Origin of the sequence: Campylobacter anatolicus, from assembly GCF_018145655.1 — a bacterium.
In the GTDB taxonomy this organism is placed as follows: Bacteria; Campylobacterota; Campylobacteria; order Campylobacterales; family Campylobacteraceae; genus Campylobacter_A; species Campylobacter_A anatolicus.
This window is the reverse complement of the sequence record NZ_JAGSSY010000001.1, coordinates 519,045-606,580: the sequence shown is the minus strand read 5'-3', so window position 1 is coordinate 606,580 and position 87,536 is coordinate 519,045. Positions and strand designations below refer to the sequence as shown.

Genomic DNA, 87,536 nt, shown 5'->3' with positions numbered 1-87,536 from the left:
TAAGCTCATTAGCAACAAATATGCTAACAGCTGGTGTATTATCTTATGCTAATTTCACCTTTGGAACAAATGGCTTAAAACAAGATATGAGTGCACTAGATTATGCAAAAAATGCTAGTATAAATGGTATAGGACAAGGGATAAGCTCTAAGATAAAAGGTGGAGAGTTTAAAGATGGCTTTTTAGCAGGAGCTATAATATCTGTATTAAGTGATAGTGCACTACAGATGAGAAAGTATGTAAAGGATAATTATGATTATGCAGGTAAGAGTGGTGAGATAGTATCTAAAGATACTCAAAGTGTTGGAGTTAGAGGAGATGGGGTTAAGTTAGCAGGGAGTCATTTTAAGAAGTATTATGATAAAGATGGAGTGCTTACAGAACTAAAAATCGAAGCCCCATTTGGTGGCTTACAAACTGGAGAGAGATTAGTGCTTGGTCATCACTATGATAAAGGCTCTTTATTTGATCATACACTTGAGAGCTTTGCAGGTCCACATGATTTTCTCTCTAGCTGGAATTATCAAAATATCGGGGGTAATACCTACTTAAAGGTAAATGACTTCTTTACCGGTACATTAGTAAGTGGAGCACTACTAATCCCATCTGCTCCATTTGCACTAGCACCATTTATACAAGATAATATGCCTAGTATTCATATATATAAAGATTTAAAGAAACAAAATAAAAACATAAGAGATGAAACTATTAATAAAATAAAGGAGAGAAGATGAGAGTTAAAGACATTGTTTTATCAGCAAGTATACTGATTGTGCTAGGTGGTTGCTATATAGGTCCTGCAACTTATGAGGTTTTTAAAAAAAATAATGATATCAGTATAGGAAAATCTTTTATTCCATTGATGAACTCTAAATTTAGAGAAATCTATGATGAGAATAGATATATATATATAGTTAGAAGCAATCCTGAAGGTTGTGTCTATGGATTTTTAACAAATAGAGATGATAAACCAGAAGTAGTGCAAGAGTGGATTATACTATCAGGTAAAGAGCATTGTAAACACAGACAAGAGTGGGTTTTCTCTTTTTAAAGATTAAGCAAAGTGGCACTACTAATCCCATCTGCTCCATTTGCACTAGCACCATTTATACAAGAATAAGAGATGAGAATTAAAGATATAGCCGAATTCACCACCCACCATAAAACTAAAACATAGGATTTATCAGAGATAAAACATAAAGCAATATAGTAAATTTATAAGTAATTCAAATTTAAATTTAATTAAAAACGCCATTAAATGACATAAGAAAGATCAAATTGCAAATAGACAAAGCAATCAAACAAATCAAATCAACTTACCACGAGAACCCAACTCTAAAACTAATATTAACTTTGTCTGTCTTGAAATATTGTGGTTTATATATAGGAGTTGAAGCCAATAAATCATATTTTAACGTTTGCCCCAGTAAAGTAAAATCTCCTTTTATACCAAGCCCAGTTCCAGCTATTTTGTTTGAACCGCTGTATTCTGATGTAGTGCTATACACTGCACCGCCATCAAGTGCTAAATATATAAAGTGGTTATTTATATATTTATATGCTAACGTATTTCTTAGATATAAGCCCTTTTGTCCTACCAAGCTCATCTGCCCGTCAAATCCTCTAACACTATAAATGCCACCAACGCTTAGTCTATCTTGTATGGTTAGCGGGGTTTTGTTGTATTGAGCATAAAGCATTGCGTCATAGATTATATTGTCGGCTAGTTTTACTTTATATCCTACATCAAGCAACCAAATTTTCATTCTGGACGAACCCTCGCTTAGCTGCTCTTCTGGAGCTGGTAAAGCACCCAATATGCCAGTGCCACGCTTGTATGATATTTGAGTGTTTAGTTGCGAGTTTGTTAGGTTTAGCTGTGATTTTATGCCTATCTCATATCCGGCTGTAACCCTTCTTTGGTTTTTTAGCTCAAATTCTTCTATATAGTTTTTACTATCGCGTCTGAATAAATTTATAAATGCTATGTTTTTTGTGTTTTGGCTCCTGTGCAATAGATAGCTAAGTTCAAGAATTTGACTTTTTGAATTACCTTTATACTCATAAAGCTGGTTTGCACCAAGTATGATTTGGCTATAAGAGTAACGTGAGTTTGTGTAGCTTAGATCAAAGTAGCCAAATGGAATACTAAAATTTAGATAATGGTTGTGTGAATTTCCTTTTTGGCTATCGTGATTTAGACTTGTCTTTTCTGTGTTAAATATGGCCTTACCTAAACTTATAGTATAAATTTCATTAAACCCTAACAAATTTACAGCACTTGCTCCGATTGTGCCTTGATATTTGCCAGTCTCTTTGCTACCGTAATTATCTAGGTTGATATTAAACATTAGTGGCAGAGCCCTTTGGTCTCTTGTGATAAGCACATCGGTTGAATTTAGAGTGTTTGCTGGAGCTAAAGATACGCCAACATCGCCCAAAGTAGCATTTGATATATTTTCAAGAGCTTGCTCGATATTTCTTATGTTTAGTGTTTTATTGTGCTCTAACTCGCCAAATGCACTAAATAGCATGGCTTTTTCTCTTTGATTGAGCTTATTATTGATCGAAATTTTATCTATCTTGCCAAGATTTAAGGATAGTTCTATCTTTTTTGATTTTAGATTAAGTGGCTTTATGCTTACAAAGCTTGTGATAAAGCCATTTGAGATGATCTCGTTATTGATTGATGAGATTATGGTATTTATACTTCTTTCTCCAAGGCAGCTACCTGCTTGAAAGCCTACTTTATTTAAAGCATCCAATAAGTAGCTTTGAAATTTAGTCTCTATCTTATCATCAAGCACGATACTGTCTATCTCAAAGCAAGGTGTTTCGTGTATGATGGATAAAGTTTCACTGCTATTTTTTGATTGCAAATTTATATTTGATTTTGGAATACTATCTTGAAGATGTTTTATACGCTCTTGTTCGTTTTTAAACTCCCTTTGGTTTATATCATCTTGGGAAAATAAGCAGGTAAATAAAAGAAATAAAATAAAAATCTTATTCATTAAATAAAAAATTTAAATTCAATGAAGTTTAATACAAGCACATAGCGACAGACGAATTCATTTTTTGCCAAATTTAATTTCATCATTTTTTCTTTACCTTTTTTACATTATGACATTATTATAACATTTTTATACTCATTTGCAAGTCAGCTTTATATTCTATAATCATTAAATCAAAATTGAAATAAAATACTGCATAGACTCACAAGATGGTCTTTATCTCTCTTAATCATTTTTGAAAAATACGCTTTGTTTGGCTTTTAGTTAGAAAAATTTGTAAAAATAGAGAAACAAATAAAACTTTTGTTGGTTTAAAAAAATGAAAATGATGGCTATAAAATCAATATGACTTTGAAACGGTTAAGTATTTGCAGAATTTTTAAATAAGCAAGATGTTAGTCATTTTATAATAAAAATAAATTTAAGATAAACCATTTTTATAAAAAAATTATAATATAATTGTGTATTAGAAATTTTTTATAAAATGATATGCCAATGTTAAAGCTTTTTAAGGTTTTACTAGTAAGTATTTTACTAACAATAAGTGCAGATGCTACAGATTTTTTATCTAAAGTGACAGGCGGAGCATTAAGTGATAATGATATGGGAGTTAAGCGTTTAAACAATACTAAGATGAATCAGGTATTTGGTGGCTCGGTACACCCTATATCATCTAGCTTTAGTTTTGAAAACACCATTATAAAGGAGCTTAGGCAGGCAACAAAAGATCGTTTAGAATCAGATATTAATAATTTAAGGTGATAAAAATGCAATTAAATAGTATAACATCATCTGCCATTGGTTTTGATCTTAATACTTCACAAAAGAGTTTTAAGGATGTTAATGGCATTACATTTGCAGAATTTGCTAGTTTATATAAAAAGACCAAGCAAGAATTGAAGTAGTACAAGGCTACACTCTTACTGGCTACACAAAAGACCAAAAGGTTAGCATTTGGGGTAAATTGATGGGTTATGACCATGATTTTGGCACTGATAAAATTGATGAATTAAAAAAGTTCATTGATGAAAGTGGTGGTTTAGCGATTGAGCATTTACCAACTTTAAACAAAAGTGGCTTTTCTAATAACAAACTAAAATTCGTAAGAGATGATTTTTTTAGCGTTGATGAATTTGCTAAAAATTTTGACCCAAGTGTAGCTAGTGTTGTCTTTAGTAACTCAAAAAGCATAAATTTGCTTGATAGTGATTTAAGTATTGATGATTTTAAAGTAAAATGGGCGCAGCATACCTTAGAAGAACGCTTTGGTCTAACGCTAAAAGATGATGATGCTAGTAAAGCCCTTGCTATCTTAAAAGAGCTCCAAGAGCAGCAGGGTGATCAAAATAATGCAGACAAAAGTAAGGATAAATTCACTCTGCTTCAAGCTATCAAAAATAGCACTACTTATAAAGATAAAGCCACAAGTGAACTTCAAAAATTTTACGAATTTATAAAAAGAGAATTTGATAGTGGTAAAAATACATTTGATATACTAAAAACCATTGCTGAAAATAAAATATATTTGAAAGTATAAGTGTTATAACAACAAGTCAATAAAAGGACGCAAACTTTGAAAAAACAACTAAGCATTTTAACTATAACCGCCTTGTCTCTTTTTGCCTCAGACCCAATAACAATCGATAGCCTTTTTAAAAACCAAATAGGGCTTAGAAGCGTTACATCTTTGTCGCTTCTAAGCTCAGGCAACCACAGATAAGATATTTAGAGTTTTTGCTATAAGGATTAAATTTATAGCTTATTAAGATAGCTGCAGTTTTATTTTTAAATTGTTTATAACATAGTCAATTAAGTAAATTTTATCTTTTAAAGATGCCAACTTTGTTTAATTAAATTTATGCATACTTATATTTATTTCCTTTTTAAAAGGAAATAAATATATAAATTTATAGCCAAAAATGGCTAAATTCTTGACAAAAAAAAGTCTTTTTAGTAAAATCCCTTTCTCTTTACGCAAGACTTATGTCTGCTCGTAAGATTTTTTCAAATCCTATGCGAGTGAAGTTATGTAAAAGAGGTCGCGAGTTTGCGACAAGTTCTTTATTAAAGGAAAAAATATGGAAAGAATCAGGCTTAAGCTAAAAGCTTATGACCATAGAGTTCTAGATCGCACAGTTGCAGCAATTGTAGAAGCTGTCAAACGAACTGGTGCGGACGTTCGCGGTCCAGTGCCAATGCCTACTAAGATCAAACGTTACACTGTCTTAAAATCTCCACACATCAACAAAGACTCACGTGAACAGTTTGAGATGAGAATACACGCTCGTATGCTTGACATCGTAGCAGCTACTCCAGAAACAGTAGATAGTCTAACCAAACTTGACCTTGCCCCTGAGGTAAATGTCGAAGTTCGTGCGATGAAGTAAGCAAAAGGATAGAGTATGGAATATATTGTAGAAAAAATAGGTATGAGTAGAACAATATCTACACACAGCACACCAGTTACGCTACTAAAACTCATAGATGCTAAAGTTTGCGAAGTTGATGAAAATAAACGTGCTATCGTTGCTTATGCTAGTACAAAAGCTAATAACAAAGCTATAGCAGGTCAGCAAAAGAAATACAACCTAAGCAGCGAGTTTAATAAATTTGCAACACTTGATGTGGCAAATACCGAGGTGGGGGCACTTGATTTCACACCTTTGAGCGAGGCTAAAGTATTAAAAATCAGCTTTAATTCAAAAGGTCGCGGTTATCAAGGTGTTGTTAAAAGACACGGATTTGGTGGCGGTCCAGCAAGCCACGGCTCACGTTTTCACAGACGCCACGGCTCAATAGGTAACTGCGAATGGCCAGGACGTGTTCAGCCGGGTATGAAGATGGCAGGACATATGGGTAATGAAAAAGTTACCGTTAAAAACGAGCTAGTAAGCTATGACGCAGATAACGGCATAATCGTAGTGAAAGGTTGCGTCCCAGGTCATAATGGTGCGATGGGTAGAATAAGGATAGTAAAATGAGTAAAATTTGTGTATTAAACGATAAATTTGAAAAAGCAGATGAGATATCACTTCCAGCAAGTTACGCTGAAGTAAATCCTCACAACCTTTATCTGTATGTTAAGTCTTATTTGGCTGGTATTAGATCAAACACAGCTCATACAAAGTCTCGTGCATTTGTAAGCGGTGGTGGCAAAAAACCTTGGAGACAAAAGGGACGTGGCGGTGCTCGTGCTGGCTCAACCAGAACTAACGTATGGGTGGGTGGTGCTGTTGCTTTTGGTCCAACAAATGATAAAAACTACTTTCAAAAAGTTAATAAAAAGCAAAAAAGACTTGCTCTTGAGTGTGCTTTGGCTCAAAAAGCTGAGGCTGGAAAGCTTTTTGCGGTTGATAGTATAGCGATAGAGTCTGGTAAAACCAAAGATGCAACACAAGTTATGAAGGCTTTAAATTTAAGGGATGCTCTAATCGTTAAAGACTTGCTTGATGATAAAACGCTACTTGCTTTTAGAAATTTAGCAAACTGCTACGTTGTTGATGCAAATGAAGTAAATGCTTATCTTGTTTCAGTATTTAGCTCAGTAATCATTGAAAAAGCAGCACTACAAACTATAACAAAAGAGGGCTAAAATGGCAGATATAACCGATATAAAAACAATTATTTATACAGAAAAAACTCTTGGCCTTCAAGAAAATGGTGTTGTGGTTATTCAAACTTCGCCAAAAGTTACTAAAAATGGGCTAAAAGAGGTTTTAAAAGAGTATTTTGGTGTAACGCCACTTCGCATAAATTCACTTAGAATGGACGGCAAAGTTAAGCGTTTTAAAGGCAAAGTAGGTGTAAGAAATGACGTAAAGAAATTTTATGTCAAGTTACCTGAGGGCGTAAGCCTAGAAAATACGGAGGCATAAGATGGCGATAAAATCATATAAACCATATACTCCAAGCCGTAGATATATCACAGGGCTAAGCTCTGAGGATATTACAGCTAAGCCAAGCGTAAGAAGTCTTTTGATAAAGCTTCCAGCAAGCGGTGGCAGAAACAATAATGGACGCATTACTTCAAGGCATAAAGAAGCAGGTGCTAAAAAGCTTTATCGTATCATAGATTTCAAACGTTGCAAATTTGGTATAGAGGGTAGAGTTGAGGCAATAGAGTATGATCCAAACAGAAATTGTCGTATTGCACTTATCTCTTATAAAGATGGTGAGAAACGCTACATTATACGCCCAAGCGGTCTAAATGTAGGTGATGTCGTAGCTTCTATTAATGAGGGTGCACTTGATATAAAACCGGGTAATGCAATGAAGCTTAAATTTATACCGGTTGGAACTATCGTACATAACATAGAGCTTAAACCTGGTAAAGGTGCCCAGATAGCTCGTTCAGCTGGCGGATATGCTCAGCTAATGGGTAAAGAGGATAAATATGTTGCTTTAAGAATGCCAAGTGGCGAGATGAGACAAGTTTTAGCTGAGTGTATGGCATCAATAGGCGTTGTAGGTAATGAAGACTGGGCTAATATTACAATAGGTAAAGCTGGACGTAATCGCCATCGTGGTATCCGTCCACAAACTAGAGGCTCTGCGATGAACCCTGTAGATCACCCACATGGCGGTGGTGAGGGCAAGAAAAACTCAGGTCGTCATCCAGTTACTCCGTGGGGCAAACCAACCAAAGGTGCTAAGACTAGACGTAAAAAAGCTAGTGATAAGCTTATAATTTCAAGAAGGAAAGGAAAATAGAGATGGCAAGATCACTCAAAAAAGGTCCTTTCGTAGATGATCACGTAATGAAGAAAGTTGTTGCTGCAAAAGCTGCAAATGACAACAAACCAATCAAAACTTGGTCAAGACGTAGCACGATTGTACCTGAAATGATTGGATTAACATTTAACGTTCATAATGGTAAGAGCTTTATCCCTGTGTATGTAACGGAGAATCATATTGGTTATAAGCTTGGCGAATTTGCTCCAACACGCACATTTAAGGGTCATAAAGGCTCAGTGCAAAAGAAAATCGGTAAGTAGGGGTAGGCGATGAGTAAATCAACTATAAAATTTGTAAGACTTTCTCCTACAAAAGCTAGGCTTATAGCTCGTGAAGTTCAAGGTATGAATGCTGAACTTGCACTTGCAAGTTTGCAGTTTATGCCAAATCGTGGTGCTAAATTTATCGCTAATGCTATTAGCTCAGCTGTTGCAAATGGTGGTTTTGAGCCTGAAGAGGTTATCGTGTCAAGTTGTCGTGTGGATGCTGGCCCTGTGTTAAAGAGATTTAGACCAAGAGCAAGAGGAACGGCGAGTAGAATTCGCAAACCAACCTCTCACGTAATGGTAGAAGTATCTAAACCTGAAAAAAAGGAAGCATAATATGGGACAAAAAGTAAATCCAATAGGTCTTAGACTAGGAATTAACCGCAACTGGGAATCACGCTGGTTTCCAACCAAACAAAGCCTTCCTGAAAATATCGGTGAAGACTATAAAATTCGTGCATTTTTAAAGAAAAAGCTTTACTATGCAGGAATAAGCCAAATTTTGATAGAGAGAACAGCGAAAAAGCTTCGCGTTACAGTCGTAGCGGCTCGTCCTGGTATCATAATCGGTAAAAAAGGTCAAGATGTTGAAATTTTAAAAAATGACGTTAGTAAGTTAATCGGTAAAGATGTAAATGTCAATATCAAAGAGGAGAGAAAAGCACAAGCTTCAGCTCAATTAGCAGCAGAAAACGTTGCTATGCAACTTGAAAAACGTGTTGCTTTCCGCCGTGCTATGAAAAAGGTCATTCAAGCAGCCCAAAAGTCAGGTGCAAAAGGTATTAAAATTTCAGTTGCAGGTCGTTTAGGTGGTGCTGAGATGGCTAGAACCGAGTGGTATTTGGAGGGTCGTGTGCCACTTCATACACTTAGAGCAAAGATTGATTACGGTGTTGCAGAAGCACACACAACCTATGGAAACATAGGCATAAAAGTATGGATTTTCAAAGGCGAAGTTCTTCAAAAGGGCGTTCAACCTGAGCGTAGCGAAGAGGAAAAAAGCGATAGAAAACCACGTAGAGCAAGAAGAGGTAAATAATTATGTTGATGCCTAAAAGAACGAAATTTCGTAAGCAAATGAAAGGTCGCAATCGCGGCTATGCAACTCGCGGTGCATCTTTAGCTACTGGTGAGTTTGCGATCAAGGCTGTTGAGGCTGGAAGAATAAATTCACGTCAGATTGAAGCTGCTCGTCAGGCTCTAACTCGCCACGTTAAAAGACAGGCTAAAATTTGGATCAGGGTTTTTCCTGATAAGCCACTAACTAAAAAACCGCTTCAAACTCGTATGGGTAAAGGTAAGGCTGGTATTGAAGAGTGGGTGATGAATATTAAGCCTGGTCGTATAATATATGAAATGGCTGGTGTTAGCGAGGAGCTTGCACGTGAGGCTTTAACTCTAGCTATGCACAAATTGCCTTTCAAAACAAAATTTGTAACGCGAGAGAGTGAAAATGAAATATACTGAGTTAAAAGATAAGAGCGTTGCAGAGTTAAACGCGTTGTTAAAAGAGAAAAAGGTGCTTTTATTTACACTAAAACAAAAGTTAAAAACTATGCAGTTAAGCAACCCTAACGAGATTGGTGCGGTTAAAAAAGAGATCGCTCAAATCAATACTGCAATTAGCGCTCAAAAGTAAGGGGTGAGAAATGGCATTAAAAAGAGAAATTCAGGGTGTAGTTTTACAAAAAGCTGGAGATAAAACAGCTACTATCTTGGTAGAAAGACGTGTTATGCACCCAAGATATCACAAATTTGTAAAGCGTTTTAAGAAGTATTTAGTTCATGATGAAAGAAATGAGACAAATGCAGGGGATACTATTGTAGCTGTTGAGTGCAGACCACTTTCAGCGCGTAAGAGTTTTCGCTTAAAAGCGGTATTGGCAAAGGGAGTTGAGTAATGATACAAAGTTTTACAAGACTTGCAGTTGCTGATAATAGCGGTGCAAAAGAGCTTATGTGTATAAAAGTTCTTGGCGGTAGCAAGAGAAGATATGCGACACTAGGCGATGTTATCGTTTGTTCGGTTAAAAAAGCTCTTCCAAACGGCAAGATCAAAAAGGGTCAGGTTGTTAAGGCAGTTGTTGTTAGAACCAAAAAAGAGGTTCAAAGAGGTAACGGTTCACTTATTAGATTTGATGATAATGCGGCAGTTATCCTTGATAACAAGAGAGAGCCTATAGGCACTCGTATATTTGGACCGGTTGGTCGTGAAGTTAGGTACGCTAACTTTATGAAGATTGTTTCACTAGCACCGGAGGTTTTATAATGGCAAATGTTAAATTTAAAATCAAAAAAGGTGATACTGTAAAGATAATTACCGGAGATGATAAGGGTAAAACTGGTAAAGTTTTATCTGTATTGGCTAAAAAAGGTCAAGTCATTGTTGAAGGCTGCAAAATAGCTAAAAAAGCAGTCAAGCCAAGCGAGAAGACACCAAATGGCGGATATATAAATAAAGAAATGCCAATAGACATCTCAAATGTTGCGAAAGTTGAGGAATGAGGGCTATGAGTAGACTAAAAGATAAATTTAATGAGACTATAAAACCAGCTCTTGTTAAAGAATTTGATATTAAAAACCCTATGCTTATCCCAGCGATAGAAAAGATCGTTATTAGCGTTGGAGCAAATGACTCTGCAAAGGATCAAAAGATCCTCCAAAATATGGCTGATACTATCTCGCTTATCGCAGGACAAAAAGCAGTTATCACAAATGCTAAAAAGTCAGTTGCTGGCTTTAAAGTTCGTGAGGGCTTTCCTGTTGGTATCAAAGTAACTTTAAGAAAAGAGCAGATGTATGCTTTTTTAGATAAGCTTATCAGCATTGCTCTTCCAAGAGTGAAAGACTTCCGTGGTCTTCCTAAAAATGGCTTTGATGGACGAGGTAATTATAACTTTGGTCTTAGTGAGCAGCTTATGTTTCCAGAAGTTGAGTATGATAAAATTTTACGCACTCACGGTATGAATATAACTATCACTACAACAGCTAATAACGATAAAGAGGCATTCAAATTGCTAGAGCTATTTGGTTTGCCGTTTGCAAAAGGAAAGTAATATGGCAAAAAAATCAATGATAGCAAAAGCTGCACGCAAACCAAAATTTGCGGTTCGCGGCTATACAAGATGCCAAATTTGCGGACGTCCGCACTCTGTTTATCAAGACTTTGGAATTTGCCGTGTGTGCCTAAGAAAGATGGCTAACGAGGGTCTAATCCCAGGTCTTAAAAAAGCAAGTTGGTAAGGAAAAGATATGTTAAATGATCTAATATCAGACGGACTAACCCGTATTAGAAACGCAGCTTTAAGAAAGTTAGAGACTGCAAAGCTTATGCACTCAAACGTTGTTGAGGCTACTCTTGCGATATTATTTGCAAAGGGCTATATAGAGAGCTATAATGTAGTAGAAGAGGGCAATAAGAAATTTATAAATGTTGTTCTTAAATACGATGATCATGGTAGAAGCGTTATTAATGAGTTAAAAAGAATTTCAAAACCAGGACGTAGAGTATATCAAGGTAAAGATGAGATTAGACGCTTTAAAAATGGCTATGGTACGGTTATCGTTAGCACAAGCAAAGGTGTTATGAGCGGTATTGATGCGAACAAAGCTGGTGTTGGTGGCGAAGTTCTTTGCACGGTTTGGTAATGGAGTGCTAACGATTTGGGGTATCGTTAGCATAACACTAAAATTAAGTTTAAATATGTAGACTTCTGTAGTTTGAGTGTCTAACAGATTTAAACCCAAAAATGAGTTTTCTGCCTTATAAATTTAATAGGGCAGATATTTTACGGCATTGAGGTATTCATTCATAAATTGTAGAAATACCCTAGACAAGTAAAAGGAATAAAATGTCTCGTATAGGAAAACAACCTATCTCTATACCATCAGGTCTAGACGTTAGCGTTGAAAATAATGTCCTTAAATTTAAAAAGGGCAATAGTATAAAGCAGCTAGATACAAAAGGGCACGTTGATGTCAAAGTAGAAAATGGATATATAGTTTTCTCACCTAAAGGCGAAGACCGCCAAAGTAGAGCTTACTGGGGAACATACAGAGCCCTAGCTCAAAATGTTGTTGTAGGTCTTACTCAGGGCTTTACTAGACAGCTTGAGATAAACGGCGTTGGTTATAAGGCGGCTACAAAAGGTAGAATTTTAGAGCTAACTCTTGGTTTTTCACACCTTATCAACTACGAGCTACCAGCCGGTGTTGAGGCGAGTGTTGAGAAAAACGTTATAACTATCAAGGGCGATGATAAACAAGTCGTAGGTCAAGTTGCTGCTCAAGTTAGAGGATTTAGACCACCAGAGCCTTACAAAGGCAAGGGTGTTAAGTATGTTGAAGAGCGTATAATCCGCAAAGCGGGCAAGACATCTAAGAAGTAAGGGATAGGTTATGACAGCAAAAGTATTAAAAAGAAAACTTGCTCTTAGAATTAAGAGAAAAAGAAGAGTTAGAAGTAAAATTTCAGGTGTTGCTGCAAACCCAAGAGTATCTATATTTAAATCAAATAGAACTCTTTATGTTCAAGCTATTGATGATGTAACAGCTACAACAATAGCTGCTGCTGATGGTAGAAAACTAGGCATAAAAGCAAACAAAGATGGTGCTGCTATTTTGGCTAAAGAATTTGCAAATTCTTTAAAATCTAAGAACATTGATACAGTGATATTTGATAGAAACGGTTATCTATATCACGGTGTTATTGCAGCATTTGCTGATGCTTTAAGACAAAACGGCATAAAACTATAACCCAAAGGAAAATCGATGGAAAAATATAATAGAGAAGAATTTGAAGAAGTAATCGTCGATATCGGTCGGGTTACAAAGGTCGTTAAGGGTGGTCGTAGATTTAGATTTACAGCACTTGTTGTTGTAGGTAATAGAAACGGACTTGTTGGCTTTGGTTATGGAAAAGCAAAAGAGGTTCCAGATGCTATGAGAAAGGCGATTGATGATGCATTTAAAAACATCATCAATGTTAAGCTAAAAGGCTCAACTATACCTCACGATATAGAGGTAAAATACAACGCTTCTAAAGTGCTTCTTCGCCCAGCTAGCGAAGGTACAGGTGTTATCGCTGGCGGTAGTGCTCGTCCTATTTTAGAGCTTGCAGGTATTAAAGATATACTTACAAAATCACTTGGCTCAAACAACTCAGCAAACGTTGTTCGTGCGACTATCAAAGCACTTAGTATGCTAAAAAGCTAAGAGAAAGGGCAAAATATGGCATTAGAAAATTTAACTCCAGCTCCTGGCTCAACGCGTTCTATAAAGAGAATCGGTCGCGGTCAAGGCAGTGGAAATGGTAAAACTGCAGGCAAAGGTAACAAGGGTCAAAGAGCAAGAAAGGGCTATAATGAAAAGCGTGGCTTTGAGGGTGGACAACAACCGCTTCAAAGACGTCTTCCAAAAGTAGGTTTTACATCTAAATTTGAAAAACCTTATGTGATAAACGTAGAAAAAATCACAGCTATAAAAGAGCTAAGTGAGATTACTATCGCAACTATCGCAAGTGTGCATAAAATTTCACGTAGCACAACAAAGATTAAACTTATTGGTGCAAGTGCGAAAAATCTTGCTTCAAAAGTAAAAGACGAGAACGTTATCGTTAGCGGATTAAAATAATGAATAAAGCATTGACCAACAAGATATTAATCACGTTGGCATTTTTATTCGCATACAGGATACTGGCGTATGTGCCAGTTCCTGGCGTTAATGTCGATGTAATTAAAGAATTTTTTAGCTCAAACAGCAACAACGCATTAGGTCTATTTAATATGTTTAGTGGTAATGCGGCAGAGCGTCTTAGTATCATATCTTTAGGCATTATGCCTTACATTACATCATCTATCATTATGGAGCTTTTAGCGGCTACTTTTCCAAATTTAGGCAAAATGAAAAAAGAGCGTGATGGTATGCAAAAGTATATGCAGATCATCCGTTACGCAACGATAGTCATTACGATAATCCAATCTATAGGCGTTAGTATCGGACTTCAAAGCCTTACAGGACGTAGCGGAGAGCAAGCTATTATGGTTGATATGAATTTATTTATTGCTATCTCAGCAGCATCTATGCTAACAGGCACAATGCTACTTATGTGGATTGGTGAGCAAATAACTCAACGTGGTATCGGCAATGGTATTAGCCTTATCATCTTTGCAGGTATCGTTTCAGGCATACCAAATGCAATTGGCGGAACAATCAACTTAGTAAATACAAGCGAGATGAATTTCCTTGTGGTTATCGGAATTTTAATAGTTATTTTGGCTACTATCGGTGCGATTATATTTGTTGAGATGGGTGAGAGACGCATACCGATTTCATATTCTCGTAAAGTTGTTATGCAAAATCAAAACAAGCGTATTATGAATTATATACCTATTAAAGTAAATTTAAGTGGCGTTATACCTCCGATATTTGCGAGTGCAATACTAATGTTTCCAAGTACTATTTTGCAGGCTAGTACAAACAAATATATCCAAGCCATAAATGACTTTTTAAATCCAAATGGATACTTTTTCAACTTCTTAACATTTTTATTTGTTATCTTTTTTGCGTTTTTCTACGCTTCAATCGTGTTTAATACTAAAGATATAAGTGAAAATTTAAAAAGACAGGGCGGCTTTATCCCAGGTGTTAGACCTGGCGAGAATACAGCTGCTTATCTAAATGAAGTTGCTTCACGCCTAACATTTAGCGGTGCGATATATCTCGGACTTATCTCAACTCTTCCGTGGGTTTTGGTTAAATTTATGGGTGTTCCATTTTATTTTGGTGGCACATCGGTGCTTATCGTTGTTTCTGTAGCACTTGATACAATGAGACGCATTGAGGCACAAATTTATATGAATAAATACCAGACACTAAGTGCAGTGGGGCTATAAAAGTGGCCATATCGTTAAAAAAAGCTACTGAGATAGATAAGATGAGAGCGGCTAATAAAATAGTCGCTCAAACACTTGATTACGTTGCCACTATTATAAAACCAGGAATTACACTACTTGAAATAGATAAAATTTGTGAGGATATGATACGCTCACGTGGTGCCAAACCAGCTTTTAAAGGGCTTTATGGCTTTCCAAATGCAGCTTGTATTAGTCTAAATGAAGTGGTAATACACGGCATACCGGATAATACAAAGCTAAAAGAAGGCGATATAGTCGGCATTGATATAGGCTCGAATTTGGATGGATATTTTGGCGATAGTGCTAGAACATTTGGTGTGGGTAAAATCTCAGCTGATGATGAAAATTTAATAGCATGTTCAAAAGATGCACTATATTTTGCGATAGATTTTATTAGAGCTGGTATGCACTTTAAAGAGGTTTGCTATGAGCTTGAAAAATTTATAATAGCTCGTGGATACGTGCCACTTCGTGGATTTTGTGGACACGGCATTGGTAGACGCCCACATGAAGAGCCTGAAATTCCAAACTACCTTGAGGGCAATAACCCAAAGGCTGGACCAAAGATAAAAAATGGAATGGTATTTTGCATCGAGCCTATGATCTGTCATACTGATGGTACGCCAGTAGTTGGCAAAGATAAATGGAGTGTAACTGCAAAAGATGGGCTAAGGACTAGCCATTATGAGCATTGTATGGCGATAGTCAATGGCAAAGCTGAAATTTTAAGTATTGATTAAAGGAATATTAGTGGCAAAAGATGATGTTATAGAGATAGATGGTAATGTAGTTGAGGCTCTGCCAAATGCTACATTTAAGGTTGAGCTTGATAATAAACACGTGATACTCTGTCATATTGCAGGTAAGATGAGAATGCACTATATAAAGATAATGCCAGGAGACCGTGTCAAAGTGGAGTTAACGCCATATAGTCTTGATAAGGGTCGTATTACATATAGGTATAAATAAATTTGGCTGATAAAATGGCTGTTGTACGAAAGCAAATTTTGTACTAAGTAAATTTAAAGCTTGATTTGGGTAAAATCCAAGCTTTGCAACAAGCTGTAGGAAGAATTATTTTCAAAGTTCCCCACTTTATTTTGAAAATAGTTGGTTTAAATTTATTCTTTAAACCTATGCAGCCTCTAAAAAGTGGAATAAATTTTTAGGAGACTAAGATGAAAGTTCGTCCTTCTGTAAAGAAGATGTGTGACAAGTGCAAGATTGTCAAACGTAGCGGTATCATTCGTGTTATCTGCGAGAATCCAAAACATAAGCAAAGACAAGGATAAGGCATGGCACGTATTGCAGGTGTAGATTTACCAAATAAAAAGAGAATAGAGTATGGGCTAACATACATCTATGGTATAGGTCTTTACAAATCACGTCAAATTCTTGACGCTGCTGGTATCTCATATGATAAAAGAGTATATGAGCTAAGTGAAGATGAGGCTGCGGCTATTCGCAAGGAGATCCAAGAGCATCACGTAGTTGAGGGCGATCTTAGAAAGCAAGTTGCTATGGATATAAAAGCACTTATGGATTTAGGTTCATATCGTGGTCTTCGCCATAGAAAAGGTCTGCCAGTTCGTGGTCAAAAGACAAAGACAAACGCTAGAACCCGCAAAGGCAAGCGTAAAACTGTCGGTGCAGCAACGAAGTAGTAAGGATAGACAATGGCAAAAAGAAAAATCGTTAAGAAAAAAGTTGTTAAAAAAAGTATAGCCAAAGGTATCGTATATATAAGTGCAACGTTTAACAATACAATGGTAACAGTTACCGATGAAATGGGGAATGCTATTGCGTGGAGTAGTGCTGGTGGTCTTGGATTTAAAGGTAGTAAAAAATCAACTCCTTATGCAGCTCAACAAGCCGTAGAAGATGCACTAAGCAAAGCAAAAGAGCATGGTATAAAAGAGGTTGGCATAAAAGTTCAAGGTCCAGGTAGCGGACGCGAGACAGCAGTTAAGAGCGTAGGAGCAGTAGAGGGCATTAAAGTAACTTTCTTTAAAGATATAACTCCACTTGCACATAATGGTTGCAGACCACCAAAACGCCGCCGCGTCTAAGATATAGAAATTAGGAGAAATTATTATGGCTAGATATAGAGGACCTGTTGAAAAATTAGAAAGACGTCTTGGTGTTTCTCTTGCTCTTAAAGGCGAGAGAAGATTAGCTGGTAAGAGTGCGTTAGATAAACGCCCGTATGCTCCAGGACAACACGGACAAAGAAGAGCAAAAATAAGCGAGTATGGTTTACAACTTCGCGAGAAGCAAAAAGCTAAATTTATGTATGGTATTAGTGAGAAGCAGTTTAGACATCTATTTGCTGAAGCAGCACGTAGAGAGGGCAATACTGGTGCATTGCTAGTTCAACTACTAGAGCAAAGACTTGATAACGTAGTTTATAGAATGGGGTTTGCAACAACTCGCCGTTTTGCACGTCAGCTTGTAACTCACGGGCACATTCTTGTAAATGGTAAGAGAGTAGATATCCCATCTTACAGAGTTGAGCCAGGACAAAAGATAGAGATTGCCGAAAAATCAAAAAATAACCCACAGATCATCCGTGCGATAGAGCTAACAGCACAAACAGGTATCGTCGGCTGGGTTGATGTTGAAAAAGATAAAAAATTTGGAATTTTCACTAGAAACCCAGAGAGAGAAGAGGTTGTCATTCCAGTAGAGGAAAGATTTATAGTAGAGCTTTACTCAAAATAATAGAGGGTATAACGATGAGAAAAATTACTACATCAGCTTATATGCCGACAGAAATTTTAGTGCAGAGCATTAGCGAAAATGTAGCTCGTATAACAGCATATCCATTTGAGACTGGTTATGCTGTAACCCTAGCACACCCGCTACGCAGACTACTTTATACAAGTACAGTTGGTTTTGCACCAACTGGTGTGAAGATAGAGGGTGTTAGCCACGAATTTGATAGTATGCGTGGCATGCTAGAAGATGTTGCATTTTTTATTATAAATTTAAAAAAGATTCGTTTTAAGCTTAAAAATGATAGTGAACGTGAGGTTATTGAGTATAGTTTTAAAGGACCAAAAGAGATAACAGGTGCAGATTTAAATAATGATATAGTCCAGATTGTTAATCCTGATGCATATCTTGCTACTATAAATGAAGATGCTGAGCTTAAATTTTCAGTTATCATTCAAAAAGGCATTGGATATGTGCCTAGCGAAGAGATACGTGAAGAGATTGAAGATGATTATATCGCACTTGATGCGTTTTTTACGCCCGTTAAAAAAGCAGTATATGACATTGAAAATGTCTTGGTTGAAGACAATCCAGACTATGAAAAGATCGTATTTACTATAACTACTGACGGACAGGTTGGTCCAATTGAGGCATTTAAACATTGTCTCGAGGCGATGTATCAGCAGATGTCAGTATTTAAGGGTGTTTTAGATATAGATGTAAATGCACCTATAGCTAGTACAAGCACAAATAGTGAGTATTCAAAGCTTTTGGCTAGTGTAGAGGAGCTAAATTTAAGTGCAAGGAGCTTTAACTGTCTTGATAAGGCGGAGATTAGATTTATTGGTGAATTGGCACTTATGGATGAAAACGAGTTAAAAGAGCTTAAAAATCTTGGCAAAAAATCTCTTGAAGAGATAAAAGCTGTTATGGAAGAAATCGGCTATCCAGTTGGTGGCGATGTGTTAAAGGACAGCAAAGATCAGCTTAAGAAAAAAATAGCTGAACTAAAATCGCAAATGGATGCATAAAAAGGACAATAAATGAGACATAAACACGGATATCGCAAACTTGGTAGAACGTCATCTCATCGCTCTGCATTGCTTAAAAATTTAGCAATTGCAATCATTAAAAGCGAGAAGATAGAGACGACTTTGCCAAAGGCAAAAGAGCTTAGAGGTTACGTTGAAAAGCTTATTACAAGAGCAAGAAAGGGCGACTTTAATGCCCACAGAGCAGTTTTTGCTGCTTTGCAAGACAAAGAGAGTACAAACAAGCTAGTTACTCAGATCGCACCTAAATTTAAAGAACGCAATGGCGGATATACAAGAATAGTCAAAACTCGTATCCGTCGCGGTGATGCTGCAGAAATGGCCTATATCGAGCTAGTTAGCGAATAATATTTAGAGAGCTTAGGCTCTCTGCTCCTTCTTCTTAAAACTCTTTTTAAATTTTTATTTTTTAAATTTTTGCTGTATAATTTTTCAAATTAAATTTAAGGTGATATATGTCAGAACAAATCTTTAATAAGATAAATATGATGTTAACTCAGCATTGTGCTAGATTTCGTGTTATAAATCACGAAGCTGCAGGGACTTCACAGAGCGTGGCTGCCTTACGTGGCACACATGTAGGACAGGGTGCAAAAGCTTTAGTTTGCACTATTAAAGGTGTACAAAAAGACATAGTAAAACAAAAAATTCATATTTTAGCCGTTTTACCAGCTGATTATAGAGCTGATTTAAATGCACTTTGTGATGAGCTTGGTGGCTTAAAAGCATCTTTGTCAAGTCCGTCAGAGGTGAGCGAATTTACTGATTGTGTTATCGGTTCGGTACCGCCATTTAGTTTTCACGATGAGTTAAAACTCGTTTGTGATCCATATCTTTTTGAGCGTTTTGAAGAGATCGCTTTTAACGCAGGATTGCTTGATCGCTCTATTGTTTTAAATGCAAGTGATTACGCTCGTATCGCTAAGCCGAATTTAATAAAATTTGCAATAAAAAATTAAAATTTAAATATTAATTTCACGAAAAATAGTATAATAAAAACAAAAAAGGATAAAAATGATACCATTTAGTGATGATGAGCTTTTAAAGCCTATTGCTTTAAGCTTACAAAAAGTTCTTCCTATGCTTGAAAATGACGGTGGTGGTATGGAGTTGCTCGGCATTAAAAATGGTAAAGTATATCTGCGTCTTACTGGACATTGCCATGGATGTGCGGCGAGTGGAGCGACATTAAAATACGGCATCGAACGCCAACTTCGCATCGATATACACCCAGAGCTTGAGGTAATAAATATCCCGCTCGGAGAAGAATTTGACATCGATAGAATATAAAAGACTTGGCATAAAAAATTTTAAAAAAGCAAAATTTAATGACGCGATGCTATATTTTTCACTTGCCTACGAGAGCAGTAAAGATCGAAATTTGCTATTTTTCATACAGATTTGCTCTCTCGCACAGGATAGTCCAGAAGAGGCAAGAACGCTCTTTGAATATTTTTTAAACAAGGATAAATTCGGCGAAATAGATACAAATTTGGATGAAATTTTAGAGATTTTGGAGTCTAAGTTTTATATAGATACCGAGATTGAAGAGCAAGATGCTATAAGTTATGAGGATTTTAAGCGTGCCGTTGCGCACGAGGGTAGTTTTAAACGCGTGTTTGAAAATATTATGTTTTCAACTAGAGTTATGATCTCAAAAAAGGATGATTTTTTAGAATTTTTGCAAGATTTGATAAAAAATAACTTCCTTGAAATGAGTATGAACTATTTAGAGAGTGCAGCTGTAATGTTTAGCGGTGATGAGCGGATAGATATGCTTTTAAAAGAGATACAAAAGAGACGTAGCGATGAAAATTTACATTGAAAATGGCTTTGTGACTGATAACTCAAACGAGTGTGAGAACGGTTGTTTATTCATAAAAATGTCGGCAAATTCTGCATTTTGGGAAGTGGCTCGTGAGCGTGGTGCAAGGCTTATTAGTATTGATGAGTGTAAAAAGATCTTAAATATTGACGAAAATATAAAGATAGTAGGCATAACTGGAACAAATGGCAAGACAACGACCGCTGCTGCGATATGCTCGGCACTTTTAAATTTAGGCTTTGGCTGTGGGCTTAGCGGAACTCGTGGAGCATTTATAAATGGCAAACGCATCGATGAAAAGGCTCTTACGACCAGTCCTATTTTGCAGACTCTTGGGTATTTAAAAGTAGCAAGTGAGCAAAAATGCAAATTTTTCATTATGGAGGTTAGCTCTCACGCAATCGCACAAAATCGCATAGAAGGGCTTAAGTTTGCCCTTAAAATTTTTACAAATTTAACGCAAGATCATCTTGATTATCACAAAAGCATGGATGAGTATGCCCGTGTAAAATCAAGCTTTTTTAGTGATGAAGGCTTAAAACTCATAAATATTGATGATAATGGTGGGCTAAAATTTAACGCCAAGAACGCTTATACGTATTCGCTTAGCAAATACGCGACTTTTACACCTATTGCTTATGGACTTAAAGGTGGTATAGATGCGGTTGTAAAGACGCCAAATGGAGATGTGGAGCTTAGCTCATCGCTTCAAGGTGAGTTTAATCTATATAATCTCATAGCTACTATCGCCGCGATAAAGTTACTTACAAACGCTTCAAATAGCGATATATCCACAGCTATTAGTGAGTTTAGTGGTGTGGCTGGACGCGTTGAAGTCGTTAGTGGAGACCCACTTGTGATAGTAGATTTTGCACATACGCCTGATGGTATTGAAAAAGTGCTAAATGCTTTGCGACATTTAAATTTGGTCGTTGTTTTTGGTGCAGGTGGTGATAGAGATAACACGAAGCGTCCTAAAATGGGAGCTATTGCACAGCGTTATGCGAATTTTTGTATAGTAACGAGCGATAATCCACGCAGTGAAGAGCCAGAGACGATTATAGATGAAATTTGTGCTGGTATGGATATAAATAAGAGCGTGGTACGTGAGGTTGACCGCAAAAAGGCTATAGAGCTTGGATTAAGCAAGGTGCGTGAACTTGGGGCTGGTGCGGCACTTGTAATACTGGGTAAAGGGGATGAAGAGTATCAAGAAATCAAAGGCGTAAAATACCCATTTAGCGATAAAAATATCGTTGAAGCTTGTCTTTTTTCCTGATATTTCGTTTAATTTTTAGCATTGCTATATATATATTTCCTTATTGAACTCATATAACTTTTTATATATTTATGTTGACCTTAAAACTTAGAATTTGTTATACTTGCATTTATTAATAAATTACTATACTATCTAACAAGTCCAGTAAAGCACTCGGAGTTAGCATTTAGACGCCTATAAACTGAGATAAGATGGTCTATTAAAGCCAGACGAGTTTACTCGTGGCAGCGAGCGTAGATATAAGCTTGAGACTTAAAACATTAACCACAATATTATCTTTCGCATTGATGATTTAAAAGCAATCGCTTATGTACGTGTAAGCTCTTACGACCTAGAATAAATTACTATAAAAAAGATCTAACAAAGCTTAAATTTAATCCTAGATAGCAAAGTAAAAGGCTTGTGCTTACACACAAAGATAGACTTTTAAGATTTGGAGCAGAGCTTGTTTTTTTCAATATGCGAGCCAAATGCAACAAAGCCAGTCGCTAATGGTCTTAAAGAGACGCAGGTGGATTTTTCAAATTTAGACAATTTATGCATAAGAGTGCGGAGTAATTACTTAGGGAGTGATTATGGTCTGTATTGGTTTGCAATAGGGCTTAAAAATCCCTATTTAGCACTTTGTCATTATAAAACATACTAAAAATAAGTGCTATCACGCAGCAGACAAATAAAGCTAAAAGTAGATCTGATATAAAGTAAAATGCTAAAAACCACGCTCCAAATAGTAAAATAGTAAAAATATCTGTCCTATCGTGACTTTTAAACAGCAAAAACAGAGCAAACAGAGCAAACAAAGCAAACAAGCAAAGGCTAAATACAGGGTATCTCTGCACCAAAAACGCAAAAAACATTACACCAAAAAGCAAGATAGCAACACCAATTAATCCGCCAAATATCGCTAAAAAGCTAACGCCTTTAAATTTAAAAAACGCTATCACAACTAAAAGCAAAGCTATATACCAAAACTCATAAGCCAAAGCAAGGATACAAAAAGCCAAAATAGTCATAAAAATATAGCTAAACCCAAGTATTAAGCCGGTCAATATACCATTCATTTTAGCTCCCTTGTATTTAAACTCGCTTAAATTTTAATACAATAAAATAAAAACGGACTTAATATAATAAACCTAGCAAAGCGATAGTTAAAGACTTCGCGATTGTAAAAAAACTAAGGAGCTAAGCAGATGGCAAGAAAAGCAACTTTAACATTTGGTATGGACTTAAGCGACTTTAACAAAGCGATGGCGGCTATAAATAGACAGAGTAAAGACTTAAGCCAAAACCTACAAAACACCATCCCAACAGCAATAAAAGCGTATAAAAAAGGTGCAATTGAGTTAAAAGATAGTATAAAAAAAGCCGTCAGCACAAAGCTAGAGCTAGATATGTCAAAGGCAAAAGAGCAGATCGCAAATTTAAAAGGCGAGATAATAGCTGCCGTTGGTAGCGTGGCGGTATTGTCAGCCCCAATAAAATCAGCGATGGATTTTGAAAGTGCAATGGCAGACGTTAAAAAGGTTGTGGATTTTGATAGCACTGAAGAGTTAAAGGCGTTTTCAAACGAGCTAATTAAAATGAGTACAACTATCCCTATGAGTGCAGAAGGATTAACCCAGATAAGTGCTGCAGGAGCTCAAATGGGAATATCTAAAAATGAGCTTATGAAATTTACAGACCTTGCAGCCAAAACAGCAGTAGCCTTTGATGTAACGGCCCAGATGGCAGGTGATAGTATAGGCGATATAAAAAATATACTAAGTTTAAGCATAGATGAGACAGGTGAATTAATGGATGCTATAAATCACCTATCAAACAAAAATGCCGCCAAAGCAAAAGAGATAGTAGAGGTAATGAAGGAAATATCAGGCATAGGTAAACAAGTCGGCATCACAAAAGAGCAGACAGCCGCTCTTGCTACGTCCTTTATAGCACTTGGTAAAACACCATAAACCGCCGCAAGTGCTAGCGAGGCACTACTAAAAACGCTAAACAATATCACATCCGCCACGCCAACGGCACGAGAGGCCTGCCCTCAAGCCCAAAAGCCAAACAAAACGACACTAAAAGTAGATATAAAATTTTCATTTTTTCTTTCTGTCTTTACACACGTTTTCGCACGGCACACCATCGCCATCTCGATCAAAACTTGAGCGGTTGCAGTTGTTAAGATAGTGATACGCCTCTGCACAGCTAGCCATCTGCTTACAATACCTCTTGGAGCAGTCATATTTTTCTGCTCCAAATACTGCTAATGCCACAAACTATATGATAGATGTTTAGTTTAAGGAGTAAAAATTCTTATTTTTTACGAAAAAATGAGAAAGGATTTTTGATTACAATAAATTTAAAGCTAATATCGCACAAAGTGATGATAGCGGTTTTCATATCTCATTTTTAGTTACTAGCCTACTATTTGAAGTAACCTTGCTTAGATTAAAGTAAATTTGGCGACAAATCTCCTGCTATAAATATCGCAAGTAGCTTAATAGTTGGAAAATATAGCAAACTTATACTATTTCGTATTTTACCCATTTATACCAAATCTTCTGAGGCATTTTCATCTTTTTTTATAGCGCTTGATGATCTAGTTTGCAACCATGCGACAAACATCAGCGACCATTGGTAGACTTTTGGCACCAAATAGCAAAATATTCGTAGATATAAATATTATGAGTATTGTATTTGACGTTTTTGGCAGTGGATTTTAATATATTTGTTAAAGAGTCGAAGGTATAAAAATACTAAAATGCCAGGTAAAGTAAAGTCTTCTAGTTTCAGTTCTTTTTATTAGCTTGTTTTTGCAAAGCGTCCATTAAAATAGTTGAAAGTTCATACTTATTAAGCTCGTATTTATCAAGTATCACAGCATCTCTTTCGCCAAGTGGCTGTATAAGCCCATCGACTAGATCTCTATCAAGGCGATTCTTCTTAAACTCAACCAGCAAAACTTCAGCATTTTTCTTTTTATCTATTAGTTTTATGCTGATTTTTTCGATATCATTAAATTTAAACTTCGCACTCTTGCTACCTTTTTGCACGATAAATCCATCATCAATAACTTGCAAAAAGCTAACTTGAAAAATTTTCTTAACACAAAAAGCAACGCACAACACACCAACGATCATAGCAAATATCGCGGAGTTACCAAGCTCATAATAAAAGCTACCTATAAAACCAGCGACAAAAAGTAGCGTAGCAAATATCGCCCCACTTTTTGCACCCTTTTTATCTTCAAAAATTTGCATTTTACTACTTTAGTGCGTAAAAGCATCTCTTTGGAGATATGACCTCGCCACTATCTTTTAGCTGTTTTATCGCTTTTTCAACCACTGCTTTATCCGCATTTATCGCCACTGCGATCTCACCTGTCTTCATAGGTTCACCTTTTGATAAAAGTGTTACGATCTGTGCTTTTATATCCATTTTGTCTCTCCATTGTAAATTTTGTATATTCTATAAAAAAATACTTTAAATTTCTTTATTATTATCAAAATAAAACTTTTTATGATACAACAAAGCTTATTATCAATAATTTTTATTATTTATATTTTATCAAAATTTAGGTATAATTGATAAAATTTTATAAAGGAGCAATGATGAGACAATATGAAACATACAAGTGCAAAAAGTGTGGCAATGTAGTAGAGGTGCAAAATGTAGGCGGCGGTACTTTAAGCTGTTGTGGCGAGGATATGGAGTGCGTTACAAGCGATCTTACGGCAGTAAATTTAATGAAAGCCTTTGCTGGCGAGTCTATGGCTCGTAATAAATACGAACTTTACGGCGATCTTGCACGTGAGGCAGGATACCACGCTATCGCAAAGCATTTTTACGAAGCAGCAGAGAATGAAAAATGGCATGCAAGAGCAGAGTTTAAGGCCTATCACGAATTAATGAACGATCCTATTGATAAGATGGATAAAAATCTGCTTGATGCAGCGGCTGGAGAGAACTATGAGCATACAACTATGTATCCAGACTTTGCAAAGATCGCCACTAATGAGGATAAAAAGGCTATCGCACGGCTATTTAATGCTATCGCAAAGGTTGAAGTAGAGCATGAACGTGAGTATTTAGAACTCAAAAAGATACTTGATGAAGATGGATTTTTTGAAGGAGATGATGATGAAGTGTGGGTTTGTGAGGTGTGCGGACACGTCCATCGTGGTAAAAAAGCCCCAAGTGCCTGTCCACTTTGTAAAGCACCAAAGGAGTATTTTAAACGCGAGTTTTTAGGATAATCTTTTAAATACTACTTCTTGCGAGCGATTGTTTTTAGCTTTTCGCTCGTTTTTTTACAAAAATTTAAAATCATTTGAAATATTTTTATCTTTAAAATTTTACATTTAATCCGTAAAAATATCTAAATTTTATCAATTTTACCTTTTATGAGATGGACTTATCTTGCCTATTAGTCCATAAAGTAGCTCATAAAGTTGCTTTGCGTTTTTCTCATCATAACAAACGCAAGCACTCATCTTATCAGGGACTAAGGCTGCTTTATCGTGTAGGTTCTTACCATTTTTAGTCAGCGAGATAATCACATTTCGTTCATCATAACTAGCTCTATTTCGCTCTATAAAACCCTTCTCTTCTAACTTTTTTAAAAGCGGAGTAAGAGTACCTGAATCAAGATAGAGCATCTCACCAAGATCTTTTACACTCATTTGTTCATGCTCCCATAAAACTATCATCGCGATATACTGCGTGTATGTGAGATCTATCTCGTCTAAAAATGGTCTATAAAGTTTTGTGATCTCTTTTGATGCGACATAAAGTGGAAAACAAAGCTGGTTTTTTAGTCTAAGCTTATCGTCTATCTTCATCTTGTTCCTTTAAATTTCACACTATTTTAGCAAAATTTCCCACTCTTTGCATAAGCTTAGCCTCATTTCATTAGCATTTTTTAGATATTACTAATTTTGATTTGAGACTTTTACTTAGTTATAGATTTAAAGTAGTGTTTTTAAGCACTCTTCTATCTTATCGGCTCCTGCCGTTGACTCAAATCTCGCTACTACCTTACCGTCTTTGTCTAGTAAAAATTTAGTAAAATTCCGCTTTATATCGGGATTTTTCTCATATTCGCTGTCTACTTTTCTAAGCATATCATCTAATACAGCAAAATGCTTGTGATCTTTGTCAAACCCACCAAAGCCCTTTTGGCTCTTTAAAAATTTAAACACTTCAGCTGCATTTTTACCATTTACCTCTATCTTTGCAAACTGCGGAAACTTCACGCCAAATTTCATCTGACAAAACTCGCTTATCTCCTCGTCGCTGCCTGGTGTTTGATGCCCAAACTGATCGCACGGAAAATCAAGTATTATAAAGCCTCTATCCTTATAGGTTTCATAAAGTCTTTCTAGTTCATTATATTGTGGGGTAAATCCACAACCAGTCGCAGAGTTAATCACTAAAATAACTTTACCCTTATACTCGCTAAGACTTACCATCTCACCCTTTTTGTCCTTTACATTTATGTCATAAAAACTCATCTTTTTCTCCTTGTTTTATATTAAATTTTATGGACTAAGTTTAGCCCATTGCTTACGCTTTACTAAATTTATCCTGCCCTGAAGCACAGTTTGGGCAGTGCCACTCATCAGGCAAGTCTTCAAACTTTGTCCCGGGTGCTATGCCATGCTCTGGATCGCCAAGCTTAGGGTCATAGATATATCCACATACCGAGCAGATATATCTGCCAGTTGGTGCATCATAGATAAAGTCGGCATTTTTTATAAACTCATTTTTAGGCGGATTATCAAGATCTACTATCTTTTTAGCCTCTAAATTCTCATATCCAAGTGGTGTATGAGTTGAGAGATACACACATGGGTGCTCTTTGATAAACTCACGCAAAGTATTTAAGTCTTTCTAGCCTCATTTATATCTTCATAAAAATCAGATAAGCGGTTTGCATAAAGTGCCTCATCTGTGTAGGTTACATCTCCTTGAAATATATAAAATATCCCATCTAATTCAGCCACGGCTATGCTATTACCCATCGTATGTCCGACAGCTGGTAGCATACGTATACCAGGTGCTATGATCTCGGATTTCTCGTAGTTATAATACGTCCCACTAGTAAAATCAACCGGTATCAAGTTCTTACAACCTTTTAGCTCATTTGATTCACACTCAACGCGAGAGGCATAGACTTTTGCATTTGGAAAGCTATTCACTTCGCCAGTATGGTCTATGTGTTTGTGCGTGATGATGATCTTAGTAATCTGCTCTGGCTTATAACCAAGCTTGGCTAATCCATCTATATAGTCATTTATTTTTTTGCCAGTATATATCATAGTCTTCTCATCTTGTATCGGCACTGGAAAATTCCGCGGAAAGCCTGTATCTATAAGGATCACATCATCACCTGTATCTATGAGATAGTTTTGCAAACCTGAACGATACAATACGTTGTTATCGTGCCTGTCTGGACCATCTTCGCCACCAAATGCAAAGCCTTGCTTCATATAGCCATTTTCAGCGAATTTTATCGTTTTTATCTGCATTTTACCCTTATATTTTGCGAGTTGCTCTGGTTTAAATTTAGTCAAAGTTTCCATTGTCTGTCTCCTTGTATAAAATTAAATTGTATGCAATTTTATAGTAAAACATTATATTTGTCAATAGTTTTTTCTAAAAATTATGTGGTTTATTGAAAAATTTAAATTCATAAGGTTTTAATTTGCAACTTTGATAATCAGTTTACAGTCTAATATACTCTACTGTGCTTAAAAATAAAATATCTAGCGAGATGAAAATTGGTAATGCTGACTTATGCTAATAGAAGAAATTTAAGATCTGTGTAGCTATTTTATCTTCAATAAATGGCATTATATAACTTGGCGAGTAGGTATTGCGACCACTTTGGATACTTAATATCGTGCTTTGTTCTCGCTCTTTTGTGCGTATCATCACGCTTACATTTGCCTTATATATGTAGCTGTTTGTGCGATGGTCATAAAAGTCATCAGCTCCAAATATCGTCCCAACGCCGATACCATAGCCACTTCCAAAACTACCAAACCCATAACCTAAATTTAAAAACACATTTGGGTCTTTAACTTCAAGGCGTTGTAGTGACATTAGATCACCAAGTATCACGATACTAGCTGTGTTCATATCGTTTGCAAGTATGTAGCCTCGATTTATAAATTTAGTCTTTACGGAGTTTTCAAGTGTGTTAATAGCACCTGATGAATTTTTGAAATTTATAAATATAGTTGTATTTGTATCTTGCGTGGTAACAAATATCGGCACAGAGCTTTGCGTATAAAGGCTCGGTGTGGAGCTTGTCGCACAACCTGACAAAAACAGTACAAATGCAAAAATGCATAAATTTATAAGCTTTTTCATAACCTTATCCTTTAAATTTAGCTAATTATACCGTAATTTAAAGTATAAGTTTTATCTCATTTTCTAATGTTGGCTTTGGCGTTAATCCAATGAAACGCCTTTTAAGATTGCCATGACTATCAAATATAAATATAGCAGGGACGCCCATTACACCACCAACTACTTTTGAGAAGTAATCAACTGAAATTTTATCACTAATAACATTATAATTAATATCGTGTTCTTTTATAATCGCTAGATCCTTATCAAAGCCAAGGCTTGGTCCAAAGATCCCATAAATGCTAAATTTATCGCTAAATTCGCTGTAAATTTCATTTATTATTGGAGCTTGAGCCATACATACGCCACAACTCGTACCAAAGAAAAATAGCATATACGCCTTGCCATCATTCATCATTAAGCGACGATCTTCTGGAAAATACTGCGTTTTAACACCATTTGGCGAGTTTAGTACGATATGATTTTTATTATACCCATCGTTGCCACATCCAAATAAAACCAATATCATAAAAAGTAGCGAAAAAATGGCCTTAAAATTTACACACATTATTTTATAGCTCCAATTTTAGCATCTGCTTTTACTCGTCTTTCATCGCTTATAACATCTATATTTTCAAGTCTTCCATGTTTTAGATAGACTATCTTATCGCCAAATTCACCAAGATCTGGGTTGTGTGTGATAAGAAGTATCGTCTTGCCTTCGTTTCTAAGCTGTTTAAAAAGCTCCAAAACAACGCGTTCATTTGCTTCATCAAGGTTGCCCGTAGGTTCATCAGCGATTAAAATTTCAGGGTCGTTTATGAGTGAACGAGCGATACAAAGACGTTGTTGCTCACCACCACTTAGCTGACTTGGGCGGTGATCTAGCCTATGTCCTAGTCCCACACGCTCTAACGCCCTTTTAGCGTCATCTTCATCAACACTACTATGGTAATACTGAGCTATCATAACGTTTTCTAATGCACTTAAATACGGCACGAGGTGAAACTGCTGAAAAATAAGTCCTATTTTCTCTCGTCTAAATTTAAGCGTATCATCAGCATTTAAACGACTTGCATCATCTCCGCCTAGCAGATATGTGCCACTAGTTGGCTCATCCATAAGAGAAAGGATATTTACAAGTGTACTTTTACCACTACCGCTTGGACCCATTACACTTATCCACTCGCCACGACTAACATCAAAGCTTATACTATCAAGTGCGACTACATCGCCGAATCTCTTACAAATATCTTTTAGTTCTAATACCTTTGACATCTACTCTCCTCTTAATATATCTGCCATCTTGTTATCTAATGCCCTTTTTATCGGATAAAGAGCTGCAACCGCTGCAAACACAAGCGATATAATAACCGCAAGCGGTACACTTAAAATTCTAAAATCAATACTTGAATCAAATATCGCATATCCAAGCACTTGGGCTAGAAAATAGCCCAAAAATGCACCAAGTAATGCACTCAAAAACGCTATCATAAAGGTCTCAAATCCAAATAGTTTAGAAACGTCATTTTTGCTAGCACCCAACGCCCTAAGCAAGGCTATCTCACGAGAACGAGAGAGTAATATAGAGCTAAGCGTGGTATTTACACACATTGAAGTGATAAGAAGTATTACAAGTGAGACAAGTGCCATTAAAAGCTTGATCTTTTCAAGTATAAAGCCCTCTGACTTTGAGACCTTCGCGACTGGTTTTGCTACGATCTCATCGCTATCTAAATTTTTAGCAAAGGCATTTATCTCATCAAAATTTCCAAGCACAACCGCTTCGGCGTAGTTTATTTTATTCTCTTTTTTAGCTATCTTTTGAGCTAGATTTAGCGAGGTTATGAGTAGTGCGTCCTCTTTATCACCGCTTGCAACTATGCCCTTAATCTTCACTTTTTCGCCATCGTTTGAACCAATAGCACGAAGATCTATCGTATCGCCTACTTTAAATCCTGCCTGTTTAGCCAAGTCAACGCCAATAAGCACGTTTTTATCGTCAAAATCAACATTTATCATTGTCCCATCACGCACATCTAAAAATGGTTTAACGGTTTTTAGTTTACTAAATTTTACACCCATTATTATAGCATTTGTGGGTCCGATATTTGCCTGGGTAAATATATATCCGCTATCTCCAAGTAGTTTATCAGCTGGGATTTTTGCAACTATTTGATTATATTTATCTTCACTCATATCATCAACAATAGCCATATTTGTGGGTGCAAAGATCATATTTGCACCATAAGTTTTAAGCTCACGTGAAACTTTTGAGTCAATGTCAAGATATACATTGATAAACGCCGCACACACACACGCTCCAAGCAGTATAGATACGGCGATAACAGCCACACGAGATGAACCATTTTTTATACTTTTATATATTAAATTTAAAAAGAAATTTCTATTTGCGGTCATAAAGCACCTCAGCTGGGAGTAAATTTATAACATTTCTCATAGGCACTAGCGAGCCAATGACTGAGATAAGCAGGGCAAATGCCACGCATAGCGGTAGCACTATCCACGCTATGCCTATGCCATGAGAAAATATCGTATAAGCCATCACGTAGCTTAGAGCATATCCCAAAAATGCACCTATCACACCAGCAAAAAATGCTACTACAAGGCTTTCGCTCACAAAAAGTGTATAAATTTCAAAGTTGCTTGCACCTATGGCCTTTAGTAAACCAATCTCCTTTTTGCGACGGTAAATTTCACTCGTCATTAGCGATGTTATGCCAATAGCCGAGACGATAAGTGCGATAATGCTGACTATTCCCATTAAGCTTTGAATTTTTTTAACGATATTACTCTCGGCATCACTTACTTGCAAACTAGCCTTTGCACTAATCCCAGCGAAGTTTTCCTCTATCTGATAAGCAATAGAGCTAACATATGCCGAGCAGTACCAAAGATCATACTCAACACTATCAAGGCTGTCTAAATTTCGCCTAGCTTTTAAAGATAGGTCGTTTTCTGGTATCGTCATCGCTGAAACCTCAGCCTTGCTAAACTCGCCAATATGTCCTGAAAGCTCTTGGGCAAGTTTAAGTGAGCCAACAAGTTTATGTGTCTCATCACTATCTCCATTTAAAATACCTATGACTTTAACGCTTTTAGCACTACTTACGCCATTTAAATTTAATGTATCGCCTATTTTTAAGCCCTCACGTTCAGCTAATTCAGCACCTACTAACACCTCATCAATGCTGTCATCCTTCACCCACTCGCCACTAACGCCCCAAAATCCAAAGAGTGTCTTAACACCAGTACTAAACTCAGGCTCATCAGCTAAGCCTATATTTTTATCAAAATATGTCCCAACTAGTGCAAACTCCTTGCCGTTTGTGTCTTTAACATTTATGCTTAAAAATGGTGCAAATGCCACGATATTATTTCGCCAAAATATATCTTTTATCTTGTATAAATTAGCCTCTTTTATAAAATTTTGTGATTTTAACGGCGTAAAACTCTTGCCTTCTATCTCTATGCTAAGGCTATCACCACGTGGCAACACCACGATGTTTGAACCATAGCTTCGTAGCTCACCTGCGACTTGATCACCGATTTTAAGAGTGATATTTAACATACAAGCGATCAAAATTGTAGCTAAAAGTATCGTGATAAACGCCATTAGCTTTTGCACTTTTGAGCCTGTTATGGAGCTTTTTATAAGTCTAAGTTGTATATTTTTCATTTTAAAGTCCCATTAATATCTACATATTTTTCAGGATTTGCCTCAAACTTAGCCTGTGTTTCGTTATTTTCAAAGAAATATGTGCGATTGTAATACAAATATGATCGTGAACCGATATTGCTTACCTTTTTACGGCTAACTGGGTCAATCATCTGTCTTTCAACAACTTTGCTAAAATAGTTTGATCCACTTAAAATAGTCTCATAATCAACCACAATATTTTTACCATCAAAGCTAAACGGCATTGGGATTGGGTTGCAACCGCCCTCTTTACCAACGGATGGCAAGAAAATTCGTACATTGCATGAAATACATATAAGATCATCACCCTTTTTAACATATCCCATATCTCCACATATTGCACAAGCATCAAAGACTATAGTCGGAGATGCTCTATCACTAAAACGGTTAAGTAAAAAAAATCTTACCTCCTTACCCTCATCTGTGATATAGGCATAGCGGTGAAGTTTATTATCCTTTAATATATCAACGTCAAATGTAAATTTATTATCCTTTGGTTCAACTAAAATCGGCTTTGAAATTTGAGGCGGGCGTGATGCATAAAAGTCATAATATAGGCAAAAAATAAGTGCTATGATAGATAATGAAATGATAGTTTTAGCATTCATCTCAGCCTTTTCACGCACAGCCTTTACAAATCTAAATTTAATAACCCCAATCTCACTCTTGCTCACATTCGCAGGGCGTGAGCTAAAGTGCAAAAATGCTAAGATAAGTATGATAAAAATGAAAAAATACACTATAAAAGTTGAGATATAAATACCTTTTGCAACCATAGAGAGAACTTGCGGATAGGTAGGAATTTGTCCTGCCCGCATAAGCTCAAGCATAGCGTTTGAGAGTTTTTCAACGATCAAAGCTGTTAAAACAACAAGGCTAAATAGCCTTAAACTTATTATACTTAAACTCTTTTTTAAATTTGAAATGACAAAAAATGAGATAAAAACAACCAAAAATCCAAATAGCATAAGAAAAAAGCTAATAATACTTTGTGTGTCAAGTAATTCGCCATTAAATAGTGGGAACAATGCACTTATTGCACTATAATTAAACCCATATCCTACGCCAAGTACCAAAAAAGTAAAAATTTTTGCTGGTTTAAACTCAAAAAAAATCCAAAGTAAAGTGATACACAAAAAAATCATAGTTATGCAATCTATGACTAATTTTGTACTAGCATCAAGCAACACGTTACGTGCGATTTTAAATATAATAATCCCAAAAAATACGCCAAATGCGGATAGTAGAAATATATATTTTAAGCTTTTTTCTTTGTTGTTTAAAGCAGCAAAAAGTGTAAATCCAAGCAAAGCAGTTATGACTTGAACGAAGTAAATAGACATAAAAAACCTTAAAAATTTAATATAAAATGGGCGATTTCTCGCCCATTAAAATTATTTAACAGGACCACCTGTCCATTGGAATGTATAAGTAGTTGTAAATGGCTCAAACCATTTGCCAACGCCAGTGTCTTTGTCAGCGTGGCGACCAAAGCCTTGCTTCTCTGGGTTTTCAATGTGAAATTTAAGCTCATAGTTGCCTACGCCAGTATCCATTTTTAAGTTTGCACCATAGTGAGGACCATCGGCCGCAACCATAGGCATAAAAGTGCCTTTTTTGATCTTACCATTGTCTAAATTTTTAAGCTCATAGTTTACTTTTAGATATGGTATCCACTCACCCTCTCCAAAGCCATTTTTATTACCCTCTATGGCGTGAATGTCTGCTTCAAGGTGTAGATCGGCTAGGCTTGGTGCTAGGTCAATGCCTTTTGGCTCCATATCAATAGGCTCTAGATACACAGCTGCTATCTCCATACCATTTATTTCTACAGGCTCGCCTATCGGATGTTCTCCAGCCATAGCAACACTTGCAACGAGGCTAAAAGCCAACACTGAACTTAGAAGTTTATTCATTTTGTCTCCTTTAAAATAGATTGTTTTTGTTTTGATTTCATTATAATTATGCCAACCACAAGAGTTATAATCATTAAAATTTGTGGCACAAGGCTCTCATAGTATGGATGTAATCCTAGCCAATTACCCATCCACTCAGGGAAGTTTAGTCCACTTATCGTTGTAGGGATAAAAATTTTACCCTCAACAAGCTCCATAACGCCCTTGCCGACAAAGACGATAGACATATAAAATATAATCGCTGATGTAAATATAAAAAATGGTTTTATAGGAATCTTGATAGCAAAAATTTTAAATATATAATAAACTATAAGCAAAACGACGACACCAATAACAAATCCACCAGCTATCATAGAATATCCTGCTGCGTCTTTAGCGTCAAATATCAATGCTTGATAAAATAGCACGGTCTCGGCACCTTCCCTAAATACTGCCAAAAAGACAGTCCACCAAAGTGCGGTGGCTGAATTGTTTGATAGAGATTCATTTACTTGACTTTGTATATAGCCACTCCATTTTTTAGCACCTGCGTTTGAGAGTAACCAAAAGCCAACATAAAATAGTAGTGCAACAGCTACAAGCATAGTTATGCCCTCAAGCAGCTCACGTTTTTGTCCTGCGGCAGCTCCAAACATAACATTCATCAGCCATGCCATAACAAAGCTAAGCACTATAGCCACGCCAACTGAGCTATAAACGACTCTATTCATCTTAGCTAAATTACCTGTTTTAACTAGATACGCAACGACTGCAGCAACTATAATGAGTGCTTCAAAGCCTTCACGTAAAATAATAGTCAAAGCCCAGATAAACAACGCCCAAGGTGAGCTTGATGCACTAGTTTTTTCAAGTGCGGTATTAAGCTGAGATGATAACTTATCCGCAAGTGCTTTTAACTCAGACTCACTTACACCTGACTTCATGGCAGCTACTATTGCACTAAATGTGCCTTCAATGGCTGTTTTTAAATTTACGTCTATCGCACCGACCTTATTCTCCATACCGCTTGCTTCAAACTCATCAAAGTAGATATCTTGCACATCGCCCATAGCTTTTGTGGCGTCTCCGCTAACAAAAAGTGCGATGGCTGCTACGGTTTTATCATTGATATTTTTAACTACAGGAGAGTAATCAGTCGATGTGTTAATCTCTTCTTCAATATCGCTCATATCCACAACTGCGATACTAGCTGTCTGGGCTGGAAGCTTTGCAGTTGCGTCATATACAAGCTTTGTTATCTCATTTAGTTTGTTTTTAAAATCATCCTTGCTTATGCCATTACTCGTGCCTTTTATAGCCTCATTCATCTTACGTTGTATATCAGCATCAAGGCTCTTTCCGCTATCTAAGTGTTGTCTAACGGCTATTTCAAGCTTTGTATTTCGGTAGTTTATAAACTTGGCGTCTTCAATTGCACGTCTGGCTTCATCCTTTTTATCGTTATCATAATAAGCCAAAGCGTCAGTTAAATTTTTAGAGATATTTTCAAATACCAACTTCCATTGTGGAATAAAACTAGATGTGTCAAGGCTTGTAGTATCCATCGTAGGTGCGTCTGAATACTCACCAACTAGCCTATGCCCTGTTAGTATCACTGGCAAAACTTCAGTAATCTCGGCATTTAGCTTATCAATCCTTGTTTGTATGCCATCAACTGGCTCATTTGCTTTTATCGCCTTTCTGATGTCACCAAACTGCTTTTCCATCTTATAGGCTTTTTTCTGTCCTAAATTTATACGTATCGCACCTTCAATATCTTCAAAAAGCCCAAAATAAGCATTTTGCGTATCGCTTACTGCCTGAGCTACGTTACCTGCTTTATACTCAGTTACCACTTTATCAAGTGCGATCTTGATCTGCTCTGCAACTTGAGCGAAGTCCTCATTTTTTGCAAATAAAACAAATGGAATAAGCAGAGCTATAAAAATTTTACCAAGTCTTTTCATAAATAGCCTTATAATTAAATTTATTTTTAAAATATCTTTGAGGAATATAGCACATTCTGGCTTTAGTTAAAATAAAAACGATTATCATAAAAAAATATTTTAATAAGTATGTGGAAATTTGAAATTTAGGGAGCAGAAGCTCCCTAAATTTTATAAAAAGGATGGTTGTTTTGCAACTGCATTTTTATTCATTATACGTCTGCGATAGACATTTGCTACCTCTGCCGCATTGCCAACTAAAAGTGCATTTGTGGCACATACAGCGGCACACATAGGCACTTTACCTTCTGCTATGCGATTTTGTCCGTATAAATGAAGCTCTTCGTGCGAATTTGTAGGTTCTGGGCCACCAGCACACATAGTGCATTTATCCATCTCGCCTTTGATGCCAAAGGCCCCATCACGTGGAAACTGCGGAGCACCAAACGGACAGGCATATAGACAATATCCACAGCCTATACATTTGCTTTTATCATGAAGCACAATACCATCTGCACGTATGTAAAAACAATCTACCGGGCACACCTGCTCACAAGGTGCGTCTGTGCAATGCTGACACGCGATAGTCGTTGAGACCTCTTTACCTTCAACGCCATCGTTTAGCGTGATGACCTTACGACGATAGACGCCAACCGGGACTTCGTGGGCTGATGAGCAAGCGACTTGACAACCAAAACAGCTTATACATCTATTTGTATCTACAAAAAATTTCATTCTTGCCATTGCTTCATCTCCTAACCATTATTTGGGCTAAATTCGCCGTATTCATCATAAAATTCTGTCTTAAAGCCCATGTTATCAGCCTTTTCTATCCTACAAAGTCCAGCATTAAACTCCGAAATTTGCGTAACTGGATCAAAGCCGTAGTTTGTTATGGTATTTGAGCTCTCACCGATAACGTAAGGCTTAGTTCCTTCTGGATAACGAGCTGAAATATCCACACCTTGCATAATACCAGCAAAGTTATAAGGCAGACAAATTCTATCTGGTGTGACGCTTCTGTTATGATAGCATTTGACCTTTATTTTCGTGCCTTGCGGTGCGTGTATCCACATCATATCACGATCATTTATACCGTAGTTCATAGCAAGCTCAGGATTAACATAAGCAAACATTTCAGGCGTAATCGCAGATAGATATTTACTAGTTCGCTCTAACATTCCCGCACCACTTAAATTTACTAGACGCATTGAGCTGATGATGATTGGGAAGTTTTTACTCCAATCCTCTTTTTGCTGTTCGCCTTTAAATTTAACTTCAACGCGGAAGTTACGCTCTTGATCGTCAATAGCTGGATACTTTTGCACTAAATCCCAACGTGGCGAATGGATAGGCTCTCTGTGTTTTGGAATTTGATCTATAAACTCCCAAACGATAGCTCTTGCACGTGCATTACCATAAGGTGCGATACCAGCCTCGCGACATTTTGCAAGGATTATACCACTATAGTCCGTCATCCAGTCATCGCCAATTTTAGCTCTCTCTTCTTCGCTAAGTGTGATGCCAAGCACTTGTTCTATATTTGCCTTAGTGATCTGCGGATAGCCACCTTTTACTTTAGCATCTTTAATACTAACGCTCTCATCAGCTAACTGGCTAACGCCGTTATGCTCTAAGCCAAAGCGATTTCTAAAACCTGAACCACCCTCTATATAAGGTACATCTGGACGATAAAGGATAGGTGTGCCGGGGTGTTTTTCATCCCAACAAGGCCACGGAAGTGAATAATACTCGCCCTTAACATCACCACCAATGCCTATAAGCGTATCAGGATCAAAATTTTCCCAATTTTCTTGGTGCTTTTTAAGTCTCTCTGGTTGCCAACCTGTAAGCCCTATGCTTCTACCCATTCTAGCCATCTCGCGTGTAGCGTCTTCTGGCCACTCAAAAGTATCTTTAACAACTTTTAATTCGCCATCTACAATGCTCATTTTAAGAGATTTTGTATATTCTTCATAAAAGCCCCATTTTTTAGCAAATTCAAACATTACTTCATGGTCTGGCTTACTCTCATAAAGCGGATCTACAACCTTGCTTCTCCATTGACCTGAGCGATTTGTAGCGACAACTACGCCAGAGTTTTCAAACTGTGTTGCCACAGGAAGCACATAGACACCGTCTTTTCTATCGCTAAGTATTGCGACTTCATTTACAAATGGTTCAGCTACAACTAACAAATCTAGCTTATCAACAGCTTGTTGAATTTTAGTCAAGTGTGCCATTGATGTTATACCGGTGCCTTGCACCCAAAGCACCCTTAGATCTCCACTTGAGAATGTCTTTTCCTCTTTTAAGACGCCCTGCCACCATTTTGCAAGAGACCAGCCCTTTTCATTTCTCCAATTTCTATCTTCTGGATTTTTAAAATCATGGTAATAATACTCTTGAAATTTAGTACCCTTTACAAGCGTTCCACCTTGTTTTGGCTCTTTTGTAGATACTGCAAAGCGCTTTATAAATTCGTCAAAATCGACACCCCAGCCTTTGCAGAAGTATTTCCAAGCCTTATCGCCAAGCCCATAATATGTCGGCAAAGTATCAGCTAAATTACCCATATCTGTAGCACCTTGGACGTTGTCGTGTCCACGTATAATCTGGCAACCACCACCTGGTTTCCCCATATTGCCAAGCACTAGTTGAAGGATAGATAAAATTCTTGTATTTGAGCTACCAACTGAGTGCTGTGTGATACCAAGCGACCAAGCTATACAAGCTGGTTTAGTAGTGGCAAATAGCTTTGTTACTTGTATGATCTGATCTACCGGCACACCGGTGACATTGCTAGTCTCTTCGGGTGTCCACTTCTTAGCTTCTGCACGAATCTCTTCATCTATGCCGTATCCACGAGTTCGTATAAATTCTTTATCTTCCCAACCATTCTTAAATATAAGATGTAACATACCATAAACAAATGCTATATCCGTTCCAGGTCTAAGTCTCACATAGTGGTCGGCTCTAGCAGCTGTTTTTGTAAAGATAGGATCAACGACGATTAGTTTTGCATTAGTTCTGTCTTTTGCTTGCAAGAAGTGTTTCATACCGCCAACTGGATTTGCAACGGCTGGATTTGCTCCAAAGACCATAATAGCTTTTGAGTTTGCAGCCACATCTCCAAAGTGGTTTGTCATAGCGCCATAACCCCAAGTATTCGCCGCTCCGGCGACTGATGCACTATGTCAAATGCGTGCAACGTGGTCTATATTATTACTACCCCAAAATGCTGCAAATTTTCTAAAATACCAAGATTGTTCATTGCTAAATTTAGCCGAACCTAAAAACTCAACGCAGTCTGGGCCGTGCTGTTTACGTATCTCAAGCATCTTGTCGCCGATCTCGTTTATCGCCGTCTCCCAGCTTATACGCTCCCACTTGCCATTTACCTTTTTCATAGGATATTTTATGCGTTGTTTGCTCTTTGTTAGATCGATCTGATCGATACCTTTACAGCAGTGGCTACCCTGAGATATAGGGTGAGATACTGCCATATCTTGGCGAACCCAAACACCATTATGCACTTCAGCTTCAATACCACAACCTGCTGAACAAATCGAGCATATAGTCCGCACTCTCTTTGAACCCGGATATGGATCTGGTGCTCCATTTAGCTCACTCATTTTTTGAAGCGTATCATTTTCATTACTAAATGCCATAGTGCTACTAGCACCAAGTGCAGCAAGTTTTAAAAACGATCGCCTTGCAACTTTTATATCACTCATACTTTACTCCTAATAAGCGACTTTATAATACTGCTCCCACGATATAGTTTTGTGGTATAGCACCTCTTTTTTATTTGACTTTCCAACTACTACGCCATTAATATCAACTTCATTTATGGTATTTAAACCAGAAGCACCAAGTGTTGTTGCAGTGACAGCACCAGTTATGGCTCCAACTTTGAGAGATTTTTTAAGAAACTCTCTACGATCTTTTTTCATAAAGACAACCTTTCTATAATATGTAAAATTTGCATATTTATATCTACTCCAGTGCAAATTTAGAAAAATATACCTTTTACATAAACCAAGCTCAATGTATTGAGCACCTAAATTTAATATTCTAGAAATATTCAGTTTCTACATATATGCAAATTTAGCATAATAATTTAGATAATAATTTTATTTTTATTAACTAGATATTATTATTTATAAAATTTTAAGATTTAAAGTAGCAAAGATATAAATTTATTTTAAAAATTTATATCTTTTATCTCTAGATCGTGGCAAATTCTTCCCAATGAAGCTTTGATTTTGGAGTTGGCATCTTTGTTTGATATGGTTGTCGGTGAAGTGCCTCTTCCGCTACACTTTGTGTACTTTCTGCCCTTATTGGCGACTCTAAACCAAGTAGTGATCGCTCAAGCAAGATAAAGCTTTGTAAAATGATTGATATACTTTTAAATAAATTTGCTTGTTTGTGCTTTTCAAGCATACTTGCAAACTCGTCGACAAAGCCATTTATCACACTAGAAAATAGCTCGCGGCTTAGCTCGGTGTCGTTACCATTTGCCTCATCTCGCAAAAACGTCGCCATAAGTAAAAATACAAAACCGATGAAATCTTCACTATCTTTACACCTATAAAAATTCCTACGATACTCACTCTTTTTTAAAATTTCTATAACTCTAAGTCTTGCCGCACCATCATCTCTGCCTTCTTCATAAAAGCTTACATTAAGCGGAACATTGATATAGCTCATATCAAAAAGTACAGAGTTTTGCTCCTTTGCAAACTCAGTGAAATTAAATTTAGCCAAATTTTCAAATGCCACCACACTCTCTTCGTTTAGCGGTTGAGTTGAAATTTGGGCTAGTTTCTTATACCAATTTTTAAATCTCGTATCATCTTCGCTGAAAAAAAATGGCTCGGCTAAAAACTCATAATAGTATGATCTAGCCTTTAAAATATCAATATTTTTACTCATAGTATTTACCATCTTTTGATGCGGCGATTTGTGCCCTTATCATCACCTTTGGCTTACAGTCAGCACAGCAGTAAAGTGTCTTTAGTTTTTCTGGCTGATCTGAAAAACGTGGTGCCATTAGTGTTGCGATCTTCTCTACTGCCTTTTTTGTGGCAAACTCTTTACCACACTCTATACACTTAAACAGCTCATCACATGCGAGTTTATTATATGTAAAAAACGATGGTTCAAGCTCTATTTTACCAACTTTTAGCTCGATTGTATTTTTCTCAGCACAGCTTAATTCACAGTAGCCACATGCCGTGCAAATACTTGGATTAAATTTGATAGAGTTGTTGCTTTTATCGGCGATTAAAGCATTAACATTACATGCACCAACGCAACTTAAGCAAAGCGTGCAACTATCTTGATTTATACTTACATATCCGTATTGTATCGGCTCATCTGTATAGATGGTCCCTAAGTTTTCATTACCTATAAAATACGCTAATCGTTTAGCAAAAACTTCGCGTTTTGGTAGGGCGTATTCGCTCGTAGAAAACTCACTGCCTTCTATAAATCCAGCATTTTTAAGAGCAACTTCAAGGCTTAATTTATCCTTTGCTATAAATATCGCTTGGCGGTTAAATTTAAGCTCATAAATTTGGTTTAGTATATCGCTCGCCATCGATACGCCATTAGAGCGTTCATTGCTATAAATAATAACATTTGCACCGCTCTCTTGAAGTAGCGTCATAAGGTGCGTTTGACTTAAAAATTTAGCCCCATCGATCGCAAATGGGACGACATTTGCAGGAAGTTTTACATCCAATTCGTATATATCACTATCTCGTGATACGATCAGCGGAATCTTACCCTTATACATCTTTGCAATATCGACAAAAGCTAAACGTGGCATAATTGCATAATCAATCGAACCACTTGGGCACACGCTCACACATTCGCCACAATTAACACAATCTATATGCGAAAACACAAGGTGCTTTGTCTCATTCTCTTTTAGTATCGCTACTGATGGACAGGCCTCAGCACAGCGACCACAGATCTCGTGACGACGCTCGTGATATTGGCATATACTTGAATCGTATGTGATATAACTTTTATATGGATAAACTGGTGTATGTGAGTTTAAGAAATTTAAAATCTCATCATCGTTTTTATTTGAAATTTCAATACAACCGCTCTGTTTTAGCATATAATCACGTGCATTTTCAACTAACAAAAAGTCGCAATCAAGCTCAAATTCGTCATTTTCACGTAAAATTATAGCTGTTAACTCACCAACTGCTCCGTATATAAATTTTATCTCAAAGTGCGTTAGCTCAACGACTTTATACTCTTGTTTTTTTAATTTTTCAACTAAGTCTGGACGTCCACTATTGCTTACAATGATAACGTTTTTACCAACTTTTTTTTCATAGTCTATATACTTTGATAGATCAAAACATTTAGCATGAGCCTCGTAAAGTATAAGTGCATTTTTGGCTCTATTTAGCATACTATCAAGGGAGTTTTTAAGATAGAAATTTATCTCAGGAGCGATGATGTCAGCTTTTAAATTTGGTGAGTTTGACACTAAAAAATACTCATTTGCATCGTCTGTTATAGTAATCTGTTCGTTTAGCATAACGCCATCTAAATCACCTTTAAAAAAGCCAAATTCTTTCATTTTTTACCTTAAATTTATGGTTTATGGCATATTACTATTATACTGTTTAAAGTTAAGTTAAGTATAAAATTTAAATCGTCAATTCAAGCGATAATATGCTACAATATCAAAAGTAACAAAAAATTACTTGGAGAAAATATGAAATTTTCAGAGCTTCCTCAGGTTGATAAAATTTTAAATTTAGAGTGTTTTAAAGGTGCTTTAAAGCCTATTTTAACAGCTATTACGCATAAGATATTAAACGAACAAAGAGAGCTTTTAAAAAGTGGCAAAACTGCTTTAAGTAAAGATGAGATCATCGCAAAAATCACCGATGAATACATAAAATACGAGCAAAGTGAGCTAAAATCTCTCATAAATGCAACTGGCGTTTGTATGCATACAAACTTAGGACGTAGCGTCATCGACGAGAGATTGTTTGAGCGGGCAAAAGAGATCATATGCTCGTATTCAAATTTAGAATACGACTTACAAACTGGCGAACGTGGTAACCGCTATGATTACACGAGTCGTCTACTATCGGCACTTTTTGGCTGTGAGGACGCTTTAATAGTAAATAACAATGCAAGTGCTGTATTTTTGGTATTAAATACCTTTGCAAAAGGTGGCGAGACGATCGTAAGTCGTGGTGAGCTCGTTGAGATCGGTGGAAGTTTTAGAGTGCCTGATGTGATGAGTGCGTCAGGCACGGAGTTAGTCGAAGTCGGTACGACAAATAAAACTCGACTAAGTGATTACGAAAATGCTATAAATGAAAATACAAAAATGCTACTAAAAGTTCATAGATCAAATTTTGATATCGTAGGCTTTAGTCAAAGCGTTAGTGACGAGCAGATCGCGACTTTAGGGCGTGAGAAAAATTTGATGAGTTATTATGATCTTGGTAGTGGATATGTGGGTGAGCTGCCATTTGGGCTTGGTAAAGACGATCCAAACGTAACTAAAATATTAAAAAACGGTATAAATTTGATGAGTTTTAGCGGTGATAAACTTTTTGGCTCAGTACAGTGTGGCATAATACTTGGCAAACGCGAATTCATAGCACGTTTGCGTAAAAATCAACTTCTAAGAATGCTACGTGTCGATAAAGTCATCATCTCTTTGTTTTGCGAAAGTGTAAAGGCGTATATAAACAAAGAATTTGAGCTTATTACGACAATGAAACAGCTGTATAAAAGTGTAGATGAGCTGACAAGCTTGGCTACTAATATCAATGCAAATCTCGCTTGTCCTTGCGATGTTGTGCAGACTTTGACATTTGTAGGTGGTGGATCTTTACCGAACAAAACACTGCCAAGCGTTGCTCTTAAATTTGGTGGCAATGCACAAGAAATTGAGGCTAAATTTAGAGCGTGTAGAGTCATTGGACGTATTGAAAATGGGGCATTTTTACTCGATCTGCGTTCTATTTTAGACAAAGATATTAAAAATTTAATAAACATAATAAATAAGGTCAGCAAATGAGTGTAATAATAGGCACAGCAGGACACGTAGATCACGGTAAAACCTCGCTTATCAAGGCTTTAAATGGCTTTGATGGCGATAGAATGGAACAGGAAAAAGAGCGTGGCATAACTATAGATCTAAGTTTTTCAAATTTAAAAAAAGGCGATGAGAATATCGCATTTATCGACGTTCCAGGCCATGAGAGCTTAGTAAAGACAATGATAAGCGGAGCATTTGGTTTTGATGCGTGTTTATTAGTCGTTGCGGCTGATGATGGGCTGATGCCTCAAACTATGGAGCATATAAGCGTTTTAAATTTATTAGACGTTAGATCAATTGTTGTTGCAATAACTAAAAGCGATCTAGTCAGCGAGAGCAAGCTAAACGAGCGTGAAAGCGAGATTTATAAATACATTGGTGAGTTTAAAAACTTAAGCATCTTAGAGGTATTTAAAACTAGCATAAAAGATCCTGAAAGTATTAATGAGTTAAGAAATTATTTATTTAATATAAAACCAAAAAATCGCGATACAGACGGACTTTTCCGCTATTATATAGACCGTGTTTTTAGCATAAAAGGTATCGGCTCTATTGTAACCGGTAGTGTCATCGAGGGGAGTGTTAGCAAAAACGAAAAGCTTTTTAACTATGACATCGCCAAAGAAGTTAGTGTGCGAAGTATCCAGATGCACGATAATTTCGTTGATAATGCATCTGCTTCAAACCGTGTAGCTTTAAATTTGACAGGAGTTGAGTTAAGTGAGTTAAAAAAAGGACAACTACTAAGTAAAAAGGGCTTTTTTAGGGGTTTTAACGAAGTCGACACAGTTGTTTTTAGTAGTGAGCTTAATCACAATGAAAACGTTACATTTTGCGTTGGAGCAAAGAGTGTTGCGGCAAAAGCGATCGTATTAAGTCGTGAGAAAAATAGCTTTTTTGTAACGTTTAAATTTGACAAACAGATGTTTTTAAAATTTAATGAGCCATTTGTACTTATCGCAAACTCTCGTGTCATAGGTGGCGGACGTGTGTTAAATCCGATAATGGAGCCTATGAAAAAGCAGAGTAAAATCGCCTTTTTAAACGCTCTAAATACAAAAAATTTCAAAGTCGCATTTGATATGCTAAAGCTTATTCATAAAAATGGCTTTGGGCTAATTAGCTCAGTGCAAAGATTTGACCTAAAACACGATGAGGCTATTGCTATCGCAAAGGAACTAAATAATGCTTTTATCGATGAAGCTGCCTTAAATATATACGATATAGATGCAGTCTCACGCGTAAAAAACTTTATCAAATTTATGCTTGAAAAGAATAAATTTGCAATCTTCTCGGCTTCATCTGTATCACTAAAGCTTGGCTGGGCGAGTGAAAATCTAACACAAGCTGCGATAAATAAGCTAGAAAATGAGCATATCATCACTAAAAACGATGGTGTTTATACAAAAGTAGGTATTGATTTTAGTGAGTTAAAAACTCGTCTTGAAGATGAAATTTATAAAATTTTAGATATGGCCAAACTCGCTCCAGAAGCACCTTATAACATATATGATGAGCTTGAGATAGATCGCGTAAGTGGCGATAATGCCCTTAAAAAACTCACCGCACAAAACCGAGTCATAAGGCTAGCACATAATCTTTTTGTAACGGCAAAAGCGTTGGAATTTGCTATGCGTGAGCTACGCTCTATCATTACTCAAAATGGCTACGTAAATGTGCAAAATGCAAAGGAACATTTAGGCTTGAGTCGTAAATACGTAATCGCTTATTTAGAGCATTTGGACCGATCAAACGACATCATAAAAGATGGACAGAATCGTGTTTTAAATGATAAATTTAAATAATGTTTTACATTATCATATATAATCAACAAAAATTTTTATAAGGGAAAATAATGAAAAAGATTATACTTTCAAGTCTAGTCGTGGCAAGTTCGCTAATGGCAGCTACAAATGAGCAAATCGTTGAGTTTTACAAAAATAATATAGTGCCGCAAAATATAAACGTAGAAGTAGCTTCACGTGAAAAGGTCGTAGGATATCCAGAATTTGAAGCTGTTATTATCAAACTAAGCGATGGCACAATCAAAGAAGAAGAGATAATCTTTACAAAAGGCGATCTGCTTTTGCCTGATATATATGACTTAAAAACGAGCAAGAGCTACAAGGGTGAATTTAAAGAGAAAATGCTCGTCGGCAAACTCGGTAGTGTCTATAAAAATGAAAATAAAGCAAACATAATAACACTTGGCAATGACCCTAAAAAGCCGACAAAAGTGATGTTTAGCGATCCGGAATGTCCTTATTGTAGAATGGAGCTTAAGAGTGTAGAAAAGGCACTAGAAAGCGAAAATTTAAAGATCATATTAACACCAGTTCATGACCGTAGTTCGCTTGAAAAGGCATACCTAATATACAAAGAGATAGCCACTGCTAAAAGCGATAGCGATAAAGTAAAAATTTTAAGAAAATACTACGCTGACAAATTTGAAGTCCCAGCTGGTAGTGTAACAGATAACCAAGTCGCACAGATCGATGAGCTAAGAAAGAAGTATTTTACCGCTGGTCTTAGAAGTGTGCCATTTGGTATTGATGAAGCCGTTTTAACTAAGAAATAACTCCTATTTTAGTGTGTGAATAGCTTCGCACACTTTAAATTTAAAGTTTTTTTAGTTAGAGTCTTTGCACCTTGCAATGCTTTTTTATATATTCATGGCTTAATAAAGAATTATTTTCTTTATTTGTAATAAATTTGATCTTTCTCGTTACATAAATTTTATGATTGCAAGTGTAAAGCCAAACTTAATAATGCTAATGTCATTATTTTGCGAAGTGAATTAGTACAGAAGTGTGTGACTAGTCGCACCCTTTATGCTAATAAAGGGCTTGAGGTGGCGGTTTATTCACTATATAAAGCGATAAAATGCAACTTAACAGGCTACACTCTCAAAGAATAGCTGATGAGTTGTTTATATTTGGCGTAAATGCTGGAGTGCTTAATGTGGCACGATTGGCTCAAAAGCTACTGGGGATAAAGTGTGACGGTATAGTTGGCGAAGCAACCATTAAGGCATTAAATAGCTATGATGAGACTGAGTGTATGACGACTTTTTATAAAATTTTTAGAAGCATAAACGTCAAAAACAGTGATAAAATCTGAGAGAATTTTAAAAGAATTAAATAAATTTCATCAAAAATTTAAAGGGCTTTCGCCCATTAAATCACTCTACCTCATACCTTTCGCCTGGCTTCATCTCTATAATTTCCCATGGCAAACCTTGGCGGTTTAGCTCGTCCATAAATGGCTTAGCGTCAAATTGCTCCATATTAAATACACCCTTGCCACTCCAAATTCCTTTGGCTATCATTAATGAACCTATCATAGCTGGTACTCCTGTGGTGTAGCTAACAGCCTGAGCACCAGTTTCTGCGTAGCAACTCTCATGATCGCATACATTATAGATATAGACTTGTCTTTCTTTGCCGTCTTTTATGCCACGTATTACGCAACCAATATTTGTCTTGCCTTTCGTGCGGGGACCGAGTGAAGCAGGATCAGGTAAAAGTGTCTTTAAAAACTGAATCGGCACGATTTTCACGCCGTTATGCTCTACTTCATCTATACGCAACATACCGACATTTTCTAGGCATTTCATATGTGTTAAGTAGCTCTGTCCAAATGTCATAAAAAAGCGAATTCGCTTAAGCCCTTTGATATTTTTTACCAAGCTCTCAAGCTCCTCATGATAGAGCAGATAGCTGTCTTTGATACCAACTTTTGGGTAATCCCACTTAAATCCTATCTCCATAGGTTCAGTCTCGCACCACCCCTTTTCTTTTTCCCAATAGCGTCCTTTGGCACTAACTTCACGAAGGTTTATCTCTGGGTTAAAATTTGTTGCAAATGCATACCCATGGTCACCTGCATTACAATCAAGTATATCTATCTCACTAATCTCATCAAATAAATTTTGCTGTGCATAAGCACAAAATACGTTAGTAACGCCAGGATCAAAGCCACTACCAAGCAATGCCATCGTATTTGCTGCCTTAAAATCGCCATCTTTTGCCCATTGAAGTTTGTATTCAAATTTTGCAGTGTCAGGGTGTTCGTAATTTGCGGTGTCAATGTAAGGGATACCAGATTTTATACACGCGTCCATAAGCGTAAGATCTTGATATGGCAGTGCGACATTTAGTAGCATTTTAGCACCTGTTTTTTTAATCAGCTCAACGACAGCGTCAGTGTCATCAGCGTCTATTTGAGCTGTTGAAATTTCAACTCCTAAACGCTCTTTTATAAATTTAGCTATAGCATCACACTTGTTTTTTGTGCGACTTGCAAGTGTGATATGCGTGAAAACATCGCTATTCATCGCACATTTTACAGTTGCGACTTGGCTCACACCACCAGCTCCGATTATTAAAATATTTGCCATATTTGCTCCTTTAAAATTTGACTAATTATAACCTTTTTACGCTAAAAATGTAATTTAAGTAAATTTGAATTACGATTTAGTATTTTAATGAGATAGTATAAATTCGATATAAATTGCTTGTATTTGCCAAAGATTAATAAAACAGTTCTAAATTTAGTCTATAATTTTAGAAAAATTTAAATTACACTAAATTTAAGGAGTTAATAAAGACGTGTCAGTGTGTGTGAGTTTAATGGAGATTTCTCAAGCGATGATGAGATAGAAAAGTTACTTGAAGCAGCGTATTTAGCACCAGTTTCATCTATGCATGATATTCGTATCAGCGTCACAACAAATCTTGAGTTGCTTGAAATGGCTGAGGTTAATAAATTTAATTTACCAAGATATATGTATAATGCACCTATTTGGATACTCGTAAGTGCTAAAAAACATACACAAAATAAGCCAAATACCCATACACGCCTGAGACGCTAACTAGAGATCAGTTTTGTACGCTTGAGACGGTGGCATCTAAGGGCGACAGAGCTTGGCTTGGCTGTAATACAAGCGTTGTGGCACTGCACGATAAGCCATTGCTAAGAGAGCGACTAGGAATACCGCCAACTCACGTTGCTATCGGCTCATTAGCGATAGGTAAGAGCGATAAAGTAAGTGAGAAACGTGAGATAACTAAAAAGATCCCAACTACATTTTTAAGATAAATACGCTTATACCTGTACTAAAACCACTATTTGCAAAATTTTAATTATCAACTTCGCATATTTTAAATTTATATTATTACATAAAACTAAGTATATATTTTAAAATAGGTTAGACATAAATATCAAATTACACGTTAAAATATACTATCTATGATATATAAAATTGTGCCTATAATACGTTAAGCGGGAAAGTTTATGCAATTTATATATTTAAAAGTAAAATAAATTTATATGCTGATTATATTAAGAAGCGTTATAGTTAGAATGTCTGACATAATCCCTGCAAGTGTTATTTAAAAGATATAAGGAATATGACTCAATTAAAATGATATAGGGATATTAAAAAGAATATGTTTTATTGACATTAGTATCGCTAAATAAATTTATGTCTTTCTTGCTACTCTCCTTTGCTATACGCTCATTTATTATATTTGTCTATACTTTTTTATAAGTAGCTCTTTGTTTGCTATCTTATTGCGTGAGATTGTATACGTCTTTGTTAGTCTTTTAAACGGGTATGTAAGCTCATCAAATTTATATTAAGCGGATCAAGCCCACACCTTATATCTCAATAGATGTGTAAAATTTACTCTGCTAAGTTTTAATATCTTGTGCCATTTGGATACTTTTAAGTTATTTTAGTTATATCATTGTTTATTAGGGCTTAATGATAAATTATTTAGCCAATACTTATATTTTAAAAAAGATGCTATAAAACGCATCTACCCTTAAAGTAGATTTTACAAATATTATATAAGAAAAAATTATAAATTTTTAAATCTTTATACTTTCTTCATACTTTCGTTTTAAACTTGTAATAAATTTTAAGTAAAGGATGGGTAAATGCCAAAGCTGGTTGTATATGCGAGTATTGCGGTGTGCTGTTTTGGAATAGCTATGGCTATTTATACAGCTGATATTTCAAGATTTTTTATGCATCTTGGAAGTGATAGTAAAGCGTGTATAAATTGTCATAATATGAATACAGCCTACACAACTTGGGAACATAGCATACATGGACGAAATGTTGTTTGTATAGATTGTCATCTGCCAAGAGATTTCGTAAGCAAATATATTACTAAGGCAAAAGATGGGCTTCATCACGTCTATATGTTTACTTTCGATAAATATGGTCAAAGCATAGAAATTTCAGACAGTGGAGCGAAAACTGTGCAGGGAAACTGCATCGCCTGTCACGAGATTAAAACCGAAGCAATCGTCTTAAACGCGACTATGAACGCACATAAAGACAAAGATGACTATTGTTGGAGATGTCATAGAGATACAGCACATTCTGGAATAGGTGGCATAAATATGACACCTGACGCATTAGGTGTTAAAAATTTAAAATAAAGGAGAAGTTATGAAAAAGTATATTTTGTTTATTGTGGTCTGTTTGGTTGTGGCGAGTGGATTTTTTCTGATGAGAGATATTGAATTTAAAGAGAAACAACGTAATGAGATAAATCAAGCACATGCGTTACCACAAGATCCGTATAAAGTTTCAAGTTATAGTGCATTTTATCCAAGGCAAGTGCATAGTTACTTAAAGGATATGGATAATAACAGCACGAGAGATTTTCTTGTCGAAAAGCCAAATTATGCAGTTATTCGTATGGGTGAAGGTGATTTTGGAGCTTGGTATGATAAGGCTCATGGGCACTTTTATAGTAGTGTAAATATGCTTTTAAGCATTAATAGTGGTACCCCTAAAGACCCAAATAAATTTGATGGGGAACTACCTTCTCGCTGCTTTACTTGCCACTCGGGAGATTTTATCCGCCTTATGAAAAGGGATGGTGAACTTGAGTTTTACTCTAAATCTCTAGCAAGTTATGCTGCTGAGGCTCAAAATGGGATAGGTTGTATTGACTGTCATGATCCAAAAACTATGGAACTTAGTATGAATAGAAGCAACCTAGATAACTCTCTTTCGTTAGCAGGACGTTTAAGTTTTAATAAATCAAGTCATCAAGAAAAACGATCTTTAGTTTGTGCCCAGTGTCATGTGCTTACATATACTAAAAAAATTGAATGGACCGATAGTAATGGTACAAAACGTATATCTAAAGGTATTATATCGCCATGGAGTAATGGCATAGGTATAGATGAAGCAGAAGCCCACTATGATGATCCAAAAAATTTTGGTGGCAAAAGAGCGGTGCATATACTTAACTCATTCTCAAAAGCACCTACTATTTTAGCAGAGCATCCTGATTATGAAATTTTTATAAAAGGTACTCATTATAAAAATGGTGTGGCATGTGCTGATTGTCATATTCCATACGTTAGTGAAGGTAGTACTAAGTATTCTCACCATGAATTTACAAACCCACTTAAGAATATGCAAGCTAGTTGTTTAACTTGTCATCCTGGCAAACAAGAGGAGCTAACACAAATTTTAGCCGATAAACGCAAAGCTGTATATGGACTTGGTGATATTATACTTGATAACCTAGCTTCTGCTCACCTAGAGGCACAAAAGGCTTGGGAGATCGGAGCAAGTGAAGATGAGATGAAAGAACCGCTAGATCTTATAAGAAAAGCTCAGTGGAGATTTACTGCAGTGTTTTCTAGCTACGGTTCATATATTCACGCTACAGACGAGAGTATGAGATTATACTCAAATGCAAATGAATATGTTCAAAATGCAAGAATCAAGCTTACTAAAATTTTAGCCAAATATGGCATAATTGATTACAAAGTACCAGAATTTGCAAATAAACAAGAGATATTTAACTATGCAAAACCAGAAAAACGCATACAGGCCATAAAAGAAAAGTGTGAGTGGATAGAGGAGTATCAAAGAAAGTGGTACGAAGAGTCTAAAAATAATGGTACACTTGATGTAAATGATGCTAAAGATAAGGTTTTTAAAGCTCAATTTGAGGTATATAAAGATATTTGCAATGAGATTAAATAGTATAATAGGGAGAAAATCTCCCTATTGGATTTAAAGGAATATTTTGAATATCAAAAAAGGTTATCTTACCACGATTGGTATATTTGCAATACTCATTCTTTACCTTGGACTTTTGTATCTAAACTATGAAAATGATAAAAATGCACTTCAAAATTTAAGTCAAAACAATCAGATAAATTTAGTTAAACTCTATAAGCAGCGTCTTGAAGAGTGGCTGGAATCAAAAAAAAGAGTTGTTGCTCTAGCTAAAGATTCGCTAGTGGAGTTAGAACAAACGCAAAAAGAGCAAACGCATAAAGTTTTACAAGATACTGCAAAGATAGGTGAATTTGATAGCGTTTATGTAGGGTATGAAGATGATGGATATATTATAAATACAGACATTTTGATACCTTATGATTATAAGCCTACTAAACGTGAGTGGTATAAAAGTGCACTTGATACAAAAGAGCCTATTATAACGTTACCCTATGAGGATGCTTTTATAACTGGTAATATCCGTTTTTCGGTTGTAGCACATTTTAAAACTCGTTCAAATATACTAGCAGTTGTGTCTGCGGATATGGTATTTGACAAAATTCAACAAGAAATCTTAAATATCAACAAAAATTTAAAAGGTTTTGCGTTTTTATTAACCAAAGCAGGAGAAGTGATCGTAAGCCCTAGTGGGCTAAATTTAAAGCCATGTGGTGAATGTAAGCCGGCAATCTCTTTAATAATGCAAAATTTAAACGATGAGAATTTACGTTCATATGTATTTAAAAACGAAAATTTCATACTATTTTATGAGCCTCTTAAAAATAGTGATTGGATATTTGCCGTGAGCTTAAATGAGAGTAAAATTCTAAGTACTTTAGAAACTAAATTTAAAACTGATATTGTTCTTGCTTTGATACTTGCACTCATTGGTATTGGTGGTTGGGTCTTATTAAATTTAATGACAAGTCGTGTTAGAGCAAGTGAGCAAATAATGCTAAATCAAAGCAAGATTGTCGCAATGGGCGAGATGTTAGTAGCTACAACTCACCAGCTAAAACAACCTCTTGCGGCAATGAGTCTAAATATCGATATGGCTAAAATGCACCTTAAAACTAAAAATTTAAGTGGCGTTAGTGAAAAGCTAGATAAAACCGGACAGATAATAGGCTTTATGCAAAACTCGATTGATAGTTTTAAAAATTTCTATAAACCGAATAATAAGATGAGTAAAATAGATTTAATAGAGATTATAAATGACGTGTTTTCTATTATTAGACAAATTATGCGTATAAATAATATAGAGTTAAATTTGCTCTTTGAACACAACAAGCGATTTATCATTACTACTCATCCAAACTACATAAAGCAAATTTTGTTGAATTTGCTCTCTAATGCCAAAGACGCCATAGTCCAAAGCGGTAAAAATGGTGAAATTTCGGTGCGAATAAGTGATGATGAAAGTAAAATTTATATCAGTGTGAGTGATAATGGCGTTGGCATTAGTAAAAAAATAAAATTATTTAAAGAATCTCAAACTACTAAAAAAGAAGGAAGCGGCAATGGGCTTTATATCTGCAAACTCTTAGCTAAAAAAATCGGCGGACAAATCTATCTAAAAAGTCGAGTGTCACCGACTAGTTTTGAGTTTACGTTAAATAAGGATAAAAAATGAATGATAGCACATTAAAAATTTTAAATTCTCTTAGTGTGTTGCTTGTAGAGGATGATGAGTATCTATCACAAAGTCTAGAGAGTGCATTGATTCAATACTGTGGTAAAGTAAGGTTGTTTAAGGATGGAATAAGTGCATTAAATGCGTATGAAAACGGAAAATTTGATCTTGTTGTAACCGATATAAATATCCCAAAGTTAAACGGATTGCAGCTTGCTAAAAAATTACACGCTCAAAACCTGCAATTACCAATTATTATTATCACGGCTTACGATAGTGAAAAAAATGTAAAAGAGGCAATAAGCTTAGGAGCATTTGCTTTTTTACAAAAGCCATTTTCATTAAAGCAATTTTACTCTTCACTGCTAATGGCTAGTGCAAAAGTGCCAAAAAAGGGCGAACTTTTTCATCTTGGATATGGGTTTGAGTACGATATGCGAAAAAGAGAGCTTTACAAAAACAAAACCTTAATCCATCTTACTAAAACTGAAGCTGCGATACTTCAAATTTTAATCTCAAATGCAGGACATGTCGCAAGTATCCAGCAACTAGAGTATGCTATTTGGCAGGATAGGGCTGCTACACCCGATACAATCAGAACCCACATCAATAATTTACGTTCTAAAGTATATCGCAAGTTAATATTAAATGTTCAAGGATATGGATATAGGCTGGAGTTACCACTTAAATAACTTATAGAGTTAAATCTATAAAGACCAATATTTACAATCAAGAGATATTGTAATAAACGATGAGTAAATATCATAAATACTTTAAAATAAAGAGAGAATAACCTACTGAAATACTAAAATATGTTTGTTTCATTGGGTATTTCTGTGATTAGCAGTAAGCGGTCTAATATTATAATTTCAAAGCTAAAACTTTAGATAGCAAATGATAGCTACTATATTTAGAGCATTTGATAAGAGTGGTAGGTTATTTGATATCTATGTTAATTTCATAAGATTTATTAGCTACAATCTACAAACGCTACTCTTATTTAAATTTTCTCTCTAAGCTTTTTAGTATAAATTTGATTAGTTCTAGCCCTTTTGAGCGGTGTGATATGCTAAGCTTTGTTGCATCATCAAGTTCGCCAAGTGTGAGCGTAAATCCACGCGGGATAAACAAAGAATCATAGCCAAAACCGTTGTTGCCACGCTCATCTACGATCGCCATGCCATACATAAAGCCATGCGTACTAAACTCTCCATAGCGTGAGCTAATTGCGATACAGGCGGTGTAGAATGCATCTGAGCTTTGTAGATTTTGTATTTTTAGCTGAGTTATCAGCTTTGCTCTGTTGCTTGCGTCAGTGGCGTTTTTACTAATCATTTCTTTACGCTCATTCATATCGCTAAAACGAGCTGAGTAAATCCCAGGTGCACCATCTAAAGCTGCTACACTAATACCGCTGTCATCGCTAAGTGCTATAAACTCATCAGCCAAATTTAGCTTACAAATTTTATCATACACTGCACGAGCTTTTATCAGTGCATTTTGCTTAAAACTCGTGCCATTTTCCACTATCTCAAATGGCTCACAGATCTCATTAAGAGCATAAATTTCATACTCTTTTAAGAAATTTTTAATCTCTTTGGTTTTATCTTTATTGCTTGTTGCTAAAACTATCTTCATTCTTATCCTTTGTAGTTTGTCCTTTTGTGATATATGGCATTATTTTTTTTAGTTATTTGTAACCAGCAAACTCTCTTGCTTAGCTTAAAAATGCCTTGTTTGGTATAAAAATACTTTACTTTTATCTAAATTCCGTGACATTTTATGCATTTATTTACTATTTTATCAATAAATTTAAAAAATAGTGATAAAATCAAGCTTTTAAAAGGAAAATTTATGTTAAAAAGCGTTTTGCCACTATCTTTTATCGTCGGAAGTAGATTTTTTGGTATCTTTATCGTCCTGCCTGTCCTTAGTCTCTATGCTCTAAATTTAAAGGGAGCAAACGAATTTCTCATTGGACTTCTAATTGGTGCTTATGCGATTATGCAGATGATATTTCAAGTGCCATTTGGGACTCTTTCTGATAAAATAGGACGCAAAAAGACACTTACAATCGGACTTGTAATCTTTATCATCGGTTCGTTTATCTGTGCTGGTGCAAGTGATATTTATACGATGATTGGCGGTCGTTTGGTGCAAGGTATTGGTGCGATAGGTGCGGTAGCTACAGCTATGATAAGTGATTATACAAAAGAGGAGATCCGTTCGCGTGCGATGGCTGTGATGGGTGCTTTTATCGGTCTTGGCTTCGCACTTTCTATGGTGTTAAGTCCGATTTTAAGTCAGAAATACGGACTTGATAGTCTTTTTTACATCAGTGCTGGGCTTAGTATATTTTGTATTATTTTACTATATCTTATCGTGCCAAAAGAGCCAAAAGTCGTTCATCACGATGAAAAAGTGCCATTTTCTAAGCTGATATTTGAAAAAGACCTACTAATAATGAATATCACAAGTATGTTTCAAAAGATGTTTACAAGCATTGCCTTTTTGGCTATCCCTATCGTTCTTGTCAAAGAGCTTGGTTACGCTCAGGCAGATTTGTGGAAAGTATATGCCATAAGTACATCTTTTGGCTTTGTTGCTATGGGATTTGGTGGATTTTTAGGCGATGGTAAAGGCTTTTCAAAAGCGATTTTACTCGTTGGCGTCGCACTTTTTATCCTCTCCTATAGTGTTTTTGCGGTTAGTTCTACAGCGACATTTTTCATTGTTGGTGTAGTGATATTTTTCATAGGATTTAACCTACACGAACCGATAATGCAATCTTGTGCGACAAAATTTGCCAAGTCAAATCAAAAAGGTGCTGCACTTGGCGTGTTTAACTCGTTTGGCTATTTCGGTAGTTTTTTTGGTGGAGTGATTGGCGGACATATCCTTCACGCTCATAGTTTTGGCATTTTAGTGGTATTTTGTATCGTTGTGTGTATTTTTTGGTTTGGATTATTGTGCTATCTTAAAGATCCACGTGTGTTTAAAAATTTATATTTTTCGCTTGATAAAAGGCTAAATTTGGGAGTTTTAAATAGCACAAAAGGCATTATTGAGCACTATAAGACAAATAAAAATCAAGTTATAAAATTTGATACTACATTAATAGACGAGCTCGAGATAGAACGCATTTGCAAGTCATAAATAAAGACAAAATAAGTGATATACGATGTTTTGATAGTCGGAGCTGGTGCAGCTGGACTTTATGCAGCTGCAAATTTAAAAGCTTATAATGTTGCTATCATTGAGAAAAACATAATTGCTGGTAAAAAGATTATTGCAAGTGGCGGTGGACGTTGCAACATAACAAACCGCAATATCTCGGCTAAAAACTACTTCGGTAATGCTGATTTTGTTACAGATATGCTTACAAATTTAAAATACATAGATGTTTTAGGTTTCTTTGAGGAGCTTAAATTTATAGAGCAAAAAGACAGTCAGTTTTTCTGTGCGACTTCATCTCGTGATGTTTTGAGCGTTTTATTGCGTCGCTGTAAGCATAATGGAGTGCAGATATTTTATGATTGTGAGCTTATCTCTGCGGTTAAAAATAGTGAAGTTTTTGAGATCACAACAAACTTGGCAAATTTTAAAGCTAAAAACCTAGTAATCGCAACTGGTGGTGTGAGCTATAAGAGTCTTGGTGTGAGTGATGTGGCTTTAAATGTAGCTCGTGATTTTGGATTAAATTTTATACCATTTGTTCCCGCACTTGTGGGCTTTAGCGTGCAAAAAGATGAGTTTTGGTTTAAAAATCTAAGTGGCATTAGTTTAAAAGCTAAGATTAGCGTAGCTGTTGGATATGAGATGGTCGCGTGTGAAGCTATAAATGAAGTGACTATGCAAAAGCTAAAAGGTGTAAAAAAATATCAAAAAATTTATAGAGAATTTAACGGTGATGTGCTTTTTACTCATCGTGGCATAAGTGGTCCAGCCGTGCTTAACGCTTCTCTTTTTTGGCAAAAAGGGCGGATTAGTATAAATTTTGTACCAAATTTCAATCAATCAAATTTAAAAAACACAAAAAAACAAATTTCAAGCATTTTGCCACTTCCGAGGCGATTTACACTGGAGTTTTTAAACGCTTTTAATATTTCTGACAAGCCGTTTGATAAGTGTAGTCATAGTGAAAAAGAGCAGGTTTTAAAGTTATTAAACTATGAGTTTGCACCTGCTGGAACATTTGGTTTTGAACGTGCAGAGGTTAGTCGTGGCGGTGTTAGTATTGATGAGCTAAGTAGTAGTTTTGAGAGCAAAAAAGTGAAAAATCTCTACTTTATCGGTGAGTGCGTTGATATTACTGGGATGCTAGGCGGATACAACCTACACTTTGCTTTTGCAAGTGCGACAGCGGCAGTCAAGGCTTTAAATTTAAAAAGCTAAATCACTAAACATAACTTTGTAGTAGGTAGATTAGTTAAATTAAGAGCATAACTGAGCGAAATTAATAGTATTTTTTATTAAATTTAGATAAAAATTTGGTAAAGCTGGTTAAATTAACCAGCTTAAACCATCTTTAAGATCTCAACCACTTCGCCTTTTGCGATAAATTCTGTCTCTTTTGGTATGATAAGCAAAGCTGCATTATTTGTTAAGTTATTTACTATCGCTGAGCTACCAAGCTTTTTATTATCTAGATTTGCGTGAATCTCGCCGTTTTTAACTACTAAATTTACAGCTGTAAATTCCAAAAATGGCGACCGTTTCGTATAATTCTCATCAAGTATAGCCGTTATACGTGGCTCATCTGCTGCAAACCACGTATTTATTAGCACTCTAACGTATAGGACACACATTACCATCGCTGAATACGGAAATCCTGGCAGTGCAAATATGTATTTCTCGCCACTCGTTGCAACTTTGATATGCCGACCCGGCTTTATGGCAGCACCATTTACTATTAGCTTAAAGCTCTCATTTAGTGCTAACTTGACAAAGTCATAATCCCCCATGCTAACACCACCTGTAGTAATAAGTATATCAGCGGTTTTTAGAGCGTTTATGATAGCATTTTTTACACCGTCTGCCGTATCCTTTACAATCTCGCACACTATCGGTTCAGCCCCCATTTTACGTATCATCATCGCAACGGCTATATGGTTTGAGCTATGAATTTGTGCCTCATTTTCTAGAGGCTCGCCAAGATCTTTTATCTCGCTACCAGTTGCTAATATCGCTACACGTGGACGGACAAATACACTTATATGAAACAAACCAAGCTCAGCTAAGAGTGCAATCTCAGCGTAGCTTAGATGTGTACCTTTTTTTATTAGCACTTCGCCTTTTTTGTAGCTCTCACCTACTTTCCGGACAGCAAATCCACGCTTAACGGGGCTTTTTATGCTTACTTTGTTGCCGTTTATCTCAATATTTTCTATCGGCACAAGTGTATCAGTCCCATCACTCATAAGTGAGCCGGTAAAAGTTTTTATGCATTGCCCTTTTTTTACAACGATATTCTTATCACTGCCAGCTGGCAGATCGGTGCCAATAAGCTCAAGTTCATTTAAATTTTCATCCCACGTAAATGCGTATCCATCCATCGCTGAGATGGCTTTGGCTGGGTAGTTGTCGGCTGCGATAACGTCAAATGCTATATTTCGATCTAATGCCTCGGTTATGGCGACTTTTTGCACTTTATCCCATGGTGTGATCGTTTTTTTAAGCATTTTAAGTGTTTCATCATAGCTTGGAAAGTCTGTCTTTATCATAATTACTCCTGCAAATTTTGCATAATTGTAACACAAATTTAGCCAAAATTTTAAATTTTGGCATTGATTATATTTGTGACAAAATTTACAAGTGGTAAGACCAAATTTATTATTTTTTTATTTTAAACACATTAAAATAATGTTTAAGAAATCAGGTTGATTTTACTACGATATTAGGAAAATTTATGAGTTCTTCAAAATGGTTTATTATATCAGGAGCTACACTTGGCGTTTTGGCCGCATTTTTGGTCTTTTTTGGCAATCCAGGTAATATGGGAGTGTGTGCGGCTTGTTTTTTGCGTGATACAGCCGGTGCTATGGGTTTTCATAGAACTGCTGTAGTGCAGTATGTTCGTCCTGAAATTATAGGGCTTATAGTTGGCGGTTTCTTGGCTAGTATGTTTTGGACGCGTGAGTTTTCGCCAAACACTGGCTCATCGCCATTTGTGCGATTTTTACTTGGTGTTTTTGCTATGATTGGATGTCTTGTGTTTCTTGGATGTCCATGGAGGGCGTTTTTACGTCTTGGTGGTGGCGATATGACAGCGATCGCTGGTGTTTTGGGGCTTAGCGTAGGCGTAATGTGCGGTATGTTTTTTAAAAAGCGTGGATATGCCTTGGGCGAGAGTGTTAAAACTACTACTGCAATGGGATTAGCACCTACAATAATTGGAGTCTTGTTGCTTATTGCACTTGTTTTTGAACTAAAAATAGGTGAAAATGCAGCACTTTTTATCTCAGTTAAAGGGCCTGGATCGCAACACGCACCAGTAATCATGTCGCTTGTTGTAGCAATTATCGTAGGAGCATTAATGCATAAAAGTAAATTTTGTAGTGTTGGAGCGATAGGCAGAGCGTTTCGTGGCGATTTTTCTATGTTTTTTGGCATTATTAGTATCATTTTGTTTGCAAGTATTGCAAATGCAGCCTTGGGTCAGTATAAATTTGGCTTTGAAGCCCAACCTATCGCACACAATGACTACATCTGGAACTTTTTAGGTATGGTTTTAGCTGGACTTTGTTTTAGCCTTAGCGAAGGTTGTCCGGGTAAGCATCTTGTGCAAATGGGTACAGGGAATTTAAGCTCCGTTATCTTTATCGTTGGTATGATGGCAGGTGGAGCGATAGCTCATAACTTTTTATTGGCAAGTTCAGGAGCTGGAATAAGTGCAGCTGCTCCGTATGCAGTAGTAATAGGCTTTGTAGTAGCAGGATATATAGGCTTTTTTAATCGCAAGATAGCGTAAATTTCCACGTCAATTACAGAAAAAGCATAGCGAATGCAAATGTGTTTGCTATGCTTTTGAGTGATTTTAATAGAGGGTAAAATAAAAATACAAACTACATAGATTGTGTTATTGAATATAAATTTACTAATAAGCTTTTTTGTAGTTAGTAATTTTTAAATTTGTTAGTAAAATTACTTGTGTCTAGTTGCATTTTTATAAAATTTACGCCAAGAGTCCAGCTCCTTTTATGACTTGGCTTCTCTCTTTGGCATAAATTCTCTCGCCATTTATTACATCATATTTCCATATAGGTGCGTTTGCTTTAAAATCCTCTACAAACTCATTTATTAGCCGTAAAGCGACCTTGCGTTGTGGGCTAACTACACCAGCGACATATGAGCTTGTATGCACCATCACATCGCCTCTTGAGTGAGCGAACAATACATAAGCATTTTCACGTGCCGCACACTCCTCCCATGCATTTAACCAACGCTTTAAAATAGGCTCATAAATATCAAAGCTAAGTGCCGAGATGCCGCCCTCTTCACGCACGATACCCACAAATGTTATTAACGCACCGCAGTTTTTGTCCTTATAGGCTTCATACCAACGCTTTGTTATCTCGCAAACATCAAGGCTTCCGTTATAAATTTCTAAGTTTTGACTCATCTTAGCCTCCACAAACTGGTGGCAAGATAGAGACCTTATCACCGTTTTTAAGTAGTGTATCAAGTGAGCTTACTATCTCGTCATTCACAGCTACCGCACAGATTTTGAGCCATTCGCCAAGCTCAAGCTCACTATACTCAGCCAAAGCATCTTTAAGCTCAGCTAAGTTTTTAGCCTCTATCTTGATATTATTAAATTTTATTGGCCCTAAAAACTCAACTTCTACCATTGGTTTTCTCCTAAAATTAAAAATTTTTATTGATTTTACATAAAATAAAATTTAGATATACTTAGATCAAAATTTAAAACTAAAGAGCAAAAATGAACGAGCTAATAAATAGCATAAAAACTCCAGCCTACGTCTGCGAAGAGCAACTTTTGCGTAAAAACTTAGAGCTTTTAAAGCGTGTTAAAGATGAAAGCGGAGCGAAAATCTTAGTCGCACTTAAAGGCTTTGCTTTTAGCGGAGCGATGGACATCGTGAGTGAGTATCTCGATGGAGCGACTTGTAGCGGACTATACGAGGCGAAATTTGCTGATGAGTTCGTAGAAGGCGAGATACATACGTATTCGCCGGCTTTTAAAGACGAAGATATAGATGAAATTTTATCGCTTTCAAAACACGTCGTTTTTAATAGTCTTAATCAGTGGCTTAAATTTAAAGACAAAGCTCTAAAAAACGGTGTTAGCTGTGGTATCCGTGTCAACCCAGAGAGCTCGGCTTCGCCTGTTGATATGTATAATCCTTGCGGACGTTTTAGTCGCCTTGGTGTAACTAGGGCAAATTTTGATAAATTTAAAAGTTTAGATGGCATAGATGGGCTACATTTTCACGCACTTTGCGAGGAGAGTGCTGAGAGTTTAGAGACTGTACTGATGGCTTTTGAAGAGAAATTTGGCGAGTTTATATCAAAAGTGAAATGGGTAAATTTTGGCGGAGGACACCATATAACAAGGGTTGATTATAACATAGAGCTTTTAATAAATTTAATAAAAAAATTCCGTGAAAGATATGGCGTGCAGGTGTATTTAGAACCAGGTGAGGCGGTTGGTTGGCAGACTGGATTTTTGATAGCCTCTGTGCTTGATATTGTTGAAAATGAGCGAAATATCGCAATACTAGACGTTTCAGCCGAGGCTCATATGCCCGATACTATACTTATGCCGTATCGTCCAGCGGTTAGAGGTGAGAGCAAAAATGGCAAATTTGAGTATATGTTTGGCGGTGATACTTGCTTATCTGGCGACATCGTAGGGCAGGATGCAGGGGACGCGGTTTATAAATTTGACACTCCCTTAAACATCGGCGATAAGGTTATATTTGAGGATCAAATTCACTACACTATAGTTAAAAATACGACATTTAACGGCATAAAGTTGCCTGATCTGCTTTTGCTAAAATCAGACGGAGAGCTAAAAGTAGTTAGAAAATTTGGCTATGAGCAGTATCGTGATAGAAACTAAAGGTAAAAAATGATAGTAAATAAAACATATGAGATAGATAGCTGTGATGATGCTGAACTAGGTATAAAACGCAACTATCCACTAGAATTTCGCGTGTGTTTTGATGATGATAAGGATATAAAAGCTATCGTCTTTATAGTGCCTGGTTTGGGCGGTGATGCCGATAGTAACTACCGCGAACATTTAGCAGAGTATGTAGCCAGTGAGTTTAGTGTGGCGGTTGTTAGCGTAAATTATCACTGCATAGGCAATAGACCCCAACTCGGATCTAAATTTTATCTTGATAGGCTTGATCAAGTGATATTTCGCAAAAAATGTGAAGAGATTGGTATAAGGTTAGAAGACGATATATCTTTACTTTTTGAGCCTGATATCGCTCATAAATTTTTAAATGCTTTGGGCAAAGTTATAGCTGATAAAAAGAGCAATGGTAAGATAGCTAAAAATTTTATGCTTGATATATCTGCAAGTGTTTTACCAACAAAAGATGAGTATCAAAATTTTGGCATAATGTCAGCGATAGATCTATTAAATGCCCTGCTTTTTGTGCAAAGATCATCAGAATTTAGACTATGGGGGGGGGCGAACGGACGAGTTTACCTGTGGTAATGATAGGTAGCTCTCATGGCGGATATATATCACATTTAGCAGCAAAGATTGCTCCGTGGCTCATTGACGGCATTATAGATAATAGTAGCTATGCGAAAGTTAGATGGAGCTTGATAGGTTTTGGTAAGGAGATCGATTATACCAAATACCCTTGTTTTATCGCAAAAAATTTATTTGATAATATTTGTATATTTGCATCAGATAAAACACACTGGACGCTTTTAGATAAATCTTTACCAAATTATTTTAATGACGCTAGAGAAGAGATAAGAGATGTGCTAAATTTAGAGCATTTAAAAGTGCAAAGTGGCTATAAAAAGCCTATTTATGTGAGTTATCACTCAGAAAATGACCATATAGCACCATTTGCAGAAAAGATTGAGCTTTATGAGATGCTTAGAGCTTTAGGTTTTGATGCAACGTTAAATACGATAATCAATGAGAGCCAAGTGGATGGAAAATTTATTAAAAACCTATCTCATGGAATGGATATGTCAATAAAAAGTCTTATCACAAAAGAGCTGCCGCCAATGCTTGATAAAATTTCACACGCTCAAAAAGATATATATAATGATAAAAGTATAAGTTACAAAAGCGTAGATATGCTCTATAAATTTTATGAGAAAGATAACAAGATAGAGATTGAAGTAAGCAAAATTTAATTTTTTAGATTAAATTTTTAAAATTTGAAGTTATATTTTTTATTTTTTAATAGTTAAAAATTTATTTAGATTATCAAAGAGAGATCTTTTTGGAAAATAGATAAATTTTTAAAGCCCATTAAATGGACCTTTCAGAATATGCAATTAAGGCATATTTAAGGAAAGTTTAATTTTTTTTATTTATATTTTTTTAAGTCTAGCAAATAAGCAAACTTGTTGTAAAGTTTCACTATCAAAATCCGTCGAAGTAGAAAAGGACAGGAAAATGGAAGATCAGAGTGCTATTTTAGCTGCCAGAAAGCTTTATTATACATTGTTTGAAGAGCTTTTTGTTTTTAGCTATGATGGTCGTTATAAAGATGTGCAAAATTTTTTAAATTTTATAAAAGATAGTGCATTAGACGAAGATAGCACAAGTGCCGCAAATACTTTGATATTGAAATTCTCTCCAGAAAACATAGAAAACATAATACAAGAATACGATGAAATTTTTCACGCACCACCAAATGCTATACATAACACTTTTTCATATTATGAAGAGGGATACGAGGCTGGAATAGCGTGTGTGCGTGTGCGAAAACTCCTTAGCAAGACCGATGTAAGACGCAACGAAAATAAATTTAAAGAAAATGAAGATAGTATAGGCTTTGTATTTGCCTTGATGGCTGAGTTTATAAGTCGCCAGATGAGCGGTGATAACGTGTATAAAGATTATGCAAAAGAGCTTTTTGTCAGTGTGATAAACCCTTTTATAGACGAATTTGTAGAAATTTTATTTTATCATCCAAATGCTGTGGCATATAAATATGTAGCGATACTTTTGCAAGTATTTATAGAATTTGAGAGAATGTTTTATAATGAAAGAAAACCGGTTATTGAAAAAAAAATAAAAACCCAAGATGGAATATCACGTTCTGAAGCGATCAGACGAGAGAAAAATCGCATTAGGCGTAATACTGAAAGGAAAATAGATGAAGAGTAGGCGTGAGTTTTTAAAAAAACTTATGGTAGGTGGCGGTGCCGCTGCACTTGGTGCTACTGCAGTTGTTGCAAGTAATGGCATAAAAAGTGGTGAAAGCAAGTCAAACGAAACTTTGTATAAAAGAACGAAGACTTGGGAATTTTACTATAAACAAGCAAAATAAATTTAAAATTTTTAAGGAGCATAGATGTTAGGAGACAAAGCGATGCCGACCCCAAAAGTCGGACGTAGATCGTTTCTGAAAATGGCATCACTTGCGAGTATTGCTGGAGCTACTGGAGCATTGGCTTCTAGTGGTGTAACAAGAAAGGCAAGTGAGCAAGAAAGAACTAATCCATTTCCAGATTCGCATATGGTAAAGACTGTATGTAGCGTTTGTTCTGTAGGTTGTGGTGTAATGGCTGAGGTTCATAATGGCGTTTGGGTTCGCCAAGAGGTCGCACAAGATCACCCTATAAGTGCAGGTGGACACTGCTGTAAAGGAAGCGACGTGATCGATATGGTTCGCTCACATTGTCGCGTTAAGTATCCTATGGTAAAAGAGAACGGTAAATGGAAGAGAATTTCATACACTGAAGCACTTGATCGTATAGGTGCACAGCTTAAAAAATATCGTGATGAAAACCCAGAGCAGGTTATGTTTTTGGGCTCAGCAAAAGATAGCAATGAGCAAAGTTACTATATTAGTAAATTTGCTGCGATGTTTGGGACAAACAACTTAGATCACCAAGCTAGAATTTGACATAGCGCAACAGTCGCCGGTGTGGCGAATACGTGGGGTTATGGCGCGATGACAAACCACCTTGGAGATATCCAAAAAGCAAAATCTATCATAATAATGGGTGCAAATCCGGCGGTAAATCACCCTGTTGGATTTAGACATTTTTTAAAAGCTAAAGAGAACGGTGCTAAATTAATAGTCGTTGAGCCGCGTTATACAAGAACGGCTGCGAAGGCTGATTATTTTGCTCAAATTCGTCCTGGCACAGATATACCATTTATGTATGGTATGATGAATATTATATTTGAAAATGGCTGGGAAGATAAAGAATTTATAAAAAATCGTGTTTATGGTATAGATGAGGCGATACGTGAAGAGGCGAAAAAATGGACGCCAGAAGTTGTCGCTGATGTCTGCGGAACGACAGTTGAAAAACTTCGTGAGATAACAGAAGTCTATGCGAAAAATCGCCCAGGCTCTTTTGTGTGGGCTATGGGACTTACTCAGCACACGATAGGTAGCTCAAATACTCGTATAGCTCCTATACTTCAACTTGTTCTTGGTAATATGGGCGTTGAAGGTGGTGGTACGAATATCCTTCGCGGACATGACAATGTTCAAGGTGCTAGTGATATGGCAAATGCACCAGATAGCTTACCTGGATATTACCCTAAAAATGAGGGTTCTTGGAAATATTTTGCCAAGATGTGGAAGGTTGATTATGAATGGTTGCAAGGTAATTACTATAAACCTGAATGGATGTTTAAGCCAGGATTTACTCTCGCTCGTTGGTGGGCTGGAGTGCTTGATGGTAAAGATGGCAACGATGCTATAGAGAATGCTGGAACTAGCCTAAAGGCTTTGATTGTAATTGGAAATGGTATAACATCTATCGCTCAACAGGCAAAAGTTCAGCAAGGTCTTGATAATCTAGAACTTTTAGTATTGCTTGATCCTTTTGTAAATGAAGCTGGTATCATCACAAATAAAAAAGATAATATATTTTTACTTCCTGCCGCAACGCAGTTTGAAAATAGCGGAACTGTTGTAGCAACAAACAGAAGCGGTCAGTGGAGATCAAAGGTGGTTGAGCCTTTATATGAGAGCAAGTCAGACCATGAAATTTTATTTGAATTAGCAAAACGACTTGGCTTTTATGATGAGCTTACACGTACGCTTCGTGATGCAAATGGCAATATTGAGTGGCCAGAGGCGGCAACTCGTGAGATAGCAAGCATTGTTAAATCTATTGGTCTTACGGGCTGGACACCAGAGAGACTTAAAAATCACCAGAAAAACTGGGATAAATTTGATGAGCTTACGCTTATGGGTAAACCTGGCACGCCAGTTGAGGGTGAATACTACGGACTTCCGTGGCCTTGCTGGACTGAAAAGCACCCAGGAAGCCCTATACTTTATAATATAAATGTTCCTGTCATAAAGGGTGGTATGGGCTTTAGAAATCGCTTTGGATTAGAGCATAATGGTATAAGTCAGCTTGCAGGTGAGGGGTCGGCACCGATTGATTCTGTTGTAAATGGTGGCTATCCACAGATAACAAAAGCAAATATCGAGCAGGTTTTAGGTATAACTTTGACAGAAGATGAAAAAGCTAAGATGGGAGCTAGTTGGTCAACTGATGCTAGTAATATCATTGCTGAAAAGTGTATGCAAGCTGGCATTGCTCCGTATGGTAATGCACGTGCAAGAGCGATAGTATGGACTTTTGTGGATCAAATTCCACTTCACAGGGAGCCATTACACTCACCAAGAACTGATCTAGCTAAGAAGTATCCAAACTTTAAAGATAAGCCAAATCACTACCGCGTTAATACACAGTATGAGAGCTTGCAGCAAAGTGCTGATTTTGCTAAAGACTTCCCATTAAATTTAATAACAGGACGTTTGGTAAATTTCAGTGGTGCTGGTATGGAGACACGTGCTAGTAAATACCTAAGTCGCTTGACACCTGATATGTTTTGTGATATCCACCCAGATTTGGCAAAAAAGATGTCTATATCTAACGGCGATATGATATGGGTACATTCTCCGGAGGGCACAAAGATAAAAGTCAAAGCTAGAGTAGTGTCTTCAGTTGCACCTGATATGGTGTTTTTACCATTCCACTTTACAGGCGTTATGCAAGGTATTGATATGACTGGAAATTTCCCAGACGGAACTAAGCCATATGCAACTGGAGAGAGTGCAAATACCGTTACAAACTATGGATATGATATAGTTACACAGATACCAGAAACAAAAGGCGGTTTGTGCCGCATAGAGAAGGCTTAATATGGGCGATATGATACAAAATATAACACGATTAAAATTTTATTGTGATGACGATAGATGCATTGATTGCAATGGTTGTGCTGTGGCTTGTGATGAGGCTCACGAGCTTCCTATAGGGGTAAGACGTAGAAGAGTTATAACGCTAAACGAAGGCGTAGAGGGTAAAGAAATTTCAACATCTATCGCTTGTATGCACTGTGAGGATGCTCCTTGTTCGCTTGTATGCCCTGTAGATTGTTTTTACATCAGAGATGATGGTGTTGTACTTCATGACAAAAATATCTGCATAGGTTGTGGATACTGCCTATACGCTTGTCCGTTTGGTGCCCCTCAGTTTCCAAGAGATAGTGTATTTGGTGTTAAAGGCTCGATGGATAAATGCACAATGTGTGCTGGTGGCCCAGAGCCTGATAACTCAGAAGTTGAAATGGAAGAGTATGGGCAAAATAGAATTTCAGAGGGCAAAGTGCCTGTTTGTGCGGCAATGTGTTCGACTAAAGCTTTGCTTGTGGGAGAATCTGATATAATTGAGCAGATTTATCAAGATAGGGTCAGTGCAAGAGGATATGGTATTAAAAATATCAAGGAATCTCCTACTTGGAAAATCGCGTATTACACAAAGGATAGAGTATGAGATTATTACTTGCTTTTATCACCTGTGCGTTAAGCGTGTTTGCTCTTGATCTACCAGATGGGACAAATCAATATGGTAGTAACGTTTGGGCCGCTGGGCGTATAGAAAACATAAAACCTTATGAAGATGGGCTTGGACCTATTTTTACTTTTATTCAAGGTAATGACTACTTTGCTTATGGTGTTGCAGTTATTATTTTAGCGGTTATAGGTGCGTTTGTTTTGCACTTTTTGATAGTTGGGCCAAAACATTTTAGCCACGATGGCAAAAAGATATATGCTTTTAATATTGTTGAGAGAATTTCTCACGGATTAGCAGCTATTTCGTGGATAGTGCTTGTTCCAACTGGCATTATTATGATGTGGGGTAGTACATTTGGTGGCGGCACATTTGTTAGACTTATGAAAGATATGCACGGAATAGCAACCATAATATTTGTGATTTCTATCACGCCTATGATACTTTTTTGGACGAAAAGAATGCTTCCTGTTGTTTATGACATAAGATGGATGTTTATCGTAGGTGGCTATCTTTCAAAGAAAAAACGTGCTATACCAGCTGGTAAATTTAATGCAGGTCAAAAGGCGTGGTATTGGGTAGCGATACCAGGCGGACTTGTGATGATAGCAACTGGTGCTGCTATGTATTTTCTAGATTTTCAAGCAGTGCCTGTGGCTACTTGGCTTGGAATTTCTCAGATCGAAGTTTTACGCTGGAGTGTTATTATACATAATATTCTTGGTATAGTTTGTGCGGTATTTTTCCTAGTACATATCTATATGGCGGCTATCGCGATACATGGAGCTATATGGTCTATGATAACTGGATATAAAGAGGAAGAGGAAGTCTATCTACTTCATCATTATTGGTATCAAGAGCTAATCTCTAAAAACCAAATTCCAGTATCAGACTATGAAAAAGTTTATGATAAGCTAGCATAAAATAAAGCCCCAATTTTGGGGCTTTAACCTTTATAAAGGGCATAAATTGCAACCCACCTTTACAACTCAAATCACAAAATTTAAAGCTAACGAAAGTTTTGTAAAAGACGATATCTTAGTGCGTGAGATCAAATTTGATATTATCGTAAATGGCAATAAGCTCGGCTCTATGATGGCGACGCCAACAGACTTAAAGGCACTTGCGATAGGCTATATATTAAGTGAAAACATAATATCAAGTTTTAACGATATCAAAAAAATAGACTTAGCCAACGATGAGTTAAGTGTCGAGATAGAGGCCGATGTAAATTTAAAAAGTCTGCAAAGACTAAATTTTGAGAGTGTTATCATAAGTGGTTGTGGGCGAAGCTCTACAGCAAATATCGATCCAGACGTATTGAGTGCAAAATTTATAAAAAATGATATTAAATTTAAATGTAGCGAAGTGTTACATCAGATGAGTGAGTTTTACACTCAGTGCGAACTATATGAGCAAACAGGCTGCGTTCATACTGCTAAAATTTATACAGATGGAAAATTTTTCATTGGCGAAGATATAGCTCAACATAACACGATAGACAAAGCGATCGGTAAAGCGGTGATGAGCGATATAAATTTGTCTCAAACACTTTTAATGGTAAGTGGACGACTTAGCTCAGAAATGGTCGTAAAAGCTGTGATGAACTCTATACCTGTGCTAGTCTCACGTACAGCTCCAACTAGCCTTGGGGTACTTATAGCACGTAAATTTGGACTTACACTTTGTGGCTTTGCACGTGGAGAAAATTTAAATGTCTATAGCGGAGAACAACGAATTTATGGCTGAAAATAGCGATCGTATCATAAAGCGATTTGATGAGATCGCTCAAAACATAGAGAAATTTAAAAATGATAAAGGGCGACTTGATTGTGGCGTGGCATTTAAGATAGCCGATAAATTAAACGTTGATATAGGCGATATAGGTGATATTGCAACCAAACTTGGTGTAAAGATAGACGCGTGTGAGTTGGGGCAGTTTGGCAAAGCATCTGTAGGTGATGGAAGCTACTTGACATATTTAAATTTAAAAAGTATTAGCGATGATAAAGGGCGAGTTTCATGTGCGGATGCTAGGGCGGCCGCAAAGGGTGTTGGGCTTAAAAAAATTCGCTCAACTTTGCGTGATTATAAGATTGATGTGAAATACTGCCAACTTGGCTGTTTTAAAGAAAAAAAAGGAAAAAAAATGATCGTAAAAACCAAAACTTGGATCGAAAATAATGAAGGCGAGTTGCTATTTGGTAAAGGCAAGACCGAAGTTTTAGAGGTTATCGCTGAGGTTGGATCTATTTCAAAAGCAGCTGAAATTTTAGGGATGAATTATAAAAAATGCTGGACACATCTGCAAATTTTAGCCAAAAATTTAGACGAAGATCTAGTAAATACTAAACAAGGTGGCGGAGATGCAGCTGGGACTACGCTAAATCCACGTGCATACGAGCTTATTCACGCTTATAAACAGCTTCAGCGAGATATCGAAGAGTATGCAAACAAACGTTTTAAAGAGCTATTTTTAGCAGACGAACAAGATAGAATAACTAAAAAATAACTAAATTTAAAGGGAGAAATAATGTTTATCAAACTAAACGATAGAGTGTATCTAAACACCGACAGGATTACGAGAGTTAAAATAGACAATGTTCAAGATGGTATACGTGTACGTTTTTATGAGGGTGTAGCTCAGGTTGCAAAAAGTGGTAAATTTGATAGTTTTGAAGCGGCTCAAAAGTGGCTTGAGAAAAATTTCATCAAATAATATTTAAAGGCGTTCAAATACGCCTTTATTTAAATTTTAAATGCTATAATTCTTTTTTAGCTTCGCGGTGCGAATTTGACAAATTTAAAAGGAAATATATGCAACTAGACTGTAGAAATTTGGCTTGTCCTGAGCCGGTTATCAGAACAAAACTTACATTAAACACACTAAAAGATGGCGAAAGCTTAGAAATTTTATTAAATTCACTTGCATCTTATGAAAATGTTTCAAAATTTCTTACATCTTTAAACCAAAAATTTGATCGGTATGAGCTTGGTAGTGGCGAATATTCTATAAAAGCCATCAAAAGCGGTGTTGTGAGTGCAGATACTGACGTAAGTGAATATACTTGTGAAGTCGCACCAGCAAAAAGACAAAAAGTAGTTTATCTAAACGAAGAGAGAGCTGGTAGTGGCGAGGTCGGTATGGGGCTACTTTCTAAATTTTTAGGTGCATTTTTACAAGTTGAGGATAAACCATATGCGGTTATATGTGTAAATAGTGCTGTTAAGATAACAACTGATCGCTCGCATGTTAGCTTTAGACCGCTTAAAGATCTTGAAGCACAAGGTGTTAAAATTTTAAGCTGCGGAAGTTGTCTTGAAGCCTATAAGCTAGTTGATAAACTAAGCGTTGGCGAGATAACAAATGCCTTTGAAGTGGTTGATATTTTGAGTAAATTTGATGAGATTAAGCTATGAATTATAACGATAAACGTCTGACAAAATTTGTCCGTGCTGCTGGTTGAGCTGCCAAGATAGACCCGTCGGGTCTAGACAAGAGTATAAGTGCGTTAAATTTAGGACATCCAAATTTGCTAACTGGCACTACAAACAACGAAGATGCAAGTGTTTTTAAGATAAACGATGATCTTGCACTAGTGCAGACACTTGATTTTATCACTCCAGTTGTTGATGATCCGTATCTTTACGGACAGATCGCTGCAGCAAATTCGCTAAGCGATGTGTTTGCTATGGGTGGACGCGTAATAAATGCCCTAAACATCGTAGGATTTGATAGTTGTAATGTCGAGTCTGAAAGTTTAGCTGAGATAATGCAAGGCGGTGTGTCAAAGGTATGCGAATGTGGCGGGACGGTTGTTGGTGGACACTCGATCACTACTCCTGAGATGTATTATGGGCTTAGCGTTACCGGATTAGTGCGTCCAGATGAATTTTGGGCGAACAATACCGCACAAGTAGGTGATGTGCTTTTGCTTACAAAACCGCTTGGAATGGGGGCTTTAAGTACTGCGATAAAAGCAGATATGCTTAGTTTAGAGCGTATTAAAGAGGCAGTATTTTATATGTCACAACTAAATTTTTATGCTGTTGGTGCAATGAACGGTATAAAGGTCAGTGCAGCGACTGATATTACTGGATTTGGCTTTTTAGGGCATCTTAGTGAAATGGGACGAGCAGACATAAGTTTTGAAATTTTTACGCATGAGGTGCCTATTTTAGCCAGTGCAAGAGAGATGGCTAGTATGGGGCTTTTGCCAGGAGGAAGCTATAAAAATCGTAAGTTTGCGTCTAAATTTATCCAAAGTGGGGAAGCTGATATGCTGCTTTTTGACGCACAAACTAGCGGGGGACTGCTTATAGCTGTATCGCAAAAAGACGCAGAGAATGCCAAAAATAGATTGATACAAGCTGGATATGAGCAAACGCGTATTGTTGGCGTAGTAAATGAACGCAAAAATGGACAAAATCTTATAAAATTAGTATAAATATCTGTAAAAATTTAATAAATAATGCTAAAAAAAGTAAATTTTAGATACAATAAAATCTTAATAAGCTTACGAGGTTTTAAAAATTTATGAAGCAAAGAAAAGTAGATAATACAAATTTGCAGATAGTTGCAGGGTTTTATGCTAAAAATTTATTAGCAGTTCTTGCATTTATAGGGCTTTTTTTGTTTGTTTTCATAAATAAAAATAGCGATATAAAACACAGTATAGAGAAGTTAAATTACGAAGTACAAAGCTCTATTAGACAAAGCATAAATGTTATAAAAAACGATCTTTATATCAAAGCAAAAATGCTTAATCAGGGTATTCAAAGTGATATTTCTATCATAAATAGTGATAGTATAAACAACATTTACTCATCATTTTACATACTCGATCAAGACTTAAATGTCATAGTAAAATATGAATCCAAAAATACCCATAAAATAGAAAATTTTAATATGCAGTGGTTGAATGGATTAAAAAGTAGGCATTTTATTGTATCGGATAGAATTTATAAAAGTGGGCGGTTTGAAGCAGTATTTGCAGCATATAAAGTAAATGATAACAGATGCATTGTTGTTGAGATAAACTCTAAATTTCTAGATAATAGCATAGGCAATGTCTTAAAAGAAGATAAAGATGAGGCTTACTTGCTCGATAAATATGGTAATCTCTTAAATAGTAAATTTAATAAAAATTTTAACCTTGATATCTTTTCTAAGTTTATAAGCATGGGTGATGAATTTAGCGAGAGAAATACGATATTTTCGTTATTTGATATAAATATTGCATCTATTGATTATATGCGAGATCTTGGAATTTTTGTTGTCACTAGTTCGAATCAACGTAGTAAAATATTTTTTCAGTTTATTTTATTGGCTTTTAGTTGTAGCTGTTTTTTGGCGTTTATCGTACTTTGGATACGAGATGTGAAATTTATAAAAAATAGCATACTAGACCCACTCGAGAATATATCAAAATTTCTTCATGATAGAGGAAAACGACCAAAAATAGATATGATGATAAGAGATCTAAGGCTTATAACCGTAGCGATCGATGAACTTTATAAAGAGGTCGATCTTGCAAATTTAAATCTAGAAGAGTACAAAAATCGTTTTGATTGTATTTTTGAGCAAAGTTTTTTGATCATTATCGTTTATGACTCATACACCGGTGATATTATCGATGTAAGCGAAGCTGCACTTAAATTTTACGGATATAGTCGCGATGAGATAATGGGGCTAAATATCAAAGATATATATAAAGGAAATTTTGGTGACGTAGCTTACAAAAGACGCGAAAGCATAGAGGGTTTTAGACCGTTTAAGCTGACACACACGCTAAAAAATGGCGAAGAACGTGAAGTAAGCGTTGTAAGCTCACTTATAACATTAAAGGATAAAAAGCTAAATTTCAATGTTATAACTGATGTCACACAGGAAGAAAAACTAGAAAAAAATAGTGAAATTTTACAAAGATATATGCCGATATTACCAAGTATAGTTATGATAGCACGTAAGGACGAACCGTTTATTATCCAGCAAAAAGGTGGTAATATCGAGCAAATATTTGGATTAGATAAATTTAAAAGTGAAAACATCGATATACGAACACTAGTTAGCAAAGAGAGAGTGTATGAGTTTGTTAGTAAAATAAACTATGCTAAGGAACTATTTGCACTGACAAATGGCGAGAAGGATACGCTTAAGTTTGATACAAGCTTTATTGCTTGTGATGGAGAGAGGCGTCCATTTGGCGTATATGTAAAATTTGTGCTTGATGATAATGGCATATTTGATCGGATTATATACCATATAAGCGACATAAGTGAATTAAAAGAGCTTGAAAGGCGATACGAAAAAGAGCAAATTTATAATAAAAATATCATCTGGGCAACTCAGGCAGTGGAGTTTGAATGGAATCAAAATAGCAATATCATACATATAGACAATAAATTTGCAAATATGCTAGGTTATAGTAATATAAATGAGCTTGGAACGCTTGACTTTGAACATTTTAAAGATCTGCTAGTCGATAAATTTAGTAGTTTTAACGAGATGTTTGACAAAATCGCTATCAAAAATGGTGTATACCTTGGAGATATTAAATTTTATATGACAAACAAAAGTATCGTTTGGATAAGTTTAAGGGCAAAGGCTCTTGAATTTGACGAAAACGGTGAACCGACGCTTATAAGTGGTGTAGCCATAAACTCAACTCAGCAAAATGAAAATTCGCTATATCAAGAGATGCTTTCAAGATTATTTTCATATGCCAAAGATGGCGTAGCTGTTGTAGGAATAGATCGTAAGATAATCGATGCAAATGAAGCTTTTAGTGATATGAGTGGCTATAGGCATGATGAGCTTGTAGGTAAAGATATATTAAGTATAAAATCTGGCTTAAACGATATTGGATTTGATAGTAAAATTTTATCAGATATAGACAAAAAAGGCTTTTGGCAAGATAGAGTTTGGAATAAAAATAAACTTGGAGAAAATAGTCTAGAGATAATGAATGTCTCGCCTATAAGTTTAACAAATGGGTGTGTGCATTGCTATGTTATCATCACATCAAATATAAGCGATGTCAAGTCGAATCAAGACTACTTAGAACATATCGCATATCACGATCCACTGACTCGTCTTCCAAATAGATTTTTATTTTCTCACAAGCTTGAAAATATCGTAGTAAATTTAAAAGATGACGAGTCTGTAGCGATAGCATATCTCGATCTAGACGGCTTAAAAGCGATAAATGATACTTACGGACATTTGGCTGGAGATGCGTTTTTGATAGAAATTTCATCACGTATTGATAAGCTTTTTGATGAACGTGATATGTTTGCACGACTTGGTGGAGATGAGTTTGTAGCGATATTGCCATATAAAAGGGCTGGAGAGGTCTATGAGATCGTTGAAAATATGCTGCGTATTGCAAGCGGTGAAGTGGAATTTGATAAAAATAAGCTAAAGATAAGTGCAAGTATTGGCGTGAGTATGAGTGGACGCAATAAAATAAGTCCAGAAGATCTGTTAGAACAGGCTGATTGGGCGATGTATCAGGCAAAACTTGGTGGTAAAAATAGATATTATGTATTTAATCAAGCTAAGGATAGAAATTTCAAAAATCAATACGAAGATGGCTCAAAAATTTTAAAAGCCCTAAAAAATGATGAGTTTTTCTTGGAGTATCAGCCTACAATTGATATAAAAACAGGCAAAATAGTTAGCTTTGAGGCACTCATTAGATGGAATAGTCAAAATGGCACGATTATCTATCCGGAGAATTTTTTAAATTTGATCAAAAAACAGTTTATAGTTGATGATGTCGCGATATTTACTATCAAAAGGGCGTTGGAAGCCCAAAGCGTTTGGTATCAAGAGGGTACAGACGCAAAAGTGTGTGTAAATCTAAGCATAGATCAGATCTGCGATGATGGGTTTTTTAATAAATTTAGCGATCTTTTATCATCGCATACAGATCTTAACGCAAATGCTCTTTGTATCGAGATAATCGATGCAAATGCGGCCAAAGATCTAAGCTTCTCTGGTAAATTTATGCAAAGATATAAAAATTTTGGCGTTAAGTTTGTCTTAGATGACTTTGCCTCTCGCTCAAGCTCTTTTGAAGCACTTACGCATCTACCGATAGATAGTATAAAACTTGATAAAAAGCTCACTGATGGGCTATTTAAAGAGTGTTCGTCTTTTATGATGTTAAAGGCCATTAAGGAACTATCTGAGACATTTGAGTGTAAAGCAAGTGTGAAAAATATCGAAGATATAAATACGCTTAATATGCTTATTAGATTTGGGTATGACGTATTTCAGGGTAATCTAATATCAAAACCACTTAAGCTTGATGAAATTTTAAAATTTACGTTTGTTGGATTTGACGGGCTAAATTTAGATGAAGAGCTTAATCAAAGTGAGTTTGAAAGACTAAAAGAGTGTGTGAAGCTGCGAGAGTATGCTTTGCAAATTATCTCAAATTTAAAAGATGCAGGTTGCACTGAGTTAAAATATGAGCTTATAACAAAGTTAGAAAACTCGGATAGTCGTTATACAAACATCACACGTGAGCTTATCGCGGCATTAAAATCAGAGCAAAAAAGCGAGGCTTTAGAGTTTGCTAAATATGCAAAATCAATGTGCGATGAGCTATTAAATTTAGAGCAAAAGGACGTTGATGAGTGAAAATTTAAATGTCTATGAGCATGAGATACCAGTTGGAAGTCGGCTTTACTTTGGTAAAAGTGCAAAAGTCAAGCGATATATAGAGCAAAAGGCGAGCGAGATACTAGAAAATGATGGATTTAGCGAAATGGTGACGCCTTTTCTTAGTTATCATCAGCACCTTAGCGTCAACGCTACGCAGCTTTTGCGTTTTAGTGATAGTGCGAATCACCAAATTTCACTACGTGCCGATAGTACTGTAGATGTTGTGCGTATAGCACTTAGACGACTTAAAAATGGCGAATATAAAAAATGGTTTTATATACAACCTGTCTTTCGTTATCCTAGTCTTGAAGTTTATCAAATCGGTGCAGAACTTATAGGCGATAGCGATGTAGCAAAGAGCGTAAAATTAGTAGCAAATTTATTAAATGAGCTTGAGCTGGATGTGTGTTTGCAGCTTAGTAATATCGAGATCCCGCACGTCATTTGTAAGATTTTAAATTTACCGATTGAGATCTTTGAAAAGGGGCAGATCGAGCAAATTTTAAATCAAAATGTGGATTGGCTCAATAAACTTGCTCTTTTAAGTTCACTTGATGATCTTGATAGTGTCAGCAAGGTCGTGCCAGATGAGCTAAAAGCACCGATTGAGCGACTAAAAAGCTTAGCTGTAGTAGCAGGATATAAAAATTTAAGAGTTGTGCCACTATACTATTCAAAAATGAAATATTACGATAAGCTATTTTTTAGATTTTTAGATACAAACGCGATATTAGCAGGTGGCGGTAGCTATGAAGTAGATGGTATTGCAAGTAGTGGCTTTGCTGTATATACAGATGCATTGATAGAGAAATTAATAGATAAGGATATGAAATGAATAAAGCTGATTTGGTTGTTGGAGTCCAATGGGGTGATGAAGGCAAGGGTAAGATAGTTGATATGCTCGCAGGGGATTATGATATGATATGCCGTGTTCAAGGTGGTCATAACGCAGGTCATACGATCTGGGTAAATGGTGTAAAATACGCACTTCACCTTGTGCCAAGCGGTATTTTACATAAAAATATAATCAATATCATCGGCAATGGTGTCGTCGTAGCCCCGAGTGCTTTGATAGCCGAGATGGCTCAGTTTGATGAGCTTGAAGGAAGATTTTACATAAGTGATAGAGCCCATTTAAATTTAAATCATCACTCGCTAATAGATCAAGCAAAAGAGCGTCTAAAGGGCGATAAAGCGATAGGTACAACTGGCAAAGGTATAGGACCTGCATATGCAGATAAGATCAGTCGTGGTGGACATAGAGTTGGAGAGCTACTCGATCCTGAAAAGCTTTGTGCGTCATTGGTTGATGATTTTGCTACAAATAAGGTCATCTTTGATGCACTTGGTATAAAAATTCCATCCAAAACCGAGCTACTTGATAAGTTAAAGGGCTACCGAGACGCTTTAGCACCATTTATCACAAACACAACTCGCCTTGTTTGGAATGCTATGGATAATAACAAAAAAATTCTTATGGAAGGTGCTCAAGGCACACTGCTTGATATAGATCATGGCACATATCCATATGTAACTAGCTCTAGCACTGTTAGTGCAGGAGCTTGCACTGGCTTGGGATTAAATCCAAAAGAGATAGGCAATGTAGTTGGTATCATCAAAGCTTATACCACGCGTGTTGGTTTTGGGCCATTCCCAACAGAAGACAAAACACAAGTTGGTGTCGATATGTGCGAGATCGGTAAGGAGTTTGGCACGACTACTGGTAGACGACGCAGATGTGGCTGGTTTGACGCTGTGAGTGTTAGATATGCTGCTAGACTTGATGCGGTGGATAAATTTGCACTGATGAAGCTTGATGTACTTGATGGTTTTAATAGCGTAAAAATTTGTAAAGCATACGAATATAAAGGTGATATCATAGATTACGTACCAACAGATCTTGAAAACGCTAAGCCAATATATGAAGAGCTTGAAGGCTGGGATAGTGTCAAAGGCATAAATAGATACGAAAATTTACCATCAAATGCAAGAGCTTATATCGAACGTATCGAAGAGCTTACTGGTGTAAAAGTAGGCTTTGTCTCAACTAGTCCCGAAAGAAGCGATACTATCATAAGATGAAAAGTAAATTTAGCCAAGTCGTTCGCGTCAAAAAGCAGACATTAGATCGTATAGAAGCACGATTAGTGTCTGCTCGTGCAAAGGTCGCAAATTTAGAGCTAAATGCAAAAGCATTACGTGCAAAGCTAGATGAGATAAGTATGCCACAAAGTGGAAAGATGAGTGAGTTAAAACAAAATTTAGAGCTTTTACGGATAATGCGTGATGAACTAGACGATATAAAAGAGCGACTTGAACTAAGTAAAAAAGAGGTAATGCATGTTGAGCATCAGTATAAAAATGCAAATTTGGACTTTGAAAAGATTAAGTATTTGGAGCAAGAGGATTTTAAACGTGAAATAAAACGTCAGAAGCATCTTGAAGCAGTCACACTTGATGAGTTTGCAATTATGAATTTTGGTACAAAAGGTGTTATTAGTGAGTAAAATTATATTTTTATTTGCTTTTTTAGCTGTATTTTTTAATCACGTATTAGCTTATGATATACCTGTGGACTGCACGCAAATTTTTGAGGCTAGAAAGGCTGAAATTTTAAAAGAGATGGAAAAAGTTGATGAACAACGTCAAGCACTCGAAGCGTTTCGTGCAAGCACTCAAGCTCTTTATGATGATAGTTTGGCAAAGCTAAATAAAAAAGAGGCAGATATAAATGCGACTATGAAGACAATAGAGCAAAAACGCAAAGATATAGACACTCAAATCGCACAAAATCAGAAAATTTTAACTGAGCTTAGAGCTATGACAACTGATAAAGTAAATGAATCTTATTCAAAGATGAAAGATCAAGCTGCTGCGGACATGCTTTCGCAGATGAGCCGTGCTCAAGCTGCAAGCATAATGTATGCGCTTGAGCCCAAAAAAATTTCAACTATAATGGCAAAGATGGAGCCTAAAACTGCTTCTGAGATAACCACGCTACTTACAAAAGGACCGCCGTTTGTTGATATGATTGATGAGACAAAGCTTGACTCGCCAGCTGGAAGTATAAATATACAATAAATTTATAGAACTATCTTTTAATTGAGTTAAAAATTTATGTTTGTTTAGTTAGAACTATACAAAATAGCTTTTTAATTTATAACTTTTCTCACGATTTTCGTAAAAATTTATCATTTTAAATCAAATGCAAAAAAAAGAAATCCGCTAATATTTAAAATGATGGCGACTAAGGAAATCATATAATTTCACTATTATTTTAAACACTAATACCTTCTTATCATAATGCACTATTTTATTATATTTTCTGATGTATATATTGGGCTATAAACTCATCGCCAGGTAGTGCACCCGTTTGTCTTTAGTTAGTAGTGTTACCATCTTCTGCTATTGTTTATACATTAGCTTAAAGATGTGAAATATTCTATTCAAAAAAAGGATATAAGGCACTTTAACGTTGTGTGTGATAAAATATCACTTTTTAAAAATAAAGCAAGTATCCTTTAATTAGCACCTTTAATAGTTGATTAGCTCACTTGTGATGTGTCGCTCCTTACGCGTTAGCCATTTTGCCCTTTTAATGCCATTATCCCTCAAACGTAGTGATATATATTTTTGATTTTTGTCTATACTAAACTAAAACTTTACAAAAATACACATAAAATAACTTAAGAGCTTTGATAAGTGAATAAAGGTTTACAAAGTTAAAAAGACAAAACTGCTTTAAAAACTCATATTTAAGGGCTTTTAGTCGAGGTTTTATTTCGGTTGATAATGGTTAATAAAGGGTAAAAACTAGTGAATGGTGGTTAGAGGCAGAATCGAACTGCCGACACGCAGATTTTCAGTCTGCTGCTCTACCGACTGAGCTATCCAACCACACAATAGTTAAAAATGAAATGTGATTATACTTTTAATTATATTAATTTTAGTTTAAAATTAAAGATCATTTATAAAATTTTTAAATTTCTCGCCACGTTCAGCATAGCTTTTAAACTGATCTAGGCTTGCCGCCGCTGGACTAAGTAGTGCTACTTCACCGATTTTTAGGCTATCATTTATCACTTTTACTGCATTTTGCAGTATTTCGCAACGCACAGCACTTACGCCATAGCTTTGTGCCAAGCTCATAAGTTTCTTGCTATTTGTTCCGATCGTATAAATTTTTACATTTAACCCACACAAAGCCTTGAAAACTGGGCTCATATCCACGCCTTTATCATCGCCACCAAGTATTAAGTGTATGCGTTTTTTGTCGTAGCGTTTTAGTGCTTGTATCGTTGCGTCTATGTTTGTCGCTTTTGTATCATTGACCCATAATCTGCCCCATTTGTCGCGTAGCTCTTCTAGCTTATTACCCTCAATTATAAATTTATTTAGTAGCTCTACACTACACTTATCAATTAAAATTTTCTCCACTGCCAAAGCCAGAAGTGCATCCATTAAAAATGGAGTCTTAAAGGTAATATCGCTTAAATTTACTCCACAAAATTTAGCTAAATCAACTTCATTTTCATATGTGATAATCTTTGCAAATGTCGGTGTGTTGGCGTAAATTTTAGGCAAAATTACAACTGAGTTTTCACGCATAAATTTAAGCGGTTTTAGCTTTGTTTTCTCATACTCTACAAAGCTCCCGTGCCAACTAAGATGATCTGGCGTAATAGGCAAAAGCAAGTATATATCAGGTATGGCAACATTTGTGTAGTGCATGGTAAATGAGCTGGTTTCTAGTATCCAAATTTTAGCCTCTTTGTTAAGTTCGCCAAGTGGAGTGCCGACATTACCGCCCATTACCGCTCCAAGACGAGCTAAAATATGTTGCATCATCTTTGTAGTAGTGGTTTTACCATTTGTGCCACTTATCCAGATATTAAATGGAAGTGGAGCGAAGAAGTCATATTCACTTATCAAATTTCTAGCCTTTTTGATAAGCTCGTGGTTAGGAGATATGCCAGGACTCGTTACTTCTAGATAGCTTTTTTTAGGATCAAATTCGCTAACTGGCAAAAGTATATTACCAAACTCATCAGTTGAGCTTTTGCTAAATTTATCATCAAAAATTTGCCAACCACCACTTTTAGCGATCGCCTTTGTTGTCGTGCCGTAGCCAAATAGACTTCTTTTCATTTTCTTATTTTATTACCTTCTATATTAATATCCGAACAATCTCTTTAGCTTTGTAATATTTCTTGTCTAGTTTCTCTGCTTAATAATTACTTCGTATCTTTTTTGCTAAGTTAAAATTTTAACCCTGTTTCTTCTCTCATCGTGATTTTAGCGTAGTTTTATTGCAACGAGTGCGATTAAATTTGACAAAAGTGCAACCACCCAAAATCTCACTATGATTTTATTTTCTACCCAACCCTTTATCTCAAAATGATGATGAATAGGTGCCATTAGAAATATCCGCTTTTTAAAAATTTTAAAGCTTCCAACTTGCAAGATCACGCTAAGTGTCTCAACAACAAAGACAAAACCGATAAGAATAAGTAAAAATTCATTTTTTGTCATAATACCCATAAGTCCTATGAATGAGCCTATACTTAAACTCCCGCTATCACCCATAAAGACCTCGGCTGGGTAGCAGTTAAACCATAAAAATCCCATAAGTGAGCCAATTAAAGCGGAGCAGATGATGATGGTCTCACCTAGATTTATAACCTTTGGTAAAAATAAATACGAGCTAAAAACGGCGTGTCCGCTAAGATATGCAAAAACACCTAGTGTAAGGAGTGAGAACATACTAGGTACAGTTGCAAGTCCATCTAGTCCGTCTGTAAGATTGACCGCATTTGAGGCAGCGACTATGACTAATGCCCAAAAAAACACAGCAAAAATACCTAAATTTAAAATTGGCGTTTTAAGGAATGGCAGATAAAGCTCATTGCCAAGCTCACTATAAAAAAATAGCAATAAAGATACTATAAGAGCAAGAATGCTAAGACAAAGCATTTTGGTGCGTGGTTTCATACCGGCATGGTTTTGAGCTCCTAAAATTTTACCAAAATCATCATCAAATCCAATCGCACAAAAGCCAATGAGTGTGATGAGTGATACGATGACATAGATATTATCAAGTTTAGCACAAAGCAAGGTAGCTACAACGGCAGTAAAGATAAAGACCAAGCCACCCATTGTGGGAGTTTTACCTTTTTTTTGATGGCTTTGTGGTGCTAGTTCATAGATGGGTTGACTTGCATTTTTTGTTCTAGCCCATTGAATAAATTTTGGCATAAGATAGGTTGTTAACACAAATGCGATAAAAAATGATAGTCCAGCACGAACAGTGAGGTATTGAAAGAAATTTAAATTTGTAAGTTCATAAAGATAGTAAAACAAAATTTTGCCTTTTTATTGTAAAAAATGGTTATTTTAGTATAATGTCGTTAAAAAAAATATAAAATTCGGAGAAATTTTAGATGGCACAAAAGACTATTTTAGTCATCACTGACGGTATCGGTTATAATCCAAGTGATAAATTTAACGCCTTTTCAATGGCGAAAAAACCGAGCTTTGAGTGGCTTTTTAAAAATAGTTCAAATACGCTCATAAGCACATCTGGACTCGCTGTGGGGCTTCCTGATGGGCAGATGGGTAACTCAGAAGTAGGGCATATGACGATAGGTTCTGGGCGGGTTTTGTATCAAAATTTAGTTAAAATTTCACTCGGTTTTGAAAATGGTAGCTTTGCTAAAGATGAGAAGCTTTTAAATTTATTTAAAAAATGCAAAAATATCCACGTTATAGGGCTTTATAGTGATGGTGGGGTGCATTCGTTAGATAGCCATTTTGACGCTATGTGTGAGCTTGCACAGCAAAATGAATGTGAAGTTTTTGCTCACGTTATCACTGATGGGCGTGATGTCGCTCCTGCATCGGCGGCAAAATTTATTAGAAATTTAGAGAGTAAATTTAGTATTGCTACAATATGTGGACGCTTTTATGCTATGGATAGAGATAAGCGGTGGGAGCGTGTTTTAAAGGCTTATGAGACGCTAAGTGATGGAGTAAATCCAAGTGAGCTAAGTCCAAGCGAGTATATCGATAAAAGCTATGCAAACGGTGTAGTGGATGAGTTTATTATCCCTGCAAGTTTTAATAAATTTAGCGGTATTAGTGTTGATGATGGAGTGATATTTATAAATTTTAGAAATGACCGTATGCGTGAGCTAGTCGCTGCCTTTGGTGAGACTAAATTTGATGGTTTTAAGCGAGACAAAATTTATAAAAATATCATCACAATGACTGAGTATGATGCTAGTTTTAGCCATCCTGTTTTAGTAGCAAAGCAGAGCCTTAAAAATACACTTAGCGAAGTTATAGCAGATGCTGGATTAAGACAGCTTCATACAGCAGAGACTGAGAAATACGCCCATGTTACATTTTTTTTCAATGGCGGTATGGAGGAGCTAGTAACTAACGAAACTCGTGTGCTAGTGCCTAGTCCAAAAGTGCAGACATATGATGAGTGTCCGCAGATGAGTGCAGTGGCAGTGTGCGAAGCGGTGCTAAAAGGAATTGACGATGGTCAAGATTTTATTGTTGTAAATTTTGCAAATGGCGATATGGTCGGCCATACTGGTAACTTTAATGCAGCAGTTAGTGCGGTGGAGGCAGTTGATATGGCTTTGGGGCAAATCATCAAAAAAGCTCAAGAAAATGGCTATGCATACGTGCAGATAAGCGATCATGGTAACTGCGAGGCTATGTGTGATGAGAGCGGAGCAATTCTGACAAATCATACGAATTTTGATGTATTTTGTTTTGTTCTAGCAGATGGCGTGAATGAGTTAAAGAGTGGGATGGGATTGAGTAATGTAGCGGCAAGTGTACTTAAGATAATGGGATTAGAAATTCCGGTAGAAATGAACGAGCCGTTGTTTTGAAAAATTTCTCTTTTTACCTAATTATTGCATACTGCGGTTGATTTTAGTTTGTCTTTGGTTTTTATAGTAAAAATATTTAAGATAGATTGTATATGGTTTTTTACTGACCGCAAGTGAGTTTATATTATTAAATCACCATAGTGGTTAGTAGAAAATCATAACAAATCCAGCCGAGCTGGGAATTAAGGAGAATAAAATATGAAATTTAGTGGCAAAAACGTGCTTATAACTGGTGCTAGCAAAGGTATCGGTGCCGATACAGCGAGAGTTTTAGCGTCTATGGGTCTAAAGGTTTGGATCAACTATCGCTCAAAACCTGAAATAGCAGACGCACTTCAAGCACAGATAGTAGCGGCTGGTGGTGTTGCTGCTGTAGTAAAATTTGATGCAACAGATGAGGATGAGTTTATAAAAGCTATAAATTTGATAGTTGATAGCGACGGAGAGCTTAGCTATCTCGTAAATAATGCAGGAGTTATCAATGATAAACTCGCACTCCGTATGAAAACAGAAGATTTTACGGGCATTCTTGATGCAAATTTAACTTCGGCTTTTATTGGCTCACGCGAAGCATTAAAAGTGATGAGTAAAAAGCGTTTTGGTGCAGTTGTAAATGTCTCCTCCATCATTGGTGAAATGGGTAATGTGGGACAGGTCAATTACTCTGCAAGTAAGGGCGGAATGATAGCTATGACAAAGTCATTGGCTCGTGAAGGTGCTAGTCGCAATATCCGCTTTAACTGCGTTACACCCGGCTTTATCGAGACTGATATGAATAAAGATTTACCAGAAGAGCTAAAGAAAAATTATGCTGATAGTATCCCATTAAAACGTATGGGAACCGGCGAAGAGGTCGCAAATGCCGTAGCATTTTTGCTAAGTGATCACGCAAGCTATATAACAGGTGACGTACTTAAGATTAATGGCGGATTGTATATGTAAATTTAAATTTTTAGGTGTCTATTTAAAAATTTTAATACATTGCAAGAAAGTTTAAGCTAAAATATACTAAAATCAAGCGAATTTTTAATTATAGGAGAAATAAGATGGCAGTATTTGATGATGTAAGAGATGTTGTTGTAGAACAACTAAGCGTAGATCCTGAGGCTGTAAAGCTAGAGTCTAAAATTATTGAGGATTTAGGTGCTGATAGTCTTGATGTTGTTGAGCTAGTTATGGCTTTAGAAGAGAAGTTTGAAGTAGAGATACCAGACACTGACGCTGAGAAGCTTATAAGTATTTCTGACGTTGTAAATTACATAGAAAAACTTGGTAAATAATTAAATTTTGATACTTTGTTGATTTAAGGAGATGTATTGAAACGAGTCGTAGTAACTGGCATTGGGATGATTAATGCACTTGGGCTTGATAAAGAGAGCTCTTTTAAGGCTATTTGCGAAGGTAAAACCGGAGTAAAGCGTATAACTTCTTTTGATGTGAGTGATTTTCCGGTTCAGATTGCGGCTGAGATTACT

Annotated in this window: 104 protein-coding genes, 1 tRNA gene and 3 pseudogenes (1 of these 108 only partly in view); 77 read left to right on the top strand and 31 right to left on the bottom strand. The window is 36.3% G+C overall.

Going from position 1 to position 87,536, the window contains the following annotated elements:
- Both KDE13_RS03130 and KDE13_RS03125 read left to right on the top strand, forming a co-directional pair.
- Positions 1 to 734 (top strand): hypothetical protein (locus KDE13_RS03130; protein WP_212142813.1); only part of this gene is annotated, 734 nt, incomplete at its 5' end.
- The gene (locus KDE13_RS03125) at positions 731 to 1,051 is read left to right on the top strand and encodes a hypothetical protein (protein WP_212142812.1); all 321 of its coding nucleotides are present in this window, start codon (positions 731 to 733) and stop codon (positions 1,049 to 1,051) included. The genes KDE13_RS03130 and KDE13_RS03125, both read left to right, overlap by 4 nt.
- Before the next feature lie 265 nt (positions 1,052 to 1,316).
- Here KDE13_RS03125 and KDE13_RS03120 read toward each other — a convergent pair whose 3' ends face one another.
- Positions 1,317 to 3,014, bottom strand: coding sequence for a ShlB/FhaC/HecB family hemolysin secretion/activation protein (locus tag KDE13_RS03120; protein ID WP_212142811.1), 1,698 nt, complete (start codon positions 3,012 to 3,014; stop codon positions 1,317 to 1,319).
- Positions 3,015 to 3,509: 495 nt separating this feature from the next.
- On the opposite strand from KDE13_RS03120, the gene KDE13_RS03115 reads away from it, so the two are divergent.
- The 38 genes and pseudogenes from KDE13_RS03115 to KDE13_RS09510 all read left to right on the top strand — a co-directional run.
- Positions 3,510 to 3,776, top strand: a complete 267-nt coding sequence (locus tag KDE13_RS03115) for a hypothetical protein (RefSeq protein ID WP_212142810.1) — start codon at positions 3,510 to 3,512, stop codon at positions 3,774 to 3,776.
- 5 nt (positions 3,777 to 3,781) lie between these two features.
- Positions 3,782 to 3,919 carry a hypothetical protein gene (locus tag KDE13_RS03110; protein WP_212142476.1) on the top strand — a complete coding sequence of 46 codons (138 nt, stop codon included), beginning with the start codon at positions 3,782 to 3,784 and terminating at the stop codon, positions 3,917 to 3,919.
- 62 nt (positions 3,920 to 3,981) lie between these two features.
- The gene (locus tag KDE13_RS03105; RefSeq protein ID WP_212142809.1) at positions 3,982 to 4,551 is read left to right on the top strand and encodes a hypothetical protein; all 570 of its coding nucleotides are present in this window, start codon (positions 3,982 to 3,984) and stop codon (positions 4,549 to 4,551) included.
- Positions 4,552 to 4,587: 36 nt separating this feature from the next.
- Positions 4,588 to 4,725 (top strand): annotated as a pseudogene (locus tag KDE13_RS03100) (hypothetical protein); the annotation flags it as partial.
- Positions 4,726 to 5,092: 367 nt separating this feature from the next.
- Positions 5,093 to 5,401, top strand: a complete 309-nt coding sequence (gene rpsJ, locus KDE13_RS03095; protein WP_009295257.1) for a 30S ribosomal protein S10 — start codon at positions 5,093 to 5,095, stop codon at positions 5,399 to 5,401.
- Positions 5,402 to 5,416: 15 nt separating this feature from the next.
- Entirely contained in the window at positions 5,417 to 5,995 is a 579-nt protein-coding gene (gene rplC / locus KDE13_RS03090; protein ID WP_212139873.1) for a 50S ribosomal protein L3, read from the top strand.
- A complete protein-coding gene (gene rplD / locus KDE13_RS03085; protein ID WP_212139874.1) occupies positions 5,992 to 6,606 on the top strand; it encodes a 50S ribosomal protein L4 in 615 nt (204 codons plus the stop codon). Before rplC ends, rplD begins: the two co-directional genes overlap by 4 nt.
- A gap of 1 nt (position 6,607) precedes the next feature.
- Positions 6,608 to 6,889 (top strand): 50S ribosomal protein L23, encoded by a 282-nt coding sequence (locus KDE13_RS03080; RefSeq protein WP_212139875.1) that lies wholly within the window; start codon positions 6,608 to 6,610, stop codon positions 6,887 to 6,889.
- Between the two features lies 1 nt (position 6,890).
- A complete protein-coding gene (rplB, locus tag KDE13_RS03075; RefSeq protein ID WP_212142473.1) occupies positions 6,891 to 7,724 on the top strand; it encodes a 50S ribosomal protein L2 in 834 nt (277 codons plus the stop codon).
- A 2-nt stretch (positions 7,725 to 7,726) separates the two neighbouring features.
- On the top strand, positions 7,727 to 8,008 hold the full coding sequence (rpsS, locus tag KDE13_RS03070; protein ID WP_212139877.1) for a 30S ribosomal protein S19: 282 nt from the start codon (positions 7,727 to 7,729) through the stop codon (positions 8,006 to 8,008).
- A gap of 9 nt (positions 8,009 to 8,017) precedes the next feature.
- On the top strand, positions 8,018 to 8,350 hold the full coding sequence (rplV, locus tag KDE13_RS03065; RefSeq protein ID WP_212142472.1) for a 50S ribosomal protein L22: 333 nt from the start codon (positions 8,018 to 8,020) through the stop codon (positions 8,348 to 8,350).
- A 1-nt stretch (position 8,351) separates the two neighbouring features.
- On the top strand, positions 8,352 to 9,053 hold the full coding sequence (rpsC, locus tag KDE13_RS03060) for a 30S ribosomal protein S3 (RefSeq protein ID WP_212139879.1): 702 nt from the start codon (positions 8,352 to 8,354) through the stop codon (positions 9,051 to 9,053).
- A gap of 2 nt (positions 9,054 to 9,055) precedes the next feature.
- On the top strand, positions 9,056 to 9,481 hold the full coding sequence (gene rplP / locus KDE13_RS03055; RefSeq protein WP_212139880.1) for a 50S ribosomal protein L16: 426 nt from the start codon (positions 9,056 to 9,058) through the stop codon (positions 9,479 to 9,481).
- Positions 9,468 to 9,653: a 50S ribosomal protein L29 gene (gene rpmC, locus KDE13_RS03050; protein WP_212139881.1), complete on the top strand. Its 186-nt coding sequence runs from the start codon at positions 9,468 to 9,470 to the stop codon at positions 9,651 to 9,653. The genes rplP and rpmC overlap by 14 nt, the downstream gene beginning before the upstream one ends.
- A gap of 10 nt (positions 9,654 to 9,663) precedes the next feature.
- On the top strand, positions 9,664 to 9,915 hold the full coding sequence (gene rpsQ, locus KDE13_RS03045; RefSeq protein WP_212139882.1) for a 30S ribosomal protein S17: 252 nt from the start codon (positions 9,664 to 9,666) through the stop codon (positions 9,913 to 9,915).
- Positions 9,915 to 10,283: a 50S ribosomal protein L14 gene (gene rplN / locus KDE13_RS03040; protein ID WP_212139883.1), complete on the top strand. Its 369-nt coding sequence runs from the start codon at positions 9,915 to 9,917 to the stop codon at positions 10,281 to 10,283. Before rpsQ ends, rplN begins: the two co-directional genes overlap by 1 nt.
- Positions 10,283 to 10,519, top strand: a complete 237-nt coding sequence (gene rplX, locus KDE13_RS03035; RefSeq protein ID WP_212139884.1) for a 50S ribosomal protein L24 — start codon at positions 10,283 to 10,285, stop codon at positions 10,517 to 10,519. Before rplN ends, rplX begins: the two co-directional genes overlap by 1 nt.
- Before the next feature lie 5 nt (positions 10,520 to 10,524).
- Positions 10,525 to 11,070: a 50S ribosomal protein L5 gene (rplE, locus tag KDE13_RS03030; RefSeq protein ID WP_212139885.1), complete on the top strand. Its 546-nt coding sequence runs from the start codon at positions 10,525 to 10,527 to the stop codon at positions 11,068 to 11,070.
- 1 nt (position 11,071) lies between these two features.
- Positions 11,072 to 11,257 carry a type Z 30S ribosomal protein S14 gene (locus KDE13_RS03025; RefSeq protein WP_034970020.1) on the top strand — a complete coding sequence of 62 codons (186 nt, stop codon included), beginning with the start codon at positions 11,072 to 11,074 and terminating at the stop codon, positions 11,255 to 11,257.
- 9 nt (positions 11,258 to 11,266) lie between these two features.
- Positions 11,267 to 11,662: a 30S ribosomal protein S8 gene (rpsH, locus tag KDE13_RS03020; protein WP_212142808.1), complete on the top strand. Its 396-nt coding sequence runs from the start codon at positions 11,267 to 11,269 to the stop codon at positions 11,660 to 11,662.
- A gap of 203 nt (positions 11,663 to 11,865) precedes the next feature.
- Complete coding sequence (rplF, locus tag KDE13_RS03015; protein WP_212139887.1) at positions 11,866 to 12,402, top strand: 50S ribosomal protein L6; 537 nt, start codon at positions 11,866 to 11,868, stop codon at positions 12,400 to 12,402.
- Positions 12,403 to 12,412: 10 nt separating this feature from the next.
- Positions 12,413 to 12,769, top strand: coding sequence for a 50S ribosomal protein L18 (gene rplR, locus KDE13_RS03010; RefSeq protein WP_212142471.1), 357 nt, complete (start codon positions 12,413 to 12,415; stop codon positions 12,767 to 12,769).
- A gap of 15 nt (positions 12,770 to 12,784) precedes the next feature.
- Positions 12,785 to 13,228: a 30S ribosomal protein S5 gene (gene rpsE / locus KDE13_RS03005; protein ID WP_212139889.1), complete on the top strand. Its 444-nt coding sequence runs from the start codon at positions 12,785 to 12,787 to the stop codon at positions 13,226 to 13,228.
- A gap of 15 nt (positions 13,229 to 13,243) precedes the next feature.
- Positions 13,244 to 13,645 carry a 50S ribosomal protein L15 gene (gene rplO, locus KDE13_RS03000; protein WP_212139890.1) on the top strand — a complete coding sequence of 134 codons (402 nt, stop codon included), beginning with the start codon at positions 13,244 to 13,246 and terminating at the stop codon, positions 13,643 to 13,645.
- Positions 13,645 to 14,907, top strand: coding sequence for a preprotein translocase subunit SecY (gene secY / locus KDE13_RS02995; protein ID WP_212139891.1), 1,263 nt, complete (start codon positions 13,645 to 13,647; stop codon positions 14,905 to 14,907). Before rplO ends, secY begins: the two co-directional genes overlap by 1 nt.
- Before the next feature lie 2 nt (positions 14,908 to 14,909).
- Positions 14,910 to 15,668 carry a type I methionyl aminopeptidase gene (map, locus tag KDE13_RS02990; RefSeq protein WP_212142807.1) on the top strand — a complete coding sequence of 253 codons (759 nt, stop codon included), beginning with the start codon at positions 14,910 to 14,912 and terminating at the stop codon, positions 15,666 to 15,668.
- Positions 15,669 to 15,678: 10 nt separating this feature from the next.
- Positions 15,679 to 15,897, top strand: coding sequence for a translation initiation factor IF-1 (infA, locus tag KDE13_RS02985; RefSeq protein ID WP_009649712.1), 219 nt, complete (start codon positions 15,679 to 15,681; stop codon positions 15,895 to 15,897).
- 209 nt (positions 15,898 to 16,106) lie between these two features.
- Entirely contained in the window at positions 16,107 to 16,220 is a 114-nt protein-coding gene (gene rpmJ, locus KDE13_RS02980; protein ID WP_002941545.1) for a 50S ribosomal protein L36, read from the top strand.
- Positions 16,221 to 16,223: 3 nt separating this feature from the next.
- Positions 16,224 to 16,592, top strand: coding sequence for a 30S ribosomal protein S13 (rpsM, locus tag KDE13_RS02975; RefSeq protein ID WP_212139893.1), 369 nt, complete (start codon positions 16,224 to 16,226; stop codon positions 16,590 to 16,592).
- Positions 16,593 to 16,604: 12 nt separating this feature from the next.
- On the top strand, positions 16,605 to 16,997 hold the full coding sequence (rpsK, locus tag KDE13_RS02970) for a 30S ribosomal protein S11 (protein ID WP_212139894.1): 393 nt from the start codon (positions 16,605 to 16,607) through the stop codon (positions 16,995 to 16,997).
- Positions 16,998 to 17,022: 25 nt separating this feature from the next.
- On the top strand, positions 17,023 to 17,649 hold the full coding sequence (gene rpsD, locus KDE13_RS02965) for a 30S ribosomal protein S4 (protein ID WP_212139895.1): 627 nt from the start codon (positions 17,023 to 17,025) through the stop codon (positions 17,647 to 17,649).
- 14 nt (positions 17,650 to 17,663) lie between these two features.
- Positions 17,664 to 18,674, top strand: a complete 1,011-nt coding sequence (locus tag KDE13_RS02960) for a DNA-directed RNA polymerase subunit alpha (RefSeq protein WP_212139896.1) — start codon at positions 17,664 to 17,666, stop codon at positions 18,672 to 18,674.
- Between the two features lie 12 nt (positions 18,675 to 18,686).
- A complete protein-coding gene (rplQ, locus tag KDE13_RS02955; RefSeq protein ID WP_212139897.1) occupies positions 18,687 to 19,043 on the top strand; it encodes a 50S ribosomal protein L17 in 357 nt (118 codons plus the stop codon).
- A gap of 107 nt (positions 19,044 to 19,150) precedes the next feature.
- The gene (locus KDE13_RS02950) at positions 19,151 to 19,654 is read left to right on the top strand and encodes a YbaK/EbsC family protein (RefSeq protein ID WP_212142806.1); all 504 of its coding nucleotides are present in this window, start codon (positions 19,151 to 19,153) and stop codon (positions 19,652 to 19,654) included.
- Positions 19,655 to 19,709: 55 nt separating this feature from the next.
- Positions 19,710 to 19,985 (top strand): NifU family protein, encoded by a 276-nt coding sequence (locus tag KDE13_RS02945; protein ID WP_212139899.1) that lies wholly within the window; start codon positions 19,710 to 19,712, stop codon positions 19,983 to 19,985.
- A 46-nt stretch (positions 19,986 to 20,031) separates the two neighbouring features.
- Positions 20,032 to 20,520, top strand: coding sequence for a histidine kinase (locus KDE13_RS02940; RefSeq protein WP_212140509.1), 489 nt, complete (start codon positions 20,032 to 20,034; stop codon positions 20,518 to 20,520).
- The gene (locus KDE13_RS02935) at positions 20,504 to 21,799 is read left to right on the top strand and encodes a UDP-N-acetylmuramoyl-L-alanyl-D-glutamate--2,6-diaminopimelate ligase (RefSeq protein ID WP_212142805.1); all 1,296 of its coding nucleotides are present in this window, start codon (positions 20,504 to 20,506) and stop codon (positions 21,797 to 21,799) included. Before KDE13_RS02940 ends, KDE13_RS02935 begins: the two co-directional genes overlap by 17 nt.
- A 193-nt stretch (positions 21,800 to 21,992) precedes the next feature.
- Positions 21,993 to 22,270 (top strand): annotated as a pseudogene (locus tag KDE13_RS09510) (IS607 family transposase); the annotation flags it as partial.
- 131 nt (positions 22,271 to 22,401) lie between these two features.
- Here KDE13_RS09510 and KDE13_RS02930 read toward each other — a convergent pair.
- Positions 22,402 to 22,860: a hypothetical protein gene (locus tag KDE13_RS02930; protein WP_212142804.1), complete on the bottom strand. Its 459-nt coding sequence runs from the start codon at positions 22,858 to 22,860 to the stop codon at positions 22,402 to 22,404.
- Between the two features lie 129 nt (positions 22,861 to 22,989).
- Here KDE13_RS02930 and KDE13_RS02925 point away from each other — a divergent pair, with 129 nt between their 5' ends.
- Complete coding sequence (locus KDE13_RS02925; RefSeq protein ID WP_212142803.1) at positions 22,990 to 23,754, top strand: phage tail tape measure protein; 765 nt, start codon at positions 22,990 to 22,992, stop codon at positions 23,752 to 23,754.
- A 132-nt stretch (positions 23,755 to 23,886) separates the two neighbouring features.
- On the opposite strand, the gene KDE13_RS02920 is transcribed toward KDE13_RS02925, so the two are convergent.
- The 3 genes from KDE13_RS02920 to KDE13_RS02910 form a co-directional block, all read right to left on the bottom strand.
- Positions 23,887 to 24,063, bottom strand: coding sequence for an excalibur calcium-binding domain-containing protein (locus tag KDE13_RS02920; RefSeq protein ID WP_324612656.1), 177 nt, complete (start codon positions 24,061 to 24,063; stop codon positions 23,887 to 23,889).
- A gap of 516 nt (positions 24,064 to 24,579) precedes the next feature.
- Positions 24,580 to 25,050, bottom strand: coding sequence for a molybdate transport repressor (locus KDE13_RS02915; protein ID WP_212142802.1), 471 nt, complete (start codon positions 25,048 to 25,050; stop codon positions 24,580 to 24,582).
- Between the two features lie 4 nt (positions 25,051 to 25,054).
- Complete coding sequence (locus KDE13_RS02910; RefSeq protein ID WP_212139907.1) at positions 25,055 to 25,228, bottom strand: helix-turn-helix domain-containing protein; 174 nt, start codon at positions 25,226 to 25,228, stop codon at positions 25,055 to 25,057.
- Between the two features lie 173 nt (positions 25,229 to 25,401).
- Between KDE13_RS02910 and KDE13_RS02905 the strand changes: the two genes are divergently transcribed.
- Positions 25,402 to 26,046 carry a ferritin family protein gene (locus tag KDE13_RS02905; RefSeq protein ID WP_212139909.1) on the top strand — a complete coding sequence of 215 codons (645 nt, stop codon included), beginning with the start codon at positions 25,402 to 25,404 and terminating at the stop codon, positions 26,044 to 26,046.
- Between the two features lie 138 nt (positions 26,047 to 26,184).
- Here the strand turns inward: KDE13_RS02905 and KDE13_RS02900 are convergent, their stop codons facing one another.
- The 18 genes and pseudogenes from KDE13_RS02900 to KDE13_RS02815 form a co-directional block, all read right to left on the bottom strand.
- Positions 26,185 to 26,631: a MarR family winged helix-turn-helix transcriptional regulator gene (locus KDE13_RS02900; RefSeq protein ID WP_212142801.1), complete on the bottom strand. Its 447-nt coding sequence runs from the start codon at positions 26,629 to 26,631 to the stop codon at positions 26,185 to 26,187.
- A gap of 126 nt (positions 26,632 to 26,757) precedes the next feature.
- On the bottom strand, positions 26,758 to 27,303 hold the full coding sequence (locus KDE13_RS02895; RefSeq protein ID WP_212142800.1) for a glutathione peroxidase: 546 nt from the start codon (positions 27,301 to 27,303) through the stop codon (positions 26,758 to 26,760).
- Between the two features lie 52 nt (positions 27,304 to 27,355).
- Positions 27,356 to 27,667 carry a rubredoxin gene (locus tag KDE13_RS09800; RefSeq protein ID WP_411508623.1) on the bottom strand — a complete coding sequence of 104 codons (312 nt, stop codon included), beginning with the start codon at positions 27,665 to 27,667 and terminating at the stop codon, positions 27,356 to 27,358.
- Positions 27,668 to 27,672: 5 nt separating this feature from the next.
- Positions 27,673 to 28,374 carry an MBL fold metallo-hydrolase gene (locus KDE13_RS02885; RefSeq protein ID WP_212142799.1) on the bottom strand — a complete coding sequence of 234 codons (702 nt, stop codon included), beginning with the start codon at positions 28,372 to 28,374 and terminating at the stop codon, positions 27,673 to 27,675.
- Between the two features lie 217 nt (positions 28,375 to 28,591).
- Positions 28,592 to 29,167 (bottom strand): complement resistance protein TraT, encoded by a 576-nt coding sequence (gene traT / locus KDE13_RS02880; protein WP_212142798.1) that lies wholly within the window; start codon positions 29,165 to 29,167, stop codon positions 28,592 to 28,594.
- A gap of 37 nt (positions 29,168 to 29,204) precedes the next feature.
- Positions 29,205 to 29,714, bottom strand: a complete 510-nt coding sequence (locus tag KDE13_RS02875; RefSeq protein ID WP_212142797.1) for a TlpA family protein disulfide reductase — start codon at positions 29,712 to 29,714, stop codon at positions 29,205 to 29,207.
- On the bottom strand, positions 29,714 to 30,424 hold the full coding sequence (locus KDE13_RS02870; RefSeq protein ID WP_212142796.1) for an ABC transporter ATP-binding protein: 711 nt from the start codon (positions 30,422 to 30,424) through the stop codon (positions 29,714 to 29,716). Before KDE13_RS02870 ends, KDE13_RS02875 begins: the two co-directional genes overlap by 1 nt.
- Positions 30,425 to 31,567 (bottom strand): ABC transporter permease, encoded by a 1,143-nt coding sequence (locus KDE13_RS02865; RefSeq protein WP_212139916.1) that lies wholly within the window; start codon positions 31,565 to 31,567, stop codon positions 30,425 to 30,427.
- Entirely contained in the window at positions 31,554 to 32,846 is a 1,293-nt protein-coding gene (locus KDE13_RS02860) for an ABC transporter permease (protein WP_212142795.1), read from the bottom strand. Before KDE13_RS02860 ends, KDE13_RS02865 begins: the two co-directional genes overlap by 14 nt.
- A complete protein-coding gene (locus tag KDE13_RS02855) occupies positions 32,843 to 34,210 on the bottom strand; it encodes a Fe-S-containing protein (protein WP_212142794.1) in 1,368 nt (455 codons plus the stop codon). Before KDE13_RS02855 ends, KDE13_RS02860 begins: the two co-directional genes overlap by 4 nt.
- A 51-nt stretch (positions 34,211 to 34,261) precedes the next feature.
- Positions 34,262 to 34,783: an iron transporter gene (locus KDE13_RS02850; protein ID WP_212139919.1), complete on the bottom strand. Its 522-nt coding sequence runs from the start codon at positions 34,781 to 34,783 to the stop codon at positions 34,262 to 34,264.
- Positions 34,780 to 36,729 (bottom strand): FTR1 family iron permease, encoded by a 1,950-nt coding sequence (locus KDE13_RS02845; RefSeq protein WP_212141545.1) that lies wholly within the window; start codon positions 36,727 to 36,729, stop codon positions 34,780 to 34,782. The genes KDE13_RS02850 and KDE13_RS02845 overlap by 4 nt, the downstream gene beginning before the upstream one ends.
- A 150-nt stretch (positions 36,730 to 36,879) precedes the next feature.
- Complete coding sequence (gene fdh3B / locus KDE13_RS02840; protein ID WP_212142793.1) at positions 36,880 to 37,452, bottom strand: formate dehydrogenase FDH3 subunit beta; 573 nt, start codon at positions 37,450 to 37,452, stop codon at positions 36,880 to 36,882.
- An 11-nt stretch (positions 37,453 to 37,463) separates the two neighbouring features.
- On the bottom strand, positions 37,464 to 40,118 hold the full coding sequence (locus KDE13_RS02835) for a formate dehydrogenase subunit alpha (protein WP_229204354.1): 2,655 nt from the start codon (positions 40,116 to 40,118) through the stop codon (positions 37,464 to 37,466).
- A gap of 60 nt (positions 40,119 to 40,178) precedes the next feature.
- Positions 40,179 to 40,343, bottom strand: a pseudogene (locus tag KDE13_RS09735) (hypothetical protein); the annotation flags it as partial.
- A gap of 111 nt (positions 40,344 to 40,454) precedes the next feature.
- On the bottom strand, positions 40,455 to 40,664 hold the full coding sequence (locus KDE13_RS02825) for a Tat pathway signal protein (RefSeq protein WP_212142791.1): 210 nt from the start codon (positions 40,662 to 40,664) through the stop codon (positions 40,455 to 40,457).
- Between the two features lie 274 nt (positions 40,665 to 40,938).
- Positions 40,939 to 41,649 carry a TorD/DmsD family molecular chaperone gene (locus KDE13_RS02820; RefSeq protein WP_212142790.1) on the bottom strand — a complete coding sequence of 237 codons (711 nt, stop codon included), beginning with the start codon at positions 41,647 to 41,649 and terminating at the stop codon, positions 40,939 to 40,941.
- Positions 41,642 to 43,318 carry a 4Fe-4S binding protein gene (locus KDE13_RS02815; RefSeq protein ID WP_212142789.1) on the bottom strand — a complete coding sequence of 559 codons (1,677 nt, stop codon included), beginning with the start codon at positions 43,316 to 43,318 and terminating at the stop codon, positions 41,642 to 41,644. Before KDE13_RS02815 ends, KDE13_RS02820 begins: the two co-directional genes overlap by 8 nt.
- 138 nt (positions 43,319 to 43,456) lie before the next feature.
- Here KDE13_RS02815 and selA point away from each other — a divergent pair, with 138 nt between their 5' ends.
- From selA to KDE13_RS02795, 4 genes are all read left to right on the top strand, one after another.
- Positions 43,457 to 44,782, top strand: a complete 1,326-nt coding sequence (gene selA, locus KDE13_RS02810; protein WP_212139927.1) for an L-seryl-tRNA(Sec) selenium transferase — start codon at positions 43,457 to 43,459, stop codon at positions 44,780 to 44,782.
- Positions 44,779 to 46,608 carry a selenocysteine-specific translation elongation factor gene (gene selB / locus KDE13_RS02805; protein WP_212141551.1) on the top strand — a complete coding sequence of 610 codons (1,830 nt, stop codon included), beginning with the start codon at positions 44,779 to 44,781 and terminating at the stop codon, positions 46,606 to 46,608. The genes selA and selB overlap by 4 nt, the downstream gene beginning before the upstream one ends.
- Before the next feature lie 50 nt (positions 46,609 to 46,658).
- The gene (locus KDE13_RS02800) at positions 46,659 to 47,381 is read left to right on the top strand and encodes a thioredoxin domain-containing protein (protein WP_212142788.1); all 723 of its coding nucleotides are present in this window, start codon (positions 46,659 to 46,661) and stop codon (positions 47,379 to 47,381) included.
- A 305-nt stretch (positions 47,382 to 47,686) separates the two neighbouring features.
- Positions 47,687 to 47,923, top strand: coding sequence for a lysozyme family protein (locus KDE13_RS02795; protein WP_212142787.1), 237 nt, complete (start codon positions 47,687 to 47,689; stop codon positions 47,921 to 47,923).
- A 61-nt stretch (positions 47,924 to 47,984) separates the two neighbouring features.
- On the opposite strand, the gene KDE13_RS02790 is transcribed toward KDE13_RS02795, so the two are convergent.
- Entirely contained in the window at positions 47,985 to 49,202 is a 1,218-nt protein-coding gene (locus tag KDE13_RS02790) for a saccharopine dehydrogenase family protein (RefSeq protein ID WP_212142786.1), read from the bottom strand.
- 219 nt (positions 49,203 to 49,421) lie between these two features.
- On the opposite strand from KDE13_RS02790, the gene KDE13_RS02785 reads away from it, so the two are divergent.
- The 6 genes from KDE13_RS02785 (at position 49,422) to KDE13_RS02760 (ending at position 55,169) form a co-directional block, all read left to right on the top strand.
- A complete protein-coding gene (locus KDE13_RS02785) occupies positions 49,422 to 49,676 on the top strand; it encodes a nitroreductase family protein (RefSeq protein WP_212142785.1) in 255 nt (84 codons plus the stop codon).
- A 29-nt stretch (positions 49,677 to 49,705) separates the two neighbouring features.
- Positions 49,706 to 49,903, top strand: coding sequence for a hypothetical protein (locus tag KDE13_RS02780; RefSeq protein ID WP_212142784.1), 198 nt, complete (start codon positions 49,706 to 49,708; stop codon positions 49,901 to 49,903).
- 843 nt (positions 49,904 to 50,746) lie between these two features.
- On the top strand, positions 50,747 to 51,256 hold the full coding sequence (nrfH, locus tag KDE13_RS02775; protein WP_212139934.1) for a cytochrome c nitrite reductase small subunit: 510 nt from the start codon (positions 50,747 to 50,749) through the stop codon (positions 51,254 to 51,256).
- Between the two features lie 10 nt (positions 51,257 to 51,266).
- The gene (locus KDE13_RS02770; protein ID WP_212142783.1) at positions 51,267 to 52,826 is read left to right on the top strand and encodes an ammonia-forming cytochrome c nitrite reductase subunit c552; all 1,560 of its coding nucleotides are present in this window, start codon (positions 51,267 to 51,269) and stop codon (positions 52,824 to 52,826) included.
- 43 nt (positions 52,827 to 52,869) lie between these two features.
- Positions 52,870 to 54,477: a sensor histidine kinase gene (locus tag KDE13_RS02765; RefSeq protein WP_212139936.1), complete on the top strand. Its 1,608-nt coding sequence runs from the start codon at positions 52,870 to 52,872 to the stop codon at positions 54,475 to 54,477.
- Positions 54,474 to 55,169, top strand: coding sequence for a response regulator transcription factor (locus tag KDE13_RS02760; protein WP_212142782.1), 696 nt, complete (start codon positions 54,474 to 54,476; stop codon positions 55,167 to 55,169). The genes KDE13_RS02765 and KDE13_RS02760 overlap by 4 nt, the downstream gene beginning before the upstream one ends.
- 304 nt (positions 55,170 to 55,473) lie before the next feature.
- Here the strand turns inward: KDE13_RS02760 and KDE13_RS02755 are convergent, their stop codons facing one another.
- Positions 55,474 to 56,115: a non-canonical purine NTP pyrophosphatase gene (locus KDE13_RS02755; RefSeq protein WP_212142781.1), complete on the bottom strand. Its 642-nt coding sequence runs from the start codon at positions 56,113 to 56,115 to the stop codon at positions 55,474 to 55,476.
- Between the two features lie 216 nt (positions 56,116 to 56,331).
- Between KDE13_RS02755 and KDE13_RS02750 the strand changes: the two genes are divergently transcribed.
- Positions 56,332 to 57,633, top strand: a complete 1,302-nt coding sequence (locus KDE13_RS02750; RefSeq protein WP_212142780.1) for an MFS transporter — start codon at positions 56,332 to 56,334, stop codon at positions 57,631 to 57,633.
- A 15-nt stretch (positions 57,634 to 57,648) separates the two neighbouring features.
- On the top strand, positions 57,649 to 58,872 hold the full coding sequence (locus KDE13_RS02745) for a BaiN/RdsA family NAD(P)/FAD-dependent oxidoreductase (protein WP_212142779.1): 1,224 nt from the start codon (positions 57,649 to 57,651) through the stop codon (positions 58,870 to 58,872).
- A gap of 122 nt (positions 58,873 to 58,994) precedes the next feature.
- On the opposite strand, the gene KDE13_RS02740 is transcribed toward KDE13_RS02745, so the two are convergent.
- Positions 58,995 to 60,200, bottom strand: a complete 1,206-nt coding sequence (locus KDE13_RS02740; protein WP_212142778.1) for a molybdopterin molybdotransferase MoeA — start codon at positions 60,198 to 60,200, stop codon at positions 58,995 to 58,997.
- 185 nt (positions 60,201 to 60,385) lie between these two features.
- Between KDE13_RS02740 and yedE the strand changes: the two genes are divergently transcribed.
- Positions 60,386 to 61,447 carry a YedE family putative selenium transporter gene (gene yedE, locus KDE13_RS02735; protein ID WP_212142777.1) on the top strand — a complete coding sequence of 354 codons (1,062 nt, stop codon included), beginning with the start codon at positions 60,386 to 60,388 and terminating at the stop codon, positions 61,445 to 61,447.
- Positions 61,448 to 61,651: 204 nt separating this feature from the next.
- Here yedE and KDE13_RS02730 read toward each other — a convergent pair whose 3' ends face one another.
- Together KDE13_RS02730 and KDE13_RS02725 are read right to left on the bottom strand one after the other, a co-directional pair.
- Positions 61,652 to 62,098: a molybdopterin synthase catalytic subunit gene (locus KDE13_RS02730; protein WP_212142776.1), complete on the bottom strand. Its 447-nt coding sequence runs from the start codon at positions 62,096 to 62,098 to the stop codon at positions 61,652 to 61,654.
- Position 62,099: 1 nt separating this feature from the next.
- A complete protein-coding gene (locus KDE13_RS02725) occupies positions 62,100 to 62,327 on the bottom strand; it encodes a MoaD/ThiS family protein (protein ID WP_212139944.1) in 228 nt (75 codons plus the stop codon).
- A gap of 92 nt (positions 62,328 to 62,419) precedes the next feature.
- Here KDE13_RS02725 and nspC point away from each other — a divergent pair, with 92 nt between their 5' ends.
- The 18 genes from nspC to KDE13_RS09500 all read left to right on the top strand — a co-directional run bounded on the left by nspC (position 62,420) and on the right by KDE13_RS09500 (position 81,235).
- Positions 62,420 to 63,562: a carboxynorspermidine decarboxylase gene (nspC, locus tag KDE13_RS02720; RefSeq protein ID WP_212142775.1), complete on the top strand. Its 1,143-nt coding sequence runs from the start codon at positions 62,420 to 62,422 to the stop codon at positions 63,560 to 63,562.
- A 9-nt stretch (positions 63,563 to 63,571) separates the two neighbouring features.
- Positions 63,572 to 64,171: a DUF2920 family protein gene (locus KDE13_RS09795; RefSeq protein WP_420838372.1), complete on the top strand. Its 600-nt coding sequence runs from the start codon at positions 63,572 to 63,574 to the stop codon at positions 64,169 to 64,171.
- A complete protein-coding gene (locus KDE13_RS09790) occupies positions 64,171 to 64,833 on the top strand; it encodes a DUF2920 family protein (protein WP_420838371.1) in 663 nt (220 codons plus the stop codon). The genes KDE13_RS09795 and KDE13_RS09790 overlap by 1 nt, the downstream gene beginning before the upstream one ends.
- A 265-nt stretch (positions 64,834 to 65,098) precedes the next feature.
- A complete protein-coding gene (locus KDE13_RS02710; protein ID WP_212139947.1) occupies positions 65,099 to 65,815 on the top strand; it encodes a TorD/DmsD family molecular chaperone in 717 nt (238 codons plus the stop codon).
- Positions 65,805 to 65,978, top strand: coding sequence for a twin-arginine translocation signal domain-containing protein (locus KDE13_RS02705; protein ID WP_212139948.1), 174 nt, complete (start codon positions 65,805 to 65,807; stop codon positions 65,976 to 65,978). Before KDE13_RS02710 ends, KDE13_RS02705 begins: the two co-directional genes overlap by 11 nt.
- A 42-nt stretch (positions 65,979 to 66,020) precedes the next feature.
- A complete protein-coding gene (locus KDE13_RS02700) occupies positions 66,021 to 68,828 on the top strand; it encodes a formate dehydrogenase subunit alpha (RefSeq protein ID WP_212142837.1) in 2,808 nt (935 codons plus the stop codon).
- Between the two features lies 1 nt (position 68,829).
- Complete coding sequence (fdh3B, locus tag KDE13_RS02695; protein ID WP_212142774.1) at positions 68,830 to 69,462, top strand: formate dehydrogenase FDH3 subunit beta; 633 nt, start codon at positions 68,830 to 68,832, stop codon at positions 69,460 to 69,462.
- Positions 69,459 to 70,403: a formate dehydrogenase subunit gamma gene (locus KDE13_RS02690; RefSeq protein WP_212142773.1), complete on the top strand. Its 945-nt coding sequence runs from the start codon at positions 69,459 to 69,461 to the stop codon at positions 70,401 to 70,403. The genes fdh3B (KDE13_RS02695) and KDE13_RS02690 overlap by 4 nt, the downstream gene beginning before the upstream one ends.
- Positions 70,404 to 70,449: 46 nt before the next feature.
- Positions 70,450 to 71,229, top strand: a complete 780-nt coding sequence (gene fdhD / locus KDE13_RS02685; RefSeq protein WP_212141565.1) for a formate dehydrogenase accessory sulfurtransferase FdhD — start codon at positions 70,450 to 70,452, stop codon at positions 71,227 to 71,229.
- Positions 71,222 to 71,992, top strand: a complete 771-nt coding sequence (locus KDE13_RS02680; RefSeq protein ID WP_212142836.1) for a winged helix-turn-helix domain-containing protein — start codon at positions 71,222 to 71,224, stop codon at positions 71,990 to 71,992. Before fdhD ends, KDE13_RS02680 begins: the two co-directional genes overlap by 8 nt.
- 21 nt (positions 71,993 to 72,013) lie before the next feature.
- Positions 72,014 to 72,199 (top strand): sodium-dependent tyrosine transporter, encoded by a 186-nt coding sequence (locus KDE13_RS02675; protein ID WP_212139953.1) that lies wholly within the window; start codon positions 72,014 to 72,016, stop codon positions 72,197 to 72,199.
- Between the two features lie 98 nt (positions 72,200 to 72,297).
- The gene (gene yedF / locus KDE13_RS02670) at positions 72,298 to 72,900 is read left to right on the top strand and encodes a sulfurtransferase-like selenium metabolism protein YedF (protein WP_212141566.1); all 603 of its coding nucleotides are present in this window, start codon (positions 72,298 to 72,300) and stop codon (positions 72,898 to 72,900) included.
- Positions 72,897 to 73,928 (top strand): selenide, water dikinase SelD, encoded by a 1,032-nt coding sequence (gene selD / locus KDE13_RS02665; protein ID WP_212142772.1) that lies wholly within the window; start codon positions 72,897 to 72,899, stop codon positions 73,926 to 73,928. The genes yedF and selD overlap by 4 nt, the downstream gene beginning before the upstream one ends.
- 89 nt (positions 73,929 to 74,017) lie before the next feature.
- A complete protein-coding gene (locus KDE13_RS02660) occupies positions 74,018 to 78,130 on the top strand; it encodes an EAL domain-containing protein (protein ID WP_212142771.1) in 4,113 nt (1,370 codons plus the stop codon).
- Positions 78,123 to 78,989, top strand: a complete 867-nt coding sequence (locus KDE13_RS02655; protein ID WP_212141569.1) for an ATP phosphoribosyltransferase regulatory subunit — start codon at positions 78,123 to 78,125, stop codon at positions 78,987 to 78,989. The genes KDE13_RS02660 and KDE13_RS02655 overlap by 8 nt, the downstream gene beginning before the upstream one ends.
- A complete protein-coding gene (locus KDE13_RS02650; protein WP_212142770.1) occupies positions 78,986 to 80,236 on the top strand; it encodes an adenylosuccinate synthase in 1,251 nt (416 codons plus the stop codon). The genes KDE13_RS02655 and KDE13_RS02650 overlap by 4 nt, the downstream gene beginning before the upstream one ends.
- Positions 80,233 to 80,661: a flagellar FliJ family protein gene (locus tag KDE13_RS02645; RefSeq protein WP_212142769.1), complete on the top strand. Its 429-nt coding sequence runs from the start codon at positions 80,233 to 80,235 to the stop codon at positions 80,659 to 80,661. Before KDE13_RS02650 ends, KDE13_RS02645 begins: the two co-directional genes overlap by 4 nt.
- The gene (locus KDE13_RS09500) at positions 80,654 to 81,235 is read left to right on the top strand and encodes a MotE family protein (RefSeq protein ID WP_338083703.1); all 582 of its coding nucleotides are present in this window, start codon (positions 80,654 to 80,656) and stop codon (positions 81,233 to 81,235) included. Before KDE13_RS02645 ends, KDE13_RS09500 begins: the two co-directional genes overlap by 8 nt.
- Before the next feature lie 740 nt (positions 81,236 to 81,975).
- On the opposite strand, the gene KDE13_RS02635 is transcribed toward KDE13_RS09500, so the two are convergent.
- The 3 genes from KDE13_RS02635 to mraY all read right to left on the bottom strand — a co-directional run bounded on the left by KDE13_RS02635 (position 81,976) and on the right by mraY (position 84,514).
- A tRNA-Phe gene (locus KDE13_RS02635) sits at positions 81,976 to 82,051 on the bottom strand.
- A gap of 60 nt (positions 82,052 to 82,111) precedes the next feature.
- Positions 82,112 to 83,302, bottom strand: a complete 1,191-nt coding sequence (gene murD / locus KDE13_RS02630; protein WP_212142768.1) for a UDP-N-acetylmuramoyl-L-alanine--D-glutamate ligase — start codon at positions 83,300 to 83,302, stop codon at positions 82,112 to 82,114.
- A gap of 147 nt (positions 83,303 to 83,449) precedes the next feature.
- Entirely contained in the window at positions 83,450 to 84,514 is a 1,065-nt protein-coding gene (gene mraY / locus KDE13_RS02625; RefSeq protein WP_212142767.1) for a phospho-N-acetylmuramoyl-pentapeptide-transferase, read from the bottom strand.
- Between the two features lie 80 nt (positions 84,515 to 84,594).
- Here mraY and gpmI point away from each other — a divergent pair, with 80 nt between their 5' ends.
- The 4 genes from gpmI to KDE13_RS02605 form a co-directional block, all read left to right on the top strand.
- On the top strand, positions 84,595 to 86,061 hold the full coding sequence (gene gpmI, locus KDE13_RS02620; protein WP_212142766.1) for a 2,3-bisphosphoglycerate-independent phosphoglycerate mutase: 1,467 nt from the start codon (positions 84,595 to 84,597) through the stop codon (positions 86,059 to 86,061).
- Between the two features lie 198 nt (positions 86,062 to 86,259).
- Positions 86,260 to 87,003 (top strand): 3-oxoacyl-ACP reductase FabG, encoded by a 744-nt coding sequence (gene fabG / locus KDE13_RS02615; protein WP_212141575.1) that lies wholly within the window; start codon positions 86,260 to 86,262, stop codon positions 87,001 to 87,003.
- 104 nt (positions 87,004 to 87,107) lie between these two features.
- Positions 87,108 to 87,341: an acyl carrier protein gene (gene acpP / locus KDE13_RS02610; RefSeq protein WP_212139964.1), complete on the top strand. Its 234-nt coding sequence runs from the start codon at positions 87,108 to 87,110 to the stop codon at positions 87,339 to 87,341.
- 36 nt (positions 87,342 to 87,377) lie between these two features.
- Positions 87,378 to 87,536, top strand: the 5' portion of a protein-coding gene (locus tag KDE13_RS02605; protein ID WP_212139965.1) for a beta-ketoacyl-ACP synthase II. The gene runs 1,053 nt beyond the window's last position; 159 of the gene's 1,212 nt are visible here — the first part of the coding sequence; its start codon is at positions 87,378 to 87,380; the stop codon falls past the right edge of the window.

Excerpts from the sequence above, each read along its gene's own strand:
- KDE13_RS02865 (WP_212139916.1), bottom strand. The coding sequence starts at position 31,567 with ATGACCGCAAATAGAAATTTCTTTTTAAATTTAATATATAAAAGTATA.
- KDE13_RS02875 (WP_212142797.1), bottom strand. The coding sequence starts at position 29,714 with ATGTGTGTAAATTTTAAGGCCATTTTTTCGCTACTTTTTATGATATTG.
- KDE13_RS02680 (WP_212142836.1), top strand. The coding sequence starts at position 71,222 with ATGGCTGAAAATAGCGATCGTATCATAAAGCGATTTGATGAGATCGCT.
- KDE13_RS02755 (WP_212142781.1), bottom strand. The coding sequence starts at position 56,115 with ATGAAGATAGTTTTAGCAACAAGCAATAAAGATAAAACCAAAGAGATT.
- KDE13_RS03025 (WP_034970020.1), top strand. The coding sequence starts at position 11,072 with ATGGCAAAAAAATCAATGATAGCAAAAGCTGCACGCAAACCAAAATTT.
- rplX (WP_212139884.1), top strand. The coding sequence starts at position 10,283 with ATGGCAAATGTTAAATTTAAAATCAAAAAAGGTGATACTGTAAAGATA.
- KDE13_RS02860 (WP_212142795.1), bottom strand. The coding sequence starts at position 32,846 with ATGAAAAATATACAACTTAGACTTATAAAAAGCTCCATAACAGGCTCA.
- KDE13_RS02945 (WP_212139899.1), top strand. The coding sequence starts at position 19,710 with ATGATACCATTTAGTGATGATGAGCTTTTAAAGCCTATTGCTTTAAGC.
- rpsC (WP_212139879.1), top strand. The coding sequence starts at position 8,352 with ATGGGACAAAAAGTAAATCCAATAGGTCTTAGACTAGGAATTAACCGC.
- KDE13_RS02850 (WP_212139919.1), bottom strand. The coding sequence starts at position 34,783 with ATGAATAAACTTCTAAGTTCAGTGTTGGCTTTTAGCCTCGTTGCAAGT.
- KDE13_RS02820 (WP_212142790.1), bottom strand. The coding sequence starts at position 41,649 with ATGAGTAAAAATATTGATATTTTAAAGGCTAGATCATACTATTATGAG.
- KDE13_RS02905 (WP_212139909.1), top strand. The coding sequence starts at position 25,402 with ATGAGACAATATGAAACATACAAGTGCAAAAAGTGTGGCAATGTAGTA.
- KDE13_RS02950 (WP_212142806.1), top strand. The coding sequence starts at position 19,151 with ATGTCAGAACAAATCTTTAATAAGATAAATATGATGTTAACTCAGCAT.
- KDE13_RS02855 (WP_212142794.1), bottom strand. The coding sequence starts at position 34,210 with ATGTCTATTTACTTCGTTCAAGTCATAACTGCTTTGCTTGGATTTACA.
- KDE13_RS02845 (WP_212141545.1), bottom strand. The coding sequence starts at position 36,729 with ATGAAAAGACTTGGTAAAATTTTTATAGCTCTGCTTATTCCATTTGTT.
- KDE13_RS02645 (WP_212142769.1), top strand. The coding sequence starts at position 80,233 with ATGAAAAGTAAATTTAGCCAAGTCGTTCGCGTCAAAAAGCAGACATTA.
- KDE13_RS02935 (WP_212142805.1), top strand. The coding sequence starts at position 20,504 with ATGAAAATTTACATTGAAAATGGCTTTGTGACTGATAACTCAAACGAG.
- KDE13_RS02900 (WP_212142801.1), bottom strand. The coding sequence starts at position 26,631 with ATGAAGATAGACGATAAGCTTAGACTAAAAAACCAGCTTTGTTTTCCA.
- KDE13_RS02710 (WP_212139947.1), top strand. The coding sequence starts at position 65,099 with ATGGAAGATCAGAGTGCTATTTTAGCTGCCAGAAAGCTTTATTATACA.
- KDE13_RS02740 (WP_212142778.1), bottom strand. The coding sequence starts at position 60,200 with ATGATAAAGACAGACTTTCCAAGCTATGATGAAACACTTAAAATGCTT.
- KDE13_RS02885 (WP_212142799.1), bottom strand. The coding sequence starts at position 28,374 with ATGGAAACTTTGACTAAATTTAAACCAGAGCAACTCGCAAAATATAAG.
- rplC (WP_212139873.1), top strand. The coding sequence starts at position 5,417 with ATGGAATATATTGTAGAAAAAATAGGTATGAGTAGAACAATATCTACA.
- rplN (WP_212139883.1), top strand. The coding sequence starts at position 9,915 with ATGATACAAAGTTTTACAAGACTTGCAGTTGCTGATAATAGCGGTGCA.
- rplF (WP_212139887.1), top strand. The coding sequence starts at position 11,866 with ATGTCTCGTATAGGAAAACAACCTATCTCTATACCATCAGGTCTAGAC.
- KDE13_RS02895 (WP_212142800.1), bottom strand. The coding sequence starts at position 27,303 with ATGAGTTTTTATGACATAAATGTAAAGGACAAAAAGGGTGAGATGGTA.
- fdh3B (WP_212142774.1), top strand. The coding sequence starts at position 68,830 with ATGGGCGATATGATACAAAATATAACACGATTAAAATTTTATTGTGAT.
- rpsE (WP_212139889.1), top strand. The coding sequence starts at position 12,785 with ATGGAAAAATATAATAGAGAAGAATTTGAAGAAGTAATCGTCGATATC.
- KDE13_RS02930 (WP_212142804.1), bottom strand. The coding sequence starts at position 22,860 with ATGAATGGTATATTGACCGGCTTAATACTTGGGTTTAGCTATATTTTT.
- KDE13_RS02915 (WP_212142802.1), bottom strand. The coding sequence starts at position 25,050 with ATGCAAATTTTTGAAGATAAAAAGGGTGCAAAAAGTGGGGCGATATTT.
- KDE13_RS02725 (WP_212139944.1), bottom strand. The coding sequence starts at position 62,327 with ATGGTAGAAGTTGAGTTTTTAGGGCCAATAAAATTTAATAATATCAAG.
- KDE13_RS02690 (WP_212142773.1), top strand. The coding sequence starts at position 69,459 with ATGAGATTATTACTTGCTTTTATCACCTGTGCGTTAAGCGTGTTTGCT.
- KDE13_RS02770 (WP_212142783.1), top strand. The coding sequence starts at position 51,267 with ATGAAAAAGTATATTTTGTTTATTGTGGTCTGTTTGGTTGTGGCGAGT.
- rplP (WP_212139880.1), top strand. The coding sequence starts at position 9,056 with ATGTTGATGCCTAAAAGAACGAAATTTCGTAAGCAAATGAAAGGTCGC.
- KDE13_RS02940 (WP_212140509.1), top strand. The coding sequence starts at position 20,032 with ATGCTATATTTTTCACTTGCCTACGAGAGCAGTAAAGATCGAAATTTG.
- secY (WP_212139891.1), top strand. The coding sequence starts at position 13,645 with ATGAATAAAGCATTGACCAACAAGATATTAATCACGTTGGCATTTTTA.
- KDE13_RS03105 (WP_212142809.1), top strand. The coding sequence starts at position 3,982 with ATGGGTTATGACCATGATTTTGGCACTGATAAAATTGATGAATTAAAA.
- KDE13_RS02925 (WP_212142803.1), top strand. The coding sequence starts at position 22,990 with ATGGCAAGAAAAGCAACTTTAACATTTGGTATGGACTTAAGCGACTTT.
- KDE13_RS02750 (WP_212142780.1), top strand. The coding sequence starts at position 56,332 with ATGTTAAAAAGCGTTTTGCCACTATCTTTTATCGTCGGAAGTAGATTT.
- KDE13_RS09795 (WP_420838372.1), top strand. The coding sequence starts at position 63,572 with ATGATAGTAAATAAAACATATGAGATAGATAGCTGTGATGATGCTGAA.
- KDE13_RS02825 (WP_212142791.1), bottom strand. The coding sequence starts at position 40,664 with ATGAAAAAAGATCGTAGAGAGTTTCTTAAAAAATCTCTCAAAGTTGGA.
- KDE13_RS02870 (WP_212142796.1), bottom strand. The coding sequence starts at position 30,424 with ATGTCAAAGGTATTAGAACTAAAAGATATTTGTAAGAGATTCGGCGAT.
- KDE13_RS03125 (WP_212142812.1), top strand. The coding sequence starts at position 731 with ATGAGAGTTAAAGACATTGTTTTATCAGCAAGTATACTGATTGTGCTA.
- traT (WP_212142798.1), bottom strand. The coding sequence starts at position 29,167 with ATGAAAAAGCTTATAAATTTATGCATTTTTGCATTTGTACTGTTTTTG.
- fabG (WP_212141575.1), top strand. The coding sequence starts at position 86,260 with ATGAAATTTAGTGGCAAAAACGTGCTTATAACTGGTGCTAGCAAAGGT.
- KDE13_RS02960 (WP_212139896.1), top strand. The coding sequence starts at position 17,664 with ATGAGAAAAATTACTACATCAGCTTATATGCCGACAGAAATTTTAGTG.
- rplO (WP_212139890.1), top strand. The coding sequence starts at position 13,244 with ATGGCATTAGAAAATTTAACTCCAGCTCCTGGCTCAACGCGTTCTATA.
- rplE (WP_212139885.1), top strand. The coding sequence starts at position 10,525 with ATGAGTAGACTAAAAGATAAATTTAATGAGACTATAAAACCAGCTCTT.
- KDE13_RS02815 (WP_212142789.1), bottom strand. The coding sequence starts at position 43,318 with ATGAAAGAATTTGGCTTTTTTAAAGGTGATTTAGATGGCGTTATGCTA.
- KDE13_RS02705 (WP_212139948.1), top strand. The coding sequence starts at position 65,805 with ATGAAGAGTAGGCGTGAGTTTTTAAAAAAACTTATGGTAGGTGGCGGT.
- KDE13_RS02760 (WP_212142782.1), top strand. The coding sequence starts at position 54,474 with ATGAATGATAGCACATTAAAAATTTTAAATTCTCTTAGTGTGTTGCTT.
- yedE (WP_212142777.1), top strand. The coding sequence starts at position 60,386 with ATGAGTTCTTCAAAATGGTTTATTATATCAGGAGCTACACTTGGCGTT.
- rpsQ (WP_212139882.1), top strand. The coding sequence starts at position 9,664 with ATGGCATTAAAAAGAGAAATTCAGGGTGTAGTTTTACAAAAAGCTGGA.
- nrfH (WP_212139934.1), top strand. The coding sequence starts at position 50,747 with ATGCCAAAGCTGGTTGTATATGCGAGTATTGCGGTGTGCTGTTTTGGA.
- selA (WP_212139927.1), top strand. The coding sequence starts at position 43,457 with ATGAAATTTTCAGAGCTTCCTCAGGTTGATAAAATTTTAAATTTAGAG.
- acpP (WP_212139964.1), top strand. The coding sequence starts at position 87,108 with ATGGCAGTATTTGATGATGTAAGAGATGTTGTTGTAGAACAACTAAGC.
- KDE13_RS02800 (WP_212142788.1), top strand. The coding sequence starts at position 46,659 with ATGAAAAAGATTATACTTTCAAGTCTAGTCGTGGCAAGTTCGCTAATG.
- rplD (WP_212139874.1), top strand. The coding sequence starts at position 5,992 with ATGAGTAAAATTTGTGTATTAAACGATAAATTTGAAAAAGCAGATGAG.
- KDE13_RS02795 (WP_212142787.1), top strand. The coding sequence starts at position 47,687 with ATGCAACTTAACAGGCTACACTCTCAAAGAATAGCTGATGAGTTGTTT.
- KDE13_RS02650 (WP_212142770.1), top strand. The coding sequence starts at position 78,986 with ATGAATAAAGCTGATTTGGTTGTTGGAGTCCAATGGGGTGATGAAGGC.
- rpsM (WP_212139893.1), top strand. The coding sequence starts at position 16,224 with ATGGCACGTATTGCAGGTGTAGATTTACCAAATAAAAAGAGAATAGAG.
- rplB (WP_212142473.1), top strand. The coding sequence starts at position 6,891 with ATGGCGATAAAATCATATAAACCATATACTCCAAGCCGTAGATATATC.
- KDE13_RS02660 (WP_212142771.1), top strand. The coding sequence starts at position 74,018 with ATGAAGCAAAGAAAAGTAGATAATACAAATTTGCAGATAGTTGCAGGG.
- rpsH (WP_212142808.1), top strand. The coding sequence starts at position 11,267 with ATGTTAAATGATCTAATATCAGACGGACTAACCCGTATTAGAAACGCA.
- rplV (WP_212142472.1), top strand. The coding sequence starts at position 8,018 with ATGAGTAAATCAACTATAAAATTTGTAAGACTTTCTCCTACAAAAGCT.
- KDE13_RS02655 (WP_212141569.1), top strand. The coding sequence starts at position 78,123 with ATGAGTGAAAATTTAAATGTCTATGAGCATGAGATACCAGTTGGAAGT.
- KDE13_RS03120 (WP_212142811.1), bottom strand. The coding sequence starts at position 3,014 with ATGAATAAGATTTTTATTTTATTTCTTTTATTTACCTGCTTATTTTCC.
- KDE13_RS03080 (WP_212139875.1), top strand. The coding sequence starts at position 6,608 with ATGGCAGATATAACCGATATAAAAACAATTATTTATACAGAAAAAACT.
- rpsJ (WP_009295257.1), top strand. The coding sequence starts at position 5,093 with ATGGAAAGAATCAGGCTTAAGCTAAAAGCTTATGACCATAGAGTTCTA.
- rplR (WP_212142471.1), top strand. The coding sequence starts at position 12,413 with ATGACAGCAAAAGTATTAAAAAGAAAACTTGCTCTTAGAATTAAGAGA.
- fdh3B (WP_212142793.1), bottom strand. The coding sequence starts at position 37,452 with ATGGCAAGAATGAAATTTTTTGTAGATACAAATAGATGTATAAGCTGT.
- KDE13_RS09790 (WP_420838371.1), top strand. The coding sequence starts at position 64,171 with ATGATAGGTAGCTCTCATGGCGGATATATATCACATTTAGCAGCAAAG.
- yedF (WP_212141566.1), top strand. The coding sequence starts at position 72,298 with ATGCAACTAGACTGTAGAAATTTGGCTTGTCCTGAGCCGGTTATCAGA.
- rpmJ (WP_002941545.1), top strand. The coding sequence starts at position 16,107 with ATGAAAGTTCGTCCTTCTGTAAAGAAGATGTGTGACAAGTGCAAGATT.
- rpsD (WP_212139895.1), top strand. The coding sequence starts at position 17,023 with ATGGCTAGATATAGAGGACCTGTTGAAAAATTAGAAAGACGTCTTGGT.
- rplQ (WP_212139897.1), top strand. The coding sequence starts at position 18,687 with ATGAGACATAAACACGGATATCGCAAACTTGGTAGAACGTCATCTCAT.
- KDE13_RS03110 (WP_212142476.1), top strand. The coding sequence starts at position 3,782 with ATGCAATTAAATAGTATAACATCATCTGCCATTGGTTTTGATCTTAAT.
- KDE13_RS02730 (WP_212142776.1), bottom strand. The coding sequence starts at position 62,098 with ATGAGTCAAAACTTAGAAATTTATAACGGAAGCCTTGATGTTTGCGAG.
- selB (WP_212141551.1), top strand. The coding sequence starts at position 44,779 with ATGAGTGTAATAATAGGCACAGCAGGACACGTAGATCACGGTAAAACC.
- KDE13_RS02910 (WP_212139907.1), bottom strand. The coding sequence starts at position 25,228 with ATGGATATAAAAGCACAGATCGTAACACTTTTATCAAAAGGTGAACCT.
- KDE13_RS03115 (WP_212142810.1), top strand. The coding sequence starts at position 3,510 with ATGTTAAAGCTTTTTAAGGTTTTACTAGTAAGTATTTTACTAACAATA.
- murD (WP_212142768.1), bottom strand. The coding sequence starts at position 83,302 with ATGAAAAGAAGTCTATTTGGCTACGGCACGACAACAAAGGCGATCGCT.
- nspC (WP_212142775.1), top strand. The coding sequence starts at position 62,420 with ATGAACGAGCTAATAAATAGCATAAAAACTCCAGCCTACGTCTGCGAA.
- rpmC (WP_212139881.1), top strand. The coding sequence starts at position 9,468 with ATGAAATATACTGAGTTAAAAGATAAGAGCGTTGCAGAGTTAAACGCG.
- KDE13_RS02675 (WP_212139953.1), top strand. The coding sequence starts at position 72,014 with ATGTTTATCAAACTAAACGATAGAGTGTATCTAAACACCGACAGGATT.
- rpsS (WP_212139877.1), top strand. The coding sequence starts at position 7,727 with ATGGCAAGATCACTCAAAAAAGGTCCTTTCGTAGATGATCACGTAATG.
- gpmI (WP_212142766.1), top strand. The coding sequence starts at position 84,595 with ATGGCACAAAAGACTATTTTAGTCATCACTGACGGTATCGGTTATAAT.
- KDE13_RS02790 (WP_212142786.1), bottom strand. The coding sequence starts at position 49,202 with ATGGCAAATATTTTAATAATCGGAGCTGGTGGTGTGAGCCAAGTCGCA.
- rpsK (WP_212139894.1), top strand. The coding sequence starts at position 16,605 with ATGGCAAAAAGAAAAATCGTTAAGAAAAAAGTTGTTAAAAAAAGTATA.